This is a genomic window from Salinivibrio sp. PR5 (assembly GCF_001996085.1).
Lineage (GTDB): Bacteria > Pseudomonadota > Gammaproteobacteria > Enterobacterales > Vibrionaceae > Salinivibrio > Salinivibrio proteolyticus.
In genome coordinates, this window is the sequence record NZ_MUFK01000008.1 from 1 (window position 1) to 86,962 (window position 86,962).

The following is an 86,962-nucleotide window of genomic DNA, read 5'->3' on the forward strand; positions in this document are numbered from 1 at the left end:
AAATAGTAATTTTATTTCGTTAGAGATAACAGAAGGCGATAGGTGGACCCGTCATTGGTCATAGAATGATCGAAGCGATAAGCGAGCTTGGCAGTTGGTAAGTTGTCACGCTTGGATAGTATTTTATGAAATAAGTGCAATAGCCACTTTGGGTCTCTCAACTAATGACGTGACGGCGTCACTAAATGATGCCCTGCTCTCCCGAGCTGGGTTGAACTGTGGTACGCTTCTGGCTACCAACTTTCAGGGAAGCGTAAGCAATGCTTGATCACCTTCAACAAATTGTTGTTTTGGCTACCGTGGCTCAAGAACAACACTTCACTCGCGCAGCAGAAAGGTTAGGGATTTCAAAGTCTCAAGTCAGTAAGCAAGTGCGTTATTTGGAAGACAGGTTGGGGGTGCAATTGGTACAGCGGAATACGCGCTCTGTGTCGCTAACGGAAATCGGCGCACAATACGCCGACTATGGTGCGCAACTTATGGCAACGCTAGACGAAGCGGAAGCCATGGTGGCAGGTTATCGTGACGAAGTGACGGGCAAGTTACGTATCGGTGTCGCACAGTCATTTGGTAACACGCTGATCACGCGCAGTTTTGCCACATTTCGGCAAAAGTACCCTGCGCTCGATCTCGATATTACACTCTTTGATCATCGCCCTAATCTGGTTGAAGAAGGCTATGATTGCTGGGTCGCGATCCATGAACAACCGCCAGAGGGAATGGTGGCTCGCAAGCTCGCGGATTGCCAATTTAAACTGGTTGCCTCGCCGGACTATTTAGCTCGGCAAGGAACACCAAGTCAATTGAGTGATTTGAGGCACCATGACTGTATCACCTATCAAAGTCGCGAGCGCAGCTATGATAAATGGCCATTCAATAAAGCAGGCAATGAGCAAGTAGTTCGCGTATCGGGCCGCTATAACATCAATAACGCCCCTGCCGTGCTTGAAGCTGTAAAAGCGGGGATGGGGGTTGCCTATTTAGCGACCTACCTCCTCGATGATGAACTTCAAAAAGGTGAGCTGGTTGAGATCTTACCAGATTGGCGTCCCTGCCTCGCGCTTCCGATTTATATCGTCTACCCTCGCCGCAAACATTTAGCCCCTAAAGTACGCGAGTTTATCGACTTTATGCTCGAAGAAGTAGGCGATCCGCCCGTGTGGGATCGCCTTCACGCTAGCAATAGGTGACCTTGTCACTACTGGTCTATCGATGTCGTCGCTTGATCACTGGCGGCACGTTGCGCATTAATCACCGGATTCGCATACATCTGACGAATATAATCGCGTGCTACCTCAGGTGCTTGTGCCAACTTTTGTTCAAACAGCTCGCGCTCTTCGGCGGTAACACTGTCATGCGCTTCCCCCGCCGCGATATAGTTAGCTGGATAAAGTCGATATAGACAGTGAATTTGCCGATCAATATCCGCCGCTAAAGTCTCTGGTGTTGATTGTGACACCGTCACAGGTGCACCGAAGGCGACATGAACTTGACGCTTCTGCCCCACAATGCCTTTTACAATCGTTTGAATATCTTCAAATTCACTCTTTTCGTAAGCGCCCAAACGGTTGACGGCATCTAGCTCAGTCGCTTTGTCTAAGTCGCAAGGATCATTTTGATATGAGATGGCTACCGGAACGATGTTTAGTGCCTGCATGTACTCATCAAAGGATTGCTTGTTTTTGCGCCCTTCCATGTAGAACATCTTAAGGATGGCAGGATCGGTCATGTCTAATCCTGTTTTTGCACGCCCTTCCCGCTGAGCAATCCAGATAGACTGGCCTTCATCTAATGAATGGCGTATGTACGCCGACAGCTGAGAGAGCGATTTCATCATTTCACGCGGCGCTCTGGCGGAGCGTTTGACGATAAAGCTCTTATTTAGCTTCATCAGCTCGGTCGCACAGGGTTTACGCAACAAATTATCACCAATCGCGATACGCACTGTATCTAAGCCTTGCTGATGCAAACACCAATTGACCAGAGCGGGATCCATCGCAATATCACGATGATTAGAGACAAAGAGATACGCTTTATCCGGCGAAAGGTGCTCGACCCCCGAAACAGTGACGTTGTCACATGATGTTTTGATCATCTTGCGCATGTAACTCGCGACATGCAGCTGTACGTCTTGTACAGTTTTAATGTTGCGCCACTTTTGGGTGAGGTAAAGTTTAAGTGCGGGCTTAAGTAACCACCCTAGCGGGCCCGAAGCATGAGGATAACGATAGGATAAGATCGCATTGATAAATTCATCGTCTTGGATCAAGCGATGAATCGCTGCAGGTACCTCATCATCATGATAAGGGCGGATGTCTTGGTAAGGATCGTTAACTGTTTGCACGTTCTTCCGTTTCATTTGATAAAAACCGCGCCATTCTACGCGGTCAAACAAGGATTCAAAGTTAATCCAGCGACATTTTATAGAGGTTGGAGGTCAGACCTATGCTTTACTCGTGAGTTCCCTCGATCATATTGGGGCTTGACCTCTTGTTTAAAAGTGCTCAACATTGCCGGCCTGTAAAAATGAGAGCTAGACATGAAGTACACCAGCGAATACAACGCCTATCACCAAGATCGCCTCGTGCTTACCCCGCGAAAGCGTCGCCATACCGCCACTTTCTTATACGTAGAAATCGGTTTAGTTCTCGTACGTCTCGGTAAACACGATATTCCCGTGTACGCTGGCCAAGGCTTTTGGCTCCCGTTTGATTGTCTATACGCACTGATGATCACGCCACACACCAGCCTGCATCAGCTAACGGTATCACCTAGAGTGACGGTGTCACTTCCTCAGTCTGCGGGCCACGTGATACCCAGCACATTATTGCATGCCGGACTCACAGCACTAGAGCCGTTATCCGGTGCTAACCAAAACACACCGGCAACGCGTCGCCTGCATGGGGTACTGCTCGATCAGCTGGTGACGCTATCACCCGCAATCGCAAACGACGCTAGCTATCAATGTGTAGCGGCCTGTGTTGATCAAGCGAATGCTGGGCGGCCACTCGAAGGTGACAACGCGCATTTTACCTTCCAGGCCTGCACTCAGCTTACCTATTCAGCGTTGTGCGAGTACCTCACTGTCCGCCAGTTAAGGGCGCAGCTTAAATCCGGCAACAAACTGGAAGCTGCTGCAACCTCGCTTGGGCTATCTTACGATGTAGCCCTTGCGCTATCCGACGAATATCACGCTGTACTCGCTTAATCAGAGAACGAGAATGCTGTATCGCTGAGTTGCTCGGCAACACTTGGAGTCGTCAAGTCGTCGACTGGCAGCCCTTTTGCCAGCCGATCGCGGATATACGTACTGCGTACATTGACGGATTCTGGCATTCCTAGCACGGACCAACGCGCCAGGATCTGCTCACTATGCGCAAACTGGCCGAACTTTAATAAGTTATCTGGCCCGACGACAAAAGTCAGATCGGCGTGGCAATAGTGTGCCTGCAGCGCGGTCAGCAACATATAAGTTGTGACAGCGTCACCATTTTTACCCAGCTCTGCTTCAAGGCGACAGCACGAGGCCTGCGGCATGTTCAAATCGTGAATAAAGGCATCAACCCATTGGCAACGCTGCTCAAACGAGGCCATCGTTTTTCCCCACGCATGCTTATAACTTGGTACCAGCAATACGCGATCAAAATGCGTCAACTGTTCGATAACAGAAGCATGCCCGCGTGTGGGCGGATTAAACGCACTGCCAAAAATGGCAATTTTTTCAGTCATATCATTCCTCTTTGCCACGAAGTTTACATCTATCTGCCTGATTGCGCGACCATCAGCGAAGTGGATCGACGCTATTGGCCATCTCGTAACCAGTGATAACGGTTAATCGTGGCGTAGCTATACCCAAGCTTTGCGAGATCATGCACAATAACCCAATAAGAATCATCACGTCGGTCGCATGCAAGCGAAATCAAGAGGAACACAACATGGAACAACACATCCGCGAAGAAATGCGCGTTCAACCTTTTATCGATCCACAAGCAGAAATTACACGCCGCATTCACTTCATTAAGACCATGCTCACCCGCTCGGGAACGCGCAGCCTGGTGTTAGGTATTAGCGGGGGCGTTGATTCTTCAACTTGTGGTCGATTAGCCCAGCTAGCCGTTGAGCAATTGAACGAAGAGATCGGCCGTAATCACTATCAATTTATCGCCGTGCGGTTGCCCTATGGCGTGCAAAAAGATGAAGACGAAGCGCAATTGGCATTGTCGTTCATCAAGCCAAGCAAAACGGTCACGGTCAATGTCAAACCCGGTGTTGATGGCATGCACGGTGCGGTATTAGATGCCGTCGCGGCGGTGGATCTGTTACCCGATAACGAAGGCACCCTTGATTTCGTCAAAGGTAACGTCAAAGCACGCGCCCGCATGGTCGCTCAATACGAGATTGCTGGACTAACTCAAGGGTTGGTAATTGGGACCGATCATTCTGCGGAAAACATTACTGGTTTCTATACCAAGTACGGTGATGGTGCCTGCGACCTTGCTCCTCTATTTGGATTAAGCAAGCGACAAGTGCGCCAACTAGCTGCGGCACTGGGTGCGCCAGAGGTATTGGTCAATAAAGTCCCGACCGCGGATTTGGAGGAGTTATCACCACAAAAAGCCGATGAAGACGCGCTTCAGCTGACCTATGAGCAAATTGATAACTTCTTGGAAGGCAAGCCCGTCGATGAGGCGGTGAAAGAGAAGATCATTCAGGTCTATCAATCCACCCAGCACAAACGTCAACCCATTCCGACTGTCTACGATATCGAGGCGTGAAGTTGGTGATCGGGATGTCGGTCGGCTTGCTGGCCGGCATCAATCAGACCATCCAACTCCGCCCATAAATTATCACATAGACCAGGGCGATATACGGCCACCCGAAAGCCGCCATGCTCTCGTTGATATTGCTGAAAACGCGGTGGACTGTGTTCACTGCTTGCGATCACATTGGCAAGACGGTCACAGGTTTTGACAACCAAGGCGAGCCATGCGGCTTCATCGCTGGGATCCAGCGCGATCAAACGTTGGTTGAGTGCCCGTTTTCTCTCATGTCGGGTCGGTTTGCGCGGATCGGTCACCAGCATAACCGCTCGCGCTATCGTCGGCCCAAAGCGCTCGGCGATTTCTTCGACGCGAGTGGCGGTGTCTTCAAGAATATCATGCAACTGAGCGACAATACGCGCGTCTTCACCATATGGTGCAGCAATACGCTCTACATGATCGAGATGGCAGCGATAAGACTGCGCACCATATCGTTGCAGCGCATGCCTGACTCGTGCCCACTCTCTTGCTTGTTCGACCGCGTGACTCATCCCCGACTCCCTTGACCTCTCTACTATTAAATAAATCAGGGATCCGGTGAATTGTAAATAAAAAAGCAGCATATTCTGCTGCTTTTTCTTACTCTTCAGACGCTGAGGCCGCTGCTGCTTGTGCTCTGATCTCTGCCGCGACTTTCATGATGGCTTCACCACTACTCATGCCCTCTGCCATCAAAGCGTGAATACGCTCTGCAGCCTGTTGCTGCTCATCATGCGTCAATGTAATACCGTCGAACATAAATACGCTCATCTATTAGAAAGGCAGGCTATTTTAGGGCCTGCCTTTTGCGTTGTCATCGACTTTTCGTCACCGCGAGCTTAGAAAGTAAATGCGAGTTGGGCTGAGCCCCCATAGCTGTTGCTATCAATGATACTTGCCGCGATATCCACGTTGACCACCCCAAAGGGTGACAAGCCTAGACCCAGTGTAAACGCGTCTTCAACGTTATCTTTCATATCCGCGCGATAACCAGTGCGTAATTGGGCATGGCCAAAGGCATCAAATTCAGCCCCGATCCGGAAAAACTGGGTATCATCGTCAATATTCAGCGTGCCTTTAAACCCTTTGCTCTTGTTTAAGTCGATATCGCCGGCAATGGTGACAAAGTCGGAGACAAACGCCGAGCCAAGCGTAAACTGTGGCCCTACCTCATAGGTAAAGCTGTGACCCGTTGTACTACTTGTCACTGTGTCCACATCGTTACTGATCAGGTTTTTACCGGCTAAGCCGACGCGATAAGGGCCAGTTTGCCACACCGCCCCGACATCAATGTTAAAGGCGTTATCTTCTTCACGGTAACGGCTATCATCCCAGTCATCGGTGTCATAAGAATCAACCGAGACGCCATAGTTGTAGGTTGTGATGCGCTGCAATTTTGGGGAGACACCCACCGCGATACGTTGACCGGCAATTTCCACGTTTGATGCAAGCGCAACACCCAGCTCACCCACCCCCACGGCAACGATGGTCGCGGTCGAGCTGGGGTTAATCGACGGTGTGGTAATATCGCTGTCTTTAATATCCGGTAAGATTGCACCTTCGATGATCCCTGAAGCATAGAGTGTCGCAGAGATAGAGCCAGTTGGGATCCCCACAGCTGCACCGACCCCCGCATCCAAGTGCGCCTGATCACCCTGCGCATTTCGCATTGCTTGCTGCGCAGCCGTTAGGTCGTTGTTATCGTAAGCATCAGAGATATCGTCTAAATCATCCATGAGCTTATCTGGGTCACGCACTTCTGCGCCAAGATAAGGAAAAACCACCCCAAACGCGCTGTCAGGGTCAAGTGCCGCCAAGGCAGGGTTGTGAAATCCCGCAGATAAGTAGTCGCCTGCTGCGACCGCAGCCCCACCCATCGCATTTGTTCGCGCATCGGTAGGATTGGTCGCTGCCACTGCAGACCCTGTGCATGCTGCAAGTGCAAGCACAAGTAGGTGTTTTTTATCGTGCATTAGGTTGCCTCGCTTTCCTCTTCGTTTTATCTAAAGAGCGTAGCGGCTTGGCAACCAGCGCGATCAGGTAAGGTCAAAAGATGTGAACAATGTCAGGTTTAAGCCGTGTAACACCTTGGTCAGTCGGGCTTTATTGCGCGAAGCGCATCCGGATCCAAATCCGGTAAATCAATCGCCCGGCCAATTCGCTGCACTTCCTCAACAGACAAAGCACCTTGCCAGCGTCTTTCAATCAGCGCCACACTAAACCAATACTGGCCGTTCGGTACATCCAGCACTGGCAACGTCGTGGGCAGGCGTTTGTGCTTTTCGACCGACCATATCGGTGCACCATCTGGCTGATTGTGAGGATATAGATTGAGCGTCAGAAACGGGCGCTGACACGTAGAGTCTAAGCTGTCAGGCGGGGCTATCCGCCAACTTCGCGTGTCTTTCCAGCTGATTTTTTGCAAGGGTTGAGGCTGCGTCATCAATAACCAGCTGGTCCATGTTTCTCCTTCTACTGACGTCACCTCAAGCTGATAAAGCCCTTCTTTCACTGGCTCAGAAAGGCCATCTTGCTCTAGCAACCACTGGTGTTGGTTTTGACCACTCAAACGCTGCGAAATAATGGTTTCATCAGGCCAATGTTTCAGCGAAAAACGGGCAATACCGGGCTGAGATTCACCGCGAACTTGCAAACGATAATAGACACGGCTGGTCGTCTGCACCGTTTCACGGCGCAGGGATAAATTGCTCAGCCAATCTGGCATCGTCTGCTGACTCAAGCTCCGCCCGCAATCTTCGGTTATCGCCAACGCAAGCAGCTGCGCCAAGTGCTGCTGACGCGAAGCGGATAGATTTGGCTGCTGCCAGGCTTCAATCATGGCGTCCATACTGCCTGCTGTGTTCCCTTCCAGCAGGCGTTGATGGGCGCTGGTCAAGGCATCATTACCATCAAACCAGGCCGCTTGAGTACCACCTGCTATCAAGGCAGCAGCGAATAAACCGTGCGTGAGTCGTAAACGCATTATGCTTTCATGCGGTAGCCAACGCCACGCAATGTCTCAATATTCACTGAAGGCAACTTTTGGCGAAGTTGCAAAATGTGCGTATCAACCGTGCGCGTCGTTGGGTAATGGTTGTAGCCCCAAACCTGATCCAGTAGCTCATCCCGTGTGAACACTCGGCCCGCATTTTTAGCCAGGAAATGAAGCAAATCAAACTCAGTCCGTGTCAGTACGACTTCTTGCTCGCCACACATTACTGCGCGACTTGCAGTATCAATGCGCACATCGTTAACAACAATTTCATCGCTGGATGCATCGACTTCACCAACAGGGTTACGCAGGTGAACACGAATACGTGCCAGCAATTCTGCTTCAGCAAAAGGTTTGGTGATGTAGTCGGTGGCACCCGAGTCAAGGCCGCCGACACGGTCACGCACGGAGACCATCGCGGTCAGCAAAATCACAGGTACCGTTTTGAGTTTGTTCCAGTCAGGCAACCAATCAATTGAGTCGCCTTCGGGTAACTGGCGATCGAGGATCACCAAATCTGCATCACGCCATAGCTCTGCCACTTTTGTCGCGCTATCGGCGTATAAACAACGGTAACCGGCCTGCTCTAAACTGGCAAGTAGGCCATCAGCCAAGTTGGCATCATCTTCAACCAGAAGTAACGTCGCTTGCGTCACAATGAATCTCCAAAGTAAATGTAGTGGGCGGGCCAGATAAGCTTAGCTTACCCCCCATCCGCTCAATCATAGATTCCACGATAGTTAGTCCGAGGCCTAAGCCACTTTGACTAACAAAGGGTTTACGAATATGTTTCCAGTCCTTGGCAGTCAGGTCGCCCTGATCCTGAATCGCGATCGTAAAACGATCTGACAATACCTGTGCGCGCACTTCAACCGGTGCCACACCGTATTTGACCGCATTAGCGATCAAATTGTTCAATGAGGTTGCTAGCCAATATACATTGGCACTGACGGCACCATCTTGCGAGACATACATAGTGACATTGTGCTCGTCACAGATGTACCCCAACCAGTCTTTTAGTGAAGGGATCGTCTCTTTATTCAACGGCTTTTGGTTCGATTGTAAATAGTCTTTGCTCGCTTCCGCTAACTGCTTTAAGCGACGTGCATCCTCACACAAGCGTCGAAACTCGTCATAAAATGACTCAGGCAAGGTATCAAACTTGCGCCTAAACCCTTCCACCGTCATTGAGAGGCTGGCAATCGGCGTACGCAGTTCGTGGGTGAGGATCTGTAGCACCAGCATCCGCTCTTGCATCAACCGGCGCTGAACCGTCCAACGGTTAAATGCCCAACCTCCGAGCGCCGCAAGGTTGATAACAATCAAAGCACCAACCAAATAGGGCCAATACGTCGGCGCTTTTTCTTCATTCCAGCAAATGTTTCCCACGCGCGCCAAACAAAAATCTTGTTCGCCCATCGCGGACAAACGCAAATCGAATTCTGCTAATAATGGCTGCCATTGTGTCGAAGGGTACAAGTGATAATAGCTACCGACACGAACCCACATTTCATCACTACTGAGTAGCGATTTCGCACCACTATTCAGCGCTTCGACAGCAGCGTTATCCATACGCTGCAACCGCCCCAACAAGGTATCCGGTTGAGCCGTTGGCCGTTCTTGAATATGAAAAAATCGGGTCAGCTCACTGCGCCGAGACGGAAATTGTTCGACATATTTCGCCGCATAGCTGCCTCCTCCTGGATGGATAAACCCTGAGCGGGAAAACCAAGCAACCGGCAACTGAGTGTGATTACACATGGCGCGCGTGAACACTAAAGGCTCAGTCACTTTGGGGTGAACAGGCCACGGCCCTTGGCACTTTTGTGCGGCTTGGTACAAACGACGAATGTCTTTAAGCGGGTAATTAGCGGTTTGTGGCAATAAACTGTCGGGACTGAGTAAGACCTTGGGGAAGGCGCGATTAATGCCAATGAGGTTATATCGTGCCACCGGATCGGCAAGCAATAGCTGTGCTCTGAACGCTGTCATTTGTTCAGAGAAAGAGCTTGCAGCACTCGTTGGCACCGCCATAAGCGCCAGGGTCATTAACAGCAGGATTCGCATAGTCGCAAGCTTATCACCCAACGTGAATGAAATGTCAGTGCAATGTAAGTTCGGTGTATTGCACACGATGAAAGCAATCGGTAACGATGACACCGCAGTTCAACGTGAACCCTCCCGCCCAAAAAAAGAGCCAGCCTTCGCTGACTCTTTATACCTATATTGATGCTTTTTGCCAATCAAAGCGCTTTAAATATTGCCTCAACGCTTTGTTTCGCATCACCAAACAACATCGCACTGTTCTCTTTAAAGAACAGCGGGTTTTGTACCCCAGCATAGCCGGTATTCATAGAACGCTTAAATACCACCACGTTGCGTGCATTCCACACTTCAAGCACTGGCATACCTGCAATCGGGCTTGACGGGTCTTCGGTCGCGGCAGGGTTAACCGTATCGTTCGCGCCAATCACCAAGACAGTGTCCGTTTCAGGGAAATCATCGTTGATTTCATCCATTTCCAACACGATGTCATAAGGGACTTTCGCTTCGGCTAACAATACGTTCATGTGACCGGGCAAACGACCCGCAACAGGGTGAATACCAAAACGTACGTCAATACCCATCCCACGAAGCTTCTCTGTCACTTCATAGACGGGATACTGCGCCTGAGCAACCGCCATGCCATAGCCTGGGGTGATGATGACGCTTTTTGAGTCTTTCAGCATCTCAGCAACCTCTTCGGCGGTCACTTCACGGTACTCACCCATCTCCTCGTCACCGGATGACGCCGTACCATCAGAACCAAACCCACCCGCAATCACACTGATAAACGAACGGTTCATGGCTTTACACATGATGTACGACAGAATCGCACCCGACGAACCTACCAGCGCACCCGTCACGATCAACAGGTCGTTTGCTAGCATAAAGCCTGCGGCGGCAGCTGCCCAGCCTGAGTAGGAGTTAAGCATCGACACCACAACTGGCATGTCTGCACCACCAATCGAGGCCACGAGGTGATAACCAAACGCTAACGCAATGACGGTTACAATCAACAGTGCTGCCGTTGACCCTTCCGCATTCACAAAGCTAATCAGCAACAAGAACGAGACGACAACCGCGGCTAGATTCAACTTGTGACGGTGTGGCAGCATCAAGGCTTTGGAAGAAATCACTCCACGGAGTTTACCAAAGGCGACAATTGAACCGGTGAAGGTAATCGCGCCAATAAATACACCGAGGAAGATCTCAACCAAGTGGATATTAAGCATCGCACCGGTCAATGGTGGATGATCAATATAGGTATTAAAGCCCACTAGTACCGCAGCCAAACCTACAAAGCTATGTAGCATGGCCACCAGCTCAGGCATTTCGGTCATTTCAACACGCTTGGCATAATAAATACCAATCGCACCACCGATGACCATCGCAAGAATAATCCAACCAACGCCCTGTACTTCAGGACCCCAAATCGTCGCGACTAATGCGATCGCCATCCCGGTAATACCGTAATAGTTACCGGCACGCGCTGATTCTTGCTTGGACAGTCCAGCCAAACTCAGAATAAAACACAACGCCGATACAATGTACGCAGCTTGTACCAATCCTTCAGACATTGTTTCTCCTTACCCTTTACGGAACATTTCAAGCATGCGCTTTGTAACAGTAAAGCCGCCAAATATATTGATACTCGCGATCAACACGGCAATGAATGCGAGGAAGGTGACAAACCCAATGCCTTGTCCAACTTGCAGCAATGCGCCCACAATAATAATCCCGGAAATCGCATTGGTAACCGACATCAGTGGTGTATGCAGTGCGTGAGTGACATTCCAGACCACGTAGTAGCCGACCACACAGGCCAAAACAAACACCGTGAAGTGAGAAAGAAACTCGCTCGGCGCATAGTTCGCGATCCACCCAAATGCCCCGGCAGCCGCGGCCATCAAACCATATTTGGTCGCACGAGAGGTTTTCTTAGGCTCGGCTTTCGGCGCAGGCTCGGCCTTCGGTGCCGCTTTAGGTTGCGCCGAAACTTGAATCGGTGGCGCAGGCCATGTGACTTCACCTTCTTTGATGACGGTCACACCACGAATCACCACATCGTCAAAGTCAATGCCGATATTGCCATCTTTTTCTTTGCAAAGGAGTTTGGTGAGGTTGACCAAGTTGGTGGCATACAGCTGTGATGACTGCGTCGGTAAGCGGCCCACCATATCGGTGTAGCCAATCACTTTCACCCCGTTGGGTGTTGTGATCACTTTATCTTTTTCCGTGTATTCGCAGTTACCGCCGTTTGCAGCGGCCAAATCAACAATCACGCTACCCGGTTTCATACTGTCGACCATCTCTTTGGTCACCAGTTTCGGGGCAGGTTTGCCGGGGATGAGCGCGGTCGTGATAATAATATCGACATCTTGCGCTTGTTCAGCGTAGAGCTTTTCTGCGGCTTTATTAAACTCATCAGACATCTCTTTGGCATACCCATCGCCACTGCCTGAATTGTCTTGTTTAAAATCAGCCTCTAAAAACTCGGCGCCCATACTTTCAACTTGTTCTTTCACTTCAGGGCGTACATCGAACGCACGGACAATCGCCCCTAAGCTACCTGCGGCACCAATGGCGGCAAGCCCGGCCACACCAGCGCCCGCAACAAAGACTTTCGCAGGTGGCACTTTACCTGCCGCAGTGATTTGTCCAGTGAAGAAACGGCCAAACTCATGCGCGGCTTCGACCACCGCGCGATAACCAGCAATGTTGGCCATCGAACTTAGCGCATCCAGCGATTGTGCACGGGAGATCCTTGGCACCGCGTCCATCGCCATCACATTAATCTTGCGAGCCGCCAAACGCGCCAGCAACTCTTCATTTTGCGCTGGCCAAATAAAGCTGACTAGCGTGGCACCTTCTTTAATGAGCGCAATTTCATCTTGGCCGGTCTCTTCAACCACACCCGGTGCATTCACTTTGAAAATGATATCCGATTGCCAAACGGCTTCGGTATCGACAATACTCGCCCCGGCTTGTTCATAGGCTGTGTCTTCAAAGCTCGCTAGCTCGCCAGCGCCTTTTTCAACTGCTACTTCAAAGCCGAGTTTTATCAACTGCTCCACCGACTTTGGTGTCGCAGCAACTCTCGTTTCATTAACGAGCCTTTCTTTTGGAACACCAATCTGCATAGCTATTCCCTGACTATTGGCTTATGAGAAATTTTTTGTAACGAACCACAGGTCAAATATCAAGCACCTGTAGGCATAATACTGACAAAAAAAGGCATACCTTGATAAAACCCATAAAGACTGCGAAAAATCGATAAAAAATAACGCCGCAAGCACCACATAAGGCACGTGCGACGTGGGTGCAGTCTGTTGTCAGCGTCCGATGCTTAGCAACGCAACATCACTAACTTAACGAGTTTGAGCGACAATCACCACAGGGCAAGGATCGCAATTCTGGTGTAAATGTGATCAGTGCTACATTTTATCTTTTTTTGTTTCGAATATTTATGCATTAGTTTTGGTATGGCGCAGAAGGCCATGCCAGAAGTAAGGTCAAAATAGGCGATCGCCATTCTGGTCAATCATCATTTTGGCTTTGACTAGCATCAAGCTATTAGCATCTTCCTGATTCCCCAATAAATCTGAGCGGATAAACTGATGCGTGAGTGTTTCTTGTCCCTGCTGTTTACAAATTCGCCCACACACTCGGTACTGCCCGTTTTCTGGCGTTGCTTCGGGATAAATAAGATAGCCTTTGTACTCAGTCGGGGTCACTGTTGGGGCTGATGCCTTGCGAGGGGCATCGTTTCGTGAGAATAATTTAGAAAACCATCCCATTGTGTTTGTTGCTCCATTAAAATACGTTTAGCGTCAATAGCTAACCTGCCATGATCCAAGCCAAAGTACTAGTCGCGCACCGGTTTCTTTACGTTAACCGTCGCGATAGAACAAAAAAAACGCCATATCGTTATGATATGGCGCTTTACTTTTTATCAGGTCATCTTATCGGTTTATGCCAATATCACGTTGCAAATGTGCGGGTAAACGGCTTGCATCATAAGCATGTGCATTGGTGTTGCTGGTGAACAACACATCCATGGCATGAGCGATCAGTCCTTTGATTGTCACCGCGTAAGATCGACGTGTGCGTGGCATGTTTGCCGTAACAGTTGTCATACGATCCTCGCTTTGTTTTCTGAATCACTCGCGGCGCATTATAGAAACAGTGACTTAGATTCTACACTGATGATAATTCAACCTAGCCATTAGTTTTATTTATCCGAAACACGGCTATCCACCGCAATGACTTTTGTTAATTTTCGGTTAAATAAAGAGCTAAGATAAATCATGGGAGATATGGTCGATTTTAAACAACATCGATTGCTGAACCTGCCTTCTGCTACATGCTATATCAGGCTTTTTTGCGTATAAATCGACGAAAACGAACAATCTTTACTCACTTGCAGAAAAAAGCTGGTAACATTGCCGTTACACATGTGATTAGGGTGCTGTCTATGCTGGCATTTCTTGCTCGACATTCTGCGTTGTTTCTTTTTATTGCCGCTGTAATCGGTTTTGCGTTTCCTGACCTTTCATTAGCGCTTTTTCCCTACCTGCCCTATGTGTTATTCGCATTAATGTTATTTACCTTACTCGGGATCAATCAGTCCTTATTGGTAAAAGCACTCGGGCAATGGCGAGTTTGGCTCTATGCGTTTGTTCATGCCGTGGTTCTGACTATCGTTACCTGTACGATTGCATGGGGACTGGGCGCCTCCGATACCATGCTACTCGCGATCAGCGGGATCTGTGCCACTGGCTCGTTATTCGCAACACCTGCCATTATTCGCTCATTAGAAATGGACGCATTGATCGCCATGGCATACACCATTGCGTCGACGTTACTGATGCCCATTGTTCTCTTTATTAATCTGAGCCTATTGAGTGGCGAAGCGTTCTCACTCGACTTACACAGTTATATTGCGAGGCTTGTGATCTTTATTTTTGGTCCGATGGGAATGGCCGCGCTGTTTCACGCATGGATTAAGCCTGAAAAATTAAAACGTATTCATGGAAAACTGGCGCAGTTCACGATTGTATTGGTGTTTAGCTTTCCACTGGGCTTAGTGGGTCCGATTGGCGCCATGTGGCAGAAGGATAGCGGTTACGCCTTGGAGCTGTTAGCAATTTCAGTCGCATTATGCATGCTTTTCTTTGCAGTTGCGTACATTATCTACCGGCGATACGGGGAAGAAGCCAGTATGATTGCCGCAGTTACCGCCGTGAACCGCAACGTGTTACTCACTTATACAGTAGCTGGCGCCGCATTGGGGCCGGTATTTTTACCCCTCATTGGGGCCATTCAGTTACCCATTTATTTACAACCGTTACTGGTGCGTTGGGGAGTGCGTTTAAAGCGCGCATCCCACAACGCCACCACGGATAACTCGCTTAAATAACGGGCACAAAATACACTAGCGATGCCCACGCGAGTAGCCAAAAGGTGATTAAACCCACATCGAACCAATCACGCATTTCCATACGAACCTCACTTTCTATTCGTGTGCCGATAAACTGCGTTCCTAGATACATATCGACCATGGAGATGAAAACTTAACCTTGAGGCAACAAAGTGCCGTGGTTATCCTTCATCTGATAGTAAGCAAGGGATGGGCCAAGTAAGTGATTATGATTGCCAGCAGCTTTCGCCCTGCTGAGGTGATGCGAGATAACACACCAAAGGCTGGTCAGGGAGTTGCAATACATCTTGCGCTCGCGCGTATTGCATGAAGCATTCTGCCATCGATAAACCAATTGAGCGACGACGGCCGGTTTGAAGAGCGTCATATCCCTCTTTACCTTGCGCGGTATATGAAGATGACACACCAACGTATTGGCGCTCATCATCAATCGCAATCCAGTGCTGACCGCGCTTAATGTCTAATTGGGTGATGCGCCCGCCCATTGGCTGCCATGCTTCATAGCGATAGCGCAGATCGGCACAATAGGGAAAACTGCCCGATCCGAGTCCAATCACCCCATTATCCGTGGCATTATTAATCGCACCTTCCAGCGCATTGCGGATTTGCGCGCCAGTTACCCGATACGCAATCACATCAATCGCAAACGGAAGTAATGAACCAGCGATAAGTGCGGCAGAAAGCGGACCCGCATTTAAGCTCACCCGAACGCCGCCGGCATTATGGATGGCAAAATCTGCCTCGATACCCTGTTCACGCGCCGCCCATAGAAAGCTTTCCGTCACCAATGGCGCGACATCACTGCCGCCTTGCTGATCCGGCACGCGAACATGACGCAACCGCTGTGGCACATGCGTGACAATGTCACTTTCTAACTGTGCTACCCGAGGGCGATAAGTTTGCTGCAAATACTGCTTGAGCGTGAGATCACTCGGCAAGATCAGAAGATTTGGCTGTTGGTTCAAATAGTCACGTGCCGCTTGGTATGAGGAAGCAGTCAGTTTATGCTCGCGCGACGCATCCATCGCCAAACTACGGCCTAACAATAAATAGTTTTGCCCCTCAAAATGAGTCGGGCGCCCTTTGGCATCTAGCGTTAAGGTAAAACGTCCAATTGCCTGAGCGTGGCAACCGGCTTGGACAATCCAGGTATCATTCACTTGATAACCGTAAGGGTCTTGGCTGTCGAGGCCAATGTTTTGAAAGTCACCCTGCAAGACATGGGTATGCCCGCCCACAATCACATCAATGCCAGAGACGGATTCAGCCAATGATTTATCTTTGTCATACCCTAAGTGGCTGAGCAGGATCACAGTACCGACCCCTTGCAAACGCAAGTATGCTACCGTGTTTTTGGCAATTTCTGTGACAGGCAAAAAAGGCGTGTCATGATCAGGGTTAGCCAGTGCAGCCATCTGCTCGACCGCGAGACTAAAAATACCCACCTTACGCCCTGCTATCGTCTTGATCATCACGCTGGCGCGTTTCTGTTCGGGCAAATACGGCAATAACGCGGGCTTTTCACTGACGCGCTTTTCTTTGTCTGTAGCTTCATTGGCAACGTGCCAATTGCCGGCCAGCAAGGGAAAGGTAATACGATCAAGAAAATCAGCAACCGGACCATTGCCCTGATCTAACTCATGATTCCCGATTGCCATCGCATCAATCCCCAACTGATTGAGCATATCGGCATTGGCTTGCCCCTTAAATAGGGAATAGTACAAGGTACCTTGAAAGCAATCCCCCGCATGCAAGAACATGAACGCGTGGCCTTTCTGGTCCGCCTCAGCACGAAAACGCTTAACGGCAGATGCAATACGTGCAAAGCCACCGCAGTTCGCATAAACACGCGTCTGTGTGCTATCCAAGCTCAGCGAAACAGGTGTCGATTCAAAATGCGAGTGGGTGTCGTTGATGTGTGCAATGGTTAAAGCGATAGATTGAGGTGCTGTCATAGTAATCCGTGTTACAACACAAAATGTGATGGTACAAGATTATCATCTGAAGGAACAAATCAGGTTAAGTTTCTGATAAATTATCGCTCATATAACAACAAGGATGCTATATGACAACTCAAACTCCTTCTGTGGCTTTTATTGGCCTAGGCGTCATGGGGTTTCCCATGGCCGGACATCTACAAAAAAATGGCTTTCCAACCACTGTCTATAACCGCACAACGGCTAAAGCAGAACACTGGTCAGAGCAATATCAAGGGGCCTTCGGTACGACACCGGCGGAGGCTGCCTCTCACGCCGATATTGTTTTTATGTGCGTCGGGAACGATGACGATGTGCGAAGCGTCGTGTATGGCGATATCGGAGTGCTTGCCCATATGAAAAAAGGCAGTGTGCTGGTCGATCATACCACGACATCAGCTGAACTGGCCTTAGAGCTCGCTGACGTCTGTGGCCGACAAGGCATCCAGTTTCTAGATGCTCCTGTGTCGGGCGGACAAGCAGGCGCGGAAAATGGCGCATTGACCATTATGGTTGGAGGTGAGCCATCCGTTTTTGAACGCGTTGAACCCGTCATGCGCGCTTACGCCAAGGCGAGCCAACACATCGGCCCCCATGGCAGTGGACAGCGCTGTAAAATGGCCAATCAAATTTGTATTGCGGGCGTTTTGCAGGGCTTGTCAGAAGCGATCGCATTTGCCCAGTCGGCCAATTTAGATATCGACAAAATGATTAGCGCCATTCAGCACGGTGCAGCAGGCTCGTGGCAGATGAGCAACCGCGCCCATACCATGGCAGACGATCAGTTTGATTTCGGTTTTGCCATTGACTGGATGCGCAAAGACCTTGGCTTTTGTTTAGACGAAGCCGCCAAATTAGGCGTGGATCTCCCTCTCACCCAACAAGTTGATCAGCGCTACGCACAACTCCAACAGCGCGGGTTTGGCCGCTGTGATACCTCTGTTTTAATCAAGCAATTTGATTCAGACACTCAATCCAGCCAATCCTAAATCGCGCCGAGCGTGTCTGGCTCAAGCATGTGCAGGGCCAGGCACTGCGGTATTTCTCCTGAGCCTCTTATTGCTGCAGTTGGATCAGCTCTGTCGCCATCGACGAGACAGACTGCGCACCGCGCTCAATTTCTTCCATCGATGCCGCTACCTGCTCGATTTTATCTTTCCCCGTATCTGATGTGCCTTGGGCTTCTTGTATCGATATTCGTATTGCCTCAATATAGCTACGGTTATTTTCAACGACATTAGCAATCTCGCTGGTGGAAGAGCTGGTCCTTTGCGATAGCTGGCGCACCTCATCGGCAACAACAGCAAATCCCCGCCCTTGCTCACCTGCGCGCGCAGCCTCAATCGCTGCGTTCAGTGAGAGTAAATTGGTTTGCTCTGCGATATCACGAATGGTGTGGACGATTTTTTCAATATCAGCAAACTGCGCATTTAACTTTTCAATGCTGACGGTGGCTTGGCCAACCTGCTGTGCAATCAACGCTGATGTCGTGAGCGCTTCTTGCAAATAGTTAAGCCCCTCTTGGCAGACCTGTGCCGTTTGCTCAGACGTACTGCTAGCAATTTCCGATGCTTCCTTAATGGTGCACTGGATCTCTTGCTCTCGCTCAATGCGTTGAGTGACATCGCGCGCAAACTGAATCACATTGATGATATTTCCTTGACCGTCTCGTATCGGGTTATAGCTTCCTTCGACCCAAATAATGTCACCGGTTTTCGAGAGCACGCGATACAGTCCGGATTGAAACTGTCCTTGGGCAAGCTGAGGCCAAAACTGTGGGTAGTCTTCGTTAAAGGTACTTTCGCACAACACACTGTGAGGCTTACCCTGCAATTGGTCAGCCTGATACCCCACTAGCGAGAGAAAATTGCGATTAGCCGTTTTTATCGTTCCATCAATATCGTACTCCACCACCCCTTGTGAGCGATCGAGTGCTTGCATGATTGAACCCGTTTTATCGGCTTCCTGCTTTCGTTGCGTCACATCCGCCGCGATCTTGACGGCACTGATCACCTTTCCTTGTTCATCTCGCACAGGAAAATAGTTCGCTTCGAGCCATAACGTATTCCCCTGCGCATCAATGCGCTCAAAGATGCCGGAGACGTTCTCGCCTTGCTGAACTTTCTGCCACAACAAGCCGTAGTCTGGGTGGTTGGCAACATGAGGCGGACAGAACATTCGGTGATGCTGTCCCTGAATTTGATCCAAGCGATAACCCACTGCACCAAGAAAGTTCTCGTTAGCCCGAATAATTGTGCCATCTGGTTCAAACTCGATGACAGCATTACCGTCCCATATCGCATTGTACTTTTGCTGTAATACCGTGATTTCAGTATCAGTTAGATTCTTATTCTTTTTCCGTCGTAACATAGTCGCTTTCTCTCTTAGCAAAATGGCTAACCAGAAAATGAGCGCTGTTCTACATCACTTGGCACAACCGCCCACACAAACACATTTAGTCTAGCAAAGCTTTCACAGCTGACCTTTTTTGTATTTATTTGCATACATAAAACGGCGATACGCCTCCGCAACGGCTTTCTACTCCTGCTTTTGGATCAAAAAGTGATAGGATGAAGAGTTAATATGACTGTCACTCGAAAACGTATAAAAGATAAAACGCTGCCCGCGAGTGACTGCGGATGATAAAAGGCAATTTTTCAAATGGTTAACAATAAGATTCAATGGTTTCCGGGCCATATGCACAAGGCGCGGAAAGAAATCGAAGAAGTCGTTCCTAAGATCGATGTGATCATCGAAGTACTCGACGCACGCATTCCCTTTAGTAGCGAGAACCCGCTGATCCGCACGCTGCGTGGCGATAAGCCTGTTATCAAAGTATTGAACAAGCGCGATCTTGCCGATCCTGCCATGACAGATATGTGGATGGCACATCTGGAGCAAGAGCAAGGCGTTTCTGCTATGGCCATCACCACGCAGCAGCAAAGTGAAGTCAATCGAATCATGGAGCGTTGCCGCGCGCTTGCTCCTCATCGCGAGGCCATGGGCAAAAATATTCGCTCGATGATCATGGGGATCCCCAATGTAGGGAAATCAACCATCATTAACAGCCTTGCCGGCCGGGTGATAGCAAAAACCGGTAACCAACCCGCTGTGACGCGCCAGCAGCAACGAATTAACTTGCAAAATGGCGTAGTGCTTTCGGATACACYGGGAATTCTATGGCCAAAAGTAGAGAATCCACATAGCGGTTTTCGCCTCGCGGCAACCGGCGCCGTCAAAGACACGGCAATGGACTACGACGAAGTGGCGTTTTACACCGTCGAGTACCTAGCCAGCGCCTATCCAGAACGTCTGCAAGAGCGTTATCAGCTAGACGATTTACCCGAAACTGAAATCGAGTTGATGGAGGCGATTGGGGCGAAACGCGGTTGTTTGCGTGCTGGCGGGCGGGTCGATATTCATAAAGCATCAGAAATTCTGCTTCACGACCTCCGCGCCGGCGCGCTGGGTGGCATCACCCTAGAAGCGCCCGATATGATTGAAACTGAATTAGTGCAAGTGGAAGAAGAAACCGCACGCCGCGAGGCAGAAAAAGCGGCGAACAAAGAAGCACGGCGTAAGCGCTATTTAAAGAATAAACGCTAAGCACTATCCCGCATCTACCTGTCTGGGTGCCAGAGCATCCGCACACAATAAGGCCTGATTGCATCGGGCCTTTTTAATCACGCGTCCCTTTAAGCTCATCACGATAAGATCTGTTTGATATCGGATGAAATATCACTGATCAATTGCCGAGCGCTCTCATCTCTTTGTTGCACCAAACTGATAAACAGTAAATCTGTGATCACATTTTGCGCCGTGCGGGACGCGATCGACGAACTGCGATGTTTGGTTTCGTCGGCAATGGTATCGAACGTAATGTCTGCGATGTGTCTGATACGACTTCGGCCGGGTCCTAATAAGGCGATCACCTTGGCACCTTGTTCTTTAGCCGCCTCCGTGGCGACTAAAATCTCTTTTCGCTCCCCCGAAAATGAAATGACAATTTGCACGTCATCCACCCCCAATGTGCGCGCGACGGCAATTTGTACATGACTGTCTTGTTCACACAGCGCCGTGATCCCTAGTTTCAATAATTTAAAACTCAGATCTTTCGCAGTCAGCGCCGAGCTGCCAATCCCCACCACTTGTACCCGACGTGCTCCATTAAGCCACGCTACCGCTTGATGACAGGCTTCATAAGAAAGGGCATTGGTAGTTTGAAACATGGCCTCCGTTTTCGCTTTGACTAACTTTTGGGAAATCACCGTCATCGGATCATCAGCTAAGATGTCACTGTGCATCGGTGTCGATTGCATCACTTGCTTACGGCCAATCTCTTCATTCAGCGCCAACTTGAACTCACTGTATCCTTTGTAACCCATTTTTTGGCTGAATTTCACAATGCTCGATTGACTCACCCCCACCTGCTTAGCCAGCGCTTGGCTCGTTAGCTGCGCCGCTTTCTCTGGATGCGCGACAACCCAATCGCCAATCAGGCACCCGCGCTGCGACAATTGTGTCCGCCGAGCCAAAATTTTATTGATAATTGACATAACGCCTCAACGCCATAAATAAATTATTCCAATATTGGAATTACATCGAATATCCCTAAATTGCTGAAAAAGCATCATTCACCTGCATATTAAGCGCCATTTACCCCAAGTATTATCGACATTATTCCAGAATAACCGTGTATAAAGAATAACCATAACAGTGATTTTGATCACTATATTGGAATATTTTATTCCATAGAATCGCCGTCAAATAACAGCTGATGTGAGAACAAAGCATGACAATTGATTTAAGCGGATGGGTCACAGAAAGCCGCAACCCAGCCAGTGCAGAGATAGACACACTTTCAACGGTCGAAATGCTGCAAGTGATCAACGATGAAGACCAAAAAGTGGCGCTTGCGGTGAAAGCCGTCTTGCCACAAATTGCGCAAGTGGTGGATGCAATTACGCATGCATTTGCACACGGCGGACGCTTAATCTACATGGGTGCGGGAACATCTGGCCGCTTGGGCATCTTGGATGCCAGCGAATGTCCTCCCACCTATGGCACACATCCGGATCAAGTCATTGGGCTTATCGCGGGTGGCCATCAAGCTATTTTAAAGGCGGTGGAAAACGCTGAAGATAACGAGCAACTAGGCCAAGACGATTTACGCTCACTCAACCTAACCGATAAAGATGTGGTTGTCGGCATTGCGGCGAGCGGTCGTACACCCTATGTACTCGGCGGATTAGCCTATGCGAAAACCATTGGCGCCATGACAGCATCGATTGCTTGTAATCCTCATTGCCAAATGGCTGAGTCGGCAGATGTTGCCATTCTGCCCATCGTGGGGCCTGAAGTCGTCACCGGCTCTTCGCGCATGAAAGCCGGTACCGCGCAAAAGCTCGTCCTCAATATGTTGACATCTGGAGCAATGATCCGCAGCGGTAAAGTGTTTGGTAACCTGATGGTTGATGTTGAAGCCACTAACGCCAAACTGATCCAACGCCAAATCAATATTGTGGTGGAGGCAACCGGCGCCTCAAAAGCGGTGGCTGAACAGGCCCTCTGCGCATGCGATCGTCATTGCAAAACCGCCATCTTGATGATTTTGGCCGATTTGGATGCCGAGCAAGCAAAAACTCGCCTCACCGAGCACAACGGTTTTATTCGTGCAGCCCTCCATCGTGATTAACTATTTTTAGCTCCAGAGGATCGCCCCCATGGCCAAAATCACTGCCAATACCGTCGCGCAACTGCTATCCGCCGTTGGAGGGAGCAGCAATATCAGTCAATGTGGCAACTGTATGACAAGACTACGGTTATCCCTTGCCAATAACAGATAGCGGCATTTTCCCGGGCATGCTGATCTTTGTTGCCGGACTGCTTATCGCTTATGTGGTTGGCTTTCTCGCGACATACTTCTTTGGCTGTAAAGATGTCGATTTAAGCTAGTTCATTATCCCCCATCCACATGAACCAGCTTGCGCCCTTGTCTTCTCAAGGGCGCACCTTTTTCTACATCCGCATGCGCGTTTTACACTGACAAAAAAGAGGGCCTAGCAATATGCGCTAAAAGCCCTCTTCCGTTATACAACCCGCGCTAAATTAAGAACGCGTTACGTCCACCAGCGCATCGGCCAGTGTATCAATATGGCGCTCCGCTAAGCCGGCAATATTGATACGGCTATCTCCAACCGCATACACGCCATGCTTATCACGCAGTTGATTGACTTGCTCTGTGCTCAATCCCAAGACAGAAAACATCCCGCGGTGCTGTTGAATAAAGTCAAAGTAGCCATCACCGGTTCGATCGCGTAAAGCTGCCGTTAGGCCCTCACGCAGGCGGTTAATGCGCGTGTTCATCGCTTCGATTTCTTCGCGCCACTGCTTCGTGAGGGCGTCGTCGGTGAGGATGGTTTCGACGATCGCCGCCCCATGATCCGGTGGCATGGTGTAGGTGCTACGCGCCAGCTGCAAAATACGTCCTTTGGCATTTTGCGCTTCTTTGGCTGATTTACCCACTACAATGGCAGCACCGGTACGCTCACGATACAGGCCAAAGCTTTTCGAGCAAGAGGTAGCAATCAGCATCTCTTCAACATTATCGGCTAACACACGTAGGCCACGCGCATCTTCATCTACGCCATCTCCAAACCCTTGATACGCAATATCAACAAACGGAGTAAAGCCATTGCGATTAGCCAGATCAGTGATTGCTTCCCACTCTTTCAGGCTAATGTCCGCTCCCGTTGGATTATGACAACAGCCATGCAGTAACACCACGTCGTCAGCGCCGGCTTGAGACAATGCATTCAGCATGGCATCGGTATCCACCATCTTGGTGTCTCGATTGAAATACGGGTAGAACTTGACCGTTAGGCCTGCCGCTTCCATGACAGGTTTGTGGTTCACATAGCTTGGGTCAGTAAGCCATACCGTGGTCACCGGCTTGGCGAGATGCATCAAGTCAGCCAGCATCCGCAACGCACCGCTCGCACCCGGGGTTTGTACTGCGGCACAGCGATGGTAAGCATCCGTACCCTTCAGCAGTAGATCAACCATGGCTTGGTTGAAGTTTTCATTGCCAGCAAGGCCAACATAGGCTTTGGTTTGCTGGCTTTGCGCCAATGATTGCTGCGCGGTTTTAACCGCTTGCATAATCGGTGTTTGCCCGTGACTGTCACGATATACACCAATGCCCAAATCCATTTTGTGCTCACGAGGATCGTCACGAAATGCCAATGACAAAGAGAGGATCGGATCCTGCTGGGCAGGCGAGAGCAGATCTAACATAGTATTACGTCCTTTTAGGCTTGGATGCTCAAGATACGTAATACCCTACCCCATGCGGGAAAATTGGCAACCTCTCAGCGCTGATTCTCTTGCCACTGCTGGGCTCGCTCGGACAAAAAGTGTACGCATTGGTTGTCACTCCCTCGCCAGACCAAGTTAGGATCGGCGCGAGATTGTATAAACTTCCCATCAATCAGCACATCAACGTAAGCCAATATTGCTTGTTGTTCCGGCGAGAGATCCGCCAAGGTATAACCACTCCATAGCCAAACATCCTTGTCTGGTGCGTGCTTGCCCACCTTTTGTAACAATAATTTTACACTGGTGAGATTGGCAGGATGCAGGGGGTCACCACCACTCAGTGATAAGCCACGCCTTGGAACACGCGTATCCGTGAGATCGCGCATGATTTGCTCACACATTAAATCCGTGAATGGATGGCCGCTGGTAAGCGACCATGTTGATTTATTGTAACAGCCACGACACTGATGCTCACAACCCGAGACAAACAATGTGCACCGTGTGCCGGGACCATTCACGACATCAATAGGAATGTACTTGTGGTAGTTCACGCCCCTCTCCTACATGTGTTTGACGCGACGAATCACTTCTTGTTGTTTACCCGGATTAAATGGCCGCGTATCAGGACTGCCCAAGTAACCGCAGACACGGCGCGTGACCGATACTTTGGCGGGATCATGGTTGCCGCATGCAGGGCAGGTAAACCCTTTACTGGTGCAATCAAATTCCCCTGTGAATCCACACTCGTAACACTCATCAATAGGCGTATTGGTCCCATAGTAAGGCACACGTGTGTAGCTATAGTCCCAAACATTTTCGAGCGCTTCGGTGTTATGCTGCATGTTGGGGTACTCGCCATAACAAATAAATCCGCCGTTTGCCAAGCGTGGATAATCCATTTCAAAATCAATCTTATCGTAGGGCGTCACCTGCTTTTCCACGTCTAAGTGGAAACTGTTGGTGTAATAGCCTTTATCTGTGACCCCTTCAATCATTCCAAAGGCTTTGGTATCGAGTTGGCAAAAACGACTGCACAGGTTTTCACTCGGTGTGCTGTACAAACTAAAGCCGTAGCCCGTTTCTTCTTTCCAGCGCTCCGTCGCATCATGTAAATACGCGACTATTGCCTTGGCTTTTTTCTGTTTAATCACGCTGTCGTAGAGATGAGGTTCACTGCCGTATAGAGCATTGATGGTCTCATGCAATCCGATATACCCTAAGGAGACAGATGCGCGACCGTTTTTAAAAATCTCGCTCACGTCATCATCCGCATTAAGACGTACGCCACAGGCCCCTTCCATGTACAAAATCGGCGCAACACGGGCCTTCACCCCTTTAAAACGTGCAATACGGGTATCCAAGGCTTGGCGGGCAATATTAAGCGTGGCATCTAGGCGCGCAAAGAATGTCTCTTCATCGCCTTCAGCCTCAATCGCCAATCGCGGTAAATTAACACTGACCACCCCCAAGTTATTGCGTCCCTCGTGGACCCACTCACCATTTTCTTGATAGGCGCTTAAAAAGCTGCGGCATCCCATGGGTGTTTTAAAAGAACCGGTTACCTGAACGACTTGCTCATAGTTGAGAATATCGGGATACATGCGTTTGGACGCACACTCCAACGCAAGCTGTTTGATGTCGTAATTCGGATCTGAAGGATGACGGTTGAGCCCTTCGCGAATACAAAACACAAGTTTAGGGAAAACCGCCGTTTTGCGATTTTCGCCCAAGCCCGCAATACGATTGGCAAGGATGGCTCGTTGCACCGCACGGGCGGCCCAGCTTTGTCCGAGTCCGAAGCCAAAGGTTACAAATGGCGTCTGCCCGTTGGCGGTATGCAAGGTGTTCACTTCATACTCCAACGACTGAAACGCATCAAAGCACTCTTTTTCGGTACGTGCCATAGCGTATTGATCCGCCTTGGCAATGGACCAGGTTTGCGCCACTTTTAGGTGTTTGTGATAGCTGGCTTCGACATAGGGTGCCAACACTTCATCGATGCGATTGATCGTGGTACCACCATAAATATGACTGGCCACCTGCGCGATGATTTGTGCCGTTACCGCGGTTGCAGTCGAGATGGACTTTGGCGGCGCAATTTCCGCATTACCCATCTTAAAGCCTTTTTGCAACATGCCCGCCAAGTCAATCAACATACAGTTAAACATCGGGAAGAAAGGCGCATAATCGAGATCGTGATAATGGATTTCTCCCGATTCATGCGCACGTACCACCGCACTGGGTAGCATATGTTGTTTGGCATAGTGCTTGGCGACAATACCAGCCAGCAGATCCCGCTGAGTTGGGATCACTTTGCTATCTTTATTGGCATTTTCGTGCAACAGCTCGGTGTTCGTTTGTCCCACCAAGCCTTGCACTTCGTGATTCAATCGGCCACGGCGTTCACGCGCAATATCGCGATCGTGACGATACTCAATGTAGGCACGTGCAACCGCTTTATGCGGCCCAGACATCAGCGCATCTTCCACGGCATATTGAATGTGGTCGATATCCACTTCTTTCTCGCCAGCGAACTGGGTTGCGATCTTATCGGCCAATGATCGAATCGCCTGATCCGATAACGAACACGAACGCGTCCCCTGCGCACGCTGTGCCGATTCTCGCGCACAAGTTACCGCTTGAACAATCCGGTCAGCATCAAATGAGACGCGTGTTCCGTCGCGCTTTATTACCGCTGGCATATGCCCTCCATCACCATATATTGGATTTAAAACTAGCAAACAACACAAGATGTGGCATTTAATAGCAAGTGGGGTCGCCATTGTGTTGATACAGATCATCGAAGTTTCGAATAGAGAAATTCGGAGGAATAAACGCGTACAAGGTCATCAATGTTGTGATGAATTGTTGTGACTTTTGTTAGTTAAAATCAAACCTTGTCCGCATTTTGTGGGTTCGATCAAATGTGACTTACAGGCTTCAAGTAAGATCACAGTTATGAAGTCATCATTGAGGTTTACGCCACTGTGATCCGGCGGTTTGGAATCGTAGTGATGCTTTGGGCGGTAACGTGCCCGAGCTTTGCGCTGACGATAGCAACATGGAACTTTGAATGGTTAACCCTAAAAGGCGATCAACGCGCTGGAGATCGTGGTGACGAAGACTACCATCAACTCGCCTCGGTTTTTGAACAGCTCTCGCCGGACGTGCTCGCGTTTCAAGAAGTCGATAGTCCGGCGGCACTCGCACGGGTTGTACCCAGCGATCAATACACTTATTACTTTTCTGACCGCTACCCCGCGCTGCGCGATAAACCCAATAGTCAACAACTGACTGGCATTGCGGTACGCAATGGATGGACCGTTTCGGATCCAAAAGATCTTCGCGCGATCGCGTTACCCAGCTTTTTTGGTGTCCCAGCGCTACGCTACGCCACCTACGTGATTATTACGCCCCCTGACCAAGCGCCGTTTCATATGCTGTCTGTCCATCTGAAATCAGGTTGTTTTCATCAATCACAAGGCACCCGAAGCTGCGATAAACTTAACAAGCAGATGCGCGTGTTAGCCGATTGGGTGAGTGATCGTCATCATGCGGGCGAACACGTCGTGGTCGCGGGCGATTTTAATCGCTACATTGGTGAGAGCGATGATGCCGTTTGGCGAGACTTTCAGACTCGTCTGGTTGAAAAGTCCCCCACACCGCCCCATTTAATAAACGTCACCGAGTCTGTCCGAGCACGCTGTAAGGCAAGACGGTACAACCATCGAACCCAATCGTGGAATCAAGTTATGTATAACCGCTTGGTGGATCACATCTTAGTCAGTGAACCTTTAGCCAAGCAGTGGCAATATAGCTACCAGCATCACTTTGATTACCACACCGTGATGCGTTACCGCTTAAGTGACCATTGTCCCGTCGTGGCTCAATTCACTCAGCCAGCAGCTTCGCAACGCTAACTCAAAGCGCATAGTCGCTTTGGTTAACTTGTCACAATACTGACATCGAGCCGCCATAGACTGAATACACTGATGGCAATCAACCATCTAAATCGTTTAATGTGGGCAGTTGGCAAAAAGGTCCTGACTGTCATCTGGCATCCTGAGTCAGCTAACTGCCATGTGCAAACTAAAAGGGGAAACCGCTGAGCCTTGAAAACAGGCGCAGCACAAGGAGAACCATCATGGATACATTACAACAGCACGTGATCCCAACCGATGACGATCTGCTTGCCGACCATCTCGGCAATGCTACCGGCTTCGAGGAAGACGACGTATTTGGCGATGATGTAGAAGATGCATCCCGCTAACGGATACCATTGCCTCATTCGTCACCAGTAAATAACGAATTTTTCAGTTTTAACGCAGTGCTGACAACGTTCCAGCCGCCATTTTGCTAGGTTGTCAGCAAATCCACCGACTTAACGATGCGTCATGAAAAAAATCCTCTCGATGTCCATGCTTTTTGCTTCAATCCTGTCTTTCAATGCATTTGCTGCGCCGGAATTGATTGCCAAATCCACCCTCGATTTTGGGGATTTTGAGAAGACCGCCAATATCGAGATCCAAGGAAACATTCAAGAAGATGTGCTGCGTTTAGCAGAGCGTGGCGTTCAAGATCAAGACGCAGACTATTTCGTGATTGAACAAATTAACGAAGACACACAAGAAGAAGTGTTAGTCGTCTCGGTTAGCCTGTACCGTGAACATGCCACCGACAACAAACAAATGGTTGAAGACCGCCTCGGCTAACGATTAGCCAAACACAGGCGAGTAGCTGCTGGCCTGTGTTTTCCCACCTGACGTCCGTGCACGCCATTTGCTACACTTGCCGCTCTTAATAAAACTAGAATGAGCAATGTCGTGATTGGAACCTTAGATAAGATGCGCACAGAAGCCGGCGCAGAGGTACAGTACTTTCTGCGTGTCGGTGGCGAAGAGCTGCATCTCAACCCTCTCCTTGGACAAACCCTAACCCTGACCCACACTGGCAATATCTTTTGCGATGCGTGTGGACGAAAAACAAAAAGAGTTACTCGCAAGGCCATTGTTATCCGTGCATGAAAAAGCTCGCCCGCTGCGACATGTGTATTATGAAACCTGAAACCTGCCACTATGCACAAGGGACGTGTCGCGAGCCAGAATGGGGAGAGCAGTTCTGCATGACAGACCACATCGTCTATCTGGCCAACACGTCTGGGTTAAAAGTCGGGATTACTCGCGCTAACCAAATGCCAACCCGCTGGCACGATCAAGGCGCCACACAGGCTCTTCCGCTGTTTCGGGTAAAAACACGCCATATTTCTGGGCTGGTTGAAGTCGCCATTGCACAACATGTCGCGGATAAAACCAATTGGCGCGCGATCTTAAAGGGCGACAATGGTCAGCTCGATCTCCACGCCGAAGCGGCGCGACTTACTCAAGCGATTGAATCGGAGCTCGCGGATATTCGTCTACAGTTCGGTAGCGATGCGGTTCAGCCCGCCGAGCTGGATGCATTGAGCTTTAGTTACCCTGTCACTAAGCACCCTACCAAGATCAGTTCGCATAACTTTGATAAACACCCTGAAGTCAGTGGTGTGTTACAAGGGATCAAAGGTCAGTATCTGATCTTTGATACAGGCGTGATCAATGTGCGCAAGTTTACCAGCTACGAGGTCAGCGCGTCGCACAGTTAATCACGCGTCCAATCCGCGACACTGTGCAAGTGATGATTAACGCTTGCACAGTGTGCCTTTCTCACGACCTCCAGAGGAAGATGCCGTTCATTTCAGTCAGATTATTGCGGTTGAATACCGGTAATATCTGAGATCAACGCAATATGTTGGGCACTTAACGGCAGTGACCAACGAACATCGCCAGCATCAGCCACCAACACATTGGCATCCGCAATCATCTGTAACGAATCAGATTGAACCTGCATACTCAATTTCATTGCGGGCAATTTGATCACCACTTCATGCGCGGTCACGATTAGCTTACCGTGTTCGATATCAACCACCATCTCCCTCAATCCTCCAACGATTTATCGGCGCGTTTATCGGTGAGTACCGCCATCGTAAGTCGGCTTACACACACGTCTCGACCTCGTTCATCGTGAATAGTGATATTCCACACCTGGGTGGTTGCCCCAAGATGTACAGGACTTGCCACGCCAGTCACTGTCCCTTTTCGCATCGCACGCAAGTGATTGGCATTGATATCTAACCCAACACAATACTTACCTTCGGGCACACACATGTTTGCCGCCAACGATCCCAGCGTTTCTGCGAGCACCACAGACGCGCCACCATGCAACATGCCTAAAGGTTGATGGGTATGGGGAGCCACAGGCATAGTCCCAGTGAGGCTCGATTCATCAAATGCCGTATACTCTATGCCCAAATGAGCAACCAAGGTATTACTCGAAGAAGCATTCAAAGCCTCCAATGACATCGCTTTTTTCCAAATGCTCACACTTTGCCTCTATTTTTCATCGTCGCTATGGATGTTTGTCATACTGTTGGGTGGGATCAAGCTACATGTCATGAAAGCCCGATATTGAAAACGGCGTCTAGTTGATTACTATACGTTAGTTTTTTCAGTAGCTTGTCATCATCAACGAGTATAACCATAAAGGGAGCCCCCATGCTACGCATCGCAAAAACCGTGTTTTTGTCAGCAAGCCTCACGATATTGCTCTCAGCATGCGCACACTCTCCCACCGGGCGCAATCAACTATTACTGTTTTCCGGCGACCAAATGGCCAACCTTGGTCAACGCTCTTTCGAAGAGATGAAACAATCTCAGCCGATTAGTTCCGACCAAGCCATCAATGCCTATGTACAATGTGTCACCGATGCTATTTTGGCCGTCGTGCCCCCACAGGCAGATTTCTCCGAATGGGAAGTAGTCGTATTTGATAGCGAGCAAGTCAATGCCTTTGCACTACCGGGGGGCAAAGTGGGCGTTTATACGGGTTTACTCAATGTGGCAGATACCCCGGATCAACTCGCGGCAGTGATTGGACATGAAATCGGACATGTACTGGCTGACCACAGCAACGAGCGCCTATCTCGCTCTCAACTCGCCACGCTGGGACTCACCATCACAGGTATGTCAATGTCTGACAGCCCATACGCTGCGATGGCTATGGCCGGTTTAGGGCTTGGCGTGCAAGTAGGGATTTTACTGCCCTACAATCGTGCGCAGGAGTCTGAATCTGACAAAATTGGCTTACAGCTCATGCATCAAGCTGGCTTTGACCCGAGTGCGAGTGTCGCCTTATGGCAAAACATGGCCGAAGCCTCAGAGGGTGCGCCACCAGAGTTACTCTCGACCCACCCATCGCCTGACACTCGTATTCAAGCGCTAGAAAAAGGCGTGAAGGCGCTTCCTAAAGTGCCTCATCGTTTAAAACCGCACTGTGAAAAGCCCAGTTAGCATTATCAATAAAAACATTTTCTTAACATGTTGAAGAGTGTCACACTCTGCTTCAAATCACGGTGATGCAAAGGATTTCAGCGGCATTAGGTTACATTTGTCACACAACAAATTAACCTATATGTTACGCTTAAAATTTAGACCACGCGCTGTGAGCACCACTTGTGATGAAGCAGTTGTTGATGTTTCTGTTAAGCGTCTTGCTTGTGCCGATAGCCTTTGCCACGCCACAGAGTCAAGTCGACCCATTTGATCAGATGTTTGAAAAGAATACGCTGGTAATGATGTTGATCGTGCCAGAAAGTGGTGAGATTGTAGCTGCTAACCCTGCCGCGAGTCGATTTTATGGCTATTCAATTGATAAACTAACGCAGATGAACATTGGTGATATCAATGATTTATCACCAGAAGCTATTGCTGAAGAGCGCAAACTCGCCAAACTGGARAACCGAAACTATTTTGTTTTTCGCCATCGTACGGCGGACGGCTCCTCCCGAACCGTAGAAGTCTCGTCGGTGCCTATCGACTATCAGGGGGCAAGATTACTCTTCTCAATTATCGCCGATATTAGCGATTTCCGCGCCACGCAAGAGTCCCTCTGGCATTATCAGAACCGACTTGAAAAGATGGTCGCAACACAAACCGAGCAAATCGAAAAGCAAAAAGACCATCAACTCGTCATTACCTCGCTGATCATTTTTTTACTAGGGGCTGGACTTGCTGTCATGTGGTTGGTGCTGAGCAAATCCAGACGGACTGAGTATGAGCTTAAGCTCGAACGACGTCGCCTCGATGAAATTATTCGCGGCACCCATGTGGGCACGTGGGAATGGCATATTCCCTCTGGGGAGCTGGTCATCAATGAGCGTTGGGCCGAAATCTTGGGTTACCAGAAAGAGGAGCTTACCCCAGCTTCTTTTGAAACTTGGAAAAAGCTCTGTCATAGCGACGATTTCAGCCGCGCATCGAAAGAGATAGAAGCAGCGTTCAGTGACCATGATCCCTTTTATGAGTGTGAATTCCGCATGCTACATAAGGATGGGTTTTGGGTATGGGTATTGGCGAAGGGCAAGATTATGGAGTGGGACCGAAACCGCCAGCCGCTGCGGATGGCCGGCACCCATCAAGACATCAATGAGACCAAACGTCTATATCTTCAGTTCGAGCATATGGCGCATACCGACACTTTAACCGGTGCCTTGAACCGTGTTGCGTTTAAACAACGCGCCGATGTCGTCATGGCTCAAGCTCGTCAGCAAAGCGCTCACTTTGCGCTTTTGTTTATCGATCTTGATGGCTTTAAGAAAATAAATGATACCTACGGCCATGATGCGGGAGACTGTGTGCTCATTGAAACCACCAAACGAATGGGACATAGTATCCGTAATTCCGACACACTAGCACGGCTCGGTGGGGATGAATTTGCGGTCATTCTCGAGTACACCAGTCAGCCAGACGATGCAGCGCGCGTGGCAACCAAAATTATTGCCAGCCTAGATAAACCCTTTGACGTAGGGGACGGGCAACAGGCACGACTCTCTGCCAGTATTGGCATTGCTTGCTATCCTGAACATGGGGAGTCTGTCGAACAACTGCTCAATTGCTCTGACGCTGCGATGTATTACGCCAAAAAGTCGCTATCTGGTGGCACCTACGCGTTCTGCGAGCCAGAACACCTATCATCGTCACCACACGACGATCAAAACTAAGCGAGGTTACGACGACGCAGTCCGAGTCGGTGCGGTAGCTCGGGGCGTTTGACTTGCTAACGCTTCATTGGTCACATCTTGAATCGAAATAAACATATGATTCACCTCACCGCGTGTATTGGCCATGGGGTGCATAGTGACGTTTTGATACATAAAGGGAAGCTGACCGGTAATCGGACGCACGTGACGGCAACGAAACAAGTAAGGGCGCTGCTGCCAGACAATAAAGCTGCGGCAGCGTAACTCAAACACAGGCTGTGATTTGGCGCGAAACCAAGGCTCGTTGATTTCCGGAAACACCTCGAATAAGGTGCGATTTTGCACATCCTTAGCGTGTTTGCCGCTGTGGTGAACCATAAAGCCGTTCCACATCTGAATTTGGAAATCTTTGTCTAACACAATCAATCCCATATCGATGTGTTGCACCATATCGAGCATCCAATGGAATTGATCAAAATCTTCTGTCATCGCCTTACTCCTCGTCCATCAGATAAGCCAGCTTCGCATCCAACAAAGGTAGCGATTCATCCAGTAATAACAGCAATAGATCGCACTTAATCTCAGTGCCATCGATCTGGTAGCTCACTTCAATGGTCACCGTGCGTTTCCAAGAGCCTTTCATCGCAGCTATCAAATGATCTGCCTCTACATGTTGTCCCATTAATGCCGGATAGCTTTGCGAAAACTCGAGCGCAGCTTGCTCACCGAGCCCTCGCAAAAAGGCACTAATCAAGATATTGCTAATATCGACCAACAGCTCGAGTTCATTATCGAGCGAGCCATCATCGGGATAATCCAGCAAGTCGATCATGTCACTGATACTGGAATCGCTGATCAGCATTAAAGCTTCACCAGCAATCCCTTCGCCACTAAAACCTTGGCAAACGCCGTTCATGGTGTCTGACTGTGCCAAGTGGCGAATGGTCATGGTCAATTCAGTCACCTCAAACACATTAACCTGCGGCAGGGGCATGTGAACAAACACGCCACAATGACGCGCGAGTTTATCTGCCGCCTGCCCCATAGCAATGTTGACCACTTCCATATAAATATCACGCCGGCTCAGCTTCTCCTTCGGTGCATGGGAGCGCTCCGTTTCCGAGGCGGTTGCGGTGGGCAGATAGGCTTTAATCAATGCCTCAACGCGCTCGCGGCTAATGGGCTTTTTAACAAAGTCTTTCGCGCCCCGTTCAAGCACTTGCTGCTGAGCGAGCGGTTGAATATCCCCAGACACCACCACGACGGGGACTGTCATCCCGGCAGATTGCATTGCTTCAAGGGTTTGATAACCATCCAATTCCGGCATGGTTAAATCAAGGAACATAATATCGATCGACTGACTGTTTAAAACATCTAAAGCCACCTTGCCATTCTCGGCAAAGTGCACCTCAGCATCTAAATCTTTGGGTAAGGTTCGCGCGAGCTGCTTACGCGCCAGTGCGGAATCATCAGTGATCAGAATTTGTGTGGTCAAAAGCCTCTCCTTGTCGACTTCTTAACTGAGAGTGTGGCTGGGTCAACACAGTAAGCATAAACCAAGATGAACAGGGATGAGGGCAAACCTGTCAAAATACTGTCTTTATCGGTCACTGGTTTGAGTTTCAGCTAAGTCACAGAGTGCTTGAAGACGATCCGCGCGACTGATCAAATGAGGGTGTTGTAAGTACAAATGATGTAGGCAGACCAAGCAAAGCTGAACACAATCGTTCACCTTTTCGCTGATCGTTTCTGGGTCTTCAAAAAACTCGCCCGTCAGCAACGCCTGCCAATCCTCTGCGAGTGCACTAATCATAGAAATATCTAACGGCGCATTCACAAGATGACGCGCCGCGGGTTCAACACGCGCCATGTCATCACTGGCAGCAAAAATATTTCGCAACGCAATAATCGCATCCACCAGCGCCCCTTGCGTGTTGGGACGTTTTGCCGCGGCATATAAGCGGGACATGGCTAAACGAATGCCGCTCGAATCCGTATCATCGACCAACATGCTCCACCGCTCGATGTCCACCAAATCGAGTTCACCTATCGCGATAGGGTCACTGGTTTCGGCCACTGAGCCAAAATCTTGCCGACGGTTATCCAGCGAAAAAGGATCAATGCGCCAGACCCACTCGGGTGCGACAAAGGGTTTGTATTCTGTGAGGTAGCAAAGCGCCATACACAAAGTGATGTTGAGCTCCGTGGTTTGCTGATCGGTATTAGCATCCATCACTTCATCTGGCCAATCGTCATCTTCGAGGAAGTCACCAAAGTTGATCGCAAACGCATAGCCCGACTCCAACATAAAACCGTTATTGCGTCGTTTGGCCATTAACCCCGGCGCTTGAAGTACGTATTCAGCAATGCTTGGCGTATAACGGCGAATGCTTCCCCATTTAGTATCCAATTCCGCTAAGTTGGTGAGTGCCGCATTACGAAATCCAACAAACATCGGAATATGTGCCACTTCGCCATCGGCAAGACTGCGGGCGATATCCAACATTTCTTGTACAGTGCTGACAAAGCGATCCGCAGAGACTATCCCGCGGATCCGCATCAAGTCATAACTGTTGATTAAAATCGATACCGGCAAGCTCGCCAAACTCACTACACCACGATGCCCGGTTGCATCTTTGTAGTCACCGAACGTTTGCTGAGGATCATTACCTATGGCGTCAAACAAGCGCTCGAGGGACGGATCGGCCAAAATACGCTTTTGCACAATCTTACTGATTGGAAACTGTTCGATAGCAGCCGTTAAGTAACCTGCCCCACGATAGAAAAGATGAGGACGGTGACCCGCTTTGATCAAAAAGAGTGGATAGAGCTCACCGGCAAGCTGACAAAAGGCACTGATAAGCGGATCAACGCTATTAACACGCGTTGCCAACTCTCCACCTTGTTGTGCGCGCCACACATTGAAAATATGACGACCATTTTGCATCACATGGGGCAGACGATAGAAGAAAGATTGCTCGCTCTCCCCCTGCTCCACCGCAGACACACGTAGCTGTCGACACAGCTCGACATATTGGTTGAGTGTGTCGCGCTGTGTGCGGCTTAGCCCCAATTTTTGCATCAAAATCAGTCGGCCTTCCGCCTCTGTGACATTGAGAATGTAGCTCACCACCCGGTGACCCATGGTTTTCACAAAGTGCGGAATAGCCGGATAGGACATCATGCTTATCCGCCTATTTTTAATCGAAAAATCAATCCAGTTTTTATCACCGTTATCGGCAGAAAACGGCAACTCTTCACCGTGACTATCGTTAACATCGTACTCGTCACATCGTCTCGTGAAAGCTAAGTATAGCTATCTCAACAAGTAACGGACGAAGGACAAAAACAGAAACAATTTTGTGACGACTCAATGCGGGGAATGCTTGACCAAGCTGTAGCACGCATCTATTCTAGCGTACAAGTGTACGCTTAAATAAAGATAACGAGTTATGGATACCAAGGCTTCAACCTCTCCCCCTCAGAAACCACGCTTAATCTGGTTAAACATTAGCGTGTTTACCCTCACTTTTTTGATTGCCGCAATTGGTACGCCATTGTGGGCATGGCATCATGGTTTTGATTGGATGCAGATCACCGCGCTGATTGTCGCATTCAGCTTTTGTGGCTTGTCGATCACCGCCGGCTATCACAGGTTGTGGGCCCACAAAACCTATCAAGCCCATCCGGCTTTGCGCTTTATCTTCGCCATTGGTGGGGCATTTGCGCTGCAAAACAGTGCGCTTCATTGGTCGTCAGATCACCGCATTCACCACCGCCATGTCGATGACAACGATGTTGATCCTTACTCGGCCAAGCGCGGCTTTTGGTTCTCACACCTTGGTTGGATGCTGCGCGAATACCATCCCAACCGCTATGGCGATTACAACAACTGCCGCGATCTGCAAAAAGATAAGATCGTGATGTGGCAACACAAGCACTACCTTGCGCTGACACTGGCCACCAACTTTGGCTTCCCTATCGCGTTTGGTTTGCTCCATGGCGATCTTTGGGGCGCTATCTTACTGGTCGGCTTTACTCGATTGGTGCTAAGCCACCACACCACCTTTTTCATTAACTCGTTGGCGCATGTGTGGGGCAGCCAGCCTTATACCGATAAAAACACCGCGCGGGATAATGGCGTGCTTGCCTTGATGACCTTTGGCGAGGGCTACCACAACTTCCACCATATTTTTGAGAACGACTACCGCAACGGCATTCGCTGGTGGCAGTTTGATCCCACTAAATGGCTGATCAAAACCGCATCTTGGTTGGGTCTGGCGGAAAAACTGCGCGTGACCCCCGAAGAGAAGATTGAAAAGGCGCGTGCGACCATGCAATTGCAGCGCGTCACACAACAGCTTAGTGACAAGCCACACGCTTCGCATCGTCTGCAAATCCTGCAACAAGAGTATGATGCTTTGGTCGCCAAAATGGCGGACTACTACACGCTGAAAAAACAGCTGTTAGCGCTCGAGCGTGACAAGCTGCGCGAAAAAGTCGAGAACGCCGAGCTAACCCAGCAATACAAAGATTTAAAGGTGCGTTTTCAGCAACAAAAACGTAGCTGGCAGGTGCTCACCGCCAAATACGCCAGCTAGCCGCGACGAACAAGCGACACAAGACAAACCGGCCACTTGGGCCGGTTTTTTATCGGATAAGAACGCGCCGCTGGCAAGATCTGTGTATGCCAGTTAGTTAGACGGGGTAAGGAAAGAAAGCAGGATCGACTCTAGCTCATCCCAAGGTAAGACGTCGGTATCGATCACTTCGATGCGCGACTCGGCCTGTTCAATCGACATAGGCGTCACGGTAACCACCTGATTAGCGACGTTAAACGCGTAAAAACCCTCGTCTGTATTGACCACCGCTTTAATCCGTTGAGCGTTGATGTTGCTCAATAGACCGTACAAGGCATCAAACGGAAAACAACAGTGCGCGGCAAACAACCAACCGCAGCTGACATAGCCCTGCCCTTGGTTTTCTTTGCGGGTAAAGGTATCGTCCGGGCCCAGAGCGAGTGTGGTCATGGGCTCGGCATCGTTGTGGTGGTGATGATAGTGCGCTTGACGAGCGTGACGCGGTAATGCAAGCCACGCGGTATCGAGCGCCCCTTGTTCAACACCGGTTACCAAGCTTTTCTCGCCATCAAACGCGGCGACATAATCATAAAAGGTGGCGATTTGCGCCTCGCTACACTGGTCAAGCTTATTGGCCACCACCACATCCGCGAGCGCGATTTGATCATGAAAGTTTTGATTTTCACGATAGCGCACATCATCAATACAACGCGGATCCACCAAAGTAATGGTCGCGCCCAGCGACAAAGAAGTATCGAAAGGTGGCTGAGTCAGCTTACCGATAATATCTTTGGGATGACCGAGTCCCGTCGGCTCAATCAAAATTCGATCCGGCTTCTCGGCAAGCAAGGTATTTAGCCCCACCGTCATGGGTAGGCCGGCCACACAACACATGCATCCTCCCGGCACTTCCTTTACCAACGCACCTTGTTCAGAGAGGATAGCGCCATCGACACCCACCTCACCAAACTCGTTCACCAAGATAGCCCAACGTTCATGCTCGGGTTTATTCGCTAATAAATGACGAATCGCCGTGGTTTTCCCCACGCCAAGAAACCCAGTGATAATGTTGGCTGCGATCTGACTCATGATTCTATCCGCTCGTTACTTGTATCGGCGTAGTGTAACGGATTGCGCCATACTCGTCGCCTTTTGGTCACGCGCATTGAAAGTGTCCATTTTCAGCTCAATGAATGACACAAAAAGTGATGAAATATCATGCACTCACTGCAAGTGGTGATCATTACCAATAAAAGCTTGGTAGAATGAAAGGTTCGCTAACACACTTCTTAGGAGGAAGTATGCTGAATCCATCAACGGCAAAGTCGGTGATTGACCATGCCCTGTTTTTAGGCGCGGATTTCGCCGAACTCTTTGTCGAACGCCATCACTCAGGCAACGTAGAGCTGTTGTCTGGTGAGGTGGATAAAGTGAGCTCAGGGATTGATTTTGGTATTGGTATCCGGTTGTTTTTCGGCCACAAAGTGCTTTATGGCTACACCAACAGCCGCGATGAAGAACAATTGAAAAAAGTCACCAGCTTGCTATGCGCGCGTGATAAGCGCGATCAAATCACCACCGCTGGTCCACTTAATTTGTCCCATTTAAATGACAAACATCCGGTGTCTGAGCCGTTATCGGCAGATCAACATGTGGCCGATAAGGTAGCGTTCTTACGCCAAGTGGATGCGCGTATTCGTGCCGAAAGCGATAAGATCGCACAAATTATTGGTCGTGTCGGCCAACGCGAGCAACAGGTCGAAATATTTAACTCTCATGGCCTGCATGTCACAGATACCCGCCACTACACGCGTATTGCCGCTACAGCGGTCGCCACTAACGGTGAGGAACAGTCAACGGGCTTTGATGCCCCTGGCGCGCTCACAGGCTGGGAATTCCACCAGGATATCGATCCAGTCGAACTAGGCGAGCGTGTGGCACGACAAGCGCTGATTAAACTCGGTGCCCAAGCCTGCCCATCGGGCGAAATGCCTGTAGTGATTGGCAACGGTTTTGGTGGGGTAATTTTCCACGAAGCCTGTGGCCACTTGTTAGAAACCACCTCGGTTGCTAAGCAAGCTTCCGTCTTCCATGACCAAATGGGCGAAATGATTGCAAGCCCTGTGGTGAGCGCGGTGGACGATGGCACCTTGGCGAATGCATGGGGCTCAATCAATATCGATGATGAAGGCATGGAAACCCAGCATACCCAGTTGATCAAAGACGGTAAGCTCACCTCCTTTATGGTCGATCACATGGGCAGCCTGAAAACCGGTTATGCGCGCACCGGCTCTGGCCGACGTGAGTCTTATAAATTCGCACCGACCTCGCGGATGCGAAACACCTTTATTGAGCCCGGTAACGACAGCTTAGACGCCATGATTGGCTCCATGGAGCGTGGCATCTACGCCAAGAAGATGGGGGGCGGCTCAGTACAACCCGGCACCGGCGAGTTTAACTTTGCGGTCCAAGAAGCTTACTTGGTCGAAGACGGTAAGACCACCGTGCCACTCAAGTCTGCCACCTTAATCAGTACGGGGCCTAAGGTGCTTAAAGAAATCAGCATGGTCGGCAAAGATCTTGCCCTTGCCGCCGGTATGTGTGGCTCGGTGAGCGGCGCTGTCCCCACCACCGTGGGCCAACCTGCATTGAAAGTCGATAATATCCTAGTAGGAGGCGGTAACGCATGAGTGAGCAAATCATTAAAGCAACCCTAAGCGATGCCGTCGATCAGGTCCTCAGCTTGGTGAAACAGCAAGGTGCGCAAGCAGACGTGATTGCCAACGCCAGCGAAAGCTTGTCACTCAAAGCCGACCAAGGCGATCTCTCCGAGCACAAAGTCACCGCCGGTCAAGTGATCGGCGTGCGGGTGGTCAAAGGGGATCAAGTCGCCACCAGCTATTCAGAATCGCTAGATAGCGACAGCCTTGCCAGCATGGTGAACGCCGCACTCACCAACGCAAGCTTTACCAAGGCCGACCCGGATCAGCAAATTCGCGCTGAAGGGCAGCACATTGATCAACAAGATCCTTGCTTACTGCAAGCAGATAACACCCCGATTGAAGACAAGATCGCGTTGGCGCTCGCCCTTGAGCAAGATGTGGTCAGCCAACCCCGCGCAACGGGGGCGCCCTACAATGGGTACAGTGAGCAAACCCAATATCAGTTGCTTGCCAATACCTTAGGCACACGCTGCTATCACAGCGAACGTAGCTTTAGTTGCTACACCGCCGCACTGCTCAATCACGACGGTAAGCAAGCGATGCATCTCGGCGCGTCAGTGTCACGCCGCTTTGCTGATCTAGATCTCGCCCATGCGACCCAACTGGCCTACCAAACCGCTGACGCCTTGCTCGAGGGTGGCCCAGTGAAAACCGGTTCGTATCCGGTGATTTTTGAGCATGATTGTCTCAGCGAATTGCTGGGCGCCTTTGGCAGCTGCTTCTCCGGCGATGCCGCCAAGCGCGGGACTAACCCTTGGCGTGAAAAAGTCGGCAAGCCCGTTGCAGATAGTGCGCTTACCATCACCGATGTAGCAAGGCTTGATGGCGGGATGCGTATTAAAGCCTTTGATAGCGAAGGCTTTGCCACCACCGACACGCCTTTGATTGAAAACGGCGTCTTAGTCGGCTTTTTACACAACAGCGCCACAGCACAGCATTTTGGTGTTCCCCATACGGCGAACGCGGGCCGCAGTCCCAAGGGCGGCTTGGATGTCACCTCTCGTCATGATGTGATTGCCGCAGGTAAACATAGTGATGCAGACGTGCATGCGGGTGAATATCTTGAGTTGGTGTCACTGCAAGGGGTGCATTCAGGCGCGAATGCCATCAGTGGCGACTTCTCTTTCGGTGCAAGTGGGTTTGTTTGCCGAGATGGCAAACGCGTTCGTCCGGTTCGCGGGATAACGGTGGCTGGTAACTTCTATACCATGCTCAATGAGATAGAGGCGATCGGCAATACCGTGTTACCCAACTATGATGGCGCCTTCTTTGCGCCACGCATCCGCTTCGCCCGCTTATCCATCGCGGGTGAATAACATCGCATCTTCTAAAGGCAATAAAGGCATCGGTTTAGGCTGATGCCTTTTTATTCTCAGTTTGTGCTTCTACGCTTTGTACCGCTGGATTCATCTTTGCCGCCAAATCGGTAAATGCCTGCAAGGCGACGTCACTGGTAAGAATACGCCCATGCCCTAACCCTTCGGTAGCTAGCACAGTCACATGTGGATAGTCAGTGGCTTTTTCAGTGACGGTAAAGGAAGCAAAACGGTCGTTTTTATCGTGGGCAATAACCACCGGATGACGGCGACGTGACAATTTTTCGAGCGGCTCAATGGTCTCGATCGGATAACCATGTTGATCACCCACTTCTCGGACAATTTCATCAAACAGCTTCAGTGAATACCCCGATTTTCGGACTGTGGCATATAAATTCTCGCGATAATTCAGCACAGGTGCGACCAAAAAGAGCGGTAAATCATCCATCTGCGGATGCTGGCTCTCTAGTACCGCGGCAGCGCCCATACTATGTGCAATGATCCCAGAGACATTATCAACTTGATCTAATACATCATTGATCGCCTGCACAAAGCCGGGAATATGGCTCTCCTCTCCACCGCTTTGACCGTGGGCAGGATGGTCAAATGCCACCGCACGAAAGCCCAGTGACGCGATATGCGCCATGAGTGGAAAGAACTGGCTGGCAGACCCCGACCAACCGTGCGTCAGCAACCAAGTTGGCCCAGCGCCAAGGCTATACATTTGCAACACCCCTTCTTGGCTTTGTACTTGCGCGCGCACCAAGCCTTCCGGTTCTGGGTTTGCCATTGGACTGCGGGTGGGAGTGAGAAAGAGCTTACGTGCCACTTTTTTAGCATGACGAGGCGCCAAGCGATGATGACAACGGCTTACCGCTCCCACGAGCGCGCGTTTAGCGCTAAAACGACCCGGCGTTGAAAAATAGACTTTTCTGCTCATTTGCGATCCTTTACATCAATAACACACCACTCCTAATGTTTGCTACACCAATCATCACGGCGTCTGGGGATTAACACACGTCGCCACCTTACCGGAAGCCTTGTCGTATTAATAGAACGAACACCCGTTTTAAAATAGGTTGACCTAATGCATGCTTTCTATTGGACACTATACCATCAATAGTCGCGCAATCGTTGCTCCATATTCGATTTAGTTTTAACAAGTGCTTTTTTTATCTAATTGCACTGTGACATATGTCTTCATTATGTGCACCAGTCGGCATAAGATGCGAGGCAATATCGATCCATTAGCGACATCCGCGGGATCTCACGCTCAAATTATTATAATTCTCTAGATTGGAACGCCGACTATGACAGTTATCCTTTTAAATCTGATCGCTTTTGCGCTGTTGCTGGCGGTGCTTGTCAAATTGCACAAGCAACAAAAATCCTTATCCACACGTGTGTTTACAGGCCTCGGCTTAGGGGTCGCATTTGGTGCTGCCCTACAAGCGCTATACGGCGCCGACGGTGCAATCACACGCGAAACCATTGGCTACATCAATATCGTCGGGTCCGGCTACGTCAGCCTGCTTAAAATGATCATCATGCCGCTGATCACCGTGTCAATTATCGGCGCGATTTTAAAAGTGAAAGACTCTGGCTCGCTGGGTAAAATCTCTAGCCTAAACATCGGCATCTTGCTTGCCACGACCGCCGCCTCTGCGCTCATTGGTGTATTCGTGAGCAACCTGTTCGGTTTATCTGCGCAAGACATCGTACAAGGGGCGCGTGAGATGGCGCGCGGTGCTGCTCTGGAGCAACGCTTGGGCTCAGTCGAAGACTTATCACTGGCGGATATGGTTATCTCTTTCTTCCCGCAAAACCCGTTTGCAGATCTCGCCGGCAGCCGCCCGACGTCAACCATCGCTGTGGTGATTTTCTCTGCACTCGTTGGTATGGCTGGTGTCACCTTGTCGCGCACTCAGCCTGAACTCGGCGAGCGTTTTGAGCGCTTTATGGAAGTGGCACAAGAGCTTGTTCGCGCCTTGGTACGTATGATCATCGGCCTCACGCCTTATGGTATTTTGGCTCTAATGACCAAAGTGGTAGCTGGCTCAAACGTGAGCGAAATTCTTGAGCTGGCGAACTTTGTGGTTGCCTCTTATGTAGGCTTGGGTGCCATTTTGGTGATGCATCTGGTATTGATTGGCTTAGTCGGCATGAGCCCGATTCAATATCTGAAAAAAGTGCTCCCTGTACTGACGTTTGCCTTTACGTCTCGTTCAAGTGCGGCCACGATTCCTCTTAATATCGACTCGCAAATGAAGAACTTGGGCAATGATCCGGCCAGCGCCAACTTCTCCGCCTCATTCGGCGCCACCATGGGTCAAAATGGTTGTGCCGGCCTGTATCCAGCCATGCTAGCGGTCATGATTGCGCCAACCATTGGCATTAACCCACTCGATCCGGGCTTTATTGCTACCTTGGTTGCGATTGTCACTGTGAGCTCATTCGGCATTGCGGGTGTAGGCGGTGGCGCCACCTTTGCGGCACTGATCGTGCTCTCAGCATTGGATATGCCTGTTGCGCTTGCTGGCTTGCTCATTTCTATCGAACCCTTGATTGATATGGGCCGTACCGCTGTGAATGTGAGTGGCTCAATGACGGCCGGTACCCTCACCTCGCGTTTAACCGGTGGCCAAGATAAAAGTGTTTTCGATCACCATGAAGTGGTAAAGCAAGACACGGCTAACGCCTAACGTTACACAACCTTGATTGAGACAATGCCACGCGTTTGCGTGGCATTTTTGTTTTTGCGTTACTCGACATATATAGCCACTCTATTCACTGACTCAATCCCTTATAACTTGTAAGAATTTATGTCAGCGATTACACTCTGCCTCATTGTTAATGCAGGGACTTCCCTGCCCGTTGTGAGATAAAACATGAGTATTGAACAAACGCTTCAGGCACGCAGTGGCGGCCAATGTGAACTTTGCACCAGCCAAGACAACCTCTCTGTGTATGAAGTCCCGTACTCGCCAGACACCACAGCCAACAGCTGCGTATTGGTCTGTGGCACTTGTCATGATCAGCTTAACACCCCGGACAACATGGACGTGAACCACTGGCGTTGTCTAAGCGACAGCATGTGGAGCCAAGAGCCTGCGGTTCAAGTGGTTGCCTATCGCCAACTTTCTCGTCTTTCTAGCGAAAGCTGGGCACAAGATAATCTCGACATGATGTACATGGAAGACGATGTCCGTAAGTGGGCAGAAACGGGGCAAGATATCGAAGACGTCAAAGTGCTGGACGCTAACGGCGTAGCACTACAAAAAGGCGACGACGTAACCGTGATTAAAGATTTGCCCGTTAAAGGCTCAAGCCAAGTGATCAAACAAGGCACCGTGATCCGTGGCATTAACTTGACCGACGATCCGACCCATGTACAGGGCAAAGTAAACGGCCAAACCATGTTTGTGATTGCGGAGTTCTGCCGCCGTAAGTAATCGACTTTCGCACCTCCGAATTCGATACGTAACATGCAAACCGACGCCATCAAGGCGTCGGTTTTTTTCGGCTGACAAACCGCTGACAGAGTCATACAAAATACCGCTAGTCGGTATGTGCCTCACGCACTATGATACGCGCCTTTCTCAGTCATCTTGGAGTTATTATGAAAACGCGCGGTTGGTTCTTCTTGTCCGTGTTGCTATTAGCCGGTTGTGCAACGCCTTACTCAACCGAGAAGAACTTTTGGTCATTCGGGATGGGCTTTGATGTGATAGCGGTGAGCGAAGACACGTGGCACATCAGTTTTGTGGGTAATGACTTTACCGACCGGGCCATTGCCCATAAATACGCCCTGCGCAAAGCCGCAGAGCTGGCACAAAACGCTGGCTATCCATACTTCACCTTAAGTGACGAGCAGCTACACGTTGACAATAAAGGTAGCCACGCGACATATAGCGAGCGTAAAGATAAGAAGTGGGATTACGGCTACGGCAATACCTCCACCACCAGCGAAACCACCATCATGGTAATTGCAAAAGGTTATCATCAAGCGCCTAAAACCGACGCTATGGTCTATCAAAGCGCCTTTATTTTACGCAGCGTGACGGTCGAATAGCACGCGAAAGTGTGCATCATGGTAAGGCACTTGTGTTATTTTCGCCTGCTTGTACACCATGATGCTTGCGCTAGGTCAGTATCGATGGCATGACGAAGGGTGTATACTGCCGCCTCTTTGCTCATTGCCTCGCTCGATTATGTACAACGACCAATTTTTAATGTTGCTGGCGGTGTTTGAACGCGCCGCCCTTCTCCTTATGGCGCTGTTTTGGCTCACTCGCACCCACCTGATCCAAACCATTGTGCAGAAAACCCAGCGCCACCCGATGGAAACGGCGCTGATTGCCGCCTTATTTGTGTTATTTGCATTGTTCAGCACCTACACAGGTGTCAATGTAGATGGATCACTGGTTAACGTACGAATCATCGCCATCGTCGCTGGGGGCATTTTGTTTGGCCCTTGGGTAGGTGTGACAGCAGGCGTCGTCTCAGGTATTCACCGCTACCTGATTGATATTGACGGACCAACCTCACAAGCCTGTTTGATCGCCAGCATTATTGCTGGGTGCCTGTCTGCGCTGATCCATTATCGCGCCGATAAACAGCACTATGCCCGTTATGGCATTTTAGCGGGCATGATCTGTGAATCGCTGACCATGTTGCTGATTCTGTTACTGGCGAGTGACCAAGCTCTGGCACAGCACATCGTCGCGACCATTAGCTTTCCGATGATTGCAGGTACCGTCTGTATTGGCCTGATCATCCAACTGGTACAGTACATCGATGATGAAAAAGAACACCTCGCCGCCCAGCAAGCCAAACAAGCGCTGGATATCGCTAACCGTACATTGCCTTACTTCCGGCGCGGTGAAACACGAGGTTTAACCAAAGCGTGCAGTATTATTCGTAAAGACACCGGTGCCGATGCCGTTGCCATTACCGATACCGCCGATGTGTTGGCGTATGTTGGCATTGGTGAGGAGCAATATATTGATGCCCACCACCAAATTAGTCGCCTGACTCAGCAAGCGGTAAAAACCGGTGAGCAAATCATCAGCAATGATCTCAACGTGCATGACTTTCGCTCTTTGTTGATCATTCCACTTTGGGAAAACGGCGTCGTCACCGGGACTTTAAAGGTGTTTTATCGTCAACCTCACCGTATTCGTCGCCCGATGCAAGAAATGGCAATTGGTTTATCGCAATTAATTTCAACCCAGATGGAAGTGGCGCGTATACAAAAGCTCAAAGAAATGGCCAGTAAAGCCGAATTTGCCGCGCTACAAAGTAAAATTAACCCACATTTTTTGTTCAACGCTCTCAACGCGATCTCCAGCTTGATCCGACTGCGTCCGGATGACGCCCGTGGCTTGATTGCCAATCTAGCCGACTTTATGCGTTACAATTTAGAGCGCACACAAGATCTCATCCCTATTACGGATGCTATCAAGCAAGTCAAAGATTATGTGGCAATAGAGCAGGCTCGTTTTGGTGACAAACTTTCCGTTCACTTTGATATTGAAACGACCGACATTAATATTGCGCCTTTACTGATACAACCGCTGGTAGAAAACGCCATTCGCCACGGTTTTCAACCTTCTCGCCGTCCTTGTGATGTCACCATTGCAGTGCGGGCAATTGAACGCGGCGCAGAAATTAGCATTACAGATACCGGCGTGGGCATCGACCCTAATATCGTTGAACAGCTTTATCATGGCACCATCGACAGCCATCATATTGGCTTGATGAACGTTCATCAGCGCTTGATCTTACTCTATGGTCAAGGCCTCACCGTCGAGCCTCTTCATCCAGGAACGCGGGTATCATTTACAGTCGAAAACAAGGAGGCATAATGCGCGCTGTCATTGTTGAAGACGAATATCTGGCTCAAGAAGAGTTGCGATACCTCATTGAAAAGCACAGTGCTATCACTATCACAGAGAGCTTTGATGATGGGTTAGCGGCGCTTAAATATCTGCAGACCCATAAAGTGGATGTGCTGTTTTTAGATATCAACATCCCCTCCATCGATGGCATGTTACTGGCGCGCAGTTTACACGCGGATGCGCGTCCGCCCTTTGTGATTTTTACCACCGCGTACAAAGAGCATGCGGCAGATGCATTTGAGCTTGAGGCATTTGATTACTTGCTTAAGCCGCTCAATGAAACGCGCGTGAAAGGCGTGCTCGACAAGCTTGCTATCGCAGCTACTCCTGCTGATACTCTGACAGAGCAACGCCATACCTTGCATTTAATGCGCGATAACCGGATCCGTATTACCGATACCGCCGACATTCTTTATGCCGCGGCCAACGAAAAAACCACTTTGGTATATACCCCAGATGGCGAGTTCTATGTGCCCTACACCATCAGTGAATTGATGACACAATTGCCAGCCAACTTTTTCCGTTGCCACCGCTCTTACTGCGTTAACTTAGATAAAATCACCGAGATTGCACCGGGCTTAAACAGCACTTACCACATTTTTCTTCCCGGTATTCCTCATCCCGTGCTGGTTAGTCGCAGCAATCTGAAGGCGTTTCGCGAACGCATGCAGTTGTAATTCATGCCATCTCGCTGCAGTTCATGCCCGCTAACTGCAGCTCATTTTATCTTTTTCACCTACTCTTGATGTGGGGATTCAGGGTCGTATCTTGGGGGTGTTCCCAATAGATAAAACCCTGGAGCGTTACCATGAACGCACGTTTATCCCCCGGCATGAAAACCCTGCTTGGCACTGTATTAGCCCAATTTGCACTTGGCTCTGTCTATACATGGAGCCTGTTTAATGCTCCCCTTGCAGCCCAACTTAACGAGCCTGTCAGCCAAGTGGCTTTCACCTTTGGTATTATGACACTGGCACTGGCGTTAGCGTCTTCCGTTTCCGGCCATCTGCAAGCACGCTTTGGTGTGCGCCGTGTAACTATCGGTGCAGGCTTATTGCTTGGCGCCAGCCTCGCGCTAACCTCTGTCGTCGGCCAACTATGGCTACTTTATCTTACCGCCGGCCTTCTGATTGGCTTGGCTGACGGTACTGGCTACCTCATGACGCTCTCCAATTGCGTACGCTTTTTTCCAAAAAACAAAGGGCTTGCCTCAGCTTGTGCCATTGGCGCTTATGGGTTAGGTAGCTTAGGTTTTAAATACATCAATCTATACTTTTTAGCCGCAGGCGGTGCAGCACTCAGCTTTCAAATGTGGGCAGTTCTGGCCTGTGTCATGGTCGTGATTGGCGGCGCACTGATGCACGATGCACCACAGCAAAAAGCAGCTACAAACACATCTGAGGCCGATGCACCTGCCGATTACACGCTCTCTGAGTGTTTTAAAACGCCACAATTTTGGCTGCTTGCCACAGTATTCGTCACGATTTGTATGAGTGGGCTTTATGTCATTGGCGTCGCTAAAGATGTGGGTGAACTTTATGTCCACCTTGATGCTGCTACCGCTGCGGAAGCCGTTGCCATTATCGCACTGGCAAATCTAGGCGGCCGTCTGGTACTGGGTGTGCTGTCTGACCGAATGGCACGCAGCAAAGTGGTTGGCTTAGCGCTGTTAGTCTGCGCCGCCGGTGTCGGCATGCTCCGCTTTATGCCACTTGACCAATACAGTTTCTATCTATCAGTTGCTTGTGTCGCATTCAGCTTTGGTGGCGCAATTACGGTCTTCCCAACCTTAGTCAGCGACTATTTTGGTATGAATCATCTCAGCCAGAACTACGGGTTTATTTATCTTGGCTTTGGTGTGGGCAGCTTTATGGGCTCTGTCATTGCAGCGCTATTTGGTGGCTTTGTCGCCGCGTTCAGTGTCATGCTAGTGATGATCGCGCTCTCGCTATGCATTGCCTTTACTATCCAAGCGCCGAAGCGTGATAACCAACCGGTCAATCACAGCTGGCAGCTTGAATCGTCAACCCATTAAGCGCTCGCCATCTCGGCACTTTACCTCGCTCTGAACGCTTTCCGTGATTCAGGGCGAGGTATTTAGCTCTCCAATCATCATTCTTATCTCCCCACGACTCTTCCCTTATTCACATAAAACTAAAATGTGACGTTGTCACTAAAAGGTCATCATTTACACTGTAAAGTCCCAGAGTGTGGGCGATATCTCCTTGCTTTATTGATCATTCCTTAACCCTTGCCTATTTTCAATGGACGGCACCTCACCACTCCTCGCTTTTATATTAGGTTTTTGCATGGCACGTACGTTGTTTGTCACCCTACACAGCAAAGCCGCACTGATTTTCCTTCTCGGTATTGTTGGGATCATCTTTAGCAGCTTATTAGTGACTCGCTATTTCTTTTTGTTTGGTATTAACCATTTAGAAGACATAGAGATAACCCGTGCCAACCAGCAGGCAAAAGCCGTTATCCAACGCGTGGTTGATAATCAAGTTGAGTACGCCGTCGATTGGGCCTATTGGGATGACACCTATAGGCTACTCACCAACGGAAATACACAATATGCCAGCCGCAATCTCGAGGCCGATACACTGATTTCACTCGGGTTGAGTATGATGGGTTTTGCTGATCTAGACGGTCGCGTGGTAGAGGCACGGGTGCTCAATAACGATGATGAACGTGAGTTTATCCAACGCATTTATCAATCAGCCGCTATCCGTGAGCATATTTCGCAATCGCTGCCTGATGATGCCCTGACGCCACTCTCCGGCCTGTTAGAGATAGATAATCGCCTATGGGTGATCAGCCTCAACCCCATTCGTGATAGCTCAGGCACAGCGCCAGCAGTGGGTTGGATGGTATGGGGCCAAGCGCTCACTGGGCGTTTCCCATCAGCCTATGAGAACATCCTTACCGGCGACAACAGCCTGCTTGAAGGTGCAATTCTGAAACAAATTGAAACCAGCGAGCATATTGTTCGTACCGACACCAAGCTGACTCGCTACACTCCTTTGTACGACTTAAATAATCAGATTATCGCGACCCTGAAAACCACCGAACAGCGGCGTTACTATCAAAAAAGTAGGCAAGTATTCCGGTACTTGATCATGACGATGCTCGCTATCACATCACTGATTAGCGTACTCGTTTTTATACTCTATCGCCGAAAAATCGCGAAACAGTTTATTTCCTTTGAGCGCGATATCAGTGCCCTCCTCGGCGACGGCCCGTTACCGCACAAACGCAAAGATACATTCACCCATATTACCGAGCAAATTAAGGCGCTAGCGCACGCGTCATCAAAAACAGAACGCCAACTCAAGGAAACGCTGTCGCGCTTCGATGCCTTGTACCACAGCCAGCACTTGGGAATGATTATCTTAATGGATGATCAAATTATCGATGTCAATCAAGCACTATTGGATTTATTGGGGTACGAACGAGAACAAATTACCAGTTTATCCATTCGTGAACTCTGCCGTAACGATGAGAGCACACTCGCACGTCTTACCTCCCTCTATCACCAAAGCTCCCGCGATGTGAGTCACTTTGAGACGGCCCTGCGCTGCTATAAAGGAAATACTCTGCCTTGTGCTATTGAGGCAGTCAGGCTCGATGACGGAGAAAACAGCTCGCTGATGCTTTCCGTGAAAGACATTAGCCAACAAAAACAACAAGCAGAGCTGATTGAAACCTTATCACACTATGACACCCTGTCTGGCTTACTCAATCGCCCATCAACAACAAAAGCGTTGAACGCGGCATTGGCGAACCAAACGGGCGTGTTCGCACTTTATTTTATTGCCACACGGCTGAGAGAGATCTACGAGATTTATGGTCATCATGCCTATGACAGCATGGTGAAACACATTGCCGATACCCTAAAAGGACAGTTTGTTGGTGCCACCATAGGCCGATTGAGCGAAAACGAGTTCATTGTCTTTACCGACAAAAGCAATGAGCGTGACCTTGAGGCTCACGCCTGTCTTGCCCTCAAAGCCAGTGATAACCATATTGCACTGACCGATGCCGAGTTTGATATTGGCTTGAAAGGCGCACTGATCGGCCCACATCTGCAGTTTCAGCACTTTGAAACCTTGGTACACTGCGGTTTTTACGCTATCGAACAAGCACGTACCGGCAGTAAATACCGGGTGGAGATCGTTGACGAACATATCGCACAGGCAGCGCAAGAAACCTTGGTGATCAACCGCAACCTTGTCTCTGCGTTAAAAAATAATGAGTTCACCGCCTACTTCCAACCCATTGTCAACGCCACATCCAACCAAGTGATTGGCTTTGAAGCACTGGCACGATGGCATCACCCCTCACTCGGTTTAGTCTCACCAGGTGTTTTTGTTCCTTTGGCAGAAAAACACAAATTAATCATTGAGTTGGATGAGGTTGTTCTCGAAAAAGCTTGCGCATTCTTACAACAACTACAGCAACATTGGCGTAAAAAATCACAACATCGTCTGACGATCCACGTGAACCTTTCCAGTCCCCACTTTGGCGCGAGACGATTAGTGGATAACCTAAAACGCTTGATCAATCGCTATCAGCTTGCCCCGGGGCAACTGGTACTCGAAGTAACAGAAAGCATTCTACTGGGTGCCGATAAAGAAACCATCAAACGAATGCATGCGTTAAAAGCATTAGGCGTACAACTGGCGCTCGATGACTTTGGAACCGGCTACTCGTCATTCAGTTCTTTATGCAATTTCCCGTTAGATATCGTCAAACTTGATAAATCTTACATGAGCGAAATTGAAACCAATGATAAAGCCAAAACCTTGGTCCGCAGTATCATTAACATGGCACAAGAATTGGGAATGACCACAGTTGCAGAAGGCGTCGAAACCGCCTCTCAATTACGCATTGTGAATGTATGGCGCGTCGATGAAATTCAAGGGTTCTACTTCTTCAAACCAATGAGTGCAGAGCAAGCATTAAACACCTTTGGTGAAAATGAGGGTTCATGATTCTTACTGCTTTTGATATCAATTGACGCACAATAAGGCAATAATAATGCTGCCTTTTAGATGAACTCATTGTGCGTCATTGAGCTGGCTTTCGATTAGCTCAATAAAAATCTTATCGGCACTTTCTATTTTCAATGCCTTGGCTTCGTTGAGTAAGGCCATTGCTTTGCTGATGTCCTTTTCATTGATGGCCGCGGCCATCGCTTGTTTATAAAAGTCCACGGTTTCCTTTTGAGCCACGGGCTGTTTGGGCCGTTGGGGTGTTACAAGTTCACTCACGCTTGTATTGTCACTGGATAGGACAGTCGCATACTCCTTGGTTGCCACGGTGAAGGATACTTGACCAGTCGGCGCATAACGGTAGGTTGGATCAGTCACCATCGGCATTGGTTCGCCTAACTCCTGAGCACGCAGCTTCGCCGGATGTGGCAACGTAATCTTATGACCGAGAGTCGTCGCATTGGTGTACATGACCATATAGCGCGCTCCCTCAGAATCGAAAGATCCCGACAATTGAGAGGAATCAAGCAAGTTAGCCGTTTGCGGCGTAAACGTATCCGCCCCCAGTGTTTTGATCACCTGATAATGCTCATCTAACAGTAAGACTCGCGGCATAAAGACACGACCATGTTGCATAACACTCTTTACGCTAATCTGAGCACGCGCTGTCCGATCGTTAAAACGAAATGCTTGGGTGTAACTCTTACCCTCTGAAAATGAAAACACCTCCGATTGAGGGTCAAGCCATACCGTCAGTGTCTCATTCTCTTTCAACTGGATGTAAGGTAATTGTTGAAGTGTCTCGCAACAGGCTTGACGACTGGGGGCGACAGGCATCTCTTCCGGCAAGTTAGACGCACACCCTACCAACCATACGGCTGAACTGACTGCGAGTGCCATTTTAAAGCGCTGATAATTTCTCATTATATTTGTCATTAACTCTATCCTAAAAAGGCGGCCGTCTCGGCCGCCTCGTTATAACGCTGATAGTACTAACGCATCGGTTAGAACCAAATTTCGGTATGCACACCGATCACAGTTTCGTCATCACTGTTATCGATGCCAATTTGACCACCGCTGGCCTTATCATCAGCTTTGATGTAGCTGATATAAGGCTTGATTTGAGGACGGCCGAAGAAGTCTGCATTCACAGTCAAAGGCACAGCCACTTCAAGGTTCCAAATATCGCTTTCCACGGCATCGCCTGAACGTCCCCAATAGCCATCAGCCCCTTCTTCATGGCCATATGACAAGGTTGTCTCTAGGCGCATGTTCTCATTGACTTTATAAGAAGGACGTACGGCCGCAATGTAACGTTTTAGGTCATCCGCGCCGAACAACTGATCGAGTGCAGCAAAATAGGTAAGCTCTGATCCCATTTGCCAATTGTCGGAAATATTCATCACCCCGTAAGAGGTTAAGAAAATCGACTCTTGATTTTCATCGCCGCCAGACCAGCCGCCAAAGTTGACGCCACGGTTTTGCGCCACACCTTTACCGTAGGCGATGGCCGTTTGAGTCCAGCCGTCCATGCCGTAGTAGCTAGAGTTAAGGGTGATCGCAGCACCAAAGCCATCATCAGAGTTACTGTCTTTGTTCGCCTGCTCCATGTATTTGAAATCAAAGTCTAAGCTACCGATCCCTACATCCACACCATAGTAATAAAGATCATAAGAAGTGAGTGTGGTGCGGTCATCACTGCGCGACGCTTCGCCAGCATCTGGATCAGCGACAACGATAGCAGCACCAGCGGTATGACCATTCAATTTAGTTTGTAAGCCTGCCCCTACCCCAGACGACTGCTTCCAATATTCACCTGACAATAAGCCAGCCGCGCGGTTCAGATAACGCTGACCACCCCAAATAGAGGTATCCTTACCCATAAAGGACAGGCCACCTAATTCGACATACGCTTCCTTGACTTCAAATTGGGCTTCGTCGTTTTTCTTTTGACTACCTGATGAGGTATAAGCGTAAGAGTTACCGTTACCGTATTCAGAGCGGACCACATAGTCAGCCCATGCACCGTTGTCATAAGTGGAATGTTTTTTAACCGTGAACTCAACTTGGTTTGTACTCTGACCATGAGTACCGGCAGTTTTGTAGTCAGGTCTACCGAATTCCGTGTCGACTGTTTCACCATCAACCATACGGAAATTCATTGAGCCATAGCCGTGAACTTCCCAACCATCATTTTTGTCCGCATTGTCAGCCAATGCGACACCAGAAGCTAAAGCTGTAGCCACTGCGGCGGCGAGTAAACTTACCTTTCTCATACCTTACTCCATTAGGACTGTTGTTAAACTGCATCATGAGATCACCGGCAGTAGGAAAGTGAGCACATCATGCATGGGCATTGCCCTTTTTTGTGTTAGAAACATCCTATGCTTCCCACTTTTTCTGCGCGTCATCCGTAACGAAAAATATGGGGGGAGGAGCCTTAAGGAGGAGTAAGAGGAAAGAATGTAATTTAGTCGATCTATATCACTAAAACACGGCGTAAATCGTTATTTACTTTCTCAATCACCCCCTACAAAACGCTATATAGATCACTATTAACAGTTTTATTCCTATTAACAAGAAAGTGAATTACAGCAGAATAGATATTAAGAACTGTGAGCCTAGATTGAATTTATTCTGTGAGGGAGGTGTAATAGCGTTTCTTCTTAATTAGATGGTGTTGTTTATGTCTCTCTGCCATCCGGCGCCTTATACCTTAGGCGCTCAATTATGCGATCAAGGCTGCCGCTTTAGCTTATATGCACCTGATCGTGACGCTGTCACCCTACTGCTTTGGCAACGTGGTCACCAACCTACCCGTATTCATATGCAAGAATACAAGCTGGGCTATTGGACTGCGTATGTTCCGCACGTGAAAGCAGGCGATACTTATAGCTATGAAGTCCTTATTAATGGGCAAGCATGGTGCATTGCCGACCCCTATGCGCAAGCCGTTGTCGGCCCAGTGCAATATCAGCCACCGTATACGCCCAATCAAAGCTACAGTTTGGCGCGATGCCAAGTCGTCGATCATCAATTTGATTGGCAGGAAGTTTCACGCCCTGCACATACAATGAGCGAAACCGTCATTTTCGAGACACACGTTAAGGGGCTCACGCAGCTGCATCCCAACGTCGAAGCGCACGAGCGTGGACGTTATCTCGGCTTAATAGCGCCCGACATGCTGCGCTTCTATCAAGACAATCAGATTAATTGCATTCAACTTTTGCCGATTGCTGCTTGTTTACCTGAACCACATTTATTGAGCCAGCAAAAAACCAATTATTGGGGCTACAATCCCTACTTATGGATGGCACCGGATCCTCGTTACGCGCACCATGATGCAGTGACTGAACTTAAAACCGCCATTCGAGAGCTGCACCGACACGATATTGAAGTCATCCTGGATGTGGTATTCAATCATACGGCAGAAGGGGGAGATGGCGGGCCTATCTTGCATTTCAAAGCGTTAGATCACGCCATGTATTTGCATGATAAACATCAACTCGTCAATTACACTGGCTGCGGTAATACCCTAGACATGCGCCATCCTGCCGCGATTTCCGCGGTGTTAGACAGCTTGCGTCTGTGGGTCACTCACTACCAAATTGACGGCTTTCGCTTTGATCTGGCCGCGACACTGGGCCGAGAAGGTGAACAGTTCAACCCACACGCTGCGTTTTTTACCGCATTGGCACAAGATCCTGTACTCTCTCAAGTTAAACTTATCGCAGAGCCTTGGGATATAGGTCCAAATGGCTATCAATTGGGGCAGTTCCCTTCCAATTGGTCGGAGTGTAACGACAAAATTCGGGATACTACCCGTAGTCTATGGCGCGGTGAAAAACATAGTCTGCAAGATTTTGCGACGCGATTAATGGGCTCGCGCGATCGATTCAGTGCCGCACATTGGCCCGATCACTTATCAGTCAATTACCTGACCTATCACGATGGATTCACTCTGCAAGATGTAGTCAGTTACGCCCAGCGTCATAATCACGCCAACGGTGAAAATAATCGTGATGGACATGGTGACAATCGTTCGGCTAACTATGGTATCGAGGGCCCAACGCAGGATCCGGCTATTATTGCGGTGCGCGAGCGACAAAAGCGCAACCTTATCGCCAGTGTTCTCTTTGCCTTTGGCGTCCCTCACCTCCTGACTGCGGACTTACTGGCTCACTCCCAACAGGGTAACAACAACGCGTATTGCCAGGACAATCCGATCAGTTGGTTGAACTGGGATAACCTCGAATCGTCAATGCCTTGGAGTAATTGGCTATCCACCATGATCACGCGTCGCCAAGCCATTATGCCCGCATTTATCGATGCATTTAGCGGCCGAAAGCGCCATCAAAACCGTATTCGTTGGCGACACCCCGACGCTAACACAATTCAACCGAATGATTGGCCAAACTTGCACGCCGTTGTTTGCCATATCGAAATCGGTCAACATCATCGCCATGCGGGCGATCAGTTACTCTATTGTTTCAACGTCAGCGATCAGCCGCTATCTTTTTGCCTCCCCGACGACAAGCCATGGCAAACAGTGTGTACCACCGAAGAGGCCGATACCGCCACGCGAACGGTCACATCATCATTCACACTGGCGGCCAAAAGCCTCAGCATACTCACCAATCACGCTTAACCGCGTGACCCACATAAAAACTATTCGCGTAAACAGTATTCGCATAAAAAAGGCAACCTCATCAAGGTTGCCTTTGTTCTGGGTCATTGACTGACTTTGCCGCGTTAGCCTTTCACGCCACCGGCGGTCAAGCCACCGACTAACCAACGTTGCGCAAGTAAGAATACCGCGGTGATTGGGAAAGCCGATAAGACAGCTGCCGCGGCGAAATCGCCCCATAAATAGTTTTGTGGATACAAATACTGTTGCATGCCAACGGCGAGCGTATATGAATCCACGTCAGACAACAGCAAAGAAGCAACTGGCACTTCACCTACCGCGAAGATAAACGACAAGATGAAGACCACGGCAAGAATCGGCACTGACAATGGCAGCAATACCATACGGAACGCTTGCCATGGCGTCGCACCATCCAATGCAGCCGCTTCCTCCAAAGAGCCATCAATGCTTTCAAAATAACCTTTGATGGTCCACACATGCAGGGCAATACCGCCGAGATACGCAAAGATCAAACCGCCGTGGGTATTGAGCCCTAAAAACGGAATGTAGTTACCCAACTTGTCGAAGAGTGCGTAAATCGCCACCAACGCCAGTACTGCAGGAAACATTTGAAAAATCATCATCGCTTTCAAAATGGTTTCCTTGCCTTTAAAACGCATCCGGGCAAAGGCATAGGCTGACGTCGTTGATAACGCCACAATCAAAAGTGACGTCACGCCGGCGACTTTCACCGAATTCCACAGCCATAGTAGAACCGGAAATGGCGGTGGTGTCACCGAGCCATCAGGATTAGTGACAGGGAAGCCGAGTGCCAGCTTCCAATGCTCAAGAGAAGGGTTGTCGGGAATCAAGCTCCCGGTCGCAAAGTTACCTTCTCGGAACGAAATTGCGATGATCATCAACAAGGGGAAGATAATCAGCGAGAGGAAGCAGCACAGACCTATATGCGTCGCCCACACTCGATACTTTAATGATTTTCCTTGAACCATAGCCATGAGATACTCCTTAGCTTTCTGTCACTTTGGTGAGACGCAGATTAATCAAGGCGAGCGCACCCACCAGCAAGAAGATCAATGTTGCGACTGCACTGGCGAGACCGAAGTCTTGGCCACCGCCACCTTCGAATGCAATCCGATAGGTATAGCTGACCAGCAAGTCGGTATAACCCGCCGGCTCGGTAGTACCAATCATGTTCGGACCACCTTCTGTCAACAGCATAATCATTACGAAGTTATTGAAGTTGAAGGCAAAACTGGCGATGAGCAACGGCATTAGAGGCTTGATCATCAGCGGCAAGGTAATCCGTGTAAAGTTTTGAATAAAGTTAGCGCCATCGATAGCGGAAGCTTCATAAAGATCATCCGGTATGGCTTTTAATAAACCCATACACAAGATCATCATGTAAGGGAAACCTAGCCAGGTATTCACCAACACTACCATCACACGTGCGAGGAACGGGTCATCAAACCAATTGGGACTGATGCCAAATAAGGCTTCAAGCACCATATTTATCTCACCAAAACTTTGGTTGAATAACCCTCGGAAAATAAGAATAGAAATAAATGCAGGCACCGCATAAGGTAGAATTAATAACACGCGGTAAATTGCACGGCCTTTTAATTCTTCCCACTGAACGACATTGGCGAGAATAAGCCCAATAATTAACGTAAACACCACCGTTAATAGCGAGAATACAATCGTCCAAATGAAGATTCCAATAAACGGTTCTTTTATCCCGTCATCGGTCCAAACACGCTCGAAGTTGTCCGTACCAATTTGCACCACGTAACCCGGTGCCACCGTATCACCGATAAACTGACCGGCCTCATCAATCGGTTGATAAAAACCAATTTCATCATTTGGCTTCAACGTATCGCCAGTTTTATTGTTAATCAGTGTGCGGCTATCATCTTGTAAAGTATACAGCGGTTGTTCTGCAGCAAACTTACGCAGCCCACTCATCCGAATGGTATCGCCATTCGGGAACTGAACATCCACCTGACTCAAGGTATCGCGGTTTTTGATCACATCGCGTAGCGTCGCTTTTTCACCCGACAGACTTTCTACCGGCGAAAGCGCTAACGTTTCGTTCGACATCGACGCCATATCAAACGGCGCGGTCGCAAAACGCTCACCCGCTTTATCAATCACTAAACGGGTACCTGATGGAGTTTGATACAAAGCAAACGGATAGCTCTGCCCACTTTGAAAAGTACGCTCAAGTAATACCGATTGCGCGCGCTCGAAAGACAGCTGATTTTTAGCACTATAGTTGGTAAGGGAGAGGCCCACGGTATACACCAAGGGGAAAATGATAAAGAGGATCATCCCAGCAATACCCGGATAGATATATCGCTGAGCATACATCTTCTTATTACCAAAAATGTATAACGCTAGCGCGGTTAGCACCACAGTTAGCATTGCAAACGCAGTTTCACCACGCGAATACATAAGTATGGTGGCGTAACCATTGATGATCGCCACAGTCGCCAACAACGCCCATTTAATGAACGCTTTTGAGCTACTTGGCAAGAAAGAGCCTGACGTTGTCATAGCTGGAGAACCTTGAACTGACTGCATAAGGAACGCTACTCACATTGTTCGGGAACTGTGCGGGGAGGCTGCCCTCCCCGCAGATAGAGCTTATTTCAGCATTTGTTTTTCTGCATCGTTAAGCGCATCGTCGATGGATTGACGATCGCCAACCACATTAACAACGGCGTTTTTCGCAGCGCCCCAAAATGCGGTCATTTGCGGAATGTTCGGCATCACCTCACCATGCTTCGCATTCTCCATCGTCGCTGCAATACGGCTGTCTTTCGCCAATTCAGCTTGATAAGAATTCAGCGCAACCGCCCCTAAGGGTTTATCGGCATTGATAGTAGATAGGCCGTCATTGGTCAGCACATAGTTTTCGAGGAACTCAACCGCGAGGTCTTTATTCGGTGATGCGGTGCTAATGCCGGCGCTGAGCACACCAACGAACGGCTTAGACGCTTCGCCTTGGAAGGTTGGTAGTGTTGTCACGCCATAGTTAATACCGGATTTCTCGATATTACCCCACGACCATGGGCCATTGATGGTCATTGCCGTATCACCTTGGTTGAACGACGATTCAGAAACGGAATAATCCATATCAGACGAAATCACGCCGTCTTTTACCATGTGCTTAATAAAGCCCAGTGCGTCGTGAACACCTTGCTTATTAATGCCAACATCTTTGACATCATAACCTGTGGCCGTTTGTTTAAAGGCATACCCACCATCAGCCGCCATCAATGGCCAAGTGAAGTAAGGTTCTTTCAGGTTCCACATGATAGCGGTTTTACCTTGCTCACTGAGCTTACTGTTCAGCTTCGCCACTTCTTCCCAGGTTTTAGGCGGTGTAGGAACCAAATCTTTGTTGTAAATCAGTGATAGAGATTCCACGGCAATGGGGTAACCCACGTACTTGCCTTTGTATTTCACCGCGTCCCATGCAAAATCAACCATCCCGTCTTTCAAACGCGCAGAGGGTTTAATTTCAGCCAATAGGCCCGACTCGGCATAGCCACCGAAACGGTCATGCGCCCAAAACACGATGTCTGGACCATCGCCGGTTGACGCTGTTTGTGGGAATTTATCTTGCAAGCCATCAGGGTGAGCCACAGTTACCGGAATACCCGTGTCTTGTTCAAAACGTTTTCCAACTTCAGCAAGTCCGTTATAGCCTTTGTCACCGTTAATCCAAATAGTGAGCTGGCCTTCTTCGATACTCGCCTGTGCCCCAAATGAGCCGAGAGCAATAAGGGTACCGAGGGCAACAGCACTGAGTGATTTCTTCATCTTTCTATCCTTCTTCTACTGAGGTGTAGCACGATTCCTTGGCGGATGAGCTGTATTTCACGGTCTATCATGGTTAATTCACCGCGATTCCTCATCATCCCGTCCTCTACGCCCTACGCCACTGCGAGCGAATTCGTGATCCATATCGCTCGCCGCCAATGATGCGGCTCACAAAAATAAACCTAACGTGATCAAGTTCAACTAATTGGCTGAGAATTTTGTGACGTACGCCCTCAAATTAATTTGGGGAGGAGTTCATCCTCCTCCCCGTCTACTCCCCCTGTAATAATTCTGCTTAGGAGGATGTATGACTGCCGTGATTCGCCCAAACTGAATACCATCAAAAAAGCATTGGTGAGCAATCACACGATATGCTTAAGCTTTAACCCGTTATCTGTTCAACAAATAGGTTAACGGTTATTTAGGTCTTAAGTGACGTGCGATGAAATAACGCAAACACCTATAATGCGTATTAAGCCGAATTAATGAAAAGCGATTGAGGGCGAGCGACATGGCAAGTGTCACGTTTAAAAACGTTTGTAAAGCGTATGACGACGATGTAATGATTTCTAAGAACGTTGACCTAGAGATTAAAGACGGTGAGTTTGTCGTCTTTGTCGGACCTTCCGGTTGCGGTAAATCCACATTACTGCGCTGCGTTGCAGGCTTAGAGGATATTACCTCAGGTGATTTATATATCGATGACCAACGGATTAATGATGTTGAGCCATCCAAGCGCGGGGTGGGGATGGTCTTCCAATCTTACGCGTTATATCCGCATCTTAACCTGTATGACAATATGTCATTCGGTCTGAAATTAGCCAAAGCCAACAAAGCAGAAATAGACCAACGCGTCCATCACGCGGCAGAGATCCTTCAGCTTGGTCACTTGCTGGATAGACAACCGAAATCACTGTCGGGTGGACAACGTCAGCGCGTGGCTATCGGCCGTACTCTGGTTTCACAACCGAAAGTGTTCTTGTTGGATGAACCGCTTTCTAACCTCGATGCCGCATTGCGGGTACAAATGCGCGCGCAAATCACCAAGCTCCAGCGTCAACTGGGCTGTACCATGATTTATGTCACCCACGATCAAATCGAAGCCATGACCATGGCCGATAAAATCGTGGTCTTGGATGAAGGGCGAGTCGCACAAGTTGGCCGACCACTCGAGCTCTACCATTATCCTAAAAACCGCTTTGTCGCTGGCTTTATCGGCTCACCTAAAATGAATTTTATGAGCGTGTTTATTGATGATGTCGAAGCCGAACGCGTTAAAGTGCAAATGAGCAATGGCACCTCATTCTGGATCCCCGTCGATGGCACCACAGTGACACGAGGCGATCGCATGTCACTCGGCATTCGTCCAGAGCATTTGCTGGCGGCGAAAGATGGTGATGCTGTGATTCAAGGCGAAGCCACTATCGTCGAGAAGCTCGGTAACGAGACACAAATTTATATTAGCCTCGACAGTGCCGATGCCGATGTCATTTACCGTCAGCTGGATACGGTTGAAATCGAAGCCGGAGACAAATACGCGATTGGTATTCCTGCCCACCGTTGCCATTTGTTCCACAGCGATGGCCGTGCCTGTAAACGCCTGCACCGTGAAAACGGGGTAATTTTTGACGACGAGGCGGAGCAAGTCGCCTAATCACATCCTCCTCACCAAAGGCCGCTCTGTTAGCGGCCTTTTTGATCCCGCTGACTGCCAAAGCCCCTCTCCTTGCGACAGGAAAACAATCGCGATTGACAAGCGCGCTCAGCAGGCTCAAAAAAAGCGCCTCTCAGGGCGCTTTAGCTTTAGATCAATTAATTACCGAGACAGACGATCTATCACCCTTCCCACCGATAGAACACGGTCGCTAATGGCGGTAACGTCAGTGATAACGATTGTGCTTGTCCGTGAGCTGCAGTGTTTTGCGTATCGATCTCCGCGGGCAATGGATACCCGCTCCCCCAGAATGCCGCATCATCGGTATTCAGCAGTAGAGAATAATGTCCGGCATGGGGCATCCCCAAGATAAACGAGTCACGCGGTACCGGTGTAAAGTTACTGACCACCAGCACACGCTCCCCATCATCGCTGATCCGCTCATGGGCAATCACGCTCAACGCATGGGCATCTTGTAAGCGCCACTCAAATCCAGCCGGATCGCAATCGAGACGATAAAGCGCAGGCGTTGAGGTATACAAGTGATTGAGGGCCTTCACCAGCGACTGAACACCCTGATGACGTGGATATTCCAACCAGTGCCACTCCAGTTGACCATCATGATCCCACTCAGCGGTTTGACCAATTTCCGAGCCCATAAAGTTGAGCTTTTTCCCGGGCTGACCGTACATGTACCCCAAATATGCGCGTAAATTTGCCGTTTGCTGCCACTCATCTCCCGGCATTTTGTTGAGTAAAGCGCCTTTGCCGTACACCACTTCGTCATGCGAAAGCGAGAGTACATAGTTTTCACTGAAGGCGTATACCAACGGAAAGGTCAGCGTGTCGTGATGATATTGGCGATGGATGGTTTCTTCGCGAATATAGCTCAAGCTGTCATGCATCCAGCCCATGTTCCACTTAAAACCAAACCCCAGTCCGCCTAAGTAGGTAGGCGCAGACACACCGGGAAAAGCGGTAGACTCTTCGGCAATCGTCATCGCATTAGGGAAGCGTTGGTAAATGGCTTCATTCACCCATTTCAAGGTCGCAATCGCATCATAGTTTTCGCGCCCCCCATCGGGGTTCGGTAGCCATTGATCGTGAGAACGCGAGTAATCGAGGTAAAGCATCGACGCCACCGCATCGACGCGTAACCCATCAATATGGAAATAATCCAGCCAATACAACGCGTTGCTGACCAGAAAACGACGGACATGTTCTTTACCCATGTCATAGATATGGCATTGCCAATCGTTATGCCACCCACGGCGCGGATCGGGGTCATGATAAAGCGGCGTGCCGTCGAAATAGGCTAAGCCATGATCGTCGCTCGGAAAATGCCCGGGCACCCAATCCAAGATCACACCAATCCCTGCTTGGTGGCACTGATCAACAAAATACTTAAAGTCATCCGGCGAGCCATAACGACTTGTCGGTGCAAACAGACCAACCGGTTGATAGCCCCAAGAGCCATAAAATGGATGCTCGCTGACCGGCATCAACTCGACATGGGTATACCCCATCTCGACCAAATAAGGCACCAATCGCGCTGCCAAGTCACGATAGCCCAGCGGGTTTCCAGTGTCATCATGCTGCCAAGAGCCGATGTGTAACTCATAGAAAGATAAGGCTTGTTGATGCTTAGCAGTGACAGGCCGCGTCTGCCAAGCTTCATCTTGCCATTGGTAAGCGTGATGGTCGTAGGTTAACGACGCAAACGAAGGGTATTGCTCTGCATAAGCACCGAACGGATCCGCCTTGTGAGGCAGTGAATGCCCATCGGGCCCGGTGAGCGCGTACTTGTAGCGACAATCCGCACCCAAGCTAGGCACAAAGCCGACCCAGTAGCCGTCATCGAGTCGCGTCAGTGGATCAACCTCTGACTGCCAATGGTTCCAATCACCAATGACACTGACAGAGCGCGCGTTTGGGGCATAAACCAGAAAACGGACGCCTTTGATGGGCGTACCGTTAACCGGAAGTGTCATTAGCTTGGCCCCCATCTGATGATAGGCCTGATGAGGGTCGGATAGATGCGCAGCATTAAGCGCATAGTCGTCCGCAGCGATGGCGCCATGCGGCTTAGGATTGATGGTGTCTGGCACGGTTGTCTCCTTATCAAAAAACGCCCTACCCCTGAGGTGTTGGCTGTCACCGAGGATAGAGCGTTAAAACGTGGCATCGTGGTTATAGATCGTGAATCATTCGACCGACTGACGGCTGGCGTGCTGTCGAACGCGGGTTAAATCACGCGCCAGTTGGTTCACTTCCTCTTTGCTAAATAAGGCATCAAGGTTCACCGAAAGCTTACGACGCCAGTTAGGATATTCATCGACCGTCCCCGGAATATTGACTGGCTTGTCCATTTCTAACCAATCTTCCAGTTGCACACTCAACAACGCAGACTGTCCTGCCGCTACATGCAGCTGCAACGCTCGGCTCAGATAACCATCCATTGGCACGTAACGCGCATCGTCACCGACCCCTTCGGGCAACATGCCATGCCAACGCACACTGTCGAGAATGCCTTGTTTGGCTTTTAAACGGCCATCAAACAAGGCTTGCAACTGTGACTCGTCCGGATAAAGCCCCAACTCTTGTCCCATTTTCAAATCGTCGCAATGCCAAAAACCTCGGATGGTTGGCATATCATGGGTACACAAGGTAGCCATTGCTTGCTCCGCATAATGGGCAGGGGAAATAAAGCCACCATCGTCTTTCGAGGTTTCAAAGAAAAAGACCTTGTAAGAATGCACCCCCGCATCACGCAGTAAATCGACAATCTCATCGGGAACCGTCCCAAGATCTTCACCAATCACACTGCATTGATGACGGTGCGACTCGAGTGCCAAAATCGCCAGCATGTCTTTAACGGGATAATAAAGGTACGCGCCTTCAGTGGCATTCTTCTCTTTCGGAATCCACCACAAACGAAGCAAACCCAACACATGATCGATGCGCAGTGCGCCGCAGTGTTGCATGTTTGCACGTAGCAGCTCGATAAATGCTTCATAGCTGGTTTCTTTCAACGCATGTGGGTCAAACGGCGGCAGTCCCCAGTTTTGACCTAATGGCCCCAGCACATCCGGTGGCGCACCGATACTCGCATCCAGCACCAATGGCGAATGATCGGACCACGTTTCGCTGCCCGCATCAGACACCCCAACCGCCAAATCGCGATACAAACCCATCGCCATGCCTTTTTCTTCAGCCAGACGCTGTGCTTCTTCAATCTGCCCTTGTGCAATCCATTGTAAATACATATACAAGTGGACACTGTCTTGGTGTTGCTCAACAAAAGCCTGGGTCGCCGCACTTTCGTAGCGTCGATATTTTTCCGGGAAGACTGGCCAGCCCCAAATACTGTCATCATCCGCGCGCAAATGCTGATGCAATGCATCAAAGGTCGCTTGTTGCTTCAAGCTCTCGCCGCCTTGCTCAACAAAGTCGAGAAAGGCACGGCCGCGGGCTGTGTCTTGGGTCAGGTGTCGCTGTTTAAACTCCTCGAAAAGCAAGGGTAAAACGGCCATCTTCAGTGCCGCCACTCCGCTATAATCGACCCAATGCGTTTCGCGCACGGCCTGCAAACGACGCTGAAAGTCAGCACTGCCCACCAACTGCTGAGCCTTGGCACTTAATGCAAACTCCGACACGGCACTGACATCGATATAGAGTAAGTTCAACCAACGACGTGACGACGGGCTATAGGGGCTGGCTGCTTCTGGATTGGCAGGAAACAGCGCATGAATGGGGTTAAGTCCCACAAAATCTGCGCCACGCGATGCCAGATCACTGACCAACTGCTTCAGATCGCCAAAATCACCAATCCCCCAGTTATGCGGGGTACGCAGCGTATAAAGTTGAATACTCGGTCCCCACATTTTTTTGTGTTGGTCGAGTTCAGGCTGCATGTAGCAACGCGCGGGTGCCACAATTAACGTCATTTCATAGGGGGTTTTGCGGCGTTTTCTCATTACCGATAAACGGTGGTATCCCCAAGGCAAGGTGCAGGGCAAATTAAAGACTAGAGGCCCGCCTTCACGACGTTCATCACGCACAATTTGGGATTGTAGATAGCCTTCAAAGCACTCACCTTGCTCGGTATCGATGCGCCAGCTAAAGTCACTCTCTCTGGCACTAGTGCCTAAGTGCAACGCAACCTCAAGGGGTTCATCGTCGCGAATGACTTGAACTGGCGACAAGACGCCTTCTTTGTGTTTTTTCTCTGCTGAGGCCAGTAGCGTTTCATCGTTACGGGTGTCATAGCCAAGTGACGTCAACAAATCGTATAAGGTGCTGTCAGGCACAGAGGCTTCAGTGCCCCAGGCACTGATGTAGCGGTCGGCTAAATTTGCCATTTGTGCGACTGTTTTAAGTGCAGGTTGTTTCATCGCATTCTCCGAGGGGTCCGCCCCCTTCTTTTATCGGCCATTGCAGTTATTGTTATTGTGGGTGGCACCCTATGCCGTGCCACCCATTTAGCATGTCAGCTTGGTATCAAAGGCTTAGCGTTTTACCGCTTTCAGTTGCCAAATGTTAGTGACATAGTCTCGAATTGAGCGGTCAGAGCTAAATTTACCCACCAGCGCAGTGTTCAAAATTGCTTTGTGTGCCCACAGCGTTGGGTCACGATAATCGCTATCAATTTGATTATGGGCACGCACATAGTCGGCAAAATCCGCCAAACACAAGTACGGGTCGCCACTGGCCATCACACTATCGAATACCGGACGGAGTAATCCTGGGTGTCCGGGCGTGAAGGTGTCATCCAACAGACTATCAAGCGACGCTTTTAGCAGCGGCTGCTGATGGTATTCGTGATCAGGGTGATAGCCTTTCTCACGCAATGCATTCACGCCTTCCACGTCGAGGCCGAAGATATAGATATTGTCATCACCCACTTCTTCGCGAATTTCCACGTTTGCGCCATCCATGGTGCCGATGGTCAATGCACCGTTAAGCGCCATCTTCATGTTGCCCGTGCCCGACGCTTCTTTGCCGGCCATCGAAATTTGTTCGGACACATCGGCGGCAGGAATAATGATTTCAGCCATGCTGACTCGGTAGTCAGGGATAAAGACCACTTTAAGCTTGTCACCGACTCGTGGATCGTTATTGATCGTCTCTGCCACCTTATTAATCGCAAAAATGATCGATTTGGCGAGCGCATAGCCCGGCGCGGCTTTAGCAGCAAAGAACACCACACGAGGCGTCATATCGAAATTCGGCTCGTGGATCAGGCGGTGATACAGCGAAATCACATGCAACAAGTTCAGATGTTGACGCTTGTACTCATGAAGACGTTTGATTTGGACATCAAAGATAGCGTCAGTGTTTAGCGTGATGTCTAGATGGGTTTTTACCCAATCAGCAAGACGCTGCTTATTGCGCTTTTTCACTGCCATAAAGGCTTTTTGGAACGCTTTGTCATCAGCATACTGGGCAATTTGCTCCAGTTGCTCGAGATGAGCTGGCCATTGATCACCAATTTTTTCACTGATCAGCGCGGAAAGATCCGGGTTACAGAACTTCAACCAACGACGTGGCGTGATCCCGTTGGTCACGTTTTGGATACGGCCCGGATAAAGCGCATCAAACTCAGGGAAGAGATCGCGTTTTACCAACTCAGAGTGCAACGCCGCCACGCCATTAACTGCGTACGAGCCAATCACACAGAGGTTGGCCATGCGCACCATACGCTCGCCCTGATCGTCAATCACAGACAGCACTTGCTGTTTGCGGACATCGCCCGGCCATTTCGCGGCAACGTCTTGCAAGAAGCGGTGGTTGATTTCAAAAATGATTTCCATATGACGCGGCAGCAAGTTCGCCATTAACGACTCGCTCCACGTCTCCAGCGCTTCTGGAAGCAAGGTATGGTTGGTGTAAGCAAACGTCTGGCTGGAGATAGACCAAGCGTCATCCCAGCTCAAGTGGTGCTCATCCAACAGCACTCGCATCAGCTCAGGAATGGCGATAGTCGGGTGAGTATCATTCAACTGAATGGTTTCATAATCTGGAAGGGCAGCCAGTGGGTGGCCAGCATCTAAATGGCGACGAAGAATATCCCCAACAGAGGCCGCACTGTGGAAGTATTGCTGCATCAAACGCAACGTTTTACCCGCATCATGATTATCGTTCGGGTAAAGCACTTTGGTCAGGTTGCCTGCATCAATTGCGGCTTGTTGCGCACGGGTATAGTCACCATCATTGAAGGCATCAAGCGCAAATGGCGTCAGTGCTCGACCTTCCCATAAGCGAAGTGGATAGACCGTATTGCTTTGATAGCCCACGATAGGCAGATCCCAAGGCATCGCTTGAATATGGAGGCTAGGGACCCATTCGCGGCGTGTATGACCGTTTTCTTCAATCACCGCCACATGGCCATAAAAGCCAACCGTTTGGGCAAGGTCAGGACGAACGACTTCCCACGGATAGCCTTCTGGCTCACGCCATGCATCCGGTGCTTCTTGTTGGGCGCCATCTTTGAAGGATTGACGGAACAGACCATATTCATAGTGCAAGCCATAGCCGACCGCTGGATACTGTTGGGCTGCGAGCGAGTCCATAAAACACGCGGCCAAGCGGCCCAAACCACCATTACCCAGCGAAGGATCACGCTCTTGCTCAAGCAAATCGGTCAGGCCAAACCCAAACTCGCTGACCACAGCCGCAATTTCATCGTAAAGCCCCATGCTGATCAGGTTGTTGCCCGTTAAGCGGCCAATCAAAAACTCCAAGGATAAGTAGTTCACACTCTTCGCTTGTTTGATGGCTAAATCGTTTTCTGTTGCAACCAAGTCACTGGTAGTGTGTTCGGCCAGCGCGCGGCCTAAGGCGAGATACCAATCGCGCATCTCAGCGGTTTCGGGGGTGCGACCAAGCTGCGTCAAATGCTGGGTCATACTGGCTTTAAAAGCGCTTTTATCAAATACGTGTTGCTGTTTAGGCGTCATGTCATCGCTCTCGTAATGGAAGAAAATCTCGATGACAGTCATCCTGCCCAAGCCTGTCGATGCAAACATCCTCCCGAGACAGGAGGAGGAAAGGAGGAGTTGTCAGGGCGTAGAGAGCCATATCACAAGCTGTGAGTGAGCTCGCTCTCATCAATGGAGGAATTTCGTGACATTGAGGTGATAAAAATCACAATTTGAGGGAACACTGACCAAAATACGGCTGTGAAAAAAGAACAATCCCTTTTGTTAATTTTGTGCGCTAACGCAAATTGTGGGGGCATTCATCGTCTCTGGCGTGTAACGCCTTCCATATACTGTATCCGAACCAATAAAATTAGTGACTTTAATCACAATTGAAAGGCGTAGCTGCACCAAAATAGAGCAACTGCACCATTATCAGCGCTGGATCATAGTTTGTGACAGACCAGTTACATACACTTGCGTACAAGGATAAACGCGGCAAAGCCGCACTCGCTGTAAAGGACCTTCTCGCTATGTGGATCCCGTCAAAACTTACCCGTCCCGGCCGTCTCTACAATGCCATCTTGCGCCCGCGCGTATTGGATATCCTCCAACAAGCGCCGCATTACAAATTGGTATTGTTCCGCTCGCCGGCAGGTTACGGCAAAACCACCATGGCCGCGCAATGGCTCTCCGATCAAACCCATGTCGGCTGGTTCAGCATTGATGACAGCGACAACGACAGCTTCCGCTTTATCAACTACTTGTTGCAAGCATTAAATAAAGCGACCCATGATGGGTGCCCCAATACCGTTAAACTGGCAGAAAAGCGTCAATTTTCATCCCTGCGTGCGCTGCTCTCCGATGTTTTCGCTGAGCTGGCTGGGTTACAGTCCACCTGTTATCTGGTATTGGATGACTACCAATTGATCGACAATGAAGACATCCATGAAGCAATGCGCTTTTTTATTAAGCACATGCCCGATAGCCTGACTTTGGTGGTGACCTCGCGCGCGAATCCGCCGCTAGGGACAGCAAATTTGCGGGTTCGCGACCTAATGATCGAGATCGGCAATGAACTGCTTGCGTTCGATAATGAAGAGACCACCCGCTTTTTTAATCAACGTGTCGCCGATGGTGTCGACGAAACCACCGCGAGCACCCTCTGTGCCTACGTCGAAGGCTGGCCATCCGCCCTACAATTAATTGCGATTCAGGCTCAGCATCAAAAACGGACCCTGATGCAAAGTGCCGCCTCATGCGCCAGTTTTAACCATGCCCACCTGTGGGATTATTTAGTCGAAGAAGTGTTTGATCTGCTGGACAGTGAAACCCGTCAGTTTTTAATGCAAGTTTCCGTACTGGAAATGTTTAATGACGAGCTGGTCTTTGCGCTTACCGAGCGCGAAGACGCGCTCGGCATGCTCGAATCGCTCAACCGCTACGGCTTATTCATCTATCCGTTGGAAGGAGACAATAACTGGTTCCGCTTCCACCATTTATTCGCAGAGTTTCTCGCCCATGAGCGTCAAGCACGGATCCCTCAACAGCAACAACACTTAAACCGGCAGGCAGCATTGGCTTGGCTAAAGCTGAATACACCTCATCAAGCATTGCGCCACGCCCGCTACGCCGAAGACGATACCTTGATGGCCGATATCCTCAATCAGCACGGTTGGCGTATGTTTAATCGTGGTGAGCTCTCGACCCTCGAAGCGGCTATCGGCCAAATCAGCAATCAGTTGCTATTCACCTACCCTAACTTAGGTCTGCTACGCGCGTGGTTAGCGCAGAGTCAACACAGATATCATGAAGTCGGCGAACTTCTCGCAGAAGCAGAGCAAGCCTACCAAGAACGTAATATCACGCTTGATATTGATTATCAGGGAAATGCCAACGCGTTACTGGCCCAAGTTGCCATCAATCGCAATGACCCTGACCAAGCGATGGCGCTGGCCGAGCTGGCACTTAGCCAACTTGACAGCGCGAACTATCGTGGTCGCATTGTCGCCACATCCGTTGTGGGGGAAGTAAATCACGTGGTTGGGCAGCTTGATCGCGCCCTGTCAATGATGCAACAAACCGAGAAGCTCGCGCGCCAGCATCAAGTGTACCACCAAGCGTTATGGGCGATTTTACAACAAAGCGAAATTTTGCTCGCACAAGGCTACGTGCAAGCGGCATTCGAATTGTTGGATAGCGCCGATAAGTTGATTGAAGATCAGCAGCTCCACCAAGTCCCTTTGCATGAATTTGCGCTGCGCTTACGGGCACAAATTCTGTGGTGCTGGCATCGATTGGATGAGGCCGAAGTCTGTGCGCATAAAGGACTTCGCGTGCTGGAAACGCAGCCGCCGAGCAAACACTTGCACAGTTATTCCATGCTGGCTCGCGTCGCGATTAGCCGTGGTGAGCTCGATAAAGCGTCAAAGTACATCGACCATATCGAACATCTGCTTCGTGAATCGGTTTACCACGTGGACTGGACCGCCAATGCCTCGCTGTCACTGCTCTTATACTGGCAAGCCAAACATGAGCTCACCAATATCGATGAATGGCTCCATCAAGCCGTGCGTCCCGACACTGCCTGCAACCATTTTTGCCAACTGCAATGGCGAAATATTGCCCGTGCGTACTTACAACTGGGACATCATGACAAAGCCCGCGAGGCGTTGGCCTTCTTACGTAAAGAAGCCGACCGCGCATGCCTAGTTACGGATAAAAACCGCAACCTGATTGTGGAAGCCGTACTCGCCAGCCGAGAGCAGGAAGAAGAATATGCGAAAACCTTACTGCAAGAGGCGCTTACGCTAACCAACCAGACCGGCATGGTGGGTAACTTCTTAATCGAAGGCGAGGCTATTGCGCCCTTACTGCACCAATTGCTTCAACAGCAAGCGCTCGGGGCATTAGAGCGCCATCGCGCTCAGCAGCTGCTGAAAGAAATTGCCAGTCATCAGCGCAGCCGCGCCGTTCACTTTGATGAGGATTTCGTCGAAAAATTGGTGAAACACCCCAACGTCCCCGAGTTGGTACGCACCAGCTCGCTTACGCAACGCGAGTGGCAAGTCCTTGGGCTCATTTATTCGGGCTTGAGCAATGAACAAATTGCCCAAGAGCTCGATGTCGCTGGCACCACCATCAAAACCCATATCCGTAACCTTTACCAAAAGCTGAATATTGCAAACCGCAAAGAAGCGATTGTCACCGCAGAAAATCTACTGCAACTGATGGGAAGTTAACGGGTGAAGCCTACGCCTTTGGCTGTTCGCTAAGGGCGTAGACGCTGATTATTCTCCGCCTACCTTTCGTGATACGTTATTGAATTATTGAAATATTTTCTTATTCATCAGTTGATTTATAACGCGATCACAGTTGGTACAGTTCACCTTTCAGTAAGCTTGGCCTCCCTACAAAACGTAAAGGTCAACCTGATGAATCATCCGTTAAACAAACATCCTCTTGCACTGCCTTTTACGATTGCCTCGGCGATTGTATTAACAGGCTGTCCGTTAAATGACGATAATCCTAAGGTCGATACAAATCCAACCGCCAGTGTTCGTGATGCGGGCACTAGCGATGCTAGTGTGCTATTTGCTGACGCCGATACCCTGCTCACTCATCAAACCAACGCCACCTCACTCACCTTGTATTACTCCGCGGATGGCACGATGCGCTATAACCCGGACACACAACAGGTGGAAAACGCCACCGCGAGTGTCGAATCTACCCTTGCGACTAGCGATCATTGGCAGACATCGTTTCCCCATTTGCAAGGTAACGTCAAAGGGTTCGATTTTGACTTTGTTGACGCTGATATTGCGCTGAAGCAATGGCTTAAAGGGCAGCTTCTCGCTATCGCCAAAGACGGTGATACCGTATTAACCGCAACCGATGTGCAACCGGCCCGCGCGCTCGATGCCTTGTACGCCGAACACGCCGAAAAACTTAACTTTGGTGCCATCCCTGACGCTGGACACACTGAATTTCGTCTTTGGGCCCCTACCGCACAGCAAGTTTCGCTGGTGCCCTATCAATCGGCGAGCGAACAAAACGCGCCCAAACAGCGCCTAACGCCCATTAAAATGGACTTCGACGCCGAGTCAGGAAGCTGGCATGTTGCCACCACGGCGCTGAATCATGGCGACTATTACCGTTATCAACTGTCGGTCTATCACCCTGCCACACACAGTGTCGAACGTCTCGAAGTTACGGATCCTTACTCACATAGCTTGTCGACCAACTCCAGCTATTCACAGGTGGTCGATCTGAATGCGCCCGCGCTTAAACCCAGTGGCTGGGATACGCTGAGTGCGCCTCACTCGCAGCAAAACCCTGCCAACAGCGTGATTTATGAGGCGCACGTGCGTGATTTTTCCGCGCTCGATCAATCCACTCCCCAAAATCTGCGCGGTAAGTACCTTGCTTTTACCCAAAACACCACTGATCCGGTCAAACACTTAACCGCGCTCGCGCAATCTGGGGTTACTCACTTGCACCTGCTCCCCGTGTTTGACATTGCCTCCATCAACGAAGACACGGCGCAGCGTATCGATTTAACCGACCGTTTCTCCACGCTATGTGACAAAGCACCTTCGCTGAAAGAGACGCCAAGGCTGGCGAGTGAGTGCGACAACAACCAAACCATCCAAGCGGCCTTGACGGATTTAGCCACCCAAGACAGCGCTGACACTCCCTATGTGCAAACGGTGATGGCGGCCATGCGTCAATATGACAGCTTTAACTGGGGTTACGATCCTTTCCATTACACCGTGCCCGAAGGCAGTTATGCGACCGAGCCTGAAGGCACCGCGCGAATCCTCGAGTTTCGTAAAATGATCATGGCCATCAAACAAGATATCGGCATGAATGTAGTGATGGACGTGGTCTACAACCACACCCACCAAGCAGGCTTAGGGCCCTATTCTGTGCTGGATAAAGTCGTGCCTTGGTATTATCAGCGCCTTAACCCCGTCACTGGGGACGTTGAGCAATCCACTTGCTGCTCAAACACCGCGCCTGAGCATCGCATGTTTGCCAAACTGATTGATGACTCGATTGCCACTTGGGTGAAAGATTACAAAATCGATGCCTTCCGTTGGGATTTGATGGGGCATCATCCGCTAGCCCAGATCGAGCACACACTTGCCGTTGCCCGCGCCATCAACCCAGATGTGTATTTCTATGGTGAAGGTTGGAACTTCGGTGAAGTCGCCAACGATCGCCAGTTTGTCCAAGCCACCCAAGCAAACCTTGCAGGCAGCGGTATTGGCTCATTCTCTGACCGACTTCGAGATGCGGTTCGCGGCGGCGGTCCGTTCGATGGCGGCGAGTACCTGCGCAAAAACCAAGGCTTTGGTAATGGTCAATGGGTCGCCCCCAATGATTTGCAACAGCAAAACAGCGAGGAAAGAGCCGGTGCCCTGCATAATGCCGACCTAGTTCGTTTGGGTATGGCGGGTAACTTAAAAGATTTTCAGTTACAAATTGCCAATGGTGATGTCGTGCGCGGTGACGAGGTCGATTACAACGGTCAACCGGCTGGCTACGCGCAAGATGCTTGGGAGGTTCAAAACTATGTCTCCAAGCACGACAACCAAACCTTGTGGGATAACAATCAATACAAATTCCCTTACGCCATGCCGCTCGCGACACGCGTTCGTGCCCAAGCCGTGTCACTCTCCACTGCACTGCTGGGACAAGGGGTGCCTTTTGTTCACATGGGCAGCGAACTGCTTCGTTCAAAATCCATGCAGCGTGACTCCTACGACTCAGGCGATTGGTATAACCGCGTCGACTTTACTCAACAAACCACGCAGTGGGACAAAGGGTTGCCGCGTGAAGATAAAGACGGCTACAACTGGTCGATGATTGAAACCGTGATTGCCAACCACAACAGTGAGGCCAAACCAACACCACAGGCAATCAGCAACATGGACAGTTACTTTAGTGAGCTGGTGGCGCTGCGTGCGTCGTCAGGGCTATTCCACTTAGGCCAAGGCAGCGTGATTAACCAACGTGTCAGCTTTCACAACACCGGCACCTCACAGATCCCAGGGCTAATTGTGATGCAGCTTGATAACAGTGGCAGTCTGCACGACAGCTCGATTGATGCAACGCGTGACGGGATTATCGTCGCGATCAATGCCTCAGGCACTGCGGTCAATGACTTTACCAACATCGACGCCACCGGCTATCAGCTTCACAGCTTGCAAGCCAATGCGGGCAACGGCTCGATCGCTTATAACCAACAGGCGGCTCACGTAACCAACGGCAAACTCACTGTACCCGCGTGGTCCGTCGCCGTATTCGAGAAACCTCATCAACCTTAACTATCATTGGGGGGAGTGCAGTATCATTCCCCCATCTTGTTCTATTTGGATACGCCGTGCTCGTATGCAAGGTTAAACACTCCGATTTACACGACCTCGATCATGTTCGAGGTCGCACCACATCGGACTTTCGCTCATCTTGTTAGCTTTTATCAACATGAGAAAAAGCGATGTGTTACCAACGTGTATTATTCACCATTTTCTGTTTGTCCTCTCTCCTCCTACAGCCTGCGCGGGCAAACTCTGTCGGGTTTATACCTTTGCATATTGAGGCAAACGCTATGCGCCCCCTTAAAGGAGCTATGTGGTATCCAACCGATGAAACTGAAGCGAAAGTATTAATCGGCGATAACCCTGCTTTTATAGGCATGCCTGTCATCCAACACGCCTCCATTGATACGAAAAATGCACCATTGGTCATATTGTCTCACGGCTATCGAGGTAACTGGAGGAATCAAAGCTGGTTAGCTTATTCACTGGCCCAGAAAGGCTATATTGTAGCGGCAATCAACCACCCCGGAACCACGACGTTTAACCATAACGCCTCTCAAGCTGCGCAGTGGTGGCAACGCCCAAACGATATGTCACATCTCCTCGACCATTTATTAAGCAAAATTAGCTATCGCAACAAAATAGATAAGCAGAATATCACGGCGATCGGGCATTCATTAGGTGGTTGGACAGTGATGCAATTGATCGGCGCACAACTCGATAGAACAGCGTTCAAACGTGATTGTGAGCGATACCGGAATTCAAGAACATGTGGATTAGCGGACGAGCTAGGATTGTCCGCACGACAAGACGCTGAACCCGCATCTCATAACCTTAGTGATCCTCGTATAAAACGAGTGGTTAGCCTTGACCTTGGGTTAGCACGAAGTTTCTCAACGACCAGCCTCTCATCAGTGTCTCAGCCCACTCTCATTTTGGCTGCAGGTGTCGATATTGGGGACTTACCACAAGCTATGGAGTCTGGCTACTTAGCGAAACATATCGGGCGCGCACATAGCCGCTATAAAGTCTATCAAAACGCTACCCACTTCAGCTTTATACAAGCCTGTAAGCCCAATGCCGTAGCGCTGCTTGAGGCCGAAAAGCAGGGGGACGGTATCATTTGCCAAGATGGACGAGGTGCACAAAGAAGCAACCTACACCAACAAATAATCGATGATATTGTGCAGTTTTTAGCAGGTTAAGCTCTACAGACGAGAAGTTATCCCGTTATTATGGGCTGCTTCTCGTTCACCGCTCCTTTTCTATATGCGCTCGGTGTTTGGCCTACAACACGTGAGAATTCACGATTAAAGTTAGATTTCGTATAAAACCCAGCGCTCAATAAAATATCCATGATGGTGTCGTCACTTGAGAGGAGTCGTTTCTTCGCGTATTCAATACGATATTCATTGATTACTCTGGAAATATTTTGTCCGTAATGTGCATTAATAGCCGAAGAAAGAGAGCGCGATGGTACACCTAACTTACGGGCAAGCCGAATAAGGGACAAATCTGGATCAGTGAATAGCGCTTCTGCATCCATGAGTGCTTTGAAGCTTTCCACAACATCAGACTCGGCACCATTTTCAGTTACTTTGGTCTTTTTACTGACCTGTTCCTTGCTCGCTGGAAGTTGGTAGCTCGCGATAATCATCGTCGTGACAAGAGCTGGGATCAGTAATAAATAGCTCGCCGAAATAATGGTCCGAGCATGCTCGCCTGATGCCAAAGAAAAGTCCCATGCGATCAGAACATCAATCAATGCTGAGTAAAGTAATAAACTCCCCGCAGTCCGTTCTGACAACAAAAACAAGCTCACACGATTGAAGCTAACCGCTTGAGGGAGCCTCAATGAGTGTATAAGTAAGCACACCCCATACCCTGCCGATAAAGTGGCTAAAAGCACATCGAGAACACCAAAGCTAATTAAGTACGGAGAAAACGCACAGGCTATGACCATAGCAGGACCACATAAATGCCAAATTAAGCGACCTCTGCGTGAGGGTTGTTCCACAAAGCCATACCAAGCAGCAACGGGAAGACAGGCTGCCAGAATGGTTTGTATAAATCGCAAAGCAGCTACATCGAATGTCCAACGTAATCCGACAATACACGTCATCACCGCACAAAAAACGGTGAAGGTAAAAGGCTTGTGCCAGTTTTGGTCACGACGAAGTATGATGACGATAGCCGTCATTACCAATATCAGAGTCGCAATATACGGAAGTGGCACAGCAAGCATATGTTTAACCTAGCAATTCTTAAATAACTCAAGGATCATAGCCAAATTGTTAAACCAGTGATAGAAAAACCACATTTTATCCCTCTCATCTCCTGCGGATTAACTTTGCCCTACCCCACAGGGTGAATGTCGGTATAATGCGCGTCTCAGCTTTTATCGATGAATAGCATTATGATCAAGAACCTGGTCTCAACTTACCTCAAAGGCATGGCGATGGGCGCTGCGGATGTGGTTCCTGGTGTCTCTGGCGGTACGATCGCATTTATTACCGGTATCTACAGGCAGTTGCTTGAGAGTATTCGGCGTATCACGCCGCGCCTTTTTACACTATGGCGCCAAGAAGGTTTCAAAGCGGTCTGGCAACATGTTAACGGCACCTTTCTTTGTGTACTCCTAGCCGGCATTCTGACCAGCATTGCCAGTTTGGCAAAAGGGATCAGTTGGATGCTCACTCATCATCCCATTCCGCTTTGGTCGTTTTTCTTTGGTCTTATCATTGCCTCGGCCTTTCACATGGCCAAGCAATTACCAACGCCTAAGTTCACCGTTAAAACCCTTATCGCCGGTGCGCTGGGGGTTGGGTTTGCTTATTGGATTACCGTCGCCAGCCCACTTCATTTGACCGCAAGCCCGGCGACAGTGTTTCTCTCCGGCGCGATTGCCATATGCGCTATGATCCTGCCCGGTATCTCCGGCAGCTTTATTTTGCTTTTACTTGGCATGTACAGCCCTATTTTGAGTGCAGTTCATCAAGCGCAATTTGGCTTATTGGGATTATTCGCTGTTGGCGCGATAACCGGCTTACTGACGTTTTCGCACCTATTGTCATGGCTGCTACGCCGCTATTATGCGCTGACCCTCGCGTTTCTGACCGGCCTGATGTTAGGTACCTTGGGTAAGATTTGGCCTTGGAAACATACCCTCACTTGGCGCACGAACTCATCCGGTGAACAAGTGCCTCTGGTGCAAGATAACCTCTTGCCCGGCGCCTACGAGGCCGTGGTGGGACATCCGGCACAAGTTGGCCTTGCAGTGATTGCCATGATAGCGGGCTTTGTGTTGGTATTGCTGTTGGAGCGCTTTGCCCCCAGTCAGGACTAAATCATGGACTCTTCTCTCACCGACTCACGTAGCGGTCATCGCCTGCTGACGATTGCAGGCATTGTCGCAGTATTTGCGCTCGCATTCAGCGCACCGACATGGCTAAACACTCTTGCCGATTGGATAGAGGGAGGCTCAACGGCCTCTCTTAACCATTGCTCATTAAACCAACAAACCTGCCATTATCAAGGCTATCAAGCCAGTTTATCGGACCCGACCGTCCACCCCATGCACGCGAACACGCTGACCTTCACAACATCACAGCCTCTTAATAGCGAAACCCTATTAGTTAAGCTAAAAGGTGTTGAGATGAACATGGGAGAATATCGCTTAGTGCTGAATCAAATAGACGAAACGCACTATCGCGGCGATTTGATGCTTCCAGTCTGTACTGAGCAGACCATGACGTGGGCAGGAACCATTACGGTACCGGATCAGGGTCAAACACAATTTCCGATCAAAGTGACCATGGAGCGACCATGAGCAAAAAAGCATGGCTAGTGGCATTATTTGCGGTTTGTTTGGGGTTAGGCGCACGCGCTTACTATGACAGTTATCAAGTGAAGCAACAGCAAGCACAGGCTGGCGCCTTACAATCAGATGGGCAACCCTTCAACCTTTTCAATGAAGCCGATCCTCGGCCCCGAATTGTTTATTTTGGTTACACACACTGCCCAGATGTGTGCCCCACCTCGCTGGCGGTATTATCGGCGGCGCTCAAGTCACTGCCGCAATCGACACAAGATGCGGTGGCACCTGTCTTTATTACGTTGGATCCAAAACGGGATACCAGCGAAAAAGCGGCGGAGTATGCCCATTTCTTTCATCCGGCCATCACAGGTGTGAGTGGCAGTAACGAACAAATTGATCAACTGGCGAAGCGATACGGCGTTTTGTATCAAATTACCGAGCTTGAAGACTCCGCCATGGATTATGCCGTTGACCATAGCTCATACTTTTATTTTCTTTCTCCGAACGGTGAGCTTTTAGAAAAGGTGCCCCACACCTTGAACCCTCAAATGATCACCGCCGCTATTTCTCGAGTGACTGACACCAATAAGGAACCATAATGTCGTTTTTTCGCCTTTTTATCTCAGCCATTGCACTTTTCACTGCATCTTTCAGCCATGCTCATGGTGAATTTTTTATCCGTGACGCCTATGCGCGCGCCAGTGCACCGGGCGCCCCTAACAGTGCTGCCTTTATGGTGTTAGACAATCAAAGTGATGTGCTCAAACGTGTTGTTAGTGCCCAAACTCCTGCGGCAAAACGCGTTGAGCTACACGAACACGCCATGGCAGATGGCATGATGAAAATGCGTCAAATCCCACAAATTCTGGTGCCCAGCGGCGAACAAGTTGTCCTTCAGCCGGGCGGCTTGCATGTTATGTTGTTCGACTTGGTGAAGCCTCTGAAAGTGGGCGAACAGATTTCCCTGACCCTGACCACTGCTGATGGCCATTCACTGACCAAGCAAATTCCAGTGAAATCTGTCATGGGAGGCATGCAGCACCATAGCGATGAAGGAAATCATCACCACCAATAGCGTTTAACACGTCTTAATGGATGAGTCACACAGCGCGTTAAATGTTAACTGTGTCAAGGTATGGCCGCCAAGTTGAGGATTCAGCAGCAAAATCTCCTATCACCGTCTATGGTAAAAGGTAGTCGCGCTTGCGCGTGACCCTTTTGACGTGATTGCTATCTCCAACAACAATAGCGAGGTTCTCTATGAAAATCCGTCCAATGGCGCTAGCAGCAATAGCTTCAACCGTGTTGCTCGTCGGCTGTACTAGCAACACTGCGCTACAACAAAGTGTTGATGATTTATCCGCGAAAGTCGATGCGCTGTCTAACGACGTTTCCATGATGAAAAATGACTCTCAAATGGCGTATGACGAAGCAAAACGCGCCAATGAACGCATTGATAACATGGCACAGTCTTATACAAAATAAGGCAAGATTGAAAGATAAAAACGGCGCCTTCGCGCCGTTTTTTGTTTATCCGTGATTACCTCATTCTGTCACTAAGGGGTATCCGCTCTCACCAGATCAGACGCGTTTGTCAGGCCTTGCTCATTGAGCGTATGCCACGCCTTTAACTGCAACGGGCTCAGCTCCGCCACTTCAATCGGCACCCCTTGTTGCACCGCCAGTGCGGCACGATAACGTCGCGTGGAAATATCCATTCGCTCAAGTTTGGCAATAATCGCAGGATCGGGGGGAAGGAGAATCCGTTGCTGGGTTTCTTTCTCCGTACGCGACAATGGCCGATGAGCTTCCACCATAATTCGTCCATCTGGTTCAATGCTGACCTTGGTTGCCGTATCAATGATCCGCACGGGCGTGTTGACATCCACCGCCTCAAAAAGCCAAGCCACATCATCAGGCCGCAACCGGATACAGCCGGCACTGACGCGTAAACCAATACCAAATGACTTATTCGTACCATGAATTAAATACTCGCCATTCCCATAACCAAGCCGCAGTGCATGACGTCCTAACGGGTTATCGGGACCAGCAGGGACCACATCCGGTAACACAATATTGCGTGTCCGCTTATATTCCTCTCGAATGCTTTGCGGCGGCGTCCACGTCGGGTTTTGGCGCTTTTGGCTGACGTAAGTTTGCATCACGGGCGTTTCACGGCCAATTCGTCCGATGCCAATCGGAAAAATATGAACCCGCCGCTCTTCCTCCGTCGCGTCATTATTCCCTTGCGGCTTGGGCGGATAATAATAGAGCCTGAGCTCCGCCAAGTTGATCACAATCCCTTCGTAGGGCGTGTCAGGCAACAGATGCTGCTGGGGGAGCTTGATCAGCGTACCGGGCTCTGGCAAGTACGGATCTACGCCGGGGTTTAGCGTCAATAATGCTAAAAAGCCGATATCATACTGTTTTGCAATCGCTTCAAGATGCTCGCCTTCTTGCACCTCATGCATGGAGGCATAGCCGACAAGCCGACTGCCATCCAAAGGTAACGGATAGCTCACCGCCCATGCGGGGGAAACGCTCAGTCCCCAACCGATGGCAAGCACCCAAAGCGCATGATAAAACCGCTTAAAAATACATCCTTGCGCCGGCTGCGCCTTCAAATTCAATATCGCCTTTCTCCTCCCAGTACCATGTGGTACCGGCTTCCGCAAACAACTCTACATCACCGGTGCCTACGGGAAGTGTCACCCCTAGCCCAGCTCTCGGTCCCCACTGATGGGTAGAATCGTCTACCCACTGACCACCAGCATAGATATACATGGGCGCATATTCCATCCGGCCTAGCCATTCCCCTAAATTCCACGTCCCATCGATCGCAATCCCAAACTTATCGATCCCAGCTTGAATTTTAAATTGGTCTTGCTTGATGGTCACACCGGACATCGGCGACCCCAGAAAAACGCCGGCTGCCAAGCCATCAGCTGCCCGAGCCGGAAAAGAAATCGAAGCGGCAAGTAAACATGCCGAACCACATAGCCAAGCTATTGTTTTCATTATCATCCATCGAGTTCATGTCACAGAGACACCTAGCACTGCAATTACCGTTCCAATTTATAAGCTTCAATGCGCCCGAAACCGGTCATACTTCGACCAACATGGGTGTACTCATCATGGCTTTTGCCTTTCATCGGGTAAACATAGAGGCAAATCTCTGCCGCCACTATCAAGCCGATGCCTGCATTGCCGATATCTCTTTTAGTGGCAGAACTAGACATACTTCGCCCAATCACACCGACTTGTGATGAGAAAGTGCGCACAGAGTGGCGTTTCTCTCTGATTTATTGGGCGATTTTGGTGATATAATGCATACTTTATGACGTGCGATAAATCAGTCGTGTTTTGGTAGGAGTGGCTCGTTTTTGTTAGATGATCTCGTCTCGCTCGCGCTTCGACAATTTCAACAAGATTGCGTCAAGCTTTGCGAACATCATTACCCCACGGTGCATAACCGCGGGATGCGTGACCCACACATGGGTAAAGCACTCGCACGTCGTTTAATGCGCGTGTTGGAAGCGCACGACCGCCCCGCTCAGTTTCACTTGCTTGATGACAGTCGTCCCCACAGCCAAACCGTTTATCAATTGCAACTGGATGGCGCCGCGGTTTACATTCTTGCTCACCGTCTGCTCAGTGGGAATTTGGCCTGTCGTGATGCACTGGTGCGCGATGTCGCATGGTTGCTCAACCACGGTATTACCAATCCGGCCGAGCCCGGGCGAGTGATCATTGTCAGCGACCACTGGATAGATAGAACCAATGCCAGCAAAGCGATTCCTTCTTGGTGGCTAGGCCATCAACCGATTCATGCCGACTCATACCGCGCGCAAGGGATTAAACTGACCAGTGCGACCACCAGCCTCGCCGAGACCATCGAACCATTGGGGCTGACCGACGGACGCTATCGCATTTTCCACCCTTTGTTTCGTAAAAAAGATGGCCTGCCGTTGCATAAGTACCTGCTACTCACCGCCACCTTTCCGCTCGGTATCGATGAATAACTCTTACTCGCTTGGCTTGTACCACACCGATTGGAAATCGAACCAACCCACTGCGTTCGATGCCACATCTTGCAAGTCCGGCGTGGCAACCACACCCGTCCAGATATGAAATAACGGCACCACCTGCTGGGCAACCAACTCACGCGCCAAGGCTTCAGCGCAATCTGGCTTGGCCTGCTCACGCCAACGGGTGGTGTAATGGGTAACCTTATTTAGCAACTCGTCGGTGAACGCATGCAAGAAAAGATCGTGATTGCCCAACCAATTAAATAATCCTTCTTCCCCGCGGATCCCAAAACTGATCGCCCCTAACCAGATGTCGATTTTTCGGCTGTATTTCCCGCCAAAATACGCATCTGGCGACAGCGCCATGGTTTCCACTTGAATGCCTTCTTCGGCCAAATGCGCTTCAATGGCAGTTGCGATCAGCGGATAAAGAGGATGATCCGCCAAATAAGCCACACTCAATCGCGTCGGGCCCGGCAGCTCTGGCATCGATACCGGCTGGGTGTGATGGATCCAACCGGGCATCAAACCATAAGCATTAAACAAGCGGTATTCACCCATCCCGTTCGCGGCTAAACGCGGCAGCAATTGCAAGGAGGACAACTTGGCATGCAAGTAAGCACGCCAGCGTGCACTTTTCGCCAACCCATCACGACAATTGAGCATCAAATACCCTGCCCCTTGGTCCATTTCAAGCTTTTGGCTTAACGCAGCTGGCGGCTTAACCGCATAGTCCGGCATACGATCCGTACTCGGGGTGAGATAACACATGGCCGCTTCATCAAACACCATCAACTGGATTTCATCCGTTAACGCGCGATAACCAAAGTAATCATCAAATGCTTGAAGCACCAAGCGGTGATCCTGACGCTCAGCCACACGATAGGGGCCTGTGCCAATTGGCTGATCTGCAAACCCTTTTTGCTGATCACAATCGGCGGGTAAAATAACCGCTTCAGGCAAGGTTAACGCATGATCAAAACGCGGGTCGGGTGACGAAAGCGTTATATCAATGATCCGTGCGGCAGCTGATGTCACTTTAGCGATGTGGGCAAAAAACCGCCGAGACGATAGCGCAGACAAACTCGCCACCACATCGTCTTCACGCATCATACGCCCATCATGAAATCGCACGCCGGGGCGCAGATAAAAGCGCCAATGGGTATGGCTAAGCGCTTCCCAATGGTGGGCTAAATCCGCACAGACTCGCTTATTACCCTCTTGGTATTTCACCAGCCCGTTAAAAATCTGCCCCACCAAGTGCTCTTCAGAACGGCGCAGAGGGGTACGCGGGTCAAGGCTTTCAAGCTGACGATAATACGGCAAGCGCACAATCTGGCGACCATTTAAGGTGCTCGGCCCCAATTGCTTTTGGATCAACGCCGCAAGCTTGGTCGAATCATTATCCAAACAGGCGAGTGCTTGGTCCATTTTGCCCTGTGCTAACCAATGGGCCGCTTGCTCGTCACGCAGGGCTGACTCGGTACGCAAAAACGTCAGCCGTGACAGTTTGCCTCGCCCAACGGATGGCGCCCACGTCAGCCAATGTTGCTCCTCCAATTTATTCAGAACCATCCGCGCGTTACGCCGTGTACACACCAAAATATCGGCAATCGCCTGTAACGTGGTATCCGAATCTTCCCCGTTAAAGTGATGATAAAGACGGGTAAATTGTGCGCGTAGCCGCTGTCCAGACATAAAAGGGGAACCTAAAGGCAGTATCAGTTATTATTGATACTTCCTATTTTACGCGACAACGGACAGTCCGTCTGCCCAGTTTGAACGCAATCAGATCGAGGCTGTGATCTCTGGCAGGCTTTATTTTCGCGTGCTGTAGCGCAGTGATTGTTATTTCTGCTCACTCCGCTATGATGCCTGTTGATTGTTGTTATCGCATGTGGTGTTTATGGACGCGTCTGAAATTATTTCCCATTTTGAAGTCAAGCAACGTTGGATGGCCTGCCATGTTAAACAAGCCCAATATCCAACCGCCGAGAGCTTGACCGGTTTCGAGCGCTACCATGCCGAAGAGGCGTTACCCACTCCTGCGACTCGACCATCTGCCCCAGCCCACGCCCCCTTGACACTTTATTGGGTCGATAACCATCCATTGATGCTGCAATATGCCAAGCTACAAGCGGCACAGTGGCCGGACGATGCCCGCCCCGACATGCTTGCTTACTTCGCGCAGCTTGCCCTGCATGATGGTGTAGAAATTGCCGAAGCCACGGTCTCTTTGTGCATTGGCACCCAACACGGCGAAACCTGCGCCGCCGCCATGCGGGTAGACACCCAAGAAAACGGCCAGCCAATCAGCGGCATTTATGATCTAATTGCACCCAGTGACGACGCCCGCGCACAACTTCTACGCGCAATGATGGAGGCGACTGACGACAACCGCCAATGGGTCATTGCCGGTTAAATCTGACGCTTAAGCGGCTCGATGATACTCGCCATTCAACAAGCGTTTCACGGGAAAGAGAGTGTTGTGCTTGGGAGCAAAAAGCGGTTTCTTCTGTGAGCACTTCAGAGTTAAGAAGTGCCCTCTATGAAGGTTCTGGACAGACGTGTGTTGTGCACCTCACCAATATAGC

The 86,962-nt window shown here is 49.8% G+C and carries 72 protein-coding genes and 3 pseudogenes; 37 read left to right on the forward strand and 38 right to left on the reverse strand.

All coding sequences use genetic code 11. The features are described 5' to 3' along the window. The first annotated feature begins 260 nt into the window (after positions 1 to 260). Positions 261 to 1,190, forward strand: coding sequence for a LysR family transcriptional regulator (locus BZG82_RS05040; protein ID WP_077480891.1), 930 nt, complete (start codon positions 261 to 263; stop codon positions 1,188 to 1,190). A gap of 8 nt (positions 1,191 to 1,198) precedes the next feature. Here the strand turns inward: BZG82_RS05040 and BZG82_RS05045 are convergent, their stop codons facing one another. Beyond that, positions 1,199 to 2,344: a lysophospholipid acyltransferase family protein gene (locus BZG82_RS05045; RefSeq protein ID WP_077480889.1), complete on the reverse strand. Its 1,146-nt coding sequence runs from the start codon at positions 2,342 to 2,344 to the stop codon at positions 1,199 to 1,201. A gap of 195 nt (positions 2,345 to 2,539) precedes the next feature. Here BZG82_RS05045 and BZG82_RS05050 point away from each other — a divergent pair, with 195 nt between their 5' ends. Continuing rightward, complete coding sequence (locus BZG82_RS05050) at positions 2,540 to 3,208, forward strand: hypothetical protein (RefSeq protein WP_077765300.1); 669 nt, start codon at positions 2,540 to 2,542, stop codon at positions 3,206 to 3,208. Here the strand turns inward: BZG82_RS05050 and BZG82_RS05055 are convergent. Beyond that, positions 3,205 to 3,729 carry a nicotinate-nicotinamide nucleotide adenylyltransferase gene (locus BZG82_RS05055; RefSeq protein WP_077765301.1) on the reverse strand — a complete coding sequence of 175 codons (525 nt, stop codon included), beginning with the start codon at positions 3,727 to 3,729 and terminating at the stop codon, positions 3,205 to 3,207. The two genes, BZG82_RS05050 and BZG82_RS05055, sit on opposite strands and share 4 nt — an antisense overlap. 206 nt (positions 3,730 to 3,935) lie before the next feature. On the opposite strand from BZG82_RS05055, the gene nadE reads away from it, so the two are divergent. Next, positions 3,936 to 4,775 carry an ammonia-dependent NAD(+) synthetase gene (gene nadE, locus BZG82_RS05060; RefSeq protein ID WP_077765302.1) on the forward strand — a complete coding sequence of 280 codons (840 nt, stop codon included), beginning with the start codon at positions 3,936 to 3,938 and terminating at the stop codon, positions 4,773 to 4,775. On the opposite strand, the gene BZG82_RS05065 is transcribed toward nadE, so the two are convergent. The 10 genes from BZG82_RS05065 to BZG82_RS16475 form a co-directional block, all read right to left on the reverse strand. After that, positions 4,757 to 5,311 (reverse strand): HD domain-containing protein, encoded by a 555-nt coding sequence (locus BZG82_RS05065; RefSeq protein WP_077765303.1) that lies wholly within the window; start codon positions 5,309 to 5,311, stop codon positions 4,757 to 4,759. The two genes, nadE and BZG82_RS05065, sit on opposite strands and share 19 nt — an antisense overlap. A gap of 88 nt (positions 5,312 to 5,399) precedes the next feature. Then, positions 5,400 to 5,558: a YoaH family protein gene (locus BZG82_RS05070; RefSeq protein WP_077480879.1), complete on the reverse strand. Its 159-nt coding sequence runs from the start codon at positions 5,556 to 5,558 to the stop codon at positions 5,400 to 5,402. Positions 5,559 to 5,638: 80 nt separating this feature from the next. Next, positions 5,639 to 6,772 carry a conjugal transfer protein TraF gene (locus tag BZG82_RS05075; RefSeq protein WP_077765304.1) on the reverse strand — a complete coding sequence of 378 codons (1,134 nt, stop codon included), beginning with the start codon at positions 6,770 to 6,772 and terminating at the stop codon, positions 5,639 to 5,641. A gap of 119 nt (positions 6,773 to 6,891) precedes the next feature. Further along, complete coding sequence (locus BZG82_RS05080) at positions 6,892 to 7,782, reverse strand: DUF2861 family protein (RefSeq protein WP_077675272.1); 891 nt, start codon at positions 7,780 to 7,782, stop codon at positions 6,892 to 6,894. Next, positions 7,782 to 8,447: a response regulator transcription factor gene (locus BZG82_RS05085; RefSeq protein ID WP_077457738.1), complete on the reverse strand. Its 666-nt coding sequence runs from the start codon at positions 8,445 to 8,447 to the stop codon at positions 7,782 to 7,784. Before BZG82_RS05085 ends, BZG82_RS05080 begins: the two co-directional genes overlap by 1 nt. Further along, positions 8,419 to 9,858: an ATP-binding protein gene (locus tag BZG82_RS05090; RefSeq protein ID WP_077765305.1), complete on the reverse strand. Its 1,440-nt coding sequence runs from the start codon at positions 9,856 to 9,858 to the stop codon at positions 8,419 to 8,421. The genes BZG82_RS05085 and BZG82_RS05090 overlap by 29 nt, the downstream gene beginning before the upstream one ends. Positions 9,859 to 10,034: 176 nt before the next feature. Next, positions 10,035 to 11,411, reverse strand: coding sequence for a Re/Si-specific NAD(P)(+) transhydrogenase subunit beta (gene pntB / locus BZG82_RS05095; protein ID WP_077481637.1), 1,377 nt, complete (start codon positions 11,409 to 11,411; stop codon positions 10,035 to 10,037). A 9-nt stretch (positions 11,412 to 11,420) separates the two neighbouring features. Continuing rightward, the gene (gene pntA, locus BZG82_RS05100; RefSeq protein WP_077481639.1) at positions 11,421 to 12,974 is read right to left on the reverse strand and encodes a Re/Si-specific NAD(P)(+) transhydrogenase subunit alpha; all 1,554 of its coding nucleotides are present in this window, start codon (positions 12,972 to 12,974) and stop codon (positions 11,421 to 11,423) included. 372 nt (positions 12,975 to 13,346) lie between these two features. Then, the gene (locus BZG82_RS05105) at positions 13,347 to 13,631 is read right to left on the reverse strand and encodes an HlyU family transcriptional regulator (RefSeq protein WP_069586631.1); all 285 of its coding nucleotides are present in this window, start codon (positions 13,629 to 13,631) and stop codon (positions 13,347 to 13,349) included. 165 nt (positions 13,632 to 13,796) lie between these two features. Continuing rightward, positions 13,797 to 13,970, reverse strand: coding sequence for a hypothetical protein (locus BZG82_RS16475; protein WP_167315127.1), 174 nt, complete (start codon positions 13,968 to 13,970; stop codon positions 13,797 to 13,799). A gap of 338 nt (positions 13,971 to 14,308) precedes the next feature. On the opposite strand from BZG82_RS16475, the gene BZG82_RS05110 reads away from it, so the two are divergent. After that, positions 14,309 to 15,253: a hypothetical protein gene (locus tag BZG82_RS05110; protein ID WP_198928536.1), complete on the forward strand. Its 945-nt coding sequence runs from the start codon at positions 14,309 to 14,311 to the stop codon at positions 15,251 to 15,253. 227 nt (positions 15,254 to 15,480) lie between these two features. Here the strand turns inward: BZG82_RS05110 and BZG82_RS05115 are convergent, their stop codons facing one another. Next, positions 15,481 to 17,229, reverse strand: a complete 1,749-nt coding sequence (locus BZG82_RS05115) for a bifunctional metallophosphatase/5'-nucleotidase (protein ID WP_077765306.1) — start codon at positions 17,227 to 17,229, stop codon at positions 15,481 to 15,483. A 110-nt stretch (positions 17,230 to 17,339) separates the two neighbouring features. Here BZG82_RS05115 and BZG82_RS05120 point away from each other — a divergent pair, with 110 nt between their 5' ends. Then, entirely contained in the window at positions 17,340 to 18,239 is a 900-nt protein-coding gene (locus tag BZG82_RS05120; RefSeq protein ID WP_077765307.1) for an NAD(P)-dependent oxidoreductase, read from the forward strand. A 67-nt stretch (positions 18,240 to 18,306) separates the two neighbouring features. On the opposite strand, the gene BZG82_RS16665 is transcribed toward BZG82_RS05120, so the two are convergent. Further along, entirely contained in the window at positions 18,307 to 19,620 is a 1,314-nt protein-coding gene (locus BZG82_RS16665) for a methyl-accepting chemotaxis protein (RefSeq protein ID WP_077481982.1), read from the reverse strand. Positions 19,621 to 19,911: 291 nt separating this feature from the next. On the opposite strand from BZG82_RS16665, the gene ylqF reads away from it, so the two are divergent. After that, entirely contained in the window at positions 19,912 to 20,856 is a 945-nt protein-coding gene (gene ylqF / locus BZG82_RS05130) for a ribosome biogenesis GTPase YlqF (RefSeq protein WP_077765308.1), read from the forward strand. Positions 20,857 to 20,954: 98 nt separating this feature from the next. Here the strand turns inward: ylqF and BZG82_RS05135 are convergent, their stop codons facing one another. Further along, the gene (locus BZG82_RS05135) at positions 20,955 to 21,806 is read right to left on the reverse strand and encodes an SIS domain-containing protein (protein ID WP_077481978.1); all 852 of its coding nucleotides are present in this window, start codon (positions 21,804 to 21,806) and stop codon (positions 20,955 to 20,957) included. A gap of 236 nt (positions 21,807 to 22,042) precedes the next feature. Here BZG82_RS05135 and murQ point away from each other — a divergent pair, with 236 nt between their 5' ends. From murQ to BZG82_RS16670, 3 genes and pseudogenes are all read left to right on the forward strand, one after another. After that, positions 22,043 to 22,945 (forward strand): N-acetylmuramic acid 6-phosphate etherase, encoded by a 903-nt coding sequence (murQ, locus tag BZG82_RS05140; protein WP_077765309.1) that lies wholly within the window; start codon positions 22,043 to 22,045, stop codon positions 22,943 to 22,945. Between the two features lie 28 nt (positions 22,946 to 22,973). Further along, positions 22,974 to 23,090: pseudogene (locus BZG82_RS16720) on the forward strand (PTS transporter subunit EIIB); the annotation flags it as partial. Beyond that, on the forward strand, positions 23,080 to 23,205 hold the full coding sequence (locus tag BZG82_RS16670; protein WP_274532481.1) for a hypothetical protein: 126 nt from the start codon (positions 23,080 to 23,082) through the stop codon (positions 23,203 to 23,205). The pseudogene BZG82_RS16720 and the gene BZG82_RS16670, both read left to right, overlap by 11 nt. Before the next feature lie 153 nt (positions 23,206 to 23,358). Here the strand turns inward: BZG82_RS16670 and BZG82_RS05150 are convergent, their stop codons facing one another. From BZG82_RS05150 to nrdD, 3 genes are all read right to left on the reverse strand, one after another. Beyond that, a complete protein-coding gene (locus tag BZG82_RS05150) occupies positions 23,359 to 24,546 on the reverse strand; it encodes an amino acid aminotransferase (RefSeq protein ID WP_077675283.1) in 1,188 nt (395 codons plus the stop codon). Positions 24,547 to 24,620: 74 nt separating this feature from the next. Next, positions 24,621 to 25,118, reverse strand: coding sequence for an anaerobic ribonucleoside-triphosphate reductase-activating protein (gene nrdG, locus BZG82_RS05155; protein ID WP_077765311.1), 498 nt, complete (start codon positions 25,116 to 25,118; stop codon positions 24,621 to 24,623). 9 nt (positions 25,119 to 25,127) lie between these two features. After that, positions 25,128 to 27,269, reverse strand: a complete 2,142-nt coding sequence (nrdD, locus tag BZG82_RS05160) for an anaerobic ribonucleoside-triphosphate reductase (RefSeq protein ID WP_077765312.1) — start codon at positions 27,267 to 27,269, stop codon at positions 25,128 to 25,130. 312 nt (positions 27,270 to 27,581) lie between these two features. Between nrdD and BZG82_RS05165 the strand changes: the two genes are divergently transcribed. The 4 genes and pseudogenes from BZG82_RS05165 (at position 27,582) to BZG82_RS05175 (ending at position 30,205) form a co-directional block, all read left to right on the forward strand. After that, the gene (locus BZG82_RS05165) at positions 27,582 to 28,487 is read left to right on the forward strand and encodes an endonuclease/exonuclease/phosphatase family protein (protein WP_077765313.1); all 906 of its coding nucleotides are present in this window, start codon (positions 27,582 to 27,584) and stop codon (positions 28,485 to 28,487) included. Between the two features lie 224 nt (positions 28,488 to 28,711). Continuing rightward, entirely contained in the window at positions 28,712 to 28,837 is a 126-nt protein-coding gene (locus BZG82_RS16675; RefSeq protein WP_269598622.1) for a hypothetical protein, read from the forward strand. Between the two features lie 124 nt (positions 28,838 to 28,961). Continuing rightward, entirely contained in the window at positions 28,962 to 29,279 is a 318-nt protein-coding gene (locus BZG82_RS05170; protein ID WP_077765314.1) for a hypothetical protein, read from the forward strand. A 99-nt stretch (positions 29,280 to 29,378) separates the two neighbouring features. After that, a pseudogene (locus BZG82_RS05175) lies at positions 29,379 to 30,205 on the forward strand (DUF2797 domain-containing protein). A 101-nt stretch (positions 30,206 to 30,306) separates the two neighbouring features. Here BZG82_RS05175 and BZG82_RS05180 read toward each other — a convergent pair. Both BZG82_RS05180 and BZG82_RS05185 read right to left on the reverse strand, forming a co-directional pair. Beyond that, entirely contained in the window at positions 30,307 to 30,531 is a 225-nt protein-coding gene (locus BZG82_RS05180) for a DUF3389 family protein (protein WP_069586918.1), read from the reverse strand. 5 nt (positions 30,532 to 30,536) lie between these two features. Continuing rightward, positions 30,537 to 30,983, reverse strand: coding sequence for a hotdog fold thioesterase (locus BZG82_RS05185; protein WP_077765315.1), 447 nt, complete (start codon positions 30,981 to 30,983; stop codon positions 30,537 to 30,539). A gap of 171 nt (positions 30,984 to 31,154) precedes the next feature. On the opposite strand from BZG82_RS05185, the gene BZG82_RS05190 reads away from it, so the two are divergent. Both BZG82_RS05190 and BZG82_RS05195 read left to right on the forward strand, forming a co-directional pair. Then, a complete protein-coding gene (locus BZG82_RS05190) occupies positions 31,155 to 31,949 on the forward strand; it encodes a M48 family metallopeptidase (RefSeq protein ID WP_077479981.1) in 795 nt (264 codons plus the stop codon). 182 nt (positions 31,950 to 32,131) lie between these two features. After that, positions 32,132 to 33,658 (forward strand): sensor domain-containing diguanylate cyclase, encoded by a 1,527-nt coding sequence (locus BZG82_RS05195; RefSeq protein ID WP_158075976.1) that lies wholly within the window; start codon positions 32,132 to 32,134, stop codon positions 33,656 to 33,658. A 6-nt stretch (positions 33,659 to 33,664) separates the two neighbouring features. On the opposite strand, the gene BZG82_RS05200 is transcribed toward BZG82_RS05195, so the two are convergent. The 3 genes from BZG82_RS05200 to BZG82_RS05210 all read right to left on the reverse strand — a co-directional run bounded on the left by BZG82_RS05200 (position 33,665) and on the right by BZG82_RS05210 (position 36,821). Beyond that, on the reverse strand, positions 33,665 to 34,126 hold the full coding sequence (locus BZG82_RS05200; protein ID WP_069586922.1) for a PAS domain-containing protein: 462 nt from the start codon (positions 34,124 to 34,126) through the stop codon (positions 33,665 to 33,667). A gap of 4 nt (positions 34,127 to 34,130) precedes the next feature. Then, entirely contained in the window at positions 34,131 to 35,132 is a 1,002-nt protein-coding gene (locus tag BZG82_RS05205) for a response regulator (protein WP_077479979.1), read from the reverse strand. Between the two features lie 105 nt (positions 35,133 to 35,237). Then, positions 35,238 to 36,821, reverse strand: coding sequence for a hypothetical protein (locus tag BZG82_RS05210; RefSeq protein ID WP_077765317.1), 1,584 nt, complete (start codon positions 36,819 to 36,821; stop codon positions 35,238 to 35,240). 268 nt (positions 36,822 to 37,089) lie between these two features. On the opposite strand from BZG82_RS05210, the gene BZG82_RS05215 reads away from it, so the two are divergent. After that, positions 37,090 to 38,238 carry an acyl-CoA desaturase gene (locus BZG82_RS05215; protein ID WP_077765318.1) on the forward strand — a complete coding sequence of 383 codons (1,149 nt, stop codon included), beginning with the start codon at positions 37,090 to 37,092 and terminating at the stop codon, positions 38,236 to 38,238. A gap of 93 nt (positions 38,239 to 38,331) precedes the next feature. Here the strand turns inward: BZG82_RS05215 and BZG82_RS05220 are convergent, their stop codons facing one another. Then, positions 38,332 to 39,306 (reverse strand): CobW family GTP-binding protein, encoded by a 975-nt coding sequence (locus tag BZG82_RS05220; protein ID WP_077765319.1) that lies wholly within the window; start codon positions 39,304 to 39,306, stop codon positions 38,332 to 38,334. Positions 39,307 to 39,518: 212 nt separating this feature from the next. Between BZG82_RS05220 and BZG82_RS05225 the strand changes: the two genes are divergently transcribed. Both BZG82_RS05225 and BZG82_RS05230 read left to right on the forward strand, forming a co-directional pair. Then, the gene (locus BZG82_RS05225) at positions 39,519 to 40,907 is read left to right on the forward strand and encodes a TldD/PmbA family protein (RefSeq protein ID WP_077765320.1); all 1,389 of its coding nucleotides are present in this window, start codon (positions 39,519 to 39,521) and stop codon (positions 40,905 to 40,907) included. Next, positions 40,904 to 42,256 carry a TldD/PmbA family protein gene (locus tag BZG82_RS05230; RefSeq protein ID WP_077765321.1) on the forward strand — a complete coding sequence of 451 codons (1,353 nt, stop codon included), beginning with the start codon at positions 40,904 to 40,906 and terminating at the stop codon, positions 42,254 to 42,256. Before BZG82_RS05225 ends, BZG82_RS05230 begins: the two co-directional genes overlap by 4 nt. Positions 42,257 to 42,290: 34 nt before the next feature. Here BZG82_RS05230 and BZG82_RS05235 read toward each other — a convergent pair whose 3' ends face one another. After that, positions 42,291 to 43,196 carry an alpha/beta hydrolase gene (locus BZG82_RS05235; protein ID WP_077456900.1) on the reverse strand — a complete coding sequence of 302 codons (906 nt, stop codon included), beginning with the start codon at positions 43,194 to 43,196 and terminating at the stop codon, positions 42,291 to 42,293. A 370-nt stretch (positions 43,197 to 43,566) separates the two neighbouring features. Between BZG82_RS05235 and BZG82_RS05240 the strand changes: the two genes are divergently transcribed. The 7 genes from BZG82_RS05240 (at position 43,567) to BZG82_RS05270 (ending at position 53,153) form a co-directional block, all read left to right on the forward strand. Further along, positions 43,567 to 44,958, forward strand: coding sequence for an L-cystine transporter (locus BZG82_RS05240; protein WP_069586930.1), 1,392 nt, complete (start codon positions 43,567 to 43,569; stop codon positions 44,956 to 44,958). A 186-nt stretch (positions 44,959 to 45,144) separates the two neighbouring features. Continuing rightward, positions 45,145 to 45,708, forward strand: a complete 564-nt coding sequence (locus BZG82_RS05245; RefSeq protein WP_077765322.1) for a PhnA domain-containing protein — start codon at positions 45,145 to 45,147, stop codon at positions 45,706 to 45,708. A 167-nt stretch (positions 45,709 to 45,875) separates the two neighbouring features. Further along, a complete protein-coding gene (locus tag BZG82_RS05250) occupies positions 45,876 to 46,328 on the forward strand; it encodes a CC0125/CC1285 family lipoprotein (RefSeq protein ID WP_069586932.1) in 453 nt (150 codons plus the stop codon). Between the two features lie 139 nt (positions 46,329 to 46,467). Beyond that, positions 46,468 to 48,123 (forward strand): LytS/YhcK type 5TM receptor domain-containing protein, encoded by a 1,656-nt coding sequence (locus BZG82_RS05255; RefSeq protein ID WP_077765339.1) that lies wholly within the window; start codon positions 46,468 to 46,470, stop codon positions 48,121 to 48,123. Next, positions 48,120 to 48,833 carry a LytR/AlgR family response regulator transcription factor gene (locus BZG82_RS05260; RefSeq protein WP_274532482.1) on the forward strand — a complete coding sequence of 238 codons (714 nt, stop codon included), beginning with the start codon at positions 48,120 to 48,122 and terminating at the stop codon, positions 48,831 to 48,833. Before BZG82_RS05255 ends, BZG82_RS05260 begins: the two co-directional genes overlap by 4 nt. Positions 48,834 to 48,964: 131 nt before the next feature. Next, entirely contained in the window at positions 48,965 to 50,191 is a 1,227-nt protein-coding gene (locus tag BZG82_RS05265) for an OFA family MFS transporter (protein WP_077765324.1), read from the forward strand. A 274-nt stretch (positions 50,192 to 50,465) separates the two neighbouring features. Then, entirely contained in the window at positions 50,466 to 53,153 is a 2,688-nt protein-coding gene (locus BZG82_RS05270) for an EAL domain-containing protein (protein WP_158075977.1), read from the forward strand. A gap of 66 nt (positions 53,154 to 53,219) precedes the next feature. Here BZG82_RS05270 and BZG82_RS05275 read toward each other — a convergent pair whose 3' ends face one another. Together BZG82_RS05275 and BZG82_RS05280 are read right to left on the reverse strand one after the other, a co-directional pair. Continuing rightward, a complete protein-coding gene (locus BZG82_RS05275) occupies positions 53,220 to 54,089 on the reverse strand; it encodes a MalM family protein (protein ID WP_077765326.1) in 870 nt (289 codons plus the stop codon). 68 nt (positions 54,090 to 54,157) lie between these two features. Continuing rightward, positions 54,158 to 55,429, reverse strand: coding sequence for a carbohydrate porin (locus BZG82_RS05280; protein WP_077765327.1), 1,272 nt, complete (start codon positions 55,427 to 55,429; stop codon positions 54,158 to 54,160). A 410-nt stretch (positions 55,430 to 55,839) separates the two neighbouring features. Here BZG82_RS05280 and glgX point away from each other — a divergent pair, with 410 nt between their 5' ends. Next, complete coding sequence (glgX, locus tag BZG82_RS05285; protein ID WP_158075978.1) at positions 55,840 to 57,801, forward strand: glycogen debranching protein GlgX; 1,962 nt, start codon at positions 55,840 to 55,842, stop codon at positions 57,799 to 57,801. A gap of 104 nt (positions 57,802 to 57,905) precedes the next feature. On the opposite strand, the gene malG is transcribed toward glgX, so the two are convergent. The 3 genes from malG to malE all read right to left on the reverse strand — a co-directional run bounded on the left by malG (position 57,906) and on the right by malE (position 61,626). Next, entirely contained in the window at positions 57,906 to 58,796 is an 891-nt protein-coding gene (malG, locus tag BZG82_RS05290; protein WP_077457378.1) for a maltose ABC transporter permease MalG, read from the reverse strand. A gap of 10 nt (positions 58,797 to 58,806) precedes the next feature. Further along, positions 58,807 to 60,381, reverse strand: a complete 1,575-nt coding sequence (malF, locus tag BZG82_RS05295) for a maltose ABC transporter permease MalF (RefSeq protein WP_077481600.1) — start codon at positions 60,379 to 60,381, stop codon at positions 58,807 to 58,809. A 63-nt stretch (positions 60,382 to 60,444) separates the two neighbouring features. Continuing rightward, a complete protein-coding gene (gene malE / locus BZG82_RS05300; protein WP_077481602.1) occupies positions 60,445 to 61,626 on the reverse strand; it encodes a maltose/maltodextrin ABC transporter substrate-binding protein MalE in 1,182 nt (393 codons plus the stop codon). Positions 61,627 to 62,137: 511 nt separating this feature from the next. Here malE and malK point away from each other — a divergent pair. After that, a complete protein-coding gene (gene malK, locus BZG82_RS05305) occupies positions 62,138 to 63,280 on the forward strand; it encodes a maltose/maltodextrin ABC transporter ATP-binding protein MalK (protein WP_077481604.1) in 1,143 nt (380 codons plus the stop codon). A 182-nt stretch (positions 63,281 to 63,462) separates the two neighbouring features. On the opposite strand, the pseudogene glgB reads toward malK, so the two are convergent. The 3 genes and pseudogenes from glgB to BZG82_RS05320 form a co-directional block, all read right to left on the reverse strand. Beyond that, positions 63,463 to 65,316: pseudogene (gene glgB, locus BZG82_RS05310) on the reverse strand (1,4-alpha-glucan branching protein GlgB); the annotation flags it as partial. 168 nt (positions 65,317 to 65,484) lie between these two features. Then, positions 65,485 to 67,674: a 4-alpha-glucanotransferase gene (malQ, locus tag BZG82_RS05315; RefSeq protein WP_077765329.1), complete on the reverse strand. Its 2,190-nt coding sequence runs from the start codon at positions 67,672 to 67,674 to the stop codon at positions 65,485 to 65,487. A gap of 114 nt (positions 67,675 to 67,788) precedes the next feature. After that, on the reverse strand, positions 67,789 to 70,239 hold the full coding sequence (locus BZG82_RS05320; protein WP_077765341.1) for a glycogen/starch/alpha-glucan phosphorylase: 2,451 nt from the start codon (positions 70,237 to 70,239) through the stop codon (positions 67,789 to 67,791). A gap of 494 nt (positions 70,240 to 70,733) precedes the next feature. Here BZG82_RS05320 and malT point away from each other — a divergent pair, with 494 nt between their 5' ends. The 3 genes from malT (at position 70,734) to BZG82_RS05335 (ending at position 77,728) form a co-directional block, all read left to right on the forward strand. Continuing rightward, a complete protein-coding gene (gene malT / locus BZG82_RS05325) occupies positions 70,734 to 73,442 on the forward strand; it encodes an HTH-type transcriptional regulator MalT (protein WP_077765330.1) in 2,709 nt (902 codons plus the stop codon). Positions 73,443 to 73,634: 192 nt separating this feature from the next. Further along, complete coding sequence (gene pulA / locus BZG82_RS05330; RefSeq protein ID WP_077765331.1) at positions 73,635 to 76,532, forward strand: pullulanase-type alpha-1,6-glucosidase; 2,898 nt, start codon at positions 73,635 to 73,637, stop codon at positions 76,530 to 76,532. A gap of 170 nt (positions 76,533 to 76,702) precedes the next feature. Beyond that, positions 76,703 to 77,728, forward strand: coding sequence for an alpha/beta hydrolase family protein (locus BZG82_RS05335; protein ID WP_077765332.1), 1,026 nt, complete (start codon positions 76,703 to 76,705; stop codon positions 77,726 to 77,728). Between the two features lie 17 nt (positions 77,729 to 77,745). On the opposite strand, the gene BZG82_RS05340 is transcribed toward BZG82_RS05335, so the two are convergent. Beyond that, entirely contained in the window at positions 77,746 to 78,768 is a 1,023-nt protein-coding gene (locus tag BZG82_RS05340; RefSeq protein WP_077765333.1) for a helix-turn-helix domain-containing protein, read from the reverse strand. Positions 78,769 to 78,939: 171 nt separating this feature from the next. On the opposite strand from BZG82_RS05340, the gene BZG82_RS05345 reads away from it, so the two are divergent. From BZG82_RS05345 to BZG82_RS05365, 5 genes are all read left to right on the forward strand, one after another. After that, positions 78,940 to 79,869 carry a DUF368 domain-containing protein gene (locus BZG82_RS05345; protein ID WP_077765342.1) on the forward strand — a complete coding sequence of 310 codons (930 nt, stop codon included), beginning with the start codon at positions 78,940 to 78,942 and terminating at the stop codon, positions 79,867 to 79,869. Positions 79,870 to 79,872: 3 nt separating this feature from the next. Continuing rightward, positions 79,873 to 80,352 carry a hypothetical protein gene (locus tag BZG82_RS05350; RefSeq protein ID WP_077640024.1) on the forward strand — a complete coding sequence of 160 codons (480 nt, stop codon included), beginning with the start codon at positions 79,873 to 79,875 and terminating at the stop codon, positions 80,350 to 80,352. Further along, positions 80,349 to 80,939, forward strand: coding sequence for an SCO family protein (locus tag BZG82_RS05355; RefSeq protein ID WP_077765334.1), 591 nt, complete (start codon positions 80,349 to 80,351; stop codon positions 80,937 to 80,939). The genes BZG82_RS05350 and BZG82_RS05355 overlap by 4 nt, the downstream gene beginning before the upstream one ends. Next, positions 80,939 to 81,415, forward strand: a complete 477-nt coding sequence (locus tag BZG82_RS05360) for a copper chaperone PCu(A)C (RefSeq protein WP_077765335.1) — start codon at positions 80,939 to 80,941, stop codon at positions 81,413 to 81,415. Before BZG82_RS05355 ends, BZG82_RS05360 begins: the two co-directional genes overlap by 1 nt. Positions 81,416 to 81,600: 185 nt before the next feature. Then, positions 81,601 to 81,825 (forward strand): LPP leucine zipper domain-containing protein, encoded by a 225-nt coding sequence (locus BZG82_RS05365; protein ID WP_069590383.1) that lies wholly within the window; start codon positions 81,601 to 81,603, stop codon positions 81,823 to 81,825. 71 nt (positions 81,826 to 81,896) lie between these two features. Here BZG82_RS05365 and BZG82_RS05370 read toward each other — a convergent pair whose 3' ends face one another. From BZG82_RS05370 to BZG82_RS16370, 3 genes are read right to left on the reverse strand one after another with little or no spacing between them, the layout of a single operon-like run. Next, on the reverse strand, positions 81,897 to 82,907 hold the full coding sequence (locus BZG82_RS05370) for a L,D-transpeptidase family protein (RefSeq protein ID WP_443216477.1): 1,011 nt from the start codon (positions 82,905 to 82,907) through the stop codon (positions 81,897 to 81,899). 22 nt (positions 82,908 to 82,929) lie between these two features. Further along, the gene (locus BZG82_RS05375) at positions 82,930 to 83,358 is read right to left on the reverse strand and encodes a hypothetical protein (protein ID WP_069591194.1); all 429 of its coding nucleotides are present in this window, start codon (positions 83,356 to 83,358) and stop codon (positions 82,930 to 82,932) included. 44 nt (positions 83,359 to 83,402) lie between these two features. Continuing rightward, the gene (locus BZG82_RS16370) at positions 83,403 to 83,579 is read right to left on the reverse strand and encodes a hypothetical protein (RefSeq protein WP_158075979.1); all 177 of its coding nucleotides are present in this window, start codon (positions 83,577 to 83,579) and stop codon (positions 83,403 to 83,405) included. Positions 83,580 to 83,723: 144 nt separating this feature from the next. Between BZG82_RS16370 and BZG82_RS05380 the strand changes: the two genes are divergently transcribed. Continuing rightward, positions 83,724 to 84,362 (forward strand): hypothetical protein, encoded by a 639-nt coding sequence (locus tag BZG82_RS05380; protein ID WP_077765336.1) that lies wholly within the window; start codon positions 83,724 to 83,726, stop codon positions 84,360 to 84,362. Between the two features lie 3 nt (positions 84,363 to 84,365). Here BZG82_RS05380 and BZG82_RS05385 read toward each other — a convergent pair whose 3' ends face one another. Next, entirely contained in the window at positions 84,366 to 86,066 is a 1,701-nt protein-coding gene (locus BZG82_RS05385) for an SgrR family transcriptional regulator (protein WP_077765337.1), read from the reverse strand. A 208-nt stretch (positions 86,067 to 86,274) separates the two neighbouring features. Here BZG82_RS05385 and BZG82_RS05390 point away from each other — a divergent pair, with 208 nt between their 5' ends. Beyond that, positions 86,275 to 86,790: a hypothetical protein gene (locus BZG82_RS05390; protein WP_131826227.1), complete on the forward strand. Its 516-nt coding sequence runs from the start codon at positions 86,275 to 86,277 to the stop codon at positions 86,788 to 86,790. Positions 86,791 to 86,962: the final 172 nt, after the last annotated feature.

What these genes read in the sequence shown, in the direction of transcription:
- BZG82_RS05040 (WP_077480891.1), top strand. Translation starts at nt 261, where the DNA reads ATGCTTGATCACCTTCAACAAATTGTTGTTTTGGCTACCGTGGCTCAA.
- BZG82_RS05050 (WP_077765300.1), top strand. Translation starts at nt 2,540, where the DNA reads ATGAAGTACACCAGCGAATACAACGCCTATCACCAAGATCGCCTCGTG.
- BZG82_RS05055 (WP_077765301.1), bottom strand. Translation starts at nt 3,729, where the DNA reads ATGACTGAAAAAATTGCCATTTTTGGCAGTGCGTTTAATCCGCCCACA.
- nadE (WP_077765302.1), top strand. Translation starts at nt 3,936, where the DNA reads ATGGAACAACACATCCGCGAAGAAATGCGCGTTCAACCTTTTATCGAT.
- BZG82_RS05065 (WP_077765303.1), bottom strand. Translation starts at nt 5,311, where the DNA reads ATGAGTCACGCGGTCGAACAAGCAAGAGAGTGGGCACGAGTCAGGCAT.
- BZG82_RS05070 (WP_077480879.1), bottom strand. Translation starts at nt 5,558, where the DNA reads ATGTTCGACGGTATTACATTGACGCATGATGAGCAGCAACAGGCTGCA.
- BZG82_RS05075 (WP_077765304.1), bottom strand. Translation starts at nt 6,772, where the DNA reads ATGCACGATAAAAAACACCTACTTGTGCTTGCACTTGCAGCATGCACA.
- BZG82_RS05080 (WP_077675272.1), bottom strand. Translation starts at nt 7,782, where the DNA reads ATGCGTTTACGACTCACGCACGGTTTATTCGCTGCTGCCTTGATAGCA.
- BZG82_RS05090 (WP_077765305.1), bottom strand. Translation starts at nt 9,858, where the DNA reads ATGCGAATCCTGCTGTTAATGACCCTGGCGCTTATGGCGGTGCCAACG.
- pntB (WP_077481637.1), bottom strand. Translation starts at nt 11,411, where the DNA reads ATGTCTGAAGGATTGGTACAAGCTGCGTACATTGTATCGGCGTTGTGT.
- pntA (WP_077481639.1), bottom strand. Translation starts at nt 12,974, where the DNA reads ATGCAGATTGGTGTTCCAAAAGAAAGGCTCGTTAATGAAACGAGAGTT.
- BZG82_RS05105 (WP_069586631.1), bottom strand. Translation starts at nt 13,631, where the DNA reads ATGGGATGGTTTTCTAAATTATTCTCACGAAACGATGCCCCTCGCAAG.
- BZG82_RS16475 (WP_167315127.1), bottom strand. Translation starts at nt 13,970, where the DNA reads ATGACAACTGTTACGGCAAACATGCCACGCACACGTCGATCTTACGCG.
- BZG82_RS05110 (WP_198928536.1), top strand. Translation starts at nt 14,309, where the DNA reads ATGCTGGCATTTCTTGCTCGACATTCTGCGTTGTTTCTTTTTATTGCC.
- BZG82_RS05115 (WP_077765306.1), bottom strand. Translation starts at nt 17,229, where the DNA reads ATGACAGCACCTCAATCTATCGCTTTAACCATTGCACACATCAACGAC.
- BZG82_RS05120 (WP_077765307.1), top strand. Translation starts at nt 17,340, where the DNA reads ATGACAACTCAAACTCCTTCTGTGGCTTTTATTGGCCTAGGCGTCATG.
- BZG82_RS16665 (WP_077481982.1), bottom strand. Translation starts at nt 19,620, where the DNA reads ATGTTACGACGGAAAAAGAATAAGAATCTAACTGATACTGAAATCACG.
- BZG82_RS05135 (WP_077481978.1), bottom strand. Translation starts at nt 21,806, where the DNA reads ATGTCAATTATCAATAAAATTTTGGCTCGGCGGACACAATTGTCGCAG.
- murQ (WP_077765309.1), top strand. Translation starts at nt 22,043, where the DNA reads ATGACAATTGATTTAAGCGGATGGGTCACAGAAAGCCGCAACCCAGCC.
- BZG82_RS05150 (WP_077675283.1), bottom strand. Translation starts at nt 24,546, where the DNA reads ATGTTAGATCTGCTCTCGCCTGCCCAGCAGGATCCGATCCTCTCTTTG.
- nrdD (WP_077765312.1), bottom strand. Translation starts at nt 27,269, where the DNA reads ATGCCAGCGGTAATAAAGCGCGACGGAACACGCGTCTCATTTGATGCT.
- BZG82_RS05165 (WP_077765313.1), top strand. Translation starts at nt 27,582, where the DNA reads ATGCTTTGGGCGGTAACGTGCCCGAGCTTTGCGCTGACGATAGCAACA.
- BZG82_RS16675 (WP_269598622.1), top strand. Translation starts at nt 28,712, where the DNA reads ATGGATACATTACAACAGCACGTGATCCCAACCGATGACGATCTGCTT.
- BZG82_RS05170 (WP_077765314.1), top strand. Translation starts at nt 28,962, where the DNA reads ATGAAAAAAATCCTCTCGATGTCCATGCTTTTTGCTTCAATCCTGTCT.
- BZG82_RS05180 (WP_069586918.1), bottom strand. Translation starts at nt 30,531, where the DNA reads ATGGTGGTTGATATCGAACACGGTAAGCTAATCGTGACCGCGCATGAA.
- BZG82_RS05190 (WP_077479981.1), top strand. Translation starts at nt 31,155, where the DNA reads ATGCTACGCATCGCAAAAACCGTGTTTTTGTCAGCAAGCCTCACGATA.
- BZG82_RS05200 (WP_069586922.1), bottom strand. Translation starts at nt 34,126, where the DNA reads ATGACAGAAGATTTTGATCAATTCCATTGGATGCTCGATATGGTGCAA.
- BZG82_RS05210 (WP_077765317.1), bottom strand. Translation starts at nt 36,821, where the DNA reads ATGATGTCCTATCCGGCTATTCCGCACTTTGTGAAAACCATGGGTCAC.
- BZG82_RS05215 (WP_077765318.1), top strand. Translation starts at nt 37,090, where the DNA reads ATGGATACCAAGGCTTCAACCTCTCCCCCTCAGAAACCACGCTTAATC.
- BZG82_RS05220 (WP_077765319.1), bottom strand. Translation starts at nt 39,306, where the DNA reads ATGAGTCAGATCGCAGCCAACATTATCACTGGGTTTCTTGGCGTGGGG.
- BZG82_RS05225 (WP_077765320.1), top strand. Translation starts at nt 39,519, where the DNA reads ATGCTGAATCCATCAACGGCAAAGTCGGTGATTGACCATGCCCTGTTT.
- BZG82_RS05230 (WP_077765321.1), top strand. Translation starts at nt 40,904, where the DNA reads ATGAGTGAGCAAATCATTAAAGCAACCCTAAGCGATGCCGTCGATCAG.
- BZG82_RS05235 (WP_077456900.1), bottom strand. Translation starts at nt 43,196, where the DNA reads ATGAGCAGAAAAGTCTATTTTTCAACGCCGGGTCGTTTTAGCGCTAAA.
- BZG82_RS05240 (WP_069586930.1), top strand. Translation starts at nt 43,567, where the DNA reads ATGACAGTTATCCTTTTAAATCTGATCGCTTTTGCGCTGTTGCTGGCG.
- BZG82_RS05245 (WP_077765322.1), top strand. Translation starts at nt 45,145, where the DNA reads ATGAGTATTGAACAAACGCTTCAGGCACGCAGTGGCGGCCAATGTGAA.
- BZG82_RS05250 (WP_069586932.1), top strand. Translation starts at nt 45,876, where the DNA reads ATGAAAACGCGCGGTTGGTTCTTCTTGTCCGTGTTGCTATTAGCCGGT.
- BZG82_RS05255 (WP_077765339.1), top strand. Translation starts at nt 46,468, where the DNA reads ATGTACAACGACCAATTTTTAATGTTGCTGGCGGTGTTTGAACGCGCC.
- BZG82_RS05265 (WP_077765324.1), top strand. Translation starts at nt 48,965, where the DNA reads ATGAACGCACGTTTATCCCCCGGCATGAAAACCCTGCTTGGCACTGTA.
- BZG82_RS05270 (WP_158075977.1), top strand. Translation starts at nt 50,466, where the DNA reads ATGGCACGTACGTTGTTTGTCACCCTACACAGCAAAGCCGCACTGATT.
- BZG82_RS05275 (WP_077765326.1), bottom strand. Translation starts at nt 54,089, where the DNA reads ATGACAAATATAATGAGAAATTATCAGCGCTTTAAAATGGCACTCGCA.
- BZG82_RS05280 (WP_077765327.1), bottom strand. Translation starts at nt 55,429, where the DNA reads ATGAGAAAGGTAAGTTTACTCGCCGCCGCAGTGGCTACAGCTTTAGCT.
- glgX (WP_158075978.1), top strand. Translation starts at nt 55,840, where the DNA reads ATGTCTCTCTGCCATCCGGCGCCTTATACCTTAGGCGCTCAATTATGC.
- malG (WP_077457378.1), bottom strand. Translation starts at nt 58,796, where the DNA reads ATGGCTATGGTTCAAGGAAAATCATTAAAGTATCGAGTGTGGGCGACG.
- malF (WP_077481600.1), bottom strand. Translation starts at nt 60,381, where the DNA reads ATGCAGTCAGTTCAAGGTTCTCCAGCTATGACAACGTCAGGCTCTTTC.
- malE (WP_077481602.1), bottom strand. Translation starts at nt 61,626, where the DNA reads ATGAAGAAATCACTCAGTGCTGTTGCCCTCGGTACCCTTATTGCTCTC.
- malK (WP_077481604.1), top strand. Translation starts at nt 62,138, where the DNA reads ATGGCAAGTGTCACGTTTAAAAACGTTTGTAAAGCGTATGACGACGAT.
- malQ (WP_077765329.1), bottom strand. Translation starts at nt 67,674, where the DNA reads ATGAAACAACCTGCACTTAAAACAGTCGCACAAATGGCAAATTTAGCC.
- BZG82_RS05320 (WP_077765341.1), bottom strand. Translation starts at nt 70,239, where the DNA reads ATGACGCCTAAACAGCAACACGTATTTGATAAAAGCGCTTTTAAAGCC.
- malT (WP_077765330.1), top strand. Translation starts at nt 70,734, where the DNA reads ATGTGGATCCCGTCAAAACTTACCCGTCCCGGCCGTCTCTACAATGCC.
- pulA (WP_077765331.1), top strand. Translation starts at nt 73,635, where the DNA reads ATGAATCATCCGTTAAACAAACATCCTCTTGCACTGCCTTTTACGATT.
- BZG82_RS05335 (WP_077765332.1), top strand. Translation starts at nt 76,703, where the DNA reads ATGTGTTACCAACGTGTATTATTCACCATTTTCTGTTTGTCCTCTCTC.
- BZG82_RS05340 (WP_077765333.1), bottom strand. Translation starts at nt 78,768, where the DNA reads ATGCTTGCTGTGCCACTTCCGTATATTGCGACTCTGATATTGGTAATG.
- BZG82_RS05345 (WP_077765342.1), top strand. Translation starts at nt 78,940, where the DNA reads ATGATCAAGAACCTGGTCTCAACTTACCTCAAAGGCATGGCGATGGGC.
- BZG82_RS05350 (WP_077640024.1), top strand. Translation starts at nt 79,873, where the DNA reads ATGGACTCTTCTCTCACCGACTCACGTAGCGGTCATCGCCTGCTGACG.
- BZG82_RS05355 (WP_077765334.1), top strand. Translation starts at nt 80,349, where the DNA reads ATGAGCAAAAAAGCATGGCTAGTGGCATTATTTGCGGTTTGTTTGGGG.
- BZG82_RS05360 (WP_077765335.1), top strand. Translation starts at nt 80,939, where the DNA reads ATGTCGTTTTTTCGCCTTTTTATCTCAGCCATTGCACTTTTCACTGCA.
- BZG82_RS05365 (WP_069590383.1), top strand. Translation starts at nt 81,601, where the DNA reads ATGAAAATCCGTCCAATGGCGCTAGCAGCAATAGCTTCAACCGTGTTG.
- BZG82_RS05375 (WP_069591194.1), bottom strand. Translation starts at nt 83,358, where the DNA reads ATGAAAACAATAGCTTGGCTATGTGGTTCGGCATGTTTACTTGCCGCT.
- BZG82_RS16370 (WP_158075979.1), bottom strand. Translation starts at nt 83,579, where the DNA reads ATGTCTAGTTCTGCCACTAAAAGAGATATCGGCAATGCAGGCATCGGC.
- BZG82_RS05385 (WP_077765337.1), bottom strand. Translation starts at nt 86,066, where the DNA reads ATGTCTGGACAGCGGCTACGCGCACAATTTACCCGTCTTTATCATCAC.
- BZG82_RS05390 (WP_131826227.1), top strand. Translation starts at nt 86,275, where the DNA reads ATGGACGCGTCTGAAATTATTTCCCATTTTGAAGTCAAGCAACGTTGG.